Origin of the sequence: Variovorax sp. JS1663 (genome assembly GCF_002157355.1) — a bacterium.
GTDB lineage: Bacteria > Pseudomonadota > Gammaproteobacteria > Burkholderiales > Burkholderiaceae_C > Variovorax.
In genome coordinates, this window is the sequence record NZ_LYMK01000013.1 from 1 (window position 1) to 114,159 (window position 114,159).

At 67.8% G+C, this 114,159-nt stretch carries 95 protein-coding genes and 3 pseudogenes (1 of these 98 only partly in view); 46 read left to right on the forward strand and 52 right to left on the reverse strand.

Features of this window, described 5'->3' with window-relative positions; all coding sequences use genetic code 11:
• Nucleotides 1-177: 177 nt before the first annotated feature.
• From A8M77_RS12910 to A8M77_RS12970, 13 genes are all read right to left on the reverse strand, one after another.
• The gene (locus A8M77_RS12910) at nt 178-1,443 is read right to left on the reverse strand and encodes a 3-isopropylmalate dehydratase large subunit (RefSeq protein WP_086921908.1); all 1,266 of its coding nucleotides are present in this window, start codon (nt 1,441-1,443) and stop codon (nt 178-180) included.
• On the reverse strand, nt 1,440-2,396 hold the full coding sequence (locus A8M77_RS12915) for a tripartite tricarboxylate transporter substrate binding protein (RefSeq protein ID WP_086922025.1): 957 nt from the start codon (nt 2,394-2,396) through the stop codon (nt 1,440-1,442). Before A8M77_RS12915 ends, A8M77_RS12910 begins: the two co-directional genes overlap by 4 nt.
• A 36-nt stretch (nt 2,397-2,432) precedes the next feature.
• Nucleotides 2,433-3,143 carry an ABC transporter ATP-binding protein gene (locus A8M77_RS12920; RefSeq protein ID WP_086921909.1) on the reverse strand — a complete coding sequence of 237 codons (711 nt, stop codon included), beginning with the start codon at nt 3,141-3,143 and terminating at the stop codon, nt 2,433-2,435.
• 56 nt (nt 3,144-3,199) lie between these two features.
• Entirely contained in the window at nt 3,200-3,955 is a 756-nt protein-coding gene (locus A8M77_RS12925; RefSeq protein ID WP_086921910.1) for an ABC transporter ATP-binding protein, read from the reverse strand.
• Nucleotides 3,948-4,925, reverse strand: coding sequence for a branched-chain amino acid ABC transporter permease (locus A8M77_RS12930; protein WP_086921911.1), 978 nt, complete (start codon nt 4,923-4,925; stop codon nt 3,948-3,950). Before A8M77_RS12930 ends, A8M77_RS12925 begins: the two co-directional genes overlap by 8 nt.
• Nucleotides 4,922-5,794, reverse strand: a complete 873-nt coding sequence (locus tag A8M77_RS12935; protein ID WP_086921912.1) for a branched-chain amino acid ABC transporter permease — start codon at nt 5,792-5,794, stop codon at nt 4,922-4,924. The genes A8M77_RS12930 and A8M77_RS12935 overlap by 4 nt, the downstream gene beginning before the upstream one ends.
• A 21-nt stretch (nt 5,795-5,815) precedes the next feature.
• Nucleotides 5,816-7,021 carry an ABC transporter substrate-binding protein gene (locus tag A8M77_RS12940; protein WP_086921913.1) on the reverse strand — a complete coding sequence of 402 codons (1,206 nt, stop codon included), beginning with the start codon at nt 7,019-7,021 and terminating at the stop codon, nt 5,816-5,818.
• Between the two features lie 18 nt (nt 7,022-7,039).
• Entirely contained in the window at nt 7,040-7,822 is a 783-nt protein-coding gene (locus A8M77_RS12945) for a GntR family transcriptional regulator (RefSeq protein WP_086922026.1), read from the reverse strand.
• Between the two features lie 143 nt (nt 7,823-7,965).
• Nucleotides 7,966-8,229, reverse strand: coding sequence for a hypothetical protein (locus A8M77_RS12950; protein ID WP_337590017.1), 264 nt, complete (start codon nt 8,227-8,229; stop codon nt 7,966-7,968).
• Nucleotides 8,226-8,606: a response regulator transcription factor gene (locus A8M77_RS12955; protein ID WP_086921914.1), complete on the reverse strand. Its 381-nt coding sequence runs from the start codon at nt 8,604-8,606 to the stop codon at nt 8,226-8,228. The genes A8M77_RS12950 and A8M77_RS12955 overlap by 4 nt, the downstream gene beginning before the upstream one ends.
• A gap of 94 nt (nt 8,607-8,700) precedes the next feature.
• Nucleotides 8,701-9,327, reverse strand: coding sequence for a response regulator transcription factor (locus A8M77_RS12960; protein WP_086921915.1), 627 nt, complete (start codon nt 9,325-9,327; stop codon nt 8,701-8,703).
• Nucleotides 9,327-12,143: a PAS domain S-box protein gene (locus A8M77_RS12965; RefSeq protein WP_158100922.1), complete on the reverse strand. Its 2,817-nt coding sequence runs from the start codon at nt 12,141-12,143 to the stop codon at nt 9,327-9,329. Before A8M77_RS12965 ends, A8M77_RS12960 begins: the two co-directional genes overlap by 1 nt.
• A gap of 71 nt (nt 12,144-12,214) precedes the next feature.
• The gene (locus A8M77_RS12970) at nt 12,215-13,153 is read right to left on the reverse strand and encodes a LysR family transcriptional regulator (protein WP_086921917.1); all 939 of its coding nucleotides are present in this window, start codon (nt 13,151-13,153) and stop codon (nt 12,215-12,217) included.
• A 111-nt stretch (nt 13,154-13,264) separates the two neighbouring features.
• On the opposite strand from A8M77_RS12970, the gene A8M77_RS12975 reads away from it, so the two are divergent.
• On the forward strand, nt 13,265-14,791 hold the full coding sequence (locus A8M77_RS12975; protein WP_086921918.1) for a CoA-acylating methylmalonate-semialdehyde dehydrogenase: 1,527 nt from the start codon (nt 13,265-13,267) through the stop codon (nt 14,789-14,791).
• Between the two features lie 66 nt (nt 14,792-14,857).
• Here the strand turns inward: A8M77_RS12975 and A8M77_RS12980 are convergent, their stop codons facing one another.
• The 5 genes from A8M77_RS12980 to A8M77_RS13000 form a co-directional block, all read right to left on the reverse strand.
• A complete protein-coding gene (locus A8M77_RS12980) occupies nt 14,858-19,045 on the reverse strand; it encodes an NACHT and WD repeat domain-containing protein (protein ID WP_086921919.1) in 4,188 nt (1,395 codons plus the stop codon).
• Nucleotides 19,046-19,054: 9 nt separating this feature from the next.
• Nucleotides 19,055-21,097: a CHAT domain-containing protein gene (locus tag A8M77_RS12985; protein WP_086921920.1), complete on the reverse strand. Its 2,043-nt coding sequence runs from the start codon at nt 21,095-21,097 to the stop codon at nt 19,055-19,057.
• Between the two features lie 110 nt (nt 21,098-21,207).
• Nucleotides 21,208-22,056: a fumarylacetoacetate hydrolase family protein gene (locus A8M77_RS12990; RefSeq protein WP_086921921.1), complete on the reverse strand. Its 849-nt coding sequence runs from the start codon at nt 22,054-22,056 to the stop codon at nt 21,208-21,210.
• A 19-nt stretch (nt 22,057-22,075) separates the two neighbouring features.
• Nucleotides 22,076-22,822, reverse strand: a complete 747-nt coding sequence (locus tag A8M77_RS12995; protein ID WP_086921922.1) for an SDR family NAD(P)-dependent oxidoreductase — start codon at nt 22,820-22,822, stop codon at nt 22,076-22,078.
• A complete protein-coding gene (locus A8M77_RS13000; protein WP_086921923.1) occupies nt 22,819-23,553 on the reverse strand; it encodes an SDR family oxidoreductase in 735 nt (244 codons plus the stop codon). Before A8M77_RS13000 ends, A8M77_RS12995 begins: the two co-directional genes overlap by 4 nt.
• Before the next feature lie 133 nt (nt 23,554-23,686).
• Here A8M77_RS13000 and A8M77_RS13005 point away from each other — a divergent pair, with 133 nt between their 5' ends.
• Genes A8M77_RS13005 through A8M77_RS13030 form a run of 6 tightly spaced genes read left to right on the forward strand, consistent with a single transcriptional unit; the run spans nt 23,687 to nt 30,015 of the window.
• A complete protein-coding gene (locus tag A8M77_RS13005) occupies nt 23,687-24,421 on the forward strand; it encodes a FadR/GntR family transcriptional regulator (RefSeq protein WP_086921924.1) in 735 nt (244 codons plus the stop codon).
• Entirely contained in the window at nt 24,418-25,407 is a 990-nt protein-coding gene (locus tag A8M77_RS13010; RefSeq protein WP_086921925.1) for a sialic acid TRAP transporter substrate-binding protein SiaP, read from the forward strand. Before A8M77_RS13005 ends, A8M77_RS13010 begins: the two co-directional genes overlap by 4 nt.
• 7 nt (nt 25,408-25,414) lie before the next feature.
• Nucleotides 25,415-25,972 (forward strand): TRAP transporter small permease, encoded by a 558-nt coding sequence (locus A8M77_RS13015; protein ID WP_086921926.1) that lies wholly within the window; start codon nt 25,415-25,417, stop codon nt 25,970-25,972.
• Between the two features lie 11 nt (nt 25,973-25,983).
• On the forward strand, nt 25,984-27,378 hold the full coding sequence (locus tag A8M77_RS13020; RefSeq protein ID WP_086921927.1) for a TRAP transporter large permease: 1,395 nt from the start codon (nt 25,984-25,986) through the stop codon (nt 27,376-27,378).
• Nucleotides 27,379-27,397: 19 nt separating this feature from the next.
• A complete protein-coding gene (locus tag A8M77_RS13025; RefSeq protein ID WP_086921928.1) occupies nt 27,398-28,924 on the forward strand; it encodes a UxaA family hydrolase in 1,527 nt (508 codons plus the stop codon).
• Between the two features lie 32 nt (nt 28,925-28,956).
• Entirely contained in the window at nt 28,957-30,015 is a 1,059-nt protein-coding gene (locus A8M77_RS13030; protein WP_086921929.1) for a malate/lactate/ureidoglycolate dehydrogenase, read from the forward strand.
• A 70-nt stretch (nt 30,016-30,085) separates the two neighbouring features.
• Here the strand turns inward: A8M77_RS13030 and A8M77_RS13035 are convergent, their stop codons facing one another.
• Both A8M77_RS13035 and A8M77_RS13040 read right to left on the reverse strand, forming a co-directional pair.
• Nucleotides 30,086-31,624 carry a hybrid sensor histidine kinase/response regulator gene (locus tag A8M77_RS13035; RefSeq protein ID WP_086921930.1) on the reverse strand — a complete coding sequence of 513 codons (1,539 nt, stop codon included), beginning with the start codon at nt 31,622-31,624 and terminating at the stop codon, nt 30,086-30,088.
• Nucleotides 31,621-33,129, reverse strand: coding sequence for an ATPase domain-containing protein (locus A8M77_RS13040; protein WP_238136806.1), 1,509 nt, complete (start codon nt 33,127-33,129; stop codon nt 31,621-31,623). The genes A8M77_RS13035 and A8M77_RS13040 overlap by 4 nt, the downstream gene beginning before the upstream one ends.
• Before the next feature lie 198 nt (nt 33,130-33,327).
• Between A8M77_RS13040 and A8M77_RS13045 the strand changes: the two genes are divergently transcribed.
• From A8M77_RS13045 to A8M77_RS13070, 6 genes are all read left to right on the forward strand, one after another.
• Entirely contained in the window at nt 33,328-33,648 is a 321-nt protein-coding gene (locus tag A8M77_RS13045) for a hypothetical protein (RefSeq protein ID WP_086921931.1), read from the forward strand.
• A 70-nt stretch (nt 33,649-33,718) separates the two neighbouring features.
• Nucleotides 33,719-34,510, forward strand: a complete 792-nt coding sequence (locus A8M77_RS13050; RefSeq protein WP_202820624.1) for a phosphatase PAP2 family protein — start codon at nt 33,719-33,721, stop codon at nt 34,508-34,510.
• Nucleotides 34,511-34,620: 110 nt separating this feature from the next.
• Nucleotides 34,621-38,073, forward strand: a complete 3,453-nt coding sequence (locus A8M77_RS13055) for a response regulator (protein WP_086921932.1) — start codon at nt 34,621-34,623, stop codon at nt 38,071-38,073.
• Nucleotides 38,074-38,108: 35 nt separating this feature from the next.
• Complete coding sequence (locus A8M77_RS13060) at nt 38,109-38,954, forward strand: CheR family methyltransferase (RefSeq protein WP_202820625.1); 846 nt, start codon at nt 38,109-38,111, stop codon at nt 38,952-38,954.
• Nucleotides 38,951-39,559 (forward strand): chemotaxis protein CheB, encoded by a 609-nt coding sequence (locus tag A8M77_RS13065; RefSeq protein ID WP_086921934.1) that lies wholly within the window; start codon nt 38,951-38,953, stop codon nt 39,557-39,559. The genes A8M77_RS13060 and A8M77_RS13065 overlap by 4 nt, the downstream gene beginning before the upstream one ends.
• The gene (locus A8M77_RS13070) at nt 39,549-40,772 is read left to right on the forward strand and encodes a hybrid sensor histidine kinase/response regulator (RefSeq protein WP_086922030.1); all 1,224 of its coding nucleotides are present in this window, start codon (nt 39,549-39,551) and stop codon (nt 40,770-40,772) included. Before A8M77_RS13065 ends, A8M77_RS13070 begins: the two co-directional genes overlap by 11 nt.
• Before the next feature lie 128 nt (nt 40,773-40,900).
• Here A8M77_RS13070 and A8M77_RS13075 read toward each other — a convergent pair whose 3' ends face one another.
• From A8M77_RS13075 to A8M77_RS36435, 3 genes are read right to left on the reverse strand one after another with little or no spacing between them, the layout of a single operon-like run.
• Nucleotides 40,901-41,215 (reverse strand): hypothetical protein, encoded by a 315-nt coding sequence (locus tag A8M77_RS13075; protein ID WP_086921935.1) that lies wholly within the window; start codon nt 41,213-41,215, stop codon nt 40,901-40,903.
• Between the two features lie 20 nt (nt 41,216-41,235).
• Nucleotides 41,236-41,568, reverse strand: coding sequence for a hypothetical protein (locus tag A8M77_RS13080; protein WP_086921936.1), 333 nt, complete (start codon nt 41,566-41,568; stop codon nt 41,236-41,238).
• Nucleotides 41,569-41,602: 34 nt separating this feature from the next.
• On the reverse strand, nt 41,603-41,803 hold the full coding sequence (locus A8M77_RS36435) for a hypothetical protein (RefSeq protein ID WP_192871603.1): 201 nt from the start codon (nt 41,801-41,803) through the stop codon (nt 41,603-41,605).
• Nucleotides 41,804-41,976: 173 nt separating this feature from the next.
• Here A8M77_RS36435 and A8M77_RS13090 point away from each other — a divergent pair, with 173 nt between their 5' ends.
• On the forward strand, nt 41,977-42,723 hold the full coding sequence (locus A8M77_RS13090) for a hypothetical protein (RefSeq protein ID WP_192871604.1): 747 nt from the start codon (nt 41,977-41,979) through the stop codon (nt 42,721-42,723).
• A gap of 26 nt (nt 42,724-42,749) precedes the next feature.
• Here the strand turns inward: A8M77_RS13090 and A8M77_RS13095 are convergent, their stop codons facing one another.
• Entirely contained in the window at nt 42,750-43,172 is a 423-nt protein-coding gene (locus A8M77_RS13095) for a hypothetical protein (RefSeq protein ID WP_086921939.1), read from the reverse strand.
• Nucleotides 43,169-44,128: a hypothetical protein gene (locus tag A8M77_RS13100; RefSeq protein ID WP_143694591.1), complete on the reverse strand. Its 960-nt coding sequence runs from the start codon at nt 44,126-44,128 to the stop codon at nt 43,169-43,171. Before A8M77_RS13100 ends, A8M77_RS13095 begins: the two co-directional genes overlap by 4 nt.
• A gap of 167 nt (nt 44,129-44,295) precedes the next feature.
• On the opposite strand from A8M77_RS13100, the gene A8M77_RS13105 reads away from it, so the two are divergent.
• From A8M77_RS13105 to A8M77_RS36810, 5 genes and pseudogenes are all read left to right on the forward strand, one after another.
• The gene (locus A8M77_RS13105) at nt 44,296-44,670 is read left to right on the forward strand and encodes a hydroxyisourate hydrolase (protein WP_086921941.1); all 375 of its coding nucleotides are present in this window, start codon (nt 44,296-44,298) and stop codon (nt 44,668-44,670) included.
• A 215-nt stretch (nt 44,671-44,885) separates the two neighbouring features.
• The gene (locus A8M77_RS35180; protein ID WP_143694592.1) at nt 44,886-45,110 is read left to right on the forward strand and encodes a hypothetical protein; all 225 of its coding nucleotides are present in this window, start codon (nt 44,886-44,888) and stop codon (nt 45,108-45,110) included.
• 338 nt (nt 45,111-45,448) lie between these two features.
• Nucleotides 45,449-45,592 (forward strand): annotated as a pseudogene (locus A8M77_RS37430) (eCIS core domain-containing protein); the annotation flags it as partial.
• Between the two features lie 40 nt (nt 45,593-45,632).
• Complete coding sequence (locus tag A8M77_RS36805; protein WP_238136807.1) at nt 45,633-45,956, forward strand: hypothetical protein; 324 nt, start codon at nt 45,633-45,635, stop codon at nt 45,954-45,956.
• A gap of 110 nt (nt 45,957-46,066) precedes the next feature.
• A pseudogene (locus A8M77_RS36810) lies at nt 46,067-46,438 on the forward strand (AHH domain-containing protein); the annotation flags it as partial.
• Nucleotides 46,439-46,484: 46 nt separating this feature from the next.
• Here the strand turns inward: A8M77_RS36810 and aceE are convergent.
• From aceE to A8M77_RS13145, 7 genes are all read right to left on the reverse strand, one after another.
• Nucleotides 46,485-49,181, reverse strand: coding sequence for a pyruvate dehydrogenase (acetyl-transferring), homodimeric type (gene aceE, locus A8M77_RS13115; RefSeq protein ID WP_086921943.1), 2,697 nt, complete (start codon nt 49,179-49,181; stop codon nt 46,485-46,487).
• A gap of 21 nt (nt 49,182-49,202) precedes the next feature.
• A complete protein-coding gene (gene msrA, locus A8M77_RS13120) occupies nt 49,203-49,700 on the reverse strand; it encodes a peptide-methionine (S)-S-oxide reductase MsrA (RefSeq protein ID WP_086921944.1) in 498 nt (165 codons plus the stop codon).
• The gene (gene msrB / locus A8M77_RS13125; protein ID WP_086921945.1) at nt 49,693-50,145 is read right to left on the reverse strand and encodes a peptide-methionine (R)-S-oxide reductase MsrB; all 453 of its coding nucleotides are present in this window, start codon (nt 50,143-50,145) and stop codon (nt 49,693-49,695) included. Before msrB ends, msrA begins: the two co-directional genes overlap by 8 nt.
• Nucleotides 50,146-50,186: 41 nt before the next feature.
• Nucleotides 50,187-50,564, reverse strand: coding sequence for a cupin domain-containing protein (locus tag A8M77_RS13130; protein WP_238136809.1), 378 nt, complete (start codon nt 50,562-50,564; stop codon nt 50,187-50,189).
• A 498-nt stretch (nt 50,565-51,062) separates the two neighbouring features.
• Nucleotides 51,063-52,352, reverse strand: coding sequence for an epoxide hydrolase family protein (locus A8M77_RS13135; protein ID WP_086921947.1), 1,290 nt, complete (start codon nt 52,350-52,352; stop codon nt 51,063-51,065).
• A gap of 45 nt (nt 52,353-52,397) precedes the next feature.
• Nucleotides 52,398-53,090 (reverse strand): response regulator transcription factor, encoded by a 693-nt coding sequence (locus A8M77_RS13140; RefSeq protein WP_086921948.1) that lies wholly within the window; start codon nt 53,088-53,090, stop codon nt 52,398-52,400.
• Between the two features lie 174 nt (nt 53,091-53,264).
• On the reverse strand, nt 53,265-53,822 hold the full coding sequence (locus A8M77_RS13145) for a response regulator transcription factor (protein ID WP_238136810.1): 558 nt from the start codon (nt 53,820-53,822) through the stop codon (nt 53,265-53,267).
• 79 nt (nt 53,823-53,901) lie between these two features.
• On the opposite strand from A8M77_RS13145, the gene A8M77_RS13150 reads away from it, so the two are divergent.
• A complete protein-coding gene (locus tag A8M77_RS13150; RefSeq protein WP_086921950.1) occupies nt 53,902-54,531 on the forward strand; it encodes a response regulator transcription factor in 630 nt (209 codons plus the stop codon).
• Nucleotides 54,532-54,632: 101 nt separating this feature from the next.
• Nucleotides 54,633-55,244 carry an NAD(P)-dependent oxidoreductase gene (locus A8M77_RS13155; RefSeq protein ID WP_086921951.1) on the forward strand — a complete coding sequence of 204 codons (612 nt, stop codon included), beginning with the start codon at nt 54,633-54,635 and terminating at the stop codon, nt 55,242-55,244.
• On the opposite strand, the gene A8M77_RS13160 is transcribed toward A8M77_RS13155, so the two are convergent.
• The gene (locus tag A8M77_RS13160) at nt 55,228-60,816 is read right to left on the reverse strand and encodes a trifunctional serine/threonine-protein kinase/ATP-binding protein/sensor histidine kinase (protein WP_192871601.1); all 5,589 of its coding nucleotides are present in this window, start codon (nt 60,814-60,816) and stop codon (nt 55,228-55,230) included. The genes A8M77_RS13155 and A8M77_RS13160 overlap by 17 nt on opposite strands.
• Nucleotides 60,817-61,214: 398 nt before the next feature.
• Between A8M77_RS13160 and A8M77_RS13165 the strand changes: the two genes are divergently transcribed.
• Together A8M77_RS13165 and nuoF are read left to right on the forward strand one after the other, a co-directional pair.
• Nucleotides 61,215-61,589, forward strand: coding sequence for a hypothetical protein (locus A8M77_RS13165; protein WP_086921953.1), 375 nt, complete (start codon nt 61,215-61,217; stop codon nt 61,587-61,589).
• A 32-nt stretch (nt 61,590-61,621) separates the two neighbouring features.
• On the forward strand, nt 61,622-62,947 hold the full coding sequence (gene nuoF / locus A8M77_RS13170; protein WP_086922031.1) for an NADH-quinone oxidoreductase subunit NuoF: 1,326 nt from the start codon (nt 61,622-61,624) through the stop codon (nt 62,945-62,947).
• Here the strand turns inward: nuoF and A8M77_RS13175 are convergent.
• The 3 genes from A8M77_RS13175 to A8M77_RS13185 are packed head-to-tail and all read right to left on the reverse strand — an operon-like array spanning nt 62,922 to nt 68,852.
• Nucleotides 62,922-64,337 carry an efflux transporter outer membrane subunit gene (locus A8M77_RS13175; protein ID WP_086921954.1) on the reverse strand — a complete coding sequence of 472 codons (1,416 nt, stop codon included), beginning with the start codon at nt 64,335-64,337 and terminating at the stop codon, nt 62,922-62,924. The two genes, nuoF and A8M77_RS13175, sit on opposite strands and share 26 nt — an antisense overlap.
• Nucleotides 64,334-67,627: an efflux RND transporter permease subunit gene (locus A8M77_RS13180; RefSeq protein ID WP_086921955.1), complete on the reverse strand. Its 3,294-nt coding sequence runs from the start codon at nt 67,625-67,627 to the stop codon at nt 64,334-64,336. Before A8M77_RS13180 ends, A8M77_RS13175 begins: the two co-directional genes overlap by 4 nt.
• 10 nt (nt 67,628-67,637) lie before the next feature.
• On the reverse strand, nt 67,638-68,852 hold the full coding sequence (locus A8M77_RS13185; RefSeq protein ID WP_238136811.1) for an efflux RND transporter periplasmic adaptor subunit: 1,215 nt from the start codon (nt 68,850-68,852) through the stop codon (nt 67,638-67,640).
• Between the two features lie 343 nt (nt 68,853-69,195).
• On the opposite strand from A8M77_RS13185, the gene A8M77_RS13190 reads away from it, so the two are divergent.
• A complete protein-coding gene (locus tag A8M77_RS13190) occupies nt 69,196-69,729 on the forward strand; it encodes a hypothetical protein (RefSeq protein ID WP_086921957.1) in 534 nt (177 codons plus the stop codon).
• A gap of 344 nt (nt 69,730-70,073) precedes the next feature.
• Nucleotides 70,074-70,505, forward strand: a complete 432-nt coding sequence (locus A8M77_RS13195; RefSeq protein WP_158100924.1) for a LysR substrate-binding domain-containing protein — start codon at nt 70,074-70,076, stop codon at nt 70,503-70,505.
• On the opposite strand, the gene A8M77_RS13200 is transcribed toward A8M77_RS13195, so the two are convergent.
• Both A8M77_RS13200 and A8M77_RS13205 read right to left on the reverse strand, forming a co-directional pair.
• Nucleotides 70,495-71,985, reverse strand: coding sequence for a M81 family metallopeptidase (locus A8M77_RS13200; RefSeq protein WP_086921959.1), 1,491 nt, complete (start codon nt 71,983-71,985; stop codon nt 70,495-70,497). The two genes, A8M77_RS13195 and A8M77_RS13200, sit on opposite strands and share 11 nt — an antisense overlap.
• 41 nt (nt 71,986-72,026) lie before the next feature.
• Nucleotides 72,027-73,070 (reverse strand): tripartite tricarboxylate transporter substrate binding protein, encoded by a 1,044-nt coding sequence (locus A8M77_RS13205; RefSeq protein ID WP_158100925.1) that lies wholly within the window; start codon nt 73,068-73,070, stop codon nt 72,027-72,029.
• Nucleotides 73,071-73,194: 124 nt separating this feature from the next.
• On the opposite strand from A8M77_RS13205, the gene A8M77_RS13210 reads away from it, so the two are divergent.
• The 3 genes from A8M77_RS13210 (at nt 73,195) to A8M77_RS13220 (ending at nt 75,815) form a co-directional block, all read left to right on the forward strand.
• The gene (locus tag A8M77_RS13210) at nt 73,195-74,157 is read left to right on the forward strand and encodes a LysR family transcriptional regulator (protein WP_086922032.1); all 963 of its coding nucleotides are present in this window, start codon (nt 73,195-73,197) and stop codon (nt 74,155-74,157) included.
• Nucleotides 74,158-74,280: 123 nt separating this feature from the next.
• A complete protein-coding gene (locus A8M77_RS13215) occupies nt 74,281-75,339 on the forward strand; it encodes a YeiH family protein (RefSeq protein WP_086921961.1) in 1,059 nt (352 codons plus the stop codon).
• A 107-nt stretch (nt 75,340-75,446) separates the two neighbouring features.
• On the forward strand, nt 75,447-75,815 hold the full coding sequence (locus A8M77_RS13220; RefSeq protein WP_086921962.1) for a hypothetical protein: 369 nt from the start codon (nt 75,447-75,449) through the stop codon (nt 75,813-75,815).
• Nucleotides 75,816-75,826: 11 nt separating this feature from the next.
• On the opposite strand, the gene ligD is transcribed toward A8M77_RS13220, so the two are convergent.
• The 3 genes from ligD to ku are packed head-to-tail and all read right to left on the reverse strand — an operon-like array spanning nt 75,827 to nt 80,115.
• Complete coding sequence (gene ligD, locus A8M77_RS13225) at nt 75,827-78,343, reverse strand: DNA ligase D (protein WP_086921963.1); 2,517 nt, start codon at nt 78,341-78,343, stop codon at nt 75,827-75,829.
• Between the two features lie 6 nt (nt 78,344-78,349).
• The gene (locus tag A8M77_RS37235) at nt 78,350-79,210 is read right to left on the reverse strand and encodes a tetratricopeptide repeat protein (RefSeq protein ID WP_086921964.1); all 861 of its coding nucleotides are present in this window, start codon (nt 79,208-79,210) and stop codon (nt 78,350-78,352) included.
• Entirely contained in the window at nt 79,207-80,115 is a 909-nt protein-coding gene (ku, locus tag A8M77_RS13235) for a non-homologous end joining protein Ku (protein ID WP_086921965.1), read from the reverse strand. Before ku ends, A8M77_RS37235 begins: the two co-directional genes overlap by 4 nt.
• 151 nt (nt 80,116-80,266) lie before the next feature.
• Here ku and ydiK point away from each other — a divergent pair, with 151 nt between their 5' ends.
• The gene (ydiK, locus tag A8M77_RS13240; protein ID WP_086921966.1) at nt 80,267-81,346 is read left to right on the forward strand and encodes an AI-2E family transporter YdiK; all 1,080 of its coding nucleotides are present in this window, start codon (nt 80,267-80,269) and stop codon (nt 81,344-81,346) included.
• A gap of 56 nt (nt 81,347-81,402) precedes the next feature.
• Here ydiK and A8M77_RS13245 read toward each other — a convergent pair whose 3' ends face one another.
• On the reverse strand, nt 81,403-81,708 hold the full coding sequence (locus A8M77_RS13245; protein WP_086921967.1) for a hypothetical protein: 306 nt from the start codon (nt 81,706-81,708) through the stop codon (nt 81,403-81,405).
• 189 nt (nt 81,709-81,897) lie between these two features.
• Here A8M77_RS13245 and A8M77_RS13250 point away from each other — a divergent pair, with 189 nt between their 5' ends.
• Together A8M77_RS13250 and A8M77_RS13255 are read left to right on the forward strand one after the other, a co-directional pair.
• Nucleotides 81,898-82,761 carry an AraC family transcriptional regulator gene (locus tag A8M77_RS13250; RefSeq protein WP_086921968.1) on the forward strand — a complete coding sequence of 288 codons (864 nt, stop codon included), beginning with the start codon at nt 81,898-81,900 and terminating at the stop codon, nt 82,759-82,761.
• A gap of 46 nt (nt 82,762-82,807) precedes the next feature.
• Complete coding sequence (locus A8M77_RS13255; RefSeq protein ID WP_086921969.1) at nt 82,808-83,698, forward strand: SDR family NAD(P)-dependent oxidoreductase; 891 nt, start codon at nt 82,808-82,810, stop codon at nt 83,696-83,698.
• Nucleotides 83,699-83,724: 26 nt separating this feature from the next.
• Here A8M77_RS13255 and A8M77_RS13260 read toward each other — a convergent pair.
• A pseudogene (locus A8M77_RS13260) lies at nt 83,725-83,898 on the reverse strand (LysE family translocator); the annotation flags it as partial.
• A gap of 166 nt (nt 83,899-84,064) precedes the next feature.
• Between A8M77_RS13260 and fusA the strand changes: the two are divergent.
• The 3 genes from fusA (at nt 84,065) to A8M77_RS13275 (ending at nt 87,027) form a co-directional block, all read left to right on the forward strand.
• The gene (fusA, locus tag A8M77_RS13265; protein ID WP_086921970.1) at nt 84,065-86,125 is read left to right on the forward strand and encodes an elongation factor G; all 2,061 of its coding nucleotides are present in this window, start codon (nt 84,065-84,067) and stop codon (nt 86,123-86,125) included.
• A 93-nt stretch (nt 86,126-86,218) separates the two neighbouring features.
• Entirely contained in the window at nt 86,219-86,494 is a 276-nt protein-coding gene (locus tag A8M77_RS13270; protein ID WP_086921971.1) for a hypothetical protein, read from the forward strand.
• Nucleotides 86,491-87,027, forward strand: coding sequence for a BON domain-containing protein (locus A8M77_RS13275; RefSeq protein WP_086921972.1), 537 nt, complete (start codon nt 86,491-86,493; stop codon nt 87,025-87,027). The genes A8M77_RS13270 and A8M77_RS13275 overlap by 4 nt, the downstream gene beginning before the upstream one ends.
• A gap of 21 nt (nt 87,028-87,048) precedes the next feature.
• Here A8M77_RS13275 and slmA read toward each other — a convergent pair whose 3' ends face one another.
• Nucleotides 87,049-87,702, reverse strand: coding sequence for a nucleoid occlusion factor SlmA (gene slmA, locus A8M77_RS13280; protein WP_086921973.1), 654 nt, complete (start codon nt 87,700-87,702; stop codon nt 87,049-87,051).
• 125 nt (nt 87,703-87,827) lie between these two features.
• Here slmA and galE point away from each other — a divergent pair, with 125 nt between their 5' ends.
• Nucleotides 87,828-88,847: a UDP-glucose 4-epimerase GalE gene (gene galE / locus A8M77_RS13285; protein WP_086921974.1), complete on the forward strand. Its 1,020-nt coding sequence runs from the start codon at nt 87,828-87,830 to the stop codon at nt 88,845-88,847.
• Nucleotides 88,848-88,856: 9 nt separating this feature from the next.
• On the opposite strand, the gene argB is transcribed toward galE, so the two are convergent.
• Both argB and A8M77_RS13295 read right to left on the reverse strand, forming a co-directional pair.
• Entirely contained in the window at nt 88,857-89,750 is an 894-nt protein-coding gene (gene argB / locus A8M77_RS13290; protein ID WP_086921975.1) for an acetylglutamate kinase, read from the reverse strand.
• A gap of 43 nt (nt 89,751-89,793) precedes the next feature.
• On the reverse strand, nt 89,794-90,888 hold the full coding sequence (locus tag A8M77_RS13295) for a glycosyltransferase family 4 protein (protein ID WP_086921976.1): 1,095 nt from the start codon (nt 90,886-90,888) through the stop codon (nt 89,794-89,796).
• A gap of 53 nt (nt 90,889-90,941) precedes the next feature.
• Between A8M77_RS13295 and A8M77_RS13300 the strand changes: the two genes are divergently transcribed.
• Nucleotides 90,942-91,709, forward strand: a complete 768-nt coding sequence (locus tag A8M77_RS13300) for a glycosyltransferase family 2 protein (protein ID WP_086921977.1) — start codon at nt 90,942-90,944, stop codon at nt 91,707-91,709.
• Here A8M77_RS13300 and A8M77_RS13305 read toward each other — a convergent pair.
• The 3 genes from A8M77_RS13305 to A8M77_RS13315 are packed head-to-tail and all read right to left on the reverse strand — an operon-like array spanning nt 91,706 to nt 96,593.
• Nucleotides 91,706-92,686 carry a glycosyltransferase gene (locus A8M77_RS13305; RefSeq protein ID WP_238136812.1) on the reverse strand — a complete coding sequence of 327 codons (981 nt, stop codon included), beginning with the start codon at nt 92,684-92,686 and terminating at the stop codon, nt 91,706-91,708. The genes A8M77_RS13300 and A8M77_RS13305 overlap by 4 nt on opposite strands.
• Nucleotides 92,686-94,551 carry a glycosyltransferase family 2 protein gene (locus tag A8M77_RS13310; protein ID WP_086921979.1) on the reverse strand — a complete coding sequence of 622 codons (1,866 nt, stop codon included), beginning with the start codon at nt 94,549-94,551 and terminating at the stop codon, nt 92,686-92,688. The genes A8M77_RS13305 and A8M77_RS13310 overlap by 1 nt, the downstream gene beginning before the upstream one ends.
• A gap of 20 nt (nt 94,552-94,571) precedes the next feature.
• On the reverse strand, nt 94,572-96,593 hold the full coding sequence (locus tag A8M77_RS13315; RefSeq protein WP_086921980.1) for an acyltransferase family protein: 2,022 nt from the start codon (nt 96,591-96,593) through the stop codon (nt 94,572-94,574).
• A 161-nt stretch (nt 96,594-96,754) separates the two neighbouring features.
• Between A8M77_RS13315 and A8M77_RS13320 the strand changes: the two genes are divergently transcribed.
• The 5 genes from A8M77_RS13320 (at nt 96,755) to A8M77_RS13340 (ending at nt 103,403) form a co-directional block, all read left to right on the forward strand.
• Nucleotides 96,755-98,176 (forward strand): mannose-1-phosphate guanylyltransferase/mannose-6-phosphate isomerase, encoded by a 1,422-nt coding sequence (locus A8M77_RS13320; protein ID WP_086921981.1) that lies wholly within the window; start codon nt 96,755-96,757, stop codon nt 98,174-98,176.
• On the forward strand, nt 98,173-98,976 hold the full coding sequence (locus A8M77_RS13325) for an ABC transporter permease (protein ID WP_086921982.1): 804 nt from the start codon (nt 98,173-98,175) through the stop codon (nt 98,974-98,976). Before A8M77_RS13320 ends, A8M77_RS13325 begins: the two co-directional genes overlap by 4 nt.
• Nucleotides 98,977-98,990: 14 nt before the next feature.
• Complete coding sequence (locus A8M77_RS13330) at nt 98,991-99,710, forward strand: ABC transporter ATP-binding protein (RefSeq protein WP_086921983.1); 720 nt, start codon at nt 98,991-98,993, stop codon at nt 99,708-99,710.
• Between the two features lie 76 nt (nt 99,711-99,786).
• The gene (locus A8M77_RS13335) at nt 99,787-101,685 is read left to right on the forward strand and encodes a glycosyltransferase family 2 protein (protein WP_158100926.1); all 1,899 of its coding nucleotides are present in this window, start codon (nt 99,787-99,789) and stop codon (nt 101,683-101,685) included.
• Nucleotides 101,682-103,403 (forward strand): glycosyltransferase, encoded by a 1,722-nt coding sequence (locus A8M77_RS13340; RefSeq protein WP_086921985.1) that lies wholly within the window; start codon nt 101,682-101,684, stop codon nt 103,401-103,403. Before A8M77_RS13335 ends, A8M77_RS13340 begins: the two co-directional genes overlap by 4 nt.
• A 24-nt stretch (nt 103,404-103,427) precedes the next feature.
• Here the strand turns inward: A8M77_RS13340 and A8M77_RS13345 are convergent, their stop codons facing one another.
• Nucleotides 103,428-104,378, reverse strand: a complete 951-nt coding sequence (locus A8M77_RS13345) for a GDP-L-fucose synthase family protein (RefSeq protein ID WP_086921986.1) — start codon at nt 104,376-104,378, stop codon at nt 103,428-103,430.
• Between the two features lie 221 nt (nt 104,379-104,599).
• On the opposite strand from A8M77_RS13345, the gene gmd reads away from it, so the two are divergent.
• On the forward strand, nt 104,600-105,637 hold the full coding sequence (gene gmd / locus A8M77_RS13350; protein WP_086921987.1) for a GDP-mannose 4,6-dehydratase: 1,038 nt from the start codon (nt 104,600-104,602) through the stop codon (nt 105,635-105,637).
• A gap of 36 nt (nt 105,638-105,673) precedes the next feature.
• Here gmd and A8M77_RS13355 read toward each other — a convergent pair whose 3' ends face one another.
• Complete coding sequence (locus A8M77_RS13355; protein WP_158100927.1) at nt 105,674-106,816, reverse strand: glycosyltransferase family 4 protein; 1,143 nt, start codon at nt 106,814-106,816, stop codon at nt 105,674-105,676.
• Nucleotides 106,809-108,494 carry an FkbM family methyltransferase gene (locus tag A8M77_RS13360; RefSeq protein WP_086921989.1) on the reverse strand — a complete coding sequence of 562 codons (1,686 nt, stop codon included), beginning with the start codon at nt 108,492-108,494 and terminating at the stop codon, nt 106,809-106,811. The genes A8M77_RS13355 and A8M77_RS13360 overlap by 8 nt, the downstream gene beginning before the upstream one ends.
• 478 nt (nt 108,495-108,972) lie before the next feature.
• On the opposite strand from A8M77_RS13360, the gene A8M77_RS13365 reads away from it, so the two are divergent.
• From A8M77_RS13365 to A8M77_RS13380, 4 genes are all read left to right on the forward strand, one after another.
• The gene (locus A8M77_RS13365) at nt 108,973-110,505 is read left to right on the forward strand and encodes a glycosyltransferase (RefSeq protein ID WP_086921990.1); all 1,533 of its coding nucleotides are present in this window, start codon (nt 108,973-108,975) and stop codon (nt 110,503-110,505) included.
• Between the two features lie 12 nt (nt 110,506-110,517).
• A complete protein-coding gene (locus tag A8M77_RS13370; RefSeq protein WP_086921991.1) occupies nt 110,518-111,669 on the forward strand; it encodes a glycosyltransferase family 4 protein in 1,152 nt (383 codons plus the stop codon).
• Between the two features lie 74 nt (nt 111,670-111,743).
• A complete protein-coding gene (locus A8M77_RS13375) occupies nt 111,744-113,342 on the forward strand; it encodes a hypothetical protein (RefSeq protein WP_086921992.1) in 1,599 nt (532 codons plus the stop codon).
• An 81-nt stretch (nt 113,343-113,423) separates the two neighbouring features.
• On the forward strand, nt 113,424-114,159 hold the beginning of the coding sequence (locus tag A8M77_RS13380) for a DUF7024 domain-containing protein (RefSeq protein WP_143694595.1). The gene runs 1,508 nt beyond the window's last position; the window shows 736 of its 2,244 coding nt (coding positions 1-736); its start codon is at nt 113,424-113,426; the stop codon falls past the right edge of the window.

Genomic DNA, 114,159 nt, shown 5'->3' on the forward strand with positions numbered 1-114,159 from the left:
TCGCCTTTCTTTGGTTACTTTCTTTGGCGAAGCAAAGAAAGTGACTCGCCCGCCGGGGCGAATTCCCGGCTCCGGCGCCAACCAAACAGCAAGGCAAAAACAAGCGCCCAGTGCCCCCACCCCCACCCTCCCCCAGAGGGGGAGGGAGCAACACCTCCAAGGTGGACACGGGATGTCTCATGCGAGGACCTCCCGCGGATCCGTCACGCACCCACGCAGCGCCGAGGCCGCGACCGTGTACGGCGAACCCAGGTACACCTGCGCATCCGGCGAGCCCATGCGTCCCCTGAAGTTGCGCGCGGTGGTGGAGATCACGGTCACGTCGCCCAGCGGGTCGCCATAGCCCGAGCAGGCGCCGCAGGCAGTGGCGAAGAGCTCCGCGCCGGCATCGAGCAGCACCTGCAGCACGCCCTCCTCGCGCGCGCGCTCCTGGTCCAGCACGCTGGCCGGCGCCACCATCAGCCGCACGCCGGCCGCGACCTTGCGCCCGCGCAGCACCTGCGCCGCCGCGCGCAGATCGTCCAGCTTGGCGCCGGTGCAGGCGCCGATGTAGGCCACGTCCACCGGCGTGCCCGCATCGCGGCTCACGCCGTGGGAATTGGCCGGGCTGTGCGGCGCCGCGACCTGCGGCTCCAGCGTGGCCGCATCGAAGCGGTGCAGTTCGCAGGCCGCGCCCTCGTCGGTGAACCAGGACGCCGTGTCCACTCCCGCCACGCCGGCCTCCACCAGGAAGGCAGCGGTGGTCGCATCCGGCGCGATCAGCCCCACCTGCGCGCCCAGCTCGGCGCTCATGTTCGACAGCGTCATGCGCTCCTGCATCGACAGCGCCGTCACCGCCGGGCCGCAGAACTCCACGGCCTGGTAGCGCCCGCCGTTCATGCCGAAGCGGCCGATCATCGCGAGCATCATGTCCTTGGCGGTGACGCCGGCCGGCAGCGCGCCGTCCCACCACATGCGGATCGTCTCGGGCACGCGCAGCCAGATCTGCCCCGTCACGACCACGCCCAGCATCTCGGTGCTGCCCACGCCGAACATGTAGGCGCCGAAGGCCCCGCCGGTGGGCGAATGCGAATCGCCGCCCACGCACAGCATGCCGGGGCGGATGTGGCCGTGCTGCGGCACCACCACGTGGCAGATGCCCTGGCTGTCGTAGACATGGGGCAGCTGCTGCTCGCGCGCCCAGTCGCGCGCGATGCGCACGATGCGGCGCGCGTCCTCGTCGCGCTCGGGCACGTAGTGGTCCATCACCAGCACCACGCGCGACTTGTCCCAGATCTGCGCGCCCAACTGCTCCAGCATGGGCTGCAGGCGGCGCGGACCGGAAGAGTCGTGGAACATCGCGAGGTCCACCGCACAGGTCACGATCTCGCCCACCGCGACCCGGTCGCGGCCGCAGGCGCGGGCGATCAGCTTCTGCGCCAGGGTCTGGGCGGAGGGCTTCATTCGGGCTTCGCTCCGGAGAACTTCACCACCTTGCCCCAGCGCACGATCTCGCTCTGCACGAAGGCGGAGAACTGCTCGGGCGAATTGCCCACGGGGATTGCACCCTCGGTCTCCAGGCGCTTGCGCATCTCGGGCTGGCCGATGGCCTGGCGCGCCGCGTCGCTGACGCGCTTGGCGACATCCGGCGACAGGCCGCCCGGGCCGAACAGGCCGAACCACGCACTGGATTCATAGCCCGGCAGCGTCTCCGCGATGGCCGGCACTTCGGGCAGCGCGGGCAGGCGCTTCGCGGTGGTCACGCCCAGGGCCTTGAGCTTGCCGGCCTTCACGTGCGCCTGTACGTTGCCCACCGCGGCGAACATCAGCTGCACCTGGCCGGCCAGCACGTCCTGCACTGCGGGCGCGGTGCCGCGGTAGGGAATGTTCACGATGAAGGTGCCCGACTGCATCTTGAAGGCGTCGCCCGCCATGTGCAGCGAGGAGCCGATGCCGCCGATGGCGAAGTTGAGCTGCCCCGGCTTCGCCTTCGCCAGGGCGATGAGCTCGCGCACACTGTTGGCCGGCACCGAAGGATGCGCCACCAGCACCGAGGGCGAAGTGGCGACGCAGGTCAGCGCGCTGAAGTCCTTGACCGGGTCGAAGGGCAACTGCGGGTAGAGCGTGGCGTTGATCGCATGGCTGGTGAAGCTCATCAGCAGCGTGTTGCCGTCCGGCGCCGCCTTGGCCACCGCTTCGGCCGCGATGTTGCCGCCGGCGCCGGGGCGGTTCTCCACGATCACGGTGCGGCCCAGCACCGGCCCCATGCTGGCGGCCAGGGTGCGCGCCAGCGTGTCGGTGGAGCCGCCGGCCGGCGCGCCGACCAGGATGCGCACCGGCGCGCCGCCGACCTGGGCGCGCGCGGCGGCGGCCAGCGCGGCCGTGGCGGATGCGATGAGGATGTCTCGGCGTTTCATCATGTGTTGCCTCCTTGATGTCTGGGGAAAAGGGGCTCACAGGCCCAGGTAGGCGCGCCGCAGCTCGTCGCTCGCGAGCAGGGCCTGCGGCTCGCCGGAGAAGCGCACGCTGCCGTTCTCCAGCACGTAGGCGCGGTCTGCGATCTCCAGCGACTGGCCCACGTTCTGCTCGACCAGCAGCACCGCGAGGCCGTCCTCGCGCAGTTGCCGGATGAGGGAGAACATCTCTTCGACCAGCAGCGGCGACAGGCCCAGCGAGGGCTCGTCCAGGATCAGCAGCACCGGCTCGGCCATCAGGCCGCGGCCGATCGCGAGCATCTGCTGCTCGCCGCCGCTCATGGTCCCGGCATGCTGGTCGCGGCGCTCCTTCAGGCGCGGGAAGATCGCGAACACGCGCTCCAGGTTGAGCGCGCGCCGCTCGCGCGCACGGGTGAAGGAGCCGAGCTCCAGGTTCTCCAGCACGCTCAGGTTGGGAAAGACCTTGCGGCCCTCGGGCACCTGGATCAGGCCGGCCTTCACCACTTCGCGGTAGTGCGCGCCGCTGAGGTCCTGGCCGTCAAAGCGCACCGTGCCGCTCCAAGCGGGGCACAGGCCGCAGACCATCTTGTTGAGCGTGGACTTGCCGGCGCCGTTGCTGCCGAGCAGCGCCACCATCTCGCCGGCGCCGACCTGCAGGTCCACGCCGCGCAGCACCTCGGTGCGGCCATACCCGCCACGCAGCCCCTGGATGTCGAGCAACACCGTCATTGAAACACCTTCGCCTTCGGCTGCGGTGCGCGTCCCTTCGGGCGGCCGGGCGGAACTCACGCCACCCCCTGCGCCTTGCGCAGCCGCGCCGCGGTGCCCTGCCCCAGGTAGGCCTCGATGACCTGCTCGTTCGAGGTCACGTCCTGCGGGCTGCCCTCGGCGATCAGCCTTCCCTGGGCCAGCACCCACACGTGCTCGGCCAGATGCATCACCGCCTGCATCACGTGCTCGATCATCAGCACCGTCACGCCGCTGTCGGCGATGCTGCGCACCACCGGCATCATCTCGGCGATCTCCTGCGGGTTGAGGCCGGCCAGCACCTCGTCGAGCAGCAGCAGGCGCGGGCGCGTGGCCAGCGCGCGCGCCAGCTCCAGGCGCTTGCGGCCCGCCACGGTCAGGTCGGAGGCGGGCTTGTCGAGCTGCGGTCCCAGGCCCACCCACTGCGCGACATGCTCGGCCTGCCGGAGGGCCAGCGCGCGGCTGCGCATGTGCAGGTGGGCGCCCACGGCGATGTTCTCGCGCACCGTCTGCGCCGCGAAGGGCTTCACGATCTGGAAGGTGCGGGTCATGCCCGCGAGCGCGTTGCGGTGCGGCTCGCGGCCGGTGATGTCCTGGCCGGCGAAGCGCACGGTGCCGGTGTCGGGCTTCAGGAAACCCGACATCAGCGCGAACAGCGTGGTCTTGCCGGCGCCGTTGGGGCCGATCAGCGCGCACAGGCGGCCCTCGGTCACGGCCAGGCTCACGTCCTGCACCGCCTTCAGCCCGCCGAAGGCGCGCGACACGCCCGCCAGGTGCAGCAGCGGCTCAGCCATGGCGGCCTCCCTTGCCGGCCCACAGCTGGCGCACCGAGAGCCCCAGCCCCGCGATGCCGCGCGGCAGAAAGATCACGATCAGCACCAGCACCACGCCGTAGATCACCATGTTGATGCCCGGCAGCTCGCCGAACAGGTTGCGCGTGAGGTCGGCCAGCACGTGCAGCACCACCGCGCCCAGCACCGGCCCCCACAGCGTGCCCATGCCGCCCACGATGGCCGCCACCAGCGCCTCCACCGAGGTCGCCGGCCCGTAGGCGATGCCCGGGTCGATGTACTGGAACACCTGCACGTAGAAGGCGCCGGCCGCGCCCATGAAGGCACCCGACAGGCCGATCGCGCCGAGCTTCACGCGGAAGGGGTTCACCCCGACCGCACGCGCCGCGTCCTCGTTGTCGCGCACCGCCTGCAGCCAGGCGCCGAAGCGGCCGTGGCGCAGCCACCAGGTCACCAGCAGGGCCGCCAGCACGAAGCCCAGCATCACCCACAGGTAGCCGGCGCGCGAGCCGAACTGGAAGTTCGACGCCGCCTCGCGCAGCGGCACCATCAGCCCCACCCCGCCGCCGGTGAAGGGCACCGACAGCGCGAGGATGCGGAACACCTCCGCGAAGGCCAGCGTGACCAGCGCGAAGTAGGAGCCCTTGAGCCCGTAGCGGAAGCTCAGCGCGCCGACGAAGAGGCCCACCACCGCCGCGCCCAGGATGGCCAGCGGCAGCGCCACCCAGGCGTTGAGGCCGCCCTGCAGCTGCGCGACGGCCTGCACGTAGGCCCCCGTTCCGAAGAACAGCGCATGCCCGAATGAGAACTGCCCGCCGAAGCCGCCGAGGATGTTCCAGGCCTGGGCGATCAGCGTGGCGTAGAGCGCCATCATCACGAAATTGAGCGCGCTGCCGGAGCGGGTGACGAAGGGCACGCAGGCCACCGCGACGGTGAACAGCGCAATGAGCGCCAACTGGCGTCCGCCGTTCATGCGCGTGCTCCGAACAGCCCCTGCGGCCGGAACAGCACAACGCCGATGAAGATCGCGAAGATGCCGATCTGCCCGAGCGATTCGCCGAGATAGAGGCCGCCCAGCGACTCCACCACCCCCACGAGGAAGCCGCCGACCAGCGCGCCGACGAAGCTGCCCATGCCGCCCAGCACCACGATGGTGAAGGCCACCAGCACGAAGCCGCTGCCCACCTGCGGGTTGACGTAGTAGGCCGGCAGCAGGAAGCAGGCCGCCGCGCCCAGGCAGGCCAGGCCGATGCCGAAGCTCATGGCGTAGACGTGGTCGACGTCGATGCCCATGAGCTTCGCGCCCTCCTTCTCCCTGGCCACCGCGCGGATGGCGCGGCCGAGGTCGGTGCGGCCCATGATCCAGAAGAGGACCGCCGACACCACCAGCGCGCCGCCGAAGGCCACCAGCTTGGGCACCGCGATCATCGCGGGGCCGATGGCCACCGTGGCGAGCGAGTAGGCGGTGTCGATGCTGCGCGTGTCGGACTTGAAGAAGATCAGCGCCAGGTTCTCCATCACGATCGCGATGCCGAGCGTGGCCAGCAGGATGTTCTCGTCCTTGCCGTGGCCGGCGCGGTTGATCACGATCCGCTGCAGCGCATAGCCGAGCGCGAACATGCCGGGCACGACGATGGGCAGGGCCAGGTACGGGTCGATGCCCAGCCGCTCCTTGAGGAAGTACACCGCGTACAGCGCCAGCATCAGGCAGGCGCCGTGCGCGAAGTTGATGATGTGCAGGACGCCGTAGATCAGCGTGAGGCCGAGGGCGATCAGCGCGTAGACCGCGCCGGTCGTCAGCCCGTTCAGCACGGACGGGAAAAGGATGCCGAGATCGAGCATGCTGCCGGGCGCGCGCGGTGCTCAGGCGGCTCTGAGCGGGAACACCGGCTCCACCTCGCGGTAGTCCCGCGGAATGATCACCTTGATGTCGTTCTTCACCACCTGCGTCATCAGCGGCTGCGCGCCCTCGTTCTGCCCGTTGACGAACTTCGTGGGGCCGTACGGCATGATGTGATTCGAGAAGGTGCTTTTCTCCAGCGCATCGATGATGGCGGCCCGGTCCGCCGACTTCGCGCGCTCCAGCGCATCGGCCAGCAGCCACATCGCGGTGTAGGTCATGAACACCTCGTAGCTGAAGAACTGCCCCTTGGCCTCCACCCGCTTCTTCAGCTCGTGCGAGCGCTTGTCCTTCGGGTTGAACCAGTGGTTGCAGTCGATGATGCCGTTGGCCGCGTCCGGGAACTCCTTGACGAACTTGTAGCTCGAGGCCGCGCCGCCCAGCACCGAGAAGATCGCCTTCGGCGCCACCTTCTGCTGCTGCATGGTGCGCACCAGCAGCGCGTACTCGTTGTAGTAGTTGGCGGGGATCACGATGTCGGGGTTGATCGACTTCATGCGCAGCACGATGTTGTTGAAGTCGCGCGTCGGGTTGGCGTGCTTCACCACTTCCTTGACCTCGAAACCGTAGCCCGGCAGCTCGCGCGACAGCAGCTGCGCGGTGCCCGCGCCGAACAGCGACTCCTCGTGGATGATCATCACCGTCTTCGCCGGGCTTCCCGCGGCCTTGTTCAGCACCAGCAGGTTGGCCATCGACAGCTCGGTCGATTTCTTGTAGCCCGGCCCGAAGCGGAAGGTGTTCTTCAGCCCGCGCTCCACGATCTGGTCCGCCACGCCGACGTCCACCACGTGCGGCAGGTTGTACTTGGCCGCCGCCTGCGTGGTCGCCAGGCAGATGGCCGAGGCGTAGGCGCCGACGATCGCGCTCACCCCTGCCTCGTTCATCTTCTCCACTTCCGCCGTGCCGGCCTGCGGCTGCGACTGGGCATCGCCCAGCAGCGCCTCGATCTGCGCGCCGCCCAGCGCCTTGATGCCGCCGGCCTTGTTGATGTCCTCGATGGCCATCTGCGCGCCCAGCCGGCACTGCTGCCCCGAGTAGGCCAGCGCCCCGGTCACCGGGTGCAGCACGCCGACCTTCACGGTCTTGGGCTGCGCCCCGGCCACGAGCGGCAAGGCGACGGCGGAGGCCATCGCGGCGGACTGCGAGATGAAGCGGCGGCGAGTGCTCATGGGGCTTTCCTTCTTCGGTTAGTTGAATGGCGCGGAGACGTCCTTGCTGACCCAGACCTTGGCGTCGATGCTGCCCACGCGGGACAGCTGCATCTCGTAGGCGTAGCGGTCGGGCCGGTAGAAGCCGTGCAGCCACTGCACCGGCCGCTCGTCCTGGTCGTAGACCAGGCGCCGTACCGCCAGCAGCGCGGAGCCGACCGAGACCTCCAGGTGCTCGGCCAGCACGTTGTCCGCCAGGCGCGCGGAGATGGTCTGGTGCGCGCGGCCGACCTTCACGCCGGCCTCTTCCAGCAGCACGAGGATCGGCTTCTTCGCCAGCTCGCGCCGCCCGAAGGCCCGGCCCACGTCGCCCGGCACGTAGGTCGTGATGTGCGACAGCGGCCCCTCGCGGGTGGAGCGCACCCGCACCGCCTTCTGCACCGGGTCGCCCAGCTGCAGGTGCAGCGCCTCCGCCACCTGGGTGGAGGCCGACACGGTGGCCACGTCGATCACCCTCACCGAGGTGCGCAGGCCCATGGTGACCAGGTTCTCCAGCAGCCCGTGCAGGTTGGCACGCGTCGTGCTGTCACCGGCACGCGGCTCGTTCGCCGCGACCGGCTGCACCGGGCGCGTGCGCCGGCCCGGGTTGCGCGAGATCAGTCCCTCGGAGGACAGCCGCTCCAGCGCGCGCCGCACCGTGACGCGCGCCACGCCGAACTGCTCCATCAGCGCCAGCTCGCCGGGCACGCCGTCGGCGAAGCGCCCCTCGTCGAGCTGCTCGCGCAGGACCAGGTAGATCTGGTGGTACTTGGGCAGGGGCATCTGCGACATGGAACGCATCGTTGAGCACTTCCAATGTGCTGTCAATGGGACATTTGAAGTCGCTGCAGCCGAAGCGGCCTGCGGTGCCGCTCACCCGCGATTCGAAGCGGCGCAGAAGAGGGGGGCGAGGCCGAGGCTTCGCTTCAGCCGTCCGCCTGGCACGAGGCATGCACGCTGGGCCACCCGTATTCGCGGCCCGTGAGGGCGCGCGCGAGAAGGTAGTTGTTCAGCGCCCGTGCGCTCAGCCTGTCCATCTGCACCTCGCCGTCGGCATCGCAGGGAAAGGACAGGGCGCGCCCGGTGCCGCGGAGGGAGGGAAAGCGCAGCTCGAAGGCGGGCTGCGCATCGGACGAGTCGGGGGTGGCGTGCATGGCGTTGGGTCCGGCAAGCATGAGCGTGCGCTTCACGCAGGCTCGTGTCCGCGCATGGCGGCGTCGATGCAGGCGAGGAGGTCCTCCGGGCGGAAGGGCTTGGTGAGAAAGCAGATCACGCCCGACTCGAGGGCGCGCAGGAGCACCTGTTCGTCGTAGTAGGCGGTGACGAGGACCGTTGGAATCGGGGTGCCGGCGGACGCCAGCCGGCCATGCAGCTCGAGACCGGTCATCCCCGGCATGCGCATGTCGGCGATGAGGCATCGGATGGCCCACGTGCCCTTCGACTGCAGGAAGCTCTCGGCCGAGTCGAAGGTGGCGGCGGACAGGCCGGCGGAGTCGAGCAGGTCCTTCGCGGTGTCGCGCACCGATTCATCGTCGTCCACGATCGCGATGGTGGGATGGAGAGGCACCTGGATTTCCTGGGGTCTTGGGCGTTGGCGCAAGACTAGGCCAGTCGCGCGCGCACGACCATTGGACGTGCGTCGCGCGCACTACGACTTTGGTTTAGGGCTTCGGGCTGGAGAGGCCCAGCGTGTCCGCGATGCGAACGAGCTGCGCCAGGGATGTCGTCTGCATCTTGCGCATGATCTGCCCGCGGTGGACCTTGACGGTGGCCTCGCTGATGCCCAGATCGGCTGCGATCTGCTTGTTCACGCGCCCGGCACTCACCAACCCCATGACTTCGCGCTCGCGCTGGGTGAGCGCGGCGAAGCGCTGCCGCAACTCGGTGACGAGCGCCGTCTCGCGGCGCTGCGCGCGGTGCCGCTCGATCGCGGCATCGATCGCATCGAGAAGCTCCTGGTCGCGAAAGGGCTTGCTCAGGAACTCGACGGCCCCGGCCTTCATGGCGCGCACCGTCATCGGAATGTCGCCGTGTCCGGTGATGAAAATCACCGGCAGATCGACACCCGCGCGCGGGAGCTCTTCCTGGAAGCTCAATCCGCTGGCGCCGGGCAGCCGCACGTCGAGCACCAGGCATCCGGGCGCGTCGGGGCGCTGCGCCCGCATGAAGTCCTGCGTCGAGGCGAAAACCCGCACGTCCATGCCGACGGAGGCGAGGAGATCCTGGAGCGCCTCGCGCATGGCCAGGTCGTCGTCGACCACGAAGACGACGGGGCGCTCGGTGGCCATCACGGCTCCCGCTGCCCCGCCGGCAGCGAAAACTGGAACACGGCGCCGTGGGGCAGGTTCGGCGCGGTCCAGAGCTGGCCGCCGTGGGCCTCGATGATCGACCGGCTGATCGACAGGCCCATGCCGATGCCCTGCGCCTTGGAGGTATGGAAGGGCTCGAAGAGCGTGTCCGCGATCTCGGGCGCGACGCCTGGGCCCGAGTCCCGCACCTCGAAGCACACGCCACCCTCGGCCTGGCTCGTGCCGATGACCAGCTGCCGCGGGCGACTGCCGGGCGCGCTCACGGCCTCGATGGCGTTGACGATCAGGTTGAGGACGACCTGCTGGAGCTGCACCCTGTCGCCCCACACGGGCGGCAGGTCGTCGGCGAGCGCCGTCTGGAGCGCAATGTCGTTGCGGCGCATCTGGTCGCGCGTGAATGCCAGCACGTCCAGGATGACCTGGTGGAGGTCGACGCGATCGCGCCGCGGCGGCTGCCGCATGACCAGGGCGCGGATGCGGTCGATGACTTCGCTCGCGCGCTTGCCGTCCCTGGCGATGCGTTCGAGCGAGCGCTGCGCCTTGTCGAGCTCGGGCGGCTGGGCCGCGAGCCAGCGCGCGCAGGACCCGGCGCTCGCGACCATGGCGCCGAGCGGCTGGTTGACCTCGTGCGCGATCGAGGCGGCGAGCACGCCGAGCGTGGTCACGCGGTTGACGCGCGCAAGCGCCGCCTGCGCCTCGCGCAGGGCTTCCGACGCCAGCACGTGATGCGTGAGATCGCGCGTGATCACGAGCGCAGCCTCCTGGCGCTCCGCGCCGAGCCGCAGCGGCGAGTAGGACACCGACAGGTAGGTGCGCCCCGGATCGGTCGTGTACCACTCCGCGAACGTGAACTGCTCTCCGGCGAAGCAGCGGTCGAGACTCGGCTTCACGGTGTGGTCGAAGAACTCGGTCCCGAAAATGTCGGCGACATGCATGCCGACGATCTCCTCGGCTGACATGCCCCAATGGCGCCCGTAGACCGCATTGACCCTTTGATAGCGGCAATCCCGCCCGATCACGGCGATGCCGTCGGAGGCGCTCTCGAAGACCTGCCGCGTCAGGTACTCGCTTTCGCGCAGGCTGCGGAAGATGAGAAGACTGGTGAGTGCATCGGCCAGCCGATGCCCGATCTCCTCGAACAGCCGCTTTTCCTGCGCCGTCCAGGCGCGCGGGCGCGAGCACTGGTGCAGCCCGAAGAGGTAGGGTTGGTCGGCCTTGGGATACAGCGCCATGGCGAGCACGGACCGGATGCTGAAACTTTCCGCGAGATGCGCCGGTACCGGGAGCTCGCAGGCAGGACCGAAGGACACGGCACCGCTCGCAGCGCGCGCTGTCCGGAACACCGTGGCGACGTCCGCATCGAGGGGCAGCTCGACGCCGAGGCTGAACGCGCCGGGAAACTCGGGCCGGGTCTGCTCCATGACCGCGCGCCAGCCGGCCGCCCCCGGATCGCACGGATAGGTGAGCCAGGCCCGGTCGCAGGCGAAGATGTCGAGCACGGCGTCGAGCACGTCGCTCATCATCTTCTCGAGGTCGTTGGTCCCCTGCATGGCGCGGTTGACGCGGTCCATGCTTTCCAGGAACGACAGGTGCGCGCGCAGCGCGTCATCGGCGCGCTTGCGCTCGCTGACGTCCCGGCCGACGCCCCGGTAGCCCCTGAAGCGCCCCGCCTCGTCGAACATCGGCAGCCCGGAGACAGACACATGGCGTACGCCGCCGTCGGAGGTCGCCCGGGCGAGCTCGAAGTCGCGGAACGGGACATGGGCATCGAGCGCCGCGCGGTGCCGGCGCCAGGCCTCCTCGTCCGGCGCCAGATAGGGCACTTCCCATCGCGTCTTGCCGATCTCCGAACCCGGCGCCGGCGCACGGTCGAAGCGCTCGGAATACTCCTGCCGGGTGAAGCGATGCCGGGCGTCGCTCTCCCAGTACACGTCGAAAGAGAACTTCACCAGCGTGCGAAAGCGCTCCTCGCTCTCGCGCAGCGCCTCTTCGGCACGCCTGCGTTCGGTGATGTCCTCGCACGCCACGAGCAGCACCGGCCCGCCCCTCAGCACGACCGCATTCGCCGACTCCCGCACCCACAGCACCGTGCCGTCCTTGCGGACCTTGCGCGCCTGCCAGCGCATCACGCGCCCCGGCTGCCGGAAAGCCTGCTCGGCGTTTTCCTGGACGAACGCCCGATCGGCTTCGTGGAACACGTTGAGCACCGGCTGGCCGATCAGCTGGCCCACGCGCCAACCCAGTTGCTCCGCGCCGACGGGATTCACCGACAGGATCGCACCGCCCGCGTCGATGATGAAGTACATCGTGGGATTCGCTTCGAAGGCGGCTTGCCATTGCTCCTCGAGGTCCCGCCGGGCCTCCTCGGCCCGCTTGTGTTGCGTGATGTCGGTGTTGGTCGCGAGGATCGCCACCGGCTCGCCCTGCTCGTCCCGCTGCAATGCCAGGCGGCTTGCCACGACCACCGGCGTGCCGTCTCGCCGGTGATGCACCAGTTCGCCTTCCCAGCGCCCCGTGCGCAGCACCTGCGACTCGATCTGCTCGAGCGGCACGGTGGAGACGGTCTTCAGCAGCTCGGGCGCAGACCGGCCGAGCGCCTCCTGCGCCGTCCATCCGTACATCTTCTCGGCGCCGCGGTTCCAGTAGGTGATCGATGCGTCCATGTCGCGCACGATCATGGCGTCGTGCGTGAGGTTCAGCAGGTCTGCGTGCTCGCGCAGCAAGGCTTCGGGCTGCCGCTCGAAAGGCTGACACGCCGGGCGCGACAGCGATCCTTCGCTTTTACGTTTCGTCACGAGGACTCCGGCCAGAAGCGGGCTCCTCCTGGAGACTGAGGAGAACATTCTGAGCGTCCTCCCGGCCGCTGTCACGGTGCAAAACCATCCCTCAGCGCCTCCCGCAGCCACGCCACGAACACCGTCACGGCCCGCGGCACATGGCTGGCGTAGGGCCGGATGGCATAGAGCTGATCTGCAAAAGCGCCGACGGGCCGCCACGCCGGCAGCACCCGGACCAGCTTGCCGGCCTGCAGCGCGGCCTGGGCGCTGAAGTCGGGCACCAGGGCGATGCCCAGCCCGGCGAGCGCGCCGTCGCGCAGGGCCTCGCTGTTGTTGGCGGCGAAGGGGCCGGCCACGGGCACCGTCACACGCTCGACCGCGCGGCGCCCTCCGGTGGACTCCAGGGTCCACGCCGCCTGCTCCTGGGCGCGCGGGTAATGCAGGCAGTCATGCTCCGACAGCGCCTGCGGGGCCTGCGGCGCGGGCCGCCGCCGCAGGTAGGCCCGGCTCGCCACCAGCACCGAATGGGTGGCGCACAGCCGCCAGGCCACGTGCGTGTCGGGCACCGAGGCCGCGTGCCGGATCGCCAGGTCGAAGCCTTCCACCGCCAGCGCGCTGAGCCGGTCCGACAGGTCCAGCGCCAGGCGCACCTCGGGATTCGCCCGCAGGAAATCCGCCACCCGCGGCACCAGCTGCTGGCGCGCGAAGGCCACCGGCGCCGTCACCCGCAGCAGGCCGCGCGGCACGCCGGCCAGGTCGCGCACGCCGGCAAAGCTGTGGGCGATCTGCTCGAAGGGTGCGCGCGTGTCCTCGACCAGCCTCTGGCCGGCCTCGGTCAGGCGCACGCTGCGCGTGGTGCGCTGCACCAGCGGCACGCCGGCGGCGCGTTCCAGCTCGGCGATGCGCTGGCTCATCGCCGCCTTGCTCACGCCAAGGCGGGCAGCCGCCGCCGTGTAGCTGCCCTGCTGCGCCAGCACGGTGAGCCAGTGGAGATGGGTCCAGAGCGACTCGATATTTTTGGCATCCATGGGGTCGATTGTTCACGATGGCGAACAATCAGTTCAACCCTGGCGCCTTGGCAAGCGGCCCGGCCCTTCCTAGACTCGCGGGACTTCCAGCACCCGCCACAGGACCTCGCCATGACCAAGCAGCCCTCCGTCCCCACCCCCATCGCGCACTTCATCGGCGGCCAGCGCGCCGGCGGCGCCTCCGAGCGCGCGCAGGACGTTTTCAACCCCGCCACCGGCGCCGTCACCGGCCGCGTCGCGCTGGCCGGCCGTGCCGATGTGGATGCGGCGGTCGCCGCCGCGCGCGCCGCCTTCCCGGCCTGGGCCGACACGCCGCCGATCCGCCGGGCCCGGGTGATGTTCAAGTTCCTGGAACTGCTCAACAAGCACCGCGACGATCTGGCCCGCCTGATCACCGCCGAGCACGGCAAGGTCTTCACCGACGCGCAGGGCGAGGTCACGCGCGGCATCGACATCGTCGAGTTCGCCTGCGGCATCCCGCAGCTGCTCAAGGGCGACTACACCGACCAGGTGTCCACCGGCATCGACAACTGGACGATGCGCCAGCCGCTGGGCGTGGTGGCCGGCATCACGCCCTTCAACTTCCCGGTGATGGTGCCCATGTGGATGTTCCCGGTCGCCATTGCGGCGGGCAACTGCTTCGTGCTCAAGCCCAGCCCCATCGACCCGAGCCCGTCGCTGCGCATCGCCGAATTGCTGAAAGAAGCCGGCCTGCCCGACGGCGTGTTCAACGTGGTGCAGGGCGACAAGGAGTCGGTCGATGCGCTGCTGGAGCACCCCGACGTCAAGGCGATCAGCTTCGTCGGCTCCACGCCGATCGCCAACTACATCTACGAGACCGGCGCGCGCCACGGCAAGCGGGTGCAGGCCCTGGGCGGCGCCAAGAACCACATGGTGGTGATGCCCGACGCCGACCTGGAGCAGGCGGTGGACGCATTGGTCGGCGCCGGCTACGGCTCGGCCGGCGAGCGCTGCATGGCGATCAGCGTGGCGGTGCTGGTGGGCGACGTGGCCGACAGGCTGGTGCCCATGCTGGCCGAGCGCGCCCGCACGCTGAAGGTGCTGAACGGTACGAACCTCGAGGCCGAGATGGGCCCGATCGTCACCCGCGCGGCGCACGAGCGCATCACCGGCTACATCGATGCCGGCGAGAAGGAAGGCGCGAAGCTGGTCCACGACGGCCGCCAGTTCGAGGGCAGGCAGGCCGGCGAGGGATGCGACAACGGCTTCTGGATGGGCGGCACGCTGTTCGACCACGTCACGCCCCAGATGCGCATCTACAAGGAAGAGATCTTCGGCCCGGTGCTCTCCTGCGTGCGGGTGCACGACCTGAAGGAAGCGGTCGACCTCGTCAACGCCCACGAGTTCGGCAACGGCGTGGCCTGCTTCACCCGCGACGGCAACGTGGCGCGCGAGTTCTCGCGCCGCATCGAGGTGGGCATGGTGGGCATCAACGTGCCGATCCCGGTGCCCATGGCCTGGCACGGCTTCGGCGGCTGGAAGAAATCGCTCTTCGGCGACATGCACGCCTATGGCGAGGAAGGCGTGCGCTTCTATACGAAGCAGAAGTCGATCATGCAGCGCTGGCCGGAAAGCATCGGCAAGGGGGCCGAGTTCGTGATGCCGACGGCGAAATAGCACGCCAGCCCCTGGGCCACGGCCCAGGGCACACCCGTCTCGCGCTGCCTCGCGCGCCGGCCGCACTTATTCGCGACATTGGCCCGGATCGACGAACGTGCAGCGCTCCTCGTCAGTGAGCGGGCGCCCCGCCCACTTCCTGGCATCTTCCAGCAACCGACCGAGGTCGGCCGGAATGAGGCGCTGGTACTTGTCGATGAAGAATTGCCCATCGGGCGACAGACTTGACGGCGAGGCGATCGACTCCCGCGTCGTATCCACCAGGATCTTCCCGGTCTTCATGCTGTAGATTCTCGCGCGGCCCTCGCGCGGAAACTCCACCAGCGCCGCCGCCCCGGCGAAGGACGTCGGCAGGGCGGAGGCGTCGACCTTCAACGGCTCGGCGCGATCATCGAGCAGGGACCGGATCTCCAGATGTGCCGCGCCGGGCGGCGTGCCCCACGCATACCTGCCGCTCGGCTCGATGAGAAATGCGCGCGGCAGGCTCGTCAGCACCCGCCCACCCTTGTCGAGGTCGCGGATCTCCCAAGGTCCTTCCTTGTTCCTGGTGATGGCGAGGGCCGAACCCGCCGGGACGCGAATGTCGTTGGGCAGCACGCCCTCAAGATCGAGCACCGGCTCGGCGCCGGCCTTGGCCAGACTCCAGAGCCGCACCTGCTCCCCGCTCTGGACCATCAGAAAGCGCGAGTCCCCGGTGAACGAGACCTTCGTGACTTGCGCGATAGGGATGAAGAGCGACTTGATGGGCTGGGCTGTCCTGTCTTCGACCTTGTAGACCTCGATCGACACGCCATCGGTCCGCAAGCGCTTGACGGCGAAGAATCCCCGCATGCCCAGCGTGACGGGCTCCAGGCGCGCCGCGAACCCGCGCGAAGCCGGCGGCGGCGCTTCCGTGCTGAAGACAGGCGCTTCGCCGCCTGCCTTGTAGACCTTCAGCAGATTCCCGTCCCGGATGAGGATCAGGTCCCCGGTCCTCCCAGCCCAGGACATGGAGCCGCCGGAACCTTCGGGAACGCGGATGTCGACACTGCGGCTCCCATCGACAGGCAACGCGCTCACGCAGTAGCCCGCCCCCGTCGAAGGCGGGCACTGCCGATTGACGATGAGATGACGCCCATCCGAAGTCGGCCAGACGCCGCTCGCGGCGGACCGGTCGACGTCCACCTGATAACGCAGCGATCCCGTGGCGATTTCCCACCGGCCAAGCCCTGCCCGGCCATCCTTGAACGACGGGGCCAGGATCGTCCCGTCGTCGGGGCTGATCCACAAGGGCCGGCCGTAGTCGCGGAAGGGCCGCGACTGCATGCCGAGGTCGAACCCGCGGATCGATCCGTCGCTGCCCTGGATCGCGAAGCGCGTGCCATCCGCGCTGATGCTCAGCGATTCCTCGTAGGAACTGCGCTTCTCGAGATCGAACGCGCCCTGAAGCCGGGCTGTCTGGCCACTCTCGATATCCGAGATGTGCACCTCCGAATTGCTGCGCGACAGCTTCGCGACGAGTCGGCCGCCTCCGCCGAACACGATGTCGTCCACGGTCTGCGCCTGGCGCTCGGTGGACGTGGCGAGGCCCTCCGCGGCCGACTTCGTGGCCGACCGCGCGTCGTAGGAGCAGATCGACGGATAGATCGAGATGCCGGCACGACCGCCTGCAGCCGCGAAAGCGAGGTCGGGCACGCAATCCCCCGTTTCCACCGTCTCGGGTTTCGCGTCCTTGACAGTGCCGGTGAGCTTGTACCGGTACAGCTTGAGCCTCATCTCTCCCATCTGGGGCGGGCGGATGAGGACGACAGCCTCGGACTGCCGGTCGAAGTAGATGCTGCTGTACTGGTGCGCCCCTTCGACCTGCTTGACCGACAGCAGAGGCTGCCCCTGCGGCAATGACCACACGCGCAGCCCTTCTCCGTCGTCGGTCAGGCCGGCGAGCATGCTGCCGTCATGGTTGAACTCGATGCGCCGCAGGGGTTCGGCCGGACCGAAGTCACGCAGCATCGGCGCACCGGACGCATCCCAGACAGCGGGCCCCTGGTTGGTCGCGGCCGCGACGTAGGTCCTGCCGGGGCCGTAGGCGAGGAAGCGCACCGCGGCCGAACCACCCGGCAGGGGAAGTCGTCGCACGACCTCGGGCTTGGGGGTCTCCACATTCCATTCGACGACCGAATTTTCGTTGGCAACGAGCAGTCGCTTGCCGTCCGGGCTCAGCGAGAGGGCCACCACCGAGCCCTCGCCGAAAAGGCGGCGAAAAGCGCTGTTGATCCGGCCCAGCGAACCGGGCAGAGCCGGCTCGACCTGCTCCGCCGACAGGCGCCACAGCGGGCGCCGGTACCGCGTGGCCTCGATGATCACAGGGGCAATCTCGTGCATGACCGCCGGATCGGTATGCAGGGCCTCCATCGCCAGCAGCACGCCGAGTTCCGAGTTCGTGTTCACCTGGACGGCGGCGTTCGACGCGAGGCGACGCGCCTCGGCCGTGCGCTGCCCCTGCGCCGCCTGCCTCCACTGGGCGAAGGCAATGATGGCGAGCACCGTCGCGGCCACCAGGGCATAGAACAGGCGGCGTGCATCCCGCTTGAGTCTTGCGTTGCGCTCTGCTTCCACCTTTTCGCTGGCAGCCAGGAAGTCGCGCTCGAGCCGCTTGATCGACTTGGCATCGATCTCCTCCTGGGCCTGCCTCAGCGCGAGTCCGCTGAGGAGGAATGCATTGTCGAAAGAACCCTGACGCCACTTCTCGGCCTGCTTCAACAGAAAGGCACTGCGTTCGCGCTTGTCCCTTTCGGCAATGAACAGCGTGTTGAGCAGCTCCCAGTTGCGCAGCAGCGATTCGTGCGCCACCTCTGCCAGGTCATCGTCCGCACTCGTGCCGGCGGCCCGGCTGACCCGGATCAGCCGGGCCGCCTCGAACTTGTCGAGCACGAGATCGACATTGCCGGGATCCGCGAGCCTGCGCAGCTCACGCCGGGATGCGCGGGCACGAAAGACACTGCCCCCTTCACCGAGCTGCGACAAGGTGAGGAACACGCTGCGCGCCGCGATCTGCTGCTCCGCGGACAGATCGTCGTACACGCGCTTGGCGGCATGCGCCATCGCTTGCTTGGGGCTCCCCACCTCGCCATAGGCCTCTCTCGTGATGAGGTTGCCGTTTCGCTTGTCCCAAAGCGCCATCAGGCTGAACTGAAGCAAGGGCAGGCTCGAGTCTTCGCCGACCACGCTCTTGACCAGTTCGTCGACCACCCCGTCCTGGAACTTGAGGCCGACCAGCGACGCGGGCCTTTCGATGGCATCGCGCAGATAGGCGGATTCCATCGAATACACCGGAAACGCCGCGGCCCCGTAGCGGTGGTACAGGTTCTCGTAGTCCCGGGCGAACCTGGCGCCGACGTCGTTCCTCATCGTGAGGATCAGGCGGTGCGGCGGTGCAGCCGCGTCGACGAGCCGCAGCAGGTTCTCGACGAACTGCAGACAGGCCTTCGAGGTCTCCGCCGTCTGCAGCGTCACGACCTCCTCGAACTGGTCGACCACCAGGAGCGCCGGCCGTTCGTCGTCCGCCAGCAGCTTGACCAGGTGCCCGGCGTCCCGGAGGAACCCCGAGGCCTCTTCAGCCAGGCGCGCTTGCGGCCCGCCCCCGGCGGCGAGGACCGCCCGCGCCAGATTTTCCAGCGGCGCCGTGCCCGGCACGATGACGGGCAGGTACCGCCACTGCGCGCTGTCCGCGATCGCGCCCGCCTTCAGCGCCGGGACCAGGCCGGCGAGGACGAGGGACGACTTTCCGCTGCCCGACGCGCCGGTGACGATGATCAGACGCTCATCCTTCAATCGCGCGAGCAGCTCCGCCACCTGGTCCGTTCGTCCGAAGAAATGCCTGGCATCCTTTTCGCCGAAGGCAGCCAGCCCGACGTAGGGGCAGGCGCTGTCGGGCAGCTGCGGCAGGACGCTGGCGTCCGGTCCCGCCAGGAGCGGGCGGCGGATGTCGAAGCCGGCCCCATAGCACCGGGTCGCCCAGTAGTCCAGCAAGGCCTGGCAGTTGCGGCGCTCCCTCGACTCGTGAATGTAGGCGCCGCTGCGGGCACCCTGCCGGAGGAAGCCGTCGATGTCGCCCATCATGCGCACCAGGACCTCGTGGTCATCCTGGCCTGCATCGGCCGGTTCCGTCGCCTCGCGCGAACGCTCGCGCAGCGCCGAATCCAGGCGATCCATCAGCGCTTCATGGGCATCCTGGAACTCGGCACGGGTCTGAAAGCGCTGGTCCGACGCATCCATGGCGCCTCCTCAACCGGCCGCCCCGAGCGACAGCATCGCCCTGGCATTCATCTCGCCGCACAAGGCCTTGAAGTCGGTGTCCACGGCGAAGAAGCCGAAATCGAAGTCGTCGCACAGGCTTTCGAAAACCTGCCGCACCACGGGCTCGTCGTTGGCCGCCACGCCGCTGCCCAGCCGCTCGGAGCTGCTCTGCAGCGCAATACGCGCATCGGGCTCCCAATCGACCATGACCTTCAGCAGCGACGCGTTCATCGGGCTCCAGTGGCGGCGGATTTCCGCGAAGCGCCGGCTCGTACCGGTCTTGCGGATCATGGCGAGCCGGGTGTCGAGATCCTGGCACAGGTGATGGATCGCCGCCCTGCTCTGCAGCTTCCCGGCGAGAAAGAGCATTTCCGCCGCCGCCTGCGCGCCGCCGGCATCCGCTCCGTTCGGCGTGCCGAGCAGCTTGTCGACATCGAACCGCTTTGCAAGCAGCGTCATGCAGGCATCCAGCTTGGCCGGATGCACGGTCAGGAGGGTGTCGAAGCCGGCCAGCGCATCCTCGAGCCGGTCCCGGGCCTGCTGCTTGGCGGCCGCATCCAGGCCATCCCTGGCCCCCAGGTCGAGTGCTTCGTTGAGAACATCGAGGGAGCCCGCGAACTCTTCGACGATCGCCTGCAGCATGCTGTCGTCGCATCGCCCCCGCTTGCGAACCCGCTTGACGTCGTCCAGCAGCCGGCGCAGATGCTGCGCGTGCTTGACGAACCGGTCCACCGTGCTGCGCTCCGGGAATTCGTCCTTGCTCAGCTCCATGTGCTTGAAGTCCAGCGCCCGGGCCGAGTGAAGCGCTTCATGGGCATCCTTGTAGTCGCGCAGTTCGTCGATGACGGCGAGCACGGCGGCCACCGAACGCGGGCCGGGCCCTTGGCCCGCCCGGGTTCCGAGCGGCACCGGCCGGAACTTCTCCTGGCGCAGATACAGCACCGGGGTCGCGAAGTCCCGCCCGGTGCGTCGCGGTTGATTGAGGATCGCCTTGCGGGCCTCGGTCATGGCCTCGTCCAGCGTCACCCCCTGGGACCAGGCCAGATAGAGCATCCGGGAGAACTCCACCGCGCTGCCGTCGTAGATGTTGTACTGCATGCCGATCACGGCGGGGATGCCGCAGCGCACCAGCGAAGGCGCGATGCCGGCCCACGAGTTGCGCCCGTCCGTCGCCGCGGAATGACAGGCGCCCAGCACCGCGAGCTGGATGCCCTTGCTCGCCAGCATCATCGCGATCTCGTCGACGGCCCATCGGTCCGCCCCCCCATCGTCGCGCTGCAGCACCAGGGCGGCGCGAAACCCGCCCGATGCCCCGTCGATCTGCAGCACGCCGTGCCCGGCGAAGTGGAACACGTCCGCCCCCGTGAGCAACAACTCCTGCAGTCGCCTCTTGGTGGCCGGCGTGCACGCATCGACGCCGATGTGCTCGACACCCTCGAGCGCCTTGGCGAGATTGGCGAGTTCCACGTCGAGCTTCAGCGCCTCGTTCTGCTTCTGAAGCCCGCCAGGCTCGCAGAGCACGGCAAGCAGCCGCTTTTTCGGGCCGCTGCGCTGTACCGGCGTCAGGATCTCGCCGAACACTTCGTTGCGCACGAGCGAGATCCTCGGCTCCAGAACGAGGAACGCCCGCCTGCCATCGGAGTTGCCGGGGCCGTTCAGTCCCCTGTCGACGCAGGCGAACTCCCAGGGGATGCGATCGAGCTCGATGTCGTCGCAGCGGATCCGGATGCGCAGGCCCTGGCTGGCTTCGAGCTTGGACAGCGAGTTCAGCAGAAAGGCCCTCGCCGTGTCGGGGAACAGCAGCGCGCCGATCTCGGCGCCCACGGCCCGCAACCAGCCGTCGTCGGCGTCGAAGCTCCGCTTCTCGAGCTCCACGAGCCGGCCACTCAATGCAGGGGACAGTGATACCCGGTCGGGCAGTTCCTGCTGGCCGACCGGGCAGTCGTCGACCTGCACGCAGAAGCGCAATCCCTCCGGCTGCTTCTCGCAGCCGAACAGCCGGAGGTCGAGATTGCGGTATTCGTCGATCACGGCACGAAGATGCGAAGGCGTCCTGCGAAGTCCTTGCTAACATCTTCGCGCACGCGAAGCGGGCGCGAATCCTACAAAAGGGGTATGCCCAACAGCGGACTCTCAGGCTCTCAGGCCTTGAAGCCGATCACGTCCTGCCGCTGCTCCCCCAGCCCCTCGATCCCCAGCGTCATCACGTCGCCCTTCTTCAAATAGAGCGGCGGCTTCATGCCCAGGCCCACGCCCGGTGGGGTGCCGGTGGTGATGACGTCGCCGGGCACCAGCGTCATGAACTGGCTCACGTAGCTCACGATCCTGGCGACGTTGAAGATCATGGTCTTCGTGCTGCCGGTCTGCATGCGCTTGCCGTTGAGGTCCAGCCACATCGACAGCTTCTGCACGTTCGGCACCTCGTCGCGCGTCACCAGCCAGGGGCCGATGGGGCCGAAGGTGTCGCAGCCCTTGCCCTTGTCCCAGGTGCCGCCGCGCTCGATCTGGTACTCGCGCTCGCTCACGTCGTTGATCACGCAGTAGCCGGCCACGTGGTCCAGCGCGCTCTTCTGCGAGACGTAGCGCGCGGCCTTGCCGATCACCACGCCCAGCTCCACCTCCCAGTCGGTCTTGACCGAGCCCTTGGGCAGCATGACCGGATCGTTCGGGCCCTGCACGCAGCTGTTGGCCTTCATGAAGACCACCGGCTCGGCCGGGATGGGCAGGCCGGACTCGGCCGCGTGGTCGGCGTAGTTCAGGCCGATGGCGATGAACTTGCCCACGTTGGCCACCGGGCAGCCGTAGCGCGGCTTGCCCCGCACCAGCGGCAGCTTCTCGACCTTCTGCTTGCGCAGCTTGGCGAGCACGGCATCGCCGAGCTGCTCCGGGCCGATGTCCTTGATCACCGCGCTCAGGTCGCGCAGCTGCCCGTTGTCGTCGATGAGGCCAGGCTTCTCCTTGCCCGGGTTGCCATAGCGAACGAGTTTCATGTGGTCCTTTCTGGGGGGATCAGTAAGTGGAGCGGCCGCCCGACAGGTCGAACACGGCGCCCGTGGAAAAAGAGCAATCCTCGGTGCAGAGCCAGCCGACCAGCGCGGCCACCTCTTCCACCGTGCCGAAGCGGCCCATCGGGATCTTCGACAGCATGAAGGCGATGTGGTCCGGCGTCATCTGGTCGAAGATGGCCGTCTTCACCGCGGCGGGCGTCACGCAGTTGACGCGGATGCCGGTGTCGGCCAGTTCCTTGCCCAGCGACTTGGTCAGCGCCATCACTGCCGCCTTGCTGGCGCTGTACGCGCTGGCGTTCGGGTTGCCGTCCTTGCCCGCCACCGAGGCGATGTTGACGATGCGACCATAGCCCTGCTTGCGCATCTGCGGCACCACCTCGCGACAGCAGAGGAAGACCCCGTCGAGGTTGACCGCCATCACCTCGCGCCAGGCGTCGACCGGGTAGTCCCACAGCTTGACGTTCGGCCCGGTGATGCCGGCGCTGTTGACCAGCGCATCGATGCGCCCGGCCCGCGCCAGCGTGCCCGCCACCGCCTTGGCCACCGAGGGCTGCTGCGCCACGTCGACCTTCAGCGCGGAGGCCATGGGCCCGAGCGACCAGGCAGTCTTCTCGGCCGCCTCGGCGTCGCGGTCCCACAGCGTGACGCTGCCGCCCGAGGCGATCAGCCGCTGCGCGATGCCGCGGCCCAGCCCCGTGGCGCCGCCGGTCACCACCGCATGCCGGCCCTCGAAGTCCAGCTGGTTCATATGGTGATGCCGCCGTCCGCCGCGTAAGCCTGCCCGGTGACGAACTGCGACTCGTCGCTGGCCAGGAAGACCACCAGCGGCGCGATCTCCTCGGCCTGCGCCAGGCGCCCCATGGGCTGCCGCGCGATGAAGGCCTTGCGCGCCTCCACCGGGTCGGCATTGGCATTGATGCGGTCGGCCAGCGAGGGCGTGTCCACCGTGCCGGGGCACACCGCATTGCAGCGGATGCCCTGCCCCACGTAGTCAGCCGCGATGCTCTTGGTCAGGCCCAGCACCGCCGCCTTGGTGGTGCCGTAGACGCAGCGGTTGGGCAGGCCCTTGATGCTGGAGCACACGCTGGCCATGTTGATGATGCTGCCGCGCCCCGCCGCCAGCATGCCGGGCAGCACGGCCTGGATCGTCCACAGCTGGGCGCGCACGTTGAGGCGGAAGGCGAAGTCGAGGTCGTCGTCGCTGGCCTGCAGCGCGGCGCCGTTGTGCACCACGCCCGCGCAGTTGAAGAGGATGTCGAGCGAAGGCAGCGTCTTCGCGAAGGCCTCGATCGCGGCCTTGTCGAGCACGTCGAGCTTCGCGGCCGTGACGTTGGCCACGCCGGCAAAGCGCTCGAGCAGCTTCTCGTTGACGTCGGTGGCCCACACCTGCGCACCTTCGGCCGCGAGCGCGAGCGCGCTCGCATGGCCGATGCCCTGGCCCGCCGCGGTGACGAGCGCGGTCTTGCCCTTCAATCTCATGGGTGTCCTTCCAGCTGTTGTCGGGGGCGCGACGCGTGTTCAGGGTTTGGCCCGATGTGCGCGCTGCAAAGCGGATCGTATTCTGAATTGGCCTGACCACTTGGCCAATCCAGGACAACCCCTAAGCTCCCCCGTGCCCCTGCAGACCCTCGAACCCCGGCGCCTGTACCGCCAGATCGCCGACCAGCTCAGCGCGCTGATCGCCCAGGGCGAGTTCGCGGTCGGCTCGCGGCTGCCGGCCGAGCGCGACCTGGCCAAGCAGCTGGGCGTGAGCCGGCCCTCGGTGCGCGAGGCGCTGATCGCGCTGGAGGTCGAGGGCTGGGTCGAGGTGCGCACCGGTTCCGGCGTGTACGTGCAGGGTCGCGCGCAGCAGGCGGCCGCGGCGCCGGCCAGCACCGAATGGGGCCCGCTGGAGCTGATCCGGGCGCGCCGCGTGGTCGAGGGCGAGACCGCGGCCATCGCGGCCGGCACGGCCAGGCGCAAGGACATCGAGGCCATGACCCGCGCCATCGAGCACATGCGCGAACTGGCCGACCGCAACGTGATGCCGCTGGAAGGCGACCGCGCCTTCCACCTCGCCATCGTCGAATGCTGCGGCAACGTGGTGCTGTCGGAGACGGTGCAGGGCTTCTGGGACTCGCGCCGCGGTCCGATCTTCACCCGCCTGGGCGGCTACTTCGAGAGCGTCAAGTCCTGGCGCAGCGCGATCGCCGAGCACGAGGCGATCCGCGACGCCATCGCCGCGCACGACGCGGAGGGCGCGCGCGCCGCCATGCACGCGCACATGGACAAGTCGCACCAGCGCTTCAGCGCCAGCTGGCGACGGGCCAACCAGTTCCTTCAACCAACGACGGAGACAAGACGATGAACACCAAGAAGCGTTTCACAATCAAGACGATCGCCGCCTGCCTGCTCGCCGCGGGCGCCCTCGGCGCGGCCCAGGCGCAGACCAAGCTCAAGTGGGCGCATGTCTACGAGACTTCGGAGCCCTTCCACAAGTACTCGGTGTGGGCCGGCGAGGAAATCAAGAAGCGCACCAACGGCAAGTACGAAGTGCAGGTCTTCCCCGCGTCGAGCCTGGGCAAGGAGGCCGACATCAACCAGGGCCTGACCCTGGGCACGGTGGACATCATCCTCTCGGGCGCGAGCTTCGCGGGCCGCACCTCGCCGCCACTGGCCGTGTCGTACTTCCCCTTCATCTTCCGCGACGCCGAACACCAGCTGAAGTACGCGAAGAGCGACGTCTTCAAGGAGCTGGCCAAGGGCTACGACGACAAGAGCGGCAACCACATCACCGCGCTGACCTACTACGGCGCGCGCCACGTCACCTCCAGCGCCGCGAAGCCGGTCGCCAAGCCCGAGGACATGAAGGGCCTGAAGATCCGCGTGCCCGATGCGCCGGCCTACCTCGCCTTTCCCAAGTCGCTGGGCGCCAACCCTACCCCCATCGCTTTCGCCGAGGTCTACCTGGCGCTGCAGAACGGCACGGTGGACGCGCAGGAGAACCCGCTTCCCACCATCGAGGCCAAGAAGTTCTTCGAGGTGCAGAAGAACATCTCGCTGACCGGGCACATCGTCGACTCGCTGCTGACCATCGTCTCCGGCTCGACCTGGGGCAAGCTCTCGGCCGACGAGAAGAAGATCTTCACCGAGGTGATGCAGGAGGCCGCGGAGAAGACGGGCCGCGAGATCATCGCGTCGGAAGCGCGGCTGGTGGACGAGTTCAGGAAGAAGGGCAACAACGTCATCACCGTGGACAAGAACGCCTTCCGCGAGGCGGTGCTGAAGAACACCAAGCCGACGGACCACGGCTACCGCCAGCAGGACTACGACCGCATTCTGGCGATCAAGTGACGCCGCGATGAGCGAACAGAAGATCATCGACGACGAGGGCCACTTCCACGCCGAGGACGAGGCGGTGGACCTGTCGGGCACCATCGCCGAGGGCTGGGCCGCGCTGGCGCTGTTCTGGCTGCTGGGCCTGACAGTCTTCTACCAGTTCGTCACGCGCTACGTGATGAACGACTCCGCCGCCTGGACCGAGGAGCTCGCGCGCTACATGCTGGTGGGCGTGGTCTTCATCGGCGCGGCCATCGGCGTGGCCAAGAACAACGCGATCCAGGTCGACTTCTTCTACCGCTACCTGCCCGAGGTGGTCGGCCGCTGGCTCTCGCGCGCAGTCGACGTGCTGCGCATCGCCTTCTTCGCCGCCGCGGTGGTGATGACGGTGCAGATGATGATGAAGATCGGCAACCAGACCCGCATGACCATCGTGGACCTGCCGATGAACATCGTCTACGGGCTTTGCCTGATCGGCTTCGCGGCCATGGCCTGGCGCTCGGTGCAGGTGGCGCGCGTGCACTGGAAGCGCGGCTACAGCGTGCTGGAACGGCCCGAATCCAGCCTTTTGGATCGATAGAACAAAAGACGATGCTCAAGATCTTCTTCCTGGTTTTCATGGCCGGCGGCATTCCCGTGGCCATCGCCATGGCCGGCGCCTCGCTGGTCTACATCCTGACCGCGGGCAATCTCCCGCCCTTCGTGGTCATCCACCGCATGGTCAGCGGCGTGGACAGCTTCCCGCTGCTGGCGGTGCCCTTCTTCATCCTGGCCGGCAACCTGATGAACAACGCCGGCATCACCACGCGCATCTACAACTTCGCGCTGGCGCTGGTGGGCTGGCTCAAGGGCGGCCTGGGCCATGTGAACGTGCTGGGTTCGGTGATCTTCGCCGGCATGAGTGGCACCGCCATCGCCGACGCGGCCGGGCTGGGCACCATCGAGATCAAGGCGATGAAGGAACACGGCTATGCCACCGAGTTCGCGGTGGGCGTGACGGCCGCCTCGGCCACGCTCGGCCCGATCATCCCCCCCAGCCTGCCCTTCGTGATCTACGGGATGATGGCCAACGTCTCGGTGGGCGCCCTGTTCCTCGCGGGCATCCTGCCCGGCGCGATGATGGCCATGCTCATGATGTTCACCGTGGCGTACTACGCACACCGCAACGGCTGGGGCGGCGACGTCAAGTTCTCCAGCACGCGGCTCTTCAAGGCGCTGTGCGAACTGGCGGTGGTGGTCGGCTGGCCGCTGCTGGTGTGGCTGGCGGTGGCGAAGCTCGGCGCGCCGGCCCAGATGACCGTCTTCGTCGCGCTGGCCCTGCTTTTCGTGCTGGACCGCATCTTCCGCTTCGAGGCCCTGCTGCCCATCATGACGCCGGTGCTGCTGATCGGCGGCATGAGCACCGGGCTCTTCACGCCCACCGAGGGCGCCATCGCCGCCTGCGTGTGGGCCATGATCCTGGGCTTCGCCTGGTACAAGACACTCTCGTGGAAGATGTTCGTCAAGGTCTGCCTGGACACCATCGAGACCACCTCCACCGTGCTCTTCATCGTCGCGGCCGCCTCCATCTTCGGCTGGATGCTCACCGCCACCGGCGTGACGACCGACATCGCCAGCTGGGTGCTGGGCTTCACCAAGGAGGCCTGGGTGTTCCTGCTGCTGGCCAATCTGCTGATGCTCTTCGTCGGCTGCTTCCTGGAGCCGACCGCGGCCATCACCATCCTCGTGCCCATCCTGCTGCCGATCGCCACGCAGCTGGGCGTGGACCCGATCCACTTCGGCCTGGTGATGGTGCTCAACCTGATGATCGGCCTGCTGCACCCGCCCATGGGCATGGTGCTGTTCGTGCTGGCGCGGGTGGCGAGCCTGAGCTTCGAGCGCACCACCATGGCGATCCTGCCGTGGCTGGTGCCTCTGCTGGTGAGCCTGGCGATCATTACCTACATGCCGTCACTGGTTCTGTGGCTGCCGAAAATGTTCTTCTGACCTCCCGGGAACACCCACGATGAATCCCTTTATCCGCCTCCATCCCGCCGACGACGTCGTCATCGCGCGCGGCCAGATCGTCGGCGGCACGCAGATCGAAGGCGTGACCACCCGCGGCCTGGTCCCGCCCGGCCACAAGGTCGCCGTGCGCGCCATCGCCCAGGGCGAGCCGGTGCGCCGCTACAACCAGATCATCGGCTTCGCCAGCCGGCCCATCGCGCCGGGCGAGCACGTGCACACGCACAACCTCGACATGGGCCCGGACAAGGGCCACTTCGAGCGCGACTACGCCTTCGGCGCCGACGTCAAGCCGGCGCCGGCGCCGCGCGAAGCGAGCTTCATGGGCATCGTGCGCGCCGACGGCCGCGTGGCCACGCGCAACTACATCGGCGTGCTGACCAGCGTGAACTGCTCGGCCACCGCGGCGCGCGCCATCGCCGACCACTTCTCGCGCCAGACCAATCCGGCGGCGCTGGCGGCCTACCCTCATGTCGACGGCGTGGTCGCCCTCACCCACGGCACCGGCTGCGGCATGGACACCCAGGGCATGGGCATGCAGCTGCTGGAGCGCACCCTGACCGGCTATGCCACGCATGCCAACTTCGCGGCCGTGCTGGTGGTGGGCCTGGGCTGCGAGGCCAACCAGATCAACGCGTGGCTCGCGACCGGCAATCTGCGCGAGGGCGAGAACCTGCGCGTCTTCAACATCCAGGACACGGGCGGCACGCGCAAGACGGTGGAGAAGGGCATCGCGCTCATCCACGAGATGCTGCCGCGCGCCAATGCGGTGAAGCGCGAGCCCTGCAGCGCCGCGCACATCACCATCGGCCTGCAGTGCGGCGGATCGGACGGCTATTCCGGCATCAGCGCCAACCCCGCGCTCGGCGCGGCGGTGGACCTGCTGGTGGCGCACGGCGGCACCGCCATCCTGTCGGAGACGCCCGAGGTCTACGGCGCCGAGCACCTGCTCACCCGCCGCGCGGTGCGGCGCGAGGTGGGCGAGAAGCTGGTCGAGCGCATCCGCTGGTGGGAGCACTACACCGCCATCAACGAAGGCGAGATGAACAACAACCCCTCGCCCGGCAACAAGGCCGGCGGGCTGACCACCATCCTCGAGAAGAGCCTGGGCGCGGTGGCCAAGGGCGGCACCAGCAACCTGGAGGCGGTGTACGAGTACGCCGAGCCGGTGCGCGCGCACGGCTTCGTCTACATGGACACGCCCGGCTACGACCCGGTGAGCGCCACCGGCCAGGTGGCGGGCGGCGCGAACATGATCTGCTTCACCACCGGCCGCGGCTCGGCCTACGGCTGCGCGCCCTCGCCCTCCCTGAAGCTCGCCACCAACTCCGCGCTGTGGCAGCGGCAGGAGGAAGACATGGACATCAACTGCGGCGAGATCGTCGAGGGCACCGTCTCCATCCAGGAGATGGGCCAGCGCATCTTCGAGCTGGTGCTGGCCACCGCCTCGGGCGCGCCGAGCAAGAGCGAGCAGCACGGCTATGGACAGAACGAATTCGTGCCGTGGCAGGTGGGTGCGGTCATGTGAGCGGCGGCCGATTCCCAAGTCAGGAAGCTCTTATGCCCCAGACCATCCAAGCCAGTACCCTCCGCGCCCAGGTCGCCGCCATCATCGCCGGCACCGGCAGCACCCCGGCCGAAGCCGAACAGGTCGCCGACAACCTGGTGCTCGCCAACCTCAGCGGCCATGATTCGCACGGCGTCGGCATGGTGCCGCGCTACGTCGACGCCGCGGCCGAGGGCGGCCTCAAGCCCAACGCCGCCGTCAAGACCAACCTCGACACCGGCCCCATGCTGGCGCTCGACGGCCAGCGCGGCTATGGCCAGATCGTCGGCGTGCAGGCGATGGAGATGGCCATCGAGCGCGCGAAGCAGCACGGCACCTGTGTGCTCTCGCTGGCCAATGCGCATCACCTCGGCCGCATCGGACACCTCGCCGAGATGGCGACGGCGCAGGGGCTGGTGTCGATGCACTTCGTCAACGTGCTCTCGCGCCCGGTGGTCGCACCATGGGGCGGGGGCGACGGGCGCTTCGGCACCAACCCGTGCTGCATAGGCATCCCGATTCAGGGTGAAGATCCCTTCGTGCTGGATTACGCCACCAGCCGGGTCGCCCAGGGCAAGATGCGCGTGGCCCACAACAAGGGCGAGCGCGTGCCGCCCGGCTACCTGATCGACGAGCACGGCGCGCCCACCGACGACCCCGGCGTCGTGGTGGTTCCGCAGAGCAATGGCCTGTTCGGCGCGCTGATGACCTTCGGCGAGCACAAGGGCTACGGCATGGCGGTGGCCTGCGAGCTGCTGGGCGGCGCGCTCACCGGCGGCGGCACCTGGCACCGGCCGGCCGACACCGCGCGCACCGTGCTCAACGGCATGCTGGCCATCGTGATCGACCCGGCGAAGCTGGGTACGCAGGCCAGCTTCGAGCAGGAAGCACGCGCCTTCGTCGACTGGCTGCGCCAGAGCCCGCCCGGCCAGGGCTTCGAGGGCGTGCTGATCGCCGGCGAGCCCGAGCGCAAGGCGCGCGCGGCGCGGGAGCGAGAGGGCATCTGGATCGATGACGCGACCTGGGGCGAGATCGTCGCGGCGGGGGCCAAGGTGGGCGTCGACGTCCGCTGACGGAAGCCCGGGGCGCGCCAAGGTGCATCCCGCAAATGGATGATGCACCGTCGGCCCGGCGGTCGGCGCACTACAGCAGCCCCATGAACTCCGCCAGGTTCAGCGGCTTGAGCAGGTGGTGGTCGAAGCCCGCCGCCGCGATGCGCTCGCGGTAGCCCTGCTGGCCCCAGCCCGTGAGCGCGAACAGCTTCATCGCCGCGCCATCACGCCTCGCCCGCAGACGGCGCGCCAGCTCGCAGCCGTCCATGCCGGGCATGCCGATGTCGAGCACGGCGATCTCCACCCGCTGCGCGCTCGCCAGCCGCAGCGCCTCCTCGCCGCCATAGGCCACCAGCACCGTCGCGCCCATGGTGCGCAGCAGCTCGGCCAGGCTGTCGGCGGCGTCGCGGTTGTCGTCGACCACCAGCACCGTGGCCTCGATCACCGGGGCCCAGCCGTCCTGCGACAGCGCACGCCGCGGGCCGGCCGGGGCTGCACCGTTCCTCGACAGCGGCAGCCGCACCGTGAAGGTGGCGCCGCGGCCCATGCCCTCGCTCGCGGCCTCGACCGTGCCGCCGTGCAGCTCGACCAGGCTCCTCACCAGCGTCAGGCCGATGCCCAGCCCGCCCTGCGCCTCCTTGGCGGTTCCGCTGACCTGCACGAACATGTCGAAGATGGACTTCAACATCCCCGGCGCCAGGCCGGCGCCGGTGTCGCTCACCTCCACCACCGCCTGCCGCTGCTGCTGCTGCGCCACCACTTTCACCCGCCCGCCCGCCGGCGTGTACTTCGCCGCGTTGTTCAGGAGGTTGGAGAAGACCTGCGTCAGCCGCACCGCATCGCCGCGCACCACCAGCGGCTCGCCCGAGACTTCGAGCTCCAGCGCATGGCCGGCCCGCTCCATCGCGGGGCGGCTGAGCTCGATGGCGTCGTCGATCACCGCGTCCAGCCGCACCGGCGCCAGGTGCAGCTCGATCTTGCCGCGCGTGATGCGCGAGACCTCCATCAGATCGTTCACCAGGCGCACCATGTGCTCCACCTGGCGGCTCATCAGCTCGTAGTACTTGACGGCCTCCTCCGGCACCGGCTGCTTGCGCGCCAGCAGCGACAGCGCCGTGCTCAGCGGGGCCAGCGGATTGCGCAGCTCGTGCGCGAGCGTGGCGAGGAACTCGGTCTTGCGCTGGTCGGCATCGCGCAGGCCCGCGAGCAGCGTGCGCATCTCGTACTGCCGGCGGCGCGCGCGCAAGGCCGTGCGCACCGCGCTCACCAGCGCGGCCACGCGCATCGGCCGCTCGATCACCGTGACGTTGGCGACCTCGTCCATCGCCGTGGCGACGGCGCGCGAGTCGGCTCCCTGCCGGGCCAACACGATCACCGGCATGTCGGACCAGGGCTCCTGCGCGGCCAGCGCGCCGGCCAGCTCGGCCATGGAGGCGCGGTCCATCACCTCCTCCGCCAGCAGGATCGCGCCCGCGCCACGCCCGAGCTCGCGCGCGAGCGCGGCCATGTCCACGCAGGTGCAGGCAACGAACTGCGCGCGCTCGAGGACGGCAGCGGCGACCGTGGCGTCCCTGGACGTCGCCGACCGCAGCAGGATGCGCTGCTCCAGTTCCGATGGCCCGGCACTCACGATGGTGGCCGCACTCCGTCGACCGGCACCGGAACACCCGTGAGGATGCCCCGGAAGTGGCGCAGCGGCTCCCCGATCCGGATGCCCTCGCGGCCCAGCGAGAAGGAGCGGATGGTGCGCTCGTGCGCGCCGCCGCGCTTCTTGAGCACCGAGATCGCCTGCCGCACCTCGCCGTCGACCTCGTAGTAGCGAAGCAGCACCACCGAGTCGGCGAGGTAGCTGGCATCGACCGGCGTCTGCATGTGCATGCCGATCAGCCCATGCTGCGCGCCCACCAGCATGGTGGCCACGCCGCACTGCCCCAGGTAGGTCAGCAGCTCGTGCAGCTGGATGATGAGGAAGCGCTCGTCCGGCATGGCATGCAGGTAGCCGTTGAGGCTGTCGATCACCACCACCGACGCGTGGTGCCCGCCGACCTGCTCGCGGATCTCGTCGATGAATTCGCCGGGCGACAGCTCCGCCGGGTCGATCTGCCGGACGTGCAGGCGACCGGACTCGATGAAGGGCCCCAGGTCCATGCCCATCCCCTCGCAGCGGGTGCGCAGCGTGCTCACGCTCTCGTCGAAGATGAAGAGCGCCGCGCGCTCGCCGCGCCGCGCCGCCGCGAGCGCGAACTGCACCGCCACCGTGGACTTGCCGGTGCCCGGCGCGCCAACGAACAGCGTGCTGGTGCCTTTCTCGATGCCCCCGCCGAGCAGATCGTCGAGCGGCGCCAGGCCGCTGGGAATGCGCGTCTGCAACAGGGGCGGCGTGTGCTCCGAGGCCACCAGCCGCGGGTACACCTGCAGGCCGCCGCGCACGATCTTGTAGTCGTGGTAGCCGCCGCGGAACTCCTGGCCGCGGTACTTGGTGACCACCACGCGGCGCCGCGACGCGCCGTAGTCCGGGTGCAGCTGCTCCAGCCGGATCACGGCATGGGCGATGCTCTGCACCTGCAGGTCCTGGTCGGTGGCGGTGAGATCGTCCAGCAGCAGCACCGTGCACAGCCGGCCGGTGAAGAACTGCTTGAGCGCCAGGATCTGCCGCCGGTAGCGCAGCGAGCCACCGGCCAGCAGGCGCAGCTCCGAGAGCGAATCGAACACCACGCGGCTGGGCTTGATCCTCTCGACATCGGCCAGCATGCGCAGCGTGGTCTCGCCGAGCTCGACCTCGGAGGGGTGGAACATCGTGTACTGATCGTCCGGCGCCAGCGCGTCCTGCGCGGGCAGCATCTCGCGCACCTCGATGCCGTCCAGGCTCCAGCCGTGCGACGCAGCCACCCCGCGCAGCTCGTCCGCCGTTTCGGACAGGGTGACGTACAGCACCGATTCGCCCTGCGCCGCGCCCTCGCGCAGGTACTGCATCGCCACCGTGGTCTTGCCCGCGCCCGGTGCGCCTTCCAGCAGATACAAGCGGTGCGCCGTGAGGCCGCCGCCGAGCACGTCGTCGAGGCCAGGGACGCCCATCCTCAACAAGCCGGGCTTCTGGTCGTCGCGGCCGCCCGCGGCCGGGAAGCTTGCATTCATGTCCGTGGTTCCCTCAAAAACTGTTCATCGAAGAGCAGCCGGGTCTCAATCTACCGTCCGGGGGGCCGCTGGCTTGTAGGGGGCGACCCCGACTTGCGTGCCCGCCTTTCTCGTCTTCCCGGGGGATGACACCCCCCGGCGCGGTCGGGCCCAATGCACCCGTGCGGCCACCCTCGGCCGCCTGTCAGGGAGCACGTCATGAAGCCATCTTCCGCTGTCACCAGCCTCGCCCTCGCCTGCGCACTGCTGGCCGCCTGCCAGCCGCAGCCGGGCATCCTCTACACCACCAACGGCGCCGACTTCGACACCATGAGCCTCACCGACGCCGAGGGCGACTGCGAGGGCCGCGGCCGCGTGGCCTACCTCACCTGGTGGGGCCAGCGGGCCCAGCAGGGCTGCTGGATGCGCGAGCGCGGCGAGATCGTCGGGCGCTTTCCCGGCGCGCAAGAGCGGCGCGTGCCCGTGGGCGAGTTCCAGCGGACCGAGCTGGCCGCGTACCGGGGCGAGACGCTCGACTGAATCCGGTTTTTCCGGCCGGAGGGCCGTACCATCGGCGTTTCGCTCCGGGCCTGGCGGCCCGCAACGATCCGTGACGACCAAGCCCTCCTCCCGCCACGCCGCCCCGCATGAACAGGCGCCCGCGAGGCGCCACTCCTCGCTGCGTGCCGTGCTGGCCCGGCTCGCCCCGCGCAACATCGAGACCCTGCGCTCGCTGGTCGCACCGCTGCTGGCGGGACTGGGCGTGGTGCTGTCGCTGCTGCTCTTCGCGCTGGTGGCCAGCGAGGTCTTCGAGGGCGACACCCGCGGCCTCGACACCCTGCTGCTGCAGGCGGCCCAGCGCTACCGCGTGGCGCATCCGCGCTTCGGCGAGGTCATGCGCGACTTGAGCGGGCTGGGCAGCACCGTGGTGCTGAGCCTGCTCGTGATCGCCGCCATGGTCTACCTCGCGCTGCTGTCGGCGCGCCGCACCGCGCTGCTGGTGGCCGCCTCCATCGTGAGCGGCGCCGCGCTGATCCACCTGCTGCTCAAGCCCGCCTTCGGGCGCCTGCGCCCCGACCTCGCCTTCGCCGACCACGCAGCCTGGGGCATGAGCTTCCCGAGCGGGCACGCCAGCATGTCGGCGATCGTCTTCCTCACCCTGGGCGCACTGGTCGCCGACACCCGCAGCCGCTGGGCCGAGCGCGTCTTCATCCTGTCGATGGCGGCCGCGGCAGCCTTCCTGGTGGGCGTGAGCCGCGTGGCGCTGGGCGTGCACTGGGCCACCGACGTGCTGGCCGGCTGGGCGCTGGGCGCGGCATGGGCCACCGGCTGGCTGCTGGTGGCGCACCGGGTGATGCGCGCCGAGATGACGGATGCGGGGGAAGGCCGGCGGCGCCCGTAGCCGCGGCGCGGGGCGGCCCTGGCGGGGCGCGCGTGTTGCGGCCTTTTCCGACAGGCAGGCCACCCGATGTCGGGCATCCTTCATCGGTTTTGCTCGCTCCACCCCACTTCATGCCCACGACCACCGCGATCGATCCCGACGAGTTCCAGCGCCTCTTGAGCCGCAACCTCAAGCTGCCGCTGGCCGGCGGGCTGGTGGGGGCGGTGGTCTTCGTCGGGCTGATCCTCTACCTGCTCTCGGTGATCGGCTGGGTCGAGCATTCGGACCGCGTCACCCGCAGCGCGGCCGAGGTCCAGCGCCGCAGCATCGACATGGAAACCGGCATGCGCGGCTTCCTCATCACCGGCGACGACAGCTTCCTCGAGCCGTATGACAGCGCGCTCCCGCGCATCGGCAACGACCTCGGCGGCCTGCGATCGCTGGTCGCCGGCAACCCGGCCCAGGTGGCGCGGGTCGAGCGCATCTCCACGCTGCAGGCCACCTGGAACGACTTCGCGCGCGGGATGATCGCCCTGCGCCGTGCCGGCGGCGACTACCAGCAGGCGGTCCGGCTGGGCCGCGGCAAGCGCCTGACCGACGAGATGCGCGCCGAGTACGAGGCCTTCGCCACCGCAGAGCAGGCGCTGCGCGCCGAGCGCAGCCGGGAGTCCAACCGCACCGCCCTGTGGATCGTGGTGGTGTTCGTCTTCTTCACCCTGCTCACCACCGGCCTGCTCGGCTATTTCGGCCGCCGGCAGCTGATGCGGCTGTCGGAAGGCTATGACGTGGTGCTCAAGGAGCAGGCCGAGTACGCCCAGACCCTGCAGCAGCAGGCCTGGCTGCGCGACGCCCGCACCGAGCTGGCGGCCGAGCTGGTCGGCGAGCTGGGCGCGCAGGTGCTGGGCGCCAAGGTGCTGGCCTTCTTCGCGCGGCACGTCGGCAGCGCGGTCGGCGCCCTGTACCTGCGCGAGCGCGACGGCGCACTGCGCCGGGTGGCGAGCTACGGCTTCTCGAAGGAGGCGGACGCCACGCCGCAGGTGCTCGGCCCCCAGGAAGGCCTGGTCGCCCAGGCCGCCGCAGAGAAGCGCATGCTGCTGGTCGAGCCCGTGCAGTCCGACTACCTGCGGATCAACTCCGGCCTGGGCGAGATGGCGCCAGCGGCGGCCGTGCTGCTGCCCCTGACCCATGACGGCATCGTCAACGGCGTGGTCGAACTCGGCCTGATGCGCGCCCCCGACGAACGCACCCGTGAGCTGCTGGCCCAGTCGGCAGGCAACGTGGGCAGCGCCATCGCCTCCGTGCGCTACCGCGAGCAGCTGCAGCAGGCCCTGGCCGAGACGCAGCAGCTCAACGAGGAACTGCAGGTGCAGCAGGAGGAGCTGCGCACCGCCAACGAGGAGCTGGAAGAGCAGTCGCGCGCGCTGCGCGCGTCCCAGCTCTCGCTGGAGAACCAGCAGGCCGAGCTGGAGCAGACCAACAGCCAGCTCTCCGAGCGCACCGAGGCGCTGGACCTGCGCAACGCGGCGCTGCGGCACGCGCAGCACGAGCTGGAGGAGCGCGCCGGGGAGCTGCAGCGTGCCAGCCGCTACAAGTCCGAGTTCCTCGCCAACATGTCGCACGAGCTGCGCACGCCGCTCAACAGCGCGCTGATCCTGGCGCGACTGCTGGCGGACAACGCGCCCGGCACGCTGAACGACGAGCAGGTGAAGTACGCCGAGTCCATCTATTCCTCCGGCAACGACCTGTTGATGCTGATCAGCGACATCCTCGACATCTCCAAGGTCGAGGCCGGCAAGCTGGAGGTGGTGCCCGAGCCGGTGTCGGTTGCGCGGCTGGCGCAGGGGCTGGAGTCCGCCTTCACCCCGCTGGCGGCGCAGAAGGACCTCGCCTTCCGGCTCGAGCTCGCGCCGGACCTGCCGGCCGTCATCGTCACCGACCGTCAGCGCGCCGAGCAGATCCTGAAGAACCTGCTGTCGAACGCGCTCAAGTTCACCGAGCGCGGCGAGGTGCGGCTGACGCTCTCGCCCGCGCCCGGCGGCGGCGTGCGCTTCGCGGTCACCGACTCGGGCATCGGCATCCCGGCCGAGCAGCAGGCGCTGATCTTCGAGGCTTTCCGCCAGGCCGATGGCACCACCAGCCGGCGCTACGGCGGCACCGGGCTGGGCCTGTCGATCTCGCGCGACCTGACGCAGCTGCTCGGCGGCACGCTGACCGTGCAGAGCGCGCCGGGCCAGGGCAGCACCTTCACGCTGGAATTGCCGGCCGAGGCGCCACAGGCGAAGGCCGCGGCGCAGCCGCCCGCGGCCCTGGTCGCGCCCCCGCCGGCCCGCGCCGCCGAAGCACCCGCGCCCGCCGCGCTCCCCGCCTTCGCCGACGACCGCGCCCTGCCGCGCGACCAGGCCCGGCGCGTGCTCGTGATCGAGGACGAGCCGCAGTTCGCGCACATCCTCTACGACCTGGCCCACGAACTCGGCTACCGCTGCCTGGTGGCCCAGGGCGCAGCCGAGGGCTACAGCATGGCGGCCCGGTTCCAGCCCGACGCCATCCTGCTCGACATGCGCCTGCCCGACAGCCCGGGCCTGTCGCTGCTGCAGCGGCTCAAGGACGATCCGCAGACCCGCCACATCCCGGTGCACGTGGTCTCGGCCCAAGACAACACCGAGGCCGCGCTGCACATGGGCGCCATCGGCTATGCCCTCAAGCCGGCCACGCGCGAGCAGCTCAAGCAGGTCTTCCTGAAGTTCGAGGACCGGCTCGCCAAGAAGGTCAAGGCCGTGCTGCTGGTGGAGGACGACGCGCTCCAGCGCGAGAGCGTGGTGCGCCTGATCGGCGACGACGACATCGCCATCACCGCCGTCGAGACCGGCGGCGAGGCGCTGGAGCTGTTGAAGCGCCAGGTCTACGACTGCATGATCACCGACCTGCGCCTGCCCGACATGCAGGGCGGCGAGCTGCTCAAGCGCATGGCGACCGAGGAGATCGTGTCCTTCCCGCCCGTCATCGTCTACACCGGCCGCAACCTCACCCGCGACGAGGAGGCCGAGCTCATGCGCTACTCGCGCTCCATCATCATCAAAGGCGCGCGCTCGCCGGAGCGGCTGCTGGACGAGGTCACGCTGTTCCTGCACAAGGTGGAGTCCGATCTCTCCAGCGAGCGCCGCAACATGCTGCGCGCCGCGCGCGGGCGCGACCGCGTGTTCGAGGGCCGGCGCATCCTGCTGGTGGACGACGACGTGCGCAACATCTTCGCCCTGACCAGCGCGCTGGAGCAGCGCGGCGCCCGGGTCGAGGTGGGCCGCAACGGCCGCGAGGCCCTGGAGAAGCTCGACCAGGTGCCCGACATCGACCTCGTTCTGATGGACGTCATGATGCCGGAGATGGACGGCCTGGAGGCCACCCGCCGCCTGCGCCGCGACCCGCGCTTCGAGAAGCTGCCCGTGATCGCCGTCACCGCCAAGGCCATGAAGGACGACCAGGAGCAATGCCTCGCCGCCGGCGCCAGCGACTACCTGGCCAAGCCGGTGGACCTGGACCGGCTGTTCTCGCTGATCCGCGTGTGGATGCCGCGCATGGAGCGCCTGTGAGTGCCGCACGGCCGCCCGAAGGCGAAGGTACTTCAATGAGTGCCACCCCGCCGCCGATGCAGCCGCCCAGTGACAGCGACATCGAGCTGCGCCTGCTGATGGAGGCGATCTACCTCAAGTACAGCTACGACTTCCGCGACTACACCGGCTCCTCGCAGAAGCGGCGCGTGCTGCATGCCCTGCGCCAGCTCGGCCTGCCCACCATCTCGGCCCTGCAGGAGCGCGTGCTGCGCGAGCCGCAGCTCTTCAGCCAGCTCCTGCAGTTCCTCACCATCCCGGTCAGCGAGATGTTCCGCGACCCGGCCTACTTCCTCGCCCTGCGCCACCAGGTCGTGCCCCTGCTGCATACCTACCCCACCATCAAGGTCTGGATCGCGGGCTGCAGCACCGGCGAGGAGGTGTTCTCGCTGGCCATCCTGCTGCGCGAGGAGGGGCTGCTGTCGCGCACCCAGATCTATGCCACCGACATCAACCCCGTCTCGCTGGAGAAGGCACGGCAGGGCATCTTTCCGCTGGAATCGGTGCGGCGCTACACCGCCAACTACCAGCGTGCCGGCGGCACGCGCGCCTTCTCCGACTACTACACCGCCGCCTACGAGGCAGCCCGCTTCGACCTTTCGCTGTGCGCCGACGTCATCTTTGCCGACCACAGCCTGGCCACCGACAGCGTGTTCGCCGAGACGCAGCTCGTCTCCTGCCGCAACGTCCTGATCTACTTCAACCGGCAGCTGCAGGACCGGGCGCTCGGCCTCTTCCACGAGTCGCTGTGCCACCGCGGCTTCCTCGGCCTGGGCAACAAGGAGAGCATCGACTTCTCCGCCTATGCCGGCCGCTTCGACGTGCTCTCGCGCGCCGAGCGCATCTTCCGCAAGGCCACATGAAGCGCGACGCCGGTCCCCGCATCCGCCGCGTCGACGCCGCGGTCATCGGCGCCTCCGCCGGCGGCGTCGAGGCACTGGGCCTGCTCTTCGCGGAATTGCCGGCGCAATGGCGCCTGCCGCTGGTCGTGGTGCTCCACCTGCCCGAGGCGCACGAGAGCCGCCTGCCCGAGGTGTTCAGCCAGCGGCTGCCCTTCGCCGTGCGCGAGGCGCAGGACAAGGCGCCGGTGGCGCCCGCCTGCCTCTATTTCGCGCCGCCGGGCTACCACCTTTCCATCGAGCGCGACCGCAGCTTCTCGCTCAGCTGCGAGCCGCCGGTGCTGTTCTCGCGCCCATCCATCGACGTGCTGATGAGCTCCGCCGCCGACGCCTACGGCCCGGCCCTGGCCGGCCTGCTGCTCACCGGCGCCAACGAGGACGGTGCCGAGGGACTGCACGACATCCACCGCGCCGGCGGCCTCAGCGCCGTGCAGGACCCGGCCGAGGCCCAGGTTCCCACCATGCCCGAGGCCGCCATCGCCCGCCACGCACCCGACTTCGTTCTTCCCCTGCGCGAGCTTCGCGCCCTGCTGCTGAAACTGGATGCCGCCCACCACCATGCCCCATGAAGTCCTGAGCAAGCTGCTGCTGGTCGACGACCTGCCCGAGAACCTCTTCGCGCTGGAAGCCCTGGTGCGCGGCGAGGGGCGGCAGGTCTTCCAGGCCGGCTCCGCCGAACAGGCCTTGGGGCTGCTGCTCGAGCACGAGTTCGCGCTCGCCCTCATCGACGTGCAGATGCCCGGCATGAACGGCTTCGAGCTGGCCGAGATGATGCGCGGCACCGAGCGCACCCGGCACATTCCCCTCATCTTCGTCAGCGCCGCCGGGCGCGAGATGAACTACGCCTTCAAGGGCTACGAGAGCGGTGCCGTCGACTTCCTGCAAAAGCCGCTGGACACCCTTGCCGTGCGCAGCAAGGTCAGCGTCTTCGTCGACCTGTACCGCCACCGCAAGGCCCTCGACCGCGAGGTGGAGGCCCTGGCCGCCGCGCACCGCCAGCAGGAAGACCTGGTGCAGGAGCTGCGCAGCGCGCAGGCCGAGCTGGAGCGCGCCGTACGCATGCGCGACGACTTCATGTCCATGGTCTCGCACGAACTGCGCACGCCGCTGCACACGCTCTACCTGGAGGCCCAGGTCCGCAAGCTGCACCTGGACCGCGGCAACCTCGCCACCTTCGCCCCCGACCGCCTGGCGGCCATGGTCGCGCGCGACCAGCACCAGATCCGCAACATGGTGCGCCTGATCGACGACATGCTCGACGTCACGCGCCTGCGCCGCGGCGCCCTGTCGATCCAGCTCAAACCCGCCGACCTGGCCGACCTGGCCCGCCGCGTCGTCGACGGCATGGCGCAACAGGCGGAGGCGGCCAACGCCCAGATCAGCCTGCACGTGCTGCCGGGCGAGGACGCGCACATCGAGGGCGTGTGGGATGCCTTCCGCATCGAGCAGGTGCTGACCAACCTGCTGACCAACGCCATGCGCTACGGCGGGGGTGGGCTGATCGAGGTGAGCGTGGAGGCGCGTGAAGGCGTGGCCGAGCTCAGCGTGCGCGACCGCGGCCCCGGCATCGCGCCGGAGGACCACGAGCGCATCTTCGAGCAGTTCGAGCGCAGCGCCGATGGGCGGCAGCACGCGGCAGGGCTGGGACTCGGGCTGTTCATCACGCGCGAGATCGTGCGGCGGCACGGCGGGGATGTGACGGTGGAAAGTGCGCTTGGCGAGGGGGCGCTGTTCCGGGTGCGTCTGCCGCTGGCGCCGCCGCGCGCGGCGGCCTCCATATAGCACCCCCGTGTGCTGCGGGCAGCCTGGTGTCCTGCCCCGTTGATTCGTCCGCATGGGCGGGTGATCCTTTCAAGGATCGGCGTGGCATGCGGAACCCTTTCGTTCTGGCAAGCAGGGTCGAAGTCCAACTACCGCCAGACCCCGAGGGTCTCCAGCTGCTGCCGTGAAGTCAAGGCGGCCCAGCTGGTGGCGCCGGACGCCGGTGCCATGGAGGCCATGGCGTTGATGCGCCCGTCACGCCCGGCCACGGTGTCCTGGATGAGGAGGACGGGCGCTGCGCCTGCGCCGGGGAGTTGGTGGCTCAGTTGGTAGTCGCCGAGGGCGCCGCGCAGATGGACGAGGTCCAGGCCCTGCCCTCCGTCCAGGGTGTCTTCTCCGCCACCGAAGGCGAGCGTGGGGAATTCGTGTCGACGGCGCGATCTGCGTTGCGGCCAACGACGCAAGCCACAAGCACCCGAAGGCACTAGCGCGGCGGCGTCTCCGCCTTGGCACTGCGCACGCCCGCGATCTGGCCGCGGACGACCTTCCAGAAGTTCCGGCTGTCGTCGAGCAGCCGCCATGCGTTGGAGCGATGCGCGAGCACGCCCACCTCGGGCAGCGCCTCGCGCAGGTTCTTCAGCCCGAGCAGCTTCGTGTACTTGCGCACGGTCGCCGGGCTGTGGATCAGCAGGATGACGCGCCAGCCGTAGTGGCGGCCGATCATGAGCATGCCGATGGCGCTCTCGAGATCGTTGAGCTCACCCTGGAAGCCGTCGATCGCGCGGTCTACCAAGGAAATGATCTGATCGTCGGTCATCGCCACGAAAGGCCTCCTGCTTGGGCGCCGGATGTTAACGCACGGGGATGGCAGCGATGGCCGCGCGACGGAGCGATTCCTCAGGCGGCGGGGCGGCCATCGCGGGCTGCGCGCTTGCGGCCGTTGACCATGGCGCCGACCAGGTTCTCGCGGTGGCGCCACGGTCGAGGTTGAAGCTGTCGCGGTCGTACCGCGAAGGGTCGCGCATGCCGTCGATCAGCTTCTCGGTGATCACGTTGATCGACTGGGGGATGTCGCGGATGTCCTGCGTGCCCTTGCCGATGTTGGTCTTGCGGGTCTGCAGCTGGTCCTTGCCGCACCTCCGCCTCGCCGGCGGCTCGGCGTGGACCGTCGGCCGAAGCAGAATTCGGTCGCGCGGATTTTCAAAGCCCGCACAATGCTTTCCCCATGTTCCAGGCTTTACTGATCGTCGGCCGGGAGTCCGTCGAACTCCTGCTTGTCTGCCTCGCCTTGCGCGAATGGGCATTCCACGCTGAACGGCCAGCGCTGGTGCGATGGATCGCCGCCGGCGTGCCCGTGGGCCTGGCCGCGGCGGCCGCGGTGATCGCGATGCTTCCGCCATCGGGCATGAACGAATGGGTCGACATCGCGCTGACCTGCGGCTTCGGGCTCTCGATCGCCCTGCTCTCCTGCGGGACCATGGCATCCATGTCAGGCATCGGCGACCACGTCGCCGCGCGCTTCGACGCCTTCTTCGCACGCCGCGCCGCGGCCCTGCCGGTGTTCTTGTTCGTGGCGTTCAGCGCCCTGCGCGAGGCACTCGAAAGCTTCCTGCTGCTGCGCTTCGTCGCGGCCAACCACGGCACGGAGGCAGCGGCATGGGGCATCGTCCTCGGCCTGGTGGCCTGCGCGCTGCTCGCGGCCGCCTGGGGCACGCTCGAGGGGAACCGCCGCACCCACATCGTCTTCCGGCTGAGCGCCGTGCTGCTCTTCGTGCTCGGCGTGCAGATGGTGCTCGAGGCGCTGGCCGAAGCGCTGATGCGCGGCGTGGCGGGTGGCGCGCTCACGCAGGTCGGCCGCGCGCTGTCGCCCTACCTCGAGAACGGCGACCGCCAGTGGGTGCTGTGCGCGGCGCTTGCCGTGATACCCCTGGCGGTCTGGATGCGCGCCTGGTGGCGCCGCGCCCGCGTCTGAGCCGGTGCACAGAATCCACGCGCCAACTAAGCCGACTGCGTCGCCTCCTTCACCCCCTTCAAGGCCGACAGGATGCCGGCAGGCTGCGCGACCACGATCGCTTCCGCCAGGCCGATCAGCGATGCGAAGACGCCGAGTGCCTTCCGGATCTGCTGCACCTTGGCGATCTTGGCGTTCGCCTCCTCGATGGCCGCCTCGAGCTCGCTCTGCGCGCCCTTCACGCCTTCGATCGACTTGCTGATCGCCTTCAGAAGAATGCTCGTCACCGCGTCCCGCATGAGGTTCTCGCGCAGGATGCTCAGCGAGAACTCGCCGGAGGTGATGGTGGGCGGGCTCGCATCCATCGCGGCCCGCCTGGCGGCCGCCATCTCGTCGGCGGAGGCGGACAGCATCTGCGCCGCCGCCTGGAGCTTCGCGCTTTCATCGAGCATCGCGTTCTTGGTGGTCATGATGTGGCCTCCTGGAGCTTCTTGAGATTGCCGAGGACGGCGTGGATGTCCGCCGCCAGCTGCTGCAGTCGCGCGCTGGTCTGCTCATTCGTCAGCCGATCGATGTTCTTGCGCATCTCCGCATGCCCGGCCTGCACCGACATGGCGCCCGCCGCGGCCGCCTTCGCCGAGGCGACGGCCTTCTGCTGCTCTTCGGCCGATGCCGCATTGCTTCTCATGACCACGACGCGCTCGGCCTCCCGGCGCAATCGCGCGGTGTTCATCTGGTCCTCGTAGCGCCGGCGTTCGTCGGCACCCAGATTGGCCGGCGGCGGCTGCTCGGGGCCGAGGTCGCGCCTGAATCCGCCCTCGTAGTACTCGTTGAAGGACACCATCTTCTTCTGGTCCTCCTGGAGGATCCTGACCATCGCGTTCGACACGTCCACCAGCGAGCCGAGCATGACGTCCATCGAATCGCCGTACTTGCCGACCATCGCCTTGACCTCGCGTTCCTGGATGGCTTCGGCGATCCAGTCCGCCACCTTGCTCGCGATGCCCGCATAGGCATCGACGGCTTCCTTCTTGATGCCGAAGGTGTCGGACGCCGTCAGCGCGCCCTGCACCTTGCTGATGCCGCTCGACACGCTGAAGGCCTTGTCGCCCGCCAGGCCGGCCAAGGCGCCCATGTAGCCGGCGACGACGTCGTGGATGCGCACGATCGAGTCCTGGTGCCTGGCGCGTTCGTCGACCGCCGCCTTCAGGTTGTCGCGCGCCGGCGAGAAGTCTCCGCTGGCGGGCGCTTCCCTGAGGAGCCGGTGCGGGTTGGACACCATGAAGCTCGTGGTGTCGGTGTAGCCCGCCAGGTCGGAGGACTGCTTCGTGAAGTCGCGGACCGCCGCGAGGTTGGTGCACGCCGCGAGTGCGGCAACGCAGAACAACGAGGAGGCCGCTCGGAAGATCCTGCTGATGCTTTGCATGTTTTCCCCTGATGTCGTGTGAATGTGGATAGCCGGCAGCCTGGGTTCTACGCCTGGGCCGATCGTGGCGCCTCCCCTCACCGGTGGACGGTCTCGCGCAGCGGCAGCCCGCCTTCGCAATCCACTACATTCCCACCCCAACGCACGCAACACGCCAGGAGCCAGGAATGCAAGCTGTATCGATTCACGTCGTCGACGTCGCCAACGGCGTCGTGGCGACCGGCATGAAGGTCGAGATCCTGCGCAGGGAGCCCATTGAACGCGGCCGGCCGGAGCGCTGGGCGTCGATGGTCACCGGCACCGTCGGGCGCAACGGCGTGGTCGACGGCATCGAGGGGCACGCGCAGGCCTTCGACCTCGGCGTCTACGAGATGCGGCTGCACGTGGGCGACTACTACCGTGCCCGCGGGCAGACGCTCCCCGAGCCGGCCTTCATGGAAGTCCAGTGCTTTCGCTTCGGCGTCGCCGACCCCTCGCAGCACTACCACCTGCCGGTGAAGCTCACGCCCTGGGGACTTTCCTGCTTCCGCGGCGCCGCGTAAGGCGCGTGCTGCCAACAGGCCCCAGCAGATGTCGACCCATTGCGCCTTGGCCAGCTCGGCCCGCGGCGCATTGCTCGTCGCGAATCCTTCCGTGCGCCGGTAACAAAGCGTTCGCCTTCCAGATCGGTTTCACGAGGCAGCGGCACGTGCGGCGCCGTCATCGTCTGATACGAGTCTTGACGTCCCGGCAGTCCGTTGGCCCGACACTGGGTCCGATGCTCCGATTTTTTCGACCCAAGGGCGCTGCCGGCAAAGGCGAAACACGCCCCGATCTCCCCGATGTCAGCCAGCCGGTGCCGCTCACGCATCACGAGGATGTGGAAGACGGCAGCGGCCTGACCGTTGTCGAACTCTCCGAGATGGAGGCGCGCGCCATGTGTGCCCGAGAAGACATACCCATCTTCTGGCGCAGGCCGGGAGAACACAAGCGCAAGGCCTGACGGCGCGCCCTGGATGCCCACACGGGGCTACACGGGGCTGGACATTGGTCGAACGGAGCCACCCGTGATCGACATCCTCGAGCGCTTTGTTCGATGCTTCGAGCGTCATCCCATGGTCTTCGCGATTCAGATTCACGAAGGATGCCGAGGACCTCGAGGCCGATCGTGTTGCGGATCAGGTGATCATGGGAGCTGCCCGGCCTGCGATGACGCCGACCATCACGAAGCTGCAACGACAGGCAGACCACGCCGACCGGGGCGGGATGGCTGCGCCCGCAAGCGTGGAGCGCACGCTGCGGTCCGCGGGTTCGCCATTGCCCGCTGTTCTTCGTTCCGTGATGGAGCAAGGCTTCGGCGTCGATTTTTCCGGCGTGCGAGTGCACTCCGATTCGAACGCAGCCCGCTCCGCGCAGGACGTCCATGCGAACGCCTACACGGTCGGCCATCACGTGGCGTTTGCGCCTGGCCGCTGCGTGCCGGACACGGTGCGTGGGCAGAGGCTGCTCGCTCACGAATTGACGCATGTCGTTCAACAGCGGCATGCGGATTCCGGCGCTTCCCTTGCCATTCAGCGCCAACCTGCGCAAGCCGAGCCGGCCGGGCAGGCCAGGCAGGCGAGTGAAGAAGAAGACAGTCTCACGGGTCGCGCCACGCGACGCATCGCTGGTCGATCACTTCCTCGAAGCGCCGCCGCCGGAACTGGGCGAGCAGGCCGGCGAAATCCTCGGAACGGTTCTGATCGAGATGGTCCTGTTGTTGTTCACGGAAGGCATCGGCAATCTCATCACCAAGCTCGGCGAGTTCGCTCGCGCTCTGCGACCCCTCTCGCGAGGCGTGCGGGCCTGAACCGGCGTTGCCGCGGAAATCGGGCGCATCGTGACCCGGATCGAACACGTGATCGGCAGGAGGCCGATGCCGCCAGACGCGCGCTTCGCCGCGCGAATCCGGGCCCGTCCCGTTGGCAGAACCATCACCTGGTGCCGCTCGAGTTGCGCGAGCACGCCGCCGTCTATGAACACGAGAGATTGATCGTGGGCATCGAGAACCCGCGGGCCACGGCCGACATTCCGCGGCGTTGGATGAATTCACGCACCAACAGCCTGCCCATGCCCGCCTCGCCCACAGCACCCGGCGCCGCCGGCCTCACGATTCATCGGGGGTCGCATGCCCAATACACAGGCTGGATGGAAACCAGGCTCGACGGGCTGTGGAGCAGCTACCGCCGCGGCGGCATGACCGTCGAGCAATTCGGGCGCGCGTTCGAACAGATCGTCGGAGAAGCCGAGATCATGCTGGCTTCGGGGCGATGGGGCCCGAGCGTCAACTGAGGGCGGGTGCACATCCGCGCCGGGACTTCCAACAGTCTCCTCGAGGTCAAACCGTCATCGGGTTCGCCTTGGAAGGATCAAGGCCGTACTTGTCGATCGCCGCCTTCACCAGTCGACGGTCCAGCACGCCCTCGTCGGCCAGCGCGTTGAGCGCGGCGAGCGTCACCCAGAAACGGTCGACCTCGAAGAAGTGCCGCAGCGCCGCGCGGGTGTCCGAGCGTCCGTAGCCGTCCGTGCCGAGCACCACGAAGCGGCGGGGAACGAAGGGATGGATCTGGTTGACCAGCGCGCGGATGTAGTCGGTCGCGGCGATCACCGGCCCCGGCGCGTCGTCCAGCAGCTTCGTGACGTGAGGCACCCGCTGCGCTTCGGCGGGGTGCAGCATGTTGTGGCGCTGCGCCGCCTGGGCCTCGCGCGCGAGCTGGGTGAAGCTGGGCACGCTCCACAGGTCGGCGGCGACGCCCCAGTCCTGCTTCAGCAGTTCGGCCGCGGCGATCACCTCGTTGAAGATCGTGCCGGCACCCAGGAGTTGCACGCGCGGCATGCCTGCCTGCGCATCCGCCTTCCGGAAGGCGTACATCCCCTTCACGATGTCCGACGCCACCGTCTCGCCCGGCGGCATCGGCGGGTGCGCGTAGTTCTCGTTCATCACGGTCAGGTAGTAGTAGATGTCCTCCTGGTCGGTCAGCATGCGGCGCAGGCCGTCCTGGATGATCACGGCCAGTTCGTAGTTGAACGTCGGGTCGTAGCTGATGCAGTTCGGCACGGCCGCGGCCGCGAGGAGCGAATGGCCGTCTTCGTGCTGCAGGCCCTCGCCGTTGATGGTGGTCCGGCCGGAGATCCCGCCCAGCAGGAAGCCCCTGGAGCGCATGTCGCCCGCTGCCCAGGCCAGATCGCCGATGCGCTGGAACCCGAACATCGAATAGAAGATGAAGAAGGGCAACATCGGCTCGCCGTGCGTGGAATACGAGGTCGCCGCGGCGATCCAGTCGCACATGCCGCCGGCTTCGCTGATCCCTTCTTCCAGGAACTGGCCGCTTTCCGATTCCTTGTAGAACATCAGCTGCCTGGCGTCTTCGGGCACGTACTTCTGCCCGTCCTGGCTCCAGATGCCGATCTGGCGGAAGAGCCCTTCCATGCCGAAGGTGCGGGATTCGTCCGGCACGATCGGCACGACGCGCTGCCCGAGCACCGGGTCCTTCAGCAGGATGCCGAGGATGCGCACGAAGGCCATCGTGGTCGACATGGTCCTGCCCTCGCCGGTCCCCTTGAGCATGGGCTCGAAGGCCTGCAGCGCCGGAACGGGCAGCGATTGCGCCTTCTGCCGCCGCGACGGCAGGTAGCCGCCGAGCTCGCTGCGGCGTGCGCGCATGTATTCGAGCTCCCTGGAGCCTTCCTCGAAGGCGAGGTAGGGCACGTCGGCAAGCTGATCGTCGGCAATGGGCAGGCTGAACTGGTCGCGGAAGGTCTTCAGCTGTTCGAGCTCCATCTTCTTCTGCTGGTGGTTCGCATTCGAAGCCTGGCCGGGCTCGCCCATGCCGTAGCCCTTGATGGTCTTGGCGAGGATCACCGTCGGCCGGCCCTTCGCGTTCTGCGCCCGCGAATAGGCAGCGTAGACCTTCTGCGGGTCGTGCCCGCCGCGGTCGAGGTTCCAGATGTCGGCATCGGACCAGTCGGCCACCAGCGCCTTCAACTCCGGCGTGTTGAAAAAATGCTCCCGCACATACGCCCCGGATTCCGCCTTGTAGGTCTGGTATTCGCCGTCGACCACTTCCATCATGCGGCGCATCAGCGCGCCCGAATGGTCGCGCGCGAAGAGCGGTTCCCAGCGGCTGCCCCAGATCACCTTGATCACGTCCCAGCCGGCGCCGCGGAACTCCGATTCCAGTTCCTGGATGATCTTTCCGTTGCCGCGCACGGGACCGTCCAGCCGCTGCAGGTTGCAGTTGATCACGAAGACCAGGTTGTCGAGGCGCTCGCGCCCCGCCATGCCGAGCGCGCCGCGGGACTCGGGCTCGTCCATCTCGCCGTCGCCGAGGAAGAACCAGACCTTGCGGCCCTCGGTCTTCGCGATGCCGCGCGACTGCAGGTACTTCATGAAGCGCGCCTGGTAGATCGACATGATCGCGCCAAGCCCCATCGACACGGTCGCGAACTGCCAGAAGTCCGGCATCAGCCAGGGATGCGGATAGGACGAGATGCCGTTGCCGCCGACTTCCTGCCGGTAGTTGTCCAGCTGCGGCGCGCTCAGCCGGCCAAGCAGGAAGGCCCGCGCATAGATGCCGGTCGCGGCGTGGCCCTGCACGTACAGGAGGTCGCCGCCATGTTGTTCGGACGGCGCGCGCCAGAAATGGTTGAAGCCCACGTCATACAAGGTCGCGGCCGAGGCGAAGGACGCGATGTGCCCGCCGACGTTGGTTTCCCTGGCCGCGCGCAGGACCATCGCCGCCGCGTTCCAGCGGGTGTAGGCACGGATGCGATGCTCCAGGGCCTGGTCGCCCGGCAGCCGCGGCTGGTCGCCGGCCGGAATGGTGTTGATGTAGGGCGTCGTCGCGGAGAAAGGCAGATGTTCGCCGTGCATGCGCGCGAACGCGATCTGCTTCTCGATCAGGTAGTGGGCCCGCTCGCGCCCCACGTTCGAGATGACGCCGTGGAGCGCGTCGAGCCACTCGGCCGTCTCCTGCGGGTCGTGGTCGTCCGGGTCGGCCGCGTACCTGAATACTTCGCTGGGTATTGCAGACATGCTCAGCTCCTGTGCAGGTGCTCACCGGCTCGGCAGGGTCCATCCGGGCCGCACGAAGTGGCAGCTGTAACCGCCCGGATGCTTCACCAGGTAGTCCTGGTGTTCGGGCTCGGCCTCCCAGAACTCGCCGGCGGCGCTCACCTCGGTCACGGCCTTGCCCGGCCAGATGCCCGAGGCGTCGACGTCGGCGATGGTGTCCTCCGCGATCCGCCTCTGCTCGTCCGTCGTGAAGAAGATGGCGGACCGGTAGCTCGATCCGACGTCGTTGCCCTGGCGATCGCGCGTGCTCGGATCGTGGATCTGGAAGAAGAACTCCAGGATGCTCCGGTAGCTGATGCGGGACGGGTCGAAGATGACCTCGACCGCCTCGGCATGCGTGCCGTGGTTCCGGTACGTGGCGTTGCGCGTGGTGCCGCCGGTGTAGCCCACCCTCGTCGACAGCACGCCGGGGTACTTGCGCAGAAGATCCTGGACGCCCCAGAAGCAGCCGCCGGCAAGCAATGCACGTTCTTCAGCCATTGGGATCCTCCACCTGGGGCAGGTAGGCCCCGTAGCCGCTGGCCTCCATGTCATCGCGATGGATGAATCGCAGGGCGGCCGAGTTGATGCAGTAGCGCAGGCCGCCGAGGTCGCGGGGGCCATCAGGGAACACGTGCCCGAGATGGCTGTCACCGTGAACCGATCGCACCTCGGTCCGGACCATGCCGAAGGACGTGTCGCGCAGCTCGTTCACATGGGCCGGTTCGATGGGCTTGGTGAAACTGGGCCAGCCGGAGCCGGAGTCGAACTTGTCCGTGGATGCGAACAGCGGTTCGCCTGAAACCACGTCCACATAGATGCCGGGTTCCTCGTTGTGCAAAAGCTCTCCGGTACCCGCGATCTCGGTACCGCCTTGCTGCGTGACGCGATACTGCTCCGGCGAGAGCCTGTTGACCGCATCGGCGTCCTTGCTGAACTTCGACATGTCGATTTCCTCTTCTGGGTTGTCGAAAAGCTCACGTCGGCTCAGCGAGCCGGGAGCACGGCCTCGGGGCCTTTGTTCTTGACGAAGACCACGAGGAACTTGGCCGGCATCGTGCTGCTCGCATTGCGCGACACGGTATGAACATCCCCCGGTCCTTCATAGAAGGTCTGGCCGCCCGTCAGGGTCACCTCCTTGCCGCCCTTCAACCCCATCACGACGGCCCCTTCGAGGACGTAGACGAACACGTGGGCATCGTGCCGATGGACGGGATCGGCACCACCGGGCGGGTACTCGACCGTGATGGCCAGCAGTTCCTTTCCGGGAAGGTCACCCAGTTCCTTCGTCAGCAAGGTCGTCAGGGCGGGGCCGGGTGCGGCATGGGCGGCTTGTCCAACCAAAGCGGCGAAGGTCAAGGCCATGAGCATTCCGAGACAGCTCAGGAGTTTTGTCCGCAAGGTTTGCGCACAGACAGATGGGGGCATGAAGTTCTCCTGGGATCAAAGACGTCATCCTCCCGGGTCTTGAGGCAGGCGGCATCGGCCGGTGGTCCACCTCGCGGTTCGTACTGAAGTCGGCTCCCGGATCACCACCGGGTCGCGTGCATGCGATGGTATGGACGAGACCATCGTGCAATGGCCTCGGGCAGCGGGATCTGCTTCGATGTAGGCCTCCTTCCAGAATTGGGAGACCTCGATGACAACGCTTGCCCAGGAGCTGTTCTATCAGCGCGTTCGCCAGTACTGGCGCACGGCCATGACCGAATGCGTGACCGAGTACCGCCGGGTATGTCCGGTCCAGTTTCCACGATAGCCCCGGACACACGCGCAGCGCGCACCCTTCGGTCTCGCGAACGGGATGGCGCGGGCCGGCGCGGCCTCGGCCATTTCCGGATCGATGCCGTCGCGTCGCCGATCGGATCAGCGCAAGGAGCGAAACGCGGCGCGGATCTCCGCGCTGAACAGCTGCGGCTCTTCCCAGGCGGCAAAGTGCCCGCCCTTCTCCACGCGGTTGTAGTAGATGAGGTTGCGGTAGGCACGCTGCGCCCAGCTTCTGGGCGGCTTGTACACCTCACCGGGGAAGATCGTCACGGCGGCCGGTACCGAGACTGCGGCAGGCTCGGAGGCGCTCATGCTTTCCCAGTAGATCCGCGCTCCGGACGTCCCGGTGTTCGTCAGCCAGTAGAGCGTGATGTCGTCCAGCATCTGGTCGCGCGAAAGCGAACGCTCCGGCTCTCCACGGGCGAAGACCCAGTCGGCGAACTTGTCATAGAACCAGGCCGCCATCGCGACGGGCGAGTCGGCCAGGGCATAGCCGATGGTTTGCGGACGCGTCCCCATGATCGCGGCGTATCCGAAACCGTTCTTCTGAAAGTCTCGAATCTCGTCGAACACCAGGCGTTCCTCGGCACTCAATCCCGCCGGTGCTGGCGCCCCGGCAGTCAGAGCCTTTGCCACCTCGGGTGGGACAGTCGTCGCGCGCTCGATTCTGTTGACGTGGATGCCGAGCAATCCGGAGGGCGCCTGACGAGCCATGGCATCCGTGATGATGGCACCCCAGTCGCCGCCTTGTGACACATAGCGCTGGTAGCCGAGCCGCTTCATGAGCACGTCCCACGCTCGCCCGATGCGATCGGGGTTCCAGCTGGAGACCGTGGGTTTTTCCGAGAAGCCATAGCCGGGTAACGAGGGCAGCACCAGATGGAAGGCGTCGCCGGCGTGGCCTCCGTGCGCCGTCGGATCGGTGAGCGGAGCGATGACCTCGAGCAACTCGAAGACGGACCCTGGCCAGCCATGCGTCATGACCAGCGGCAATGCGTTCGGGTGCCGGGAGCGGACATGGATGAAGTGGATGGCCAGGCCGTCGATGTCCGTCACGAACTGCGGATGGGCGTTGAGCTTCGCTTCGGCTCGCCGCCAGTCGTAGTCGCTCCCCCAGTAGCGCACGAGCGCCTGGAGCGTCGCGAGCTGAACGCCCTGGGAGCGGTCGTTCACGGTCTCCCTGTCAGGCCATCGCGTCTGGGACAAGCGGCGGCGCAGGTCCTCCAGCGCCGCCTCCGGAACATGGACGCGGTAGGGCCGGACAGTTCCGTCCGCAGAGACCGCCCTCGTCATCGGGGCGAACGCCGCAAGGACGCCCGTTGCCGCTGCCTGGAGCATCAGCGCCCGGCGCGACGTTGGGCGGGGCGGCAAGGTGTTGCGTACAGTCATGGTGAACTCACTGGGCCCGCGCGAGGAGCGGTTTCGTTTTCCAGATCAGGCGCCCTGCAGCGCGAACTCGTGCGCGCCGCCATGCGAGAACCGTGCGGCCGTCTCCTTGAGCACGTCGTTCTCCAGCAGGCCGCGGGCAGCCGCGATCAGGGCCGCGTCGGTACGCGAGCTCGCGCCGAGCTTCGCCATGGTCGCGCTCATGTGCGACTTGACCGTGCCCACTTCGATCCCGAGCTGCCGCGCGATGGCCTTGTTCGGCCGCCCGGCTGCGGCAAGGCTCAGCACTTCGATTTCGCGCGAGCTGAGCGTCGCCCGCGTGAGGCTGTCGGCAATCCTGCGGGCGACGTCCAGGCTCATGTAGCGCAGGCCGTTGGCGACGGCGGCCACGCCGTCGACCAGTTCGTTCAGCGCGCCGCCGACCAGCAGATAGCCGTGCACCCCTGCCTCGATGGCGCGGCGGATATCCGCCTCGCGGTCGTTGCTCGTGAACGCGAGAATCCGCGCTTCGCCGATGACGCCATGCGGTTGTCGCCCCGCGGGCTTCGTGAGTTGCATCGCATTGCCGTAGTCGGTGATCACGACGTCCATCCGGGGGCCCGACGGCCCCAGGTTGTCCACGCCATGCACGAAGACCTCGAACGTGGAATGCGGCCGCAGGGCCGCCACGAGACCGGCAGACAGGATCGGGTCCGGCTGCATGACCAGGACATTCGAGCGGCACAGGGCACAGTGATTCATGCGTTTCTCCTGGCGAATGTGGTGGGCGCGAGAGGCGCTGCGAGCGACACCGCGAGTTCACATCAGCCAGAACGATTGCTCCATTGCACGTTGGTACCGGCTATACCAAAGTAGCAAGGCTCGGGACGCATGCGACGGCGCGCCGAACCCCGTCGCCGGCAGAGCGAGGGAGGCCTACCGGGTCCCGAGCGCGGCAGTCAGGGCATCCAGAAGTGCCGTGTCACTGAAAGGCTTGAACAGGCACTCCACCGCACCTTGCGCGATCAACAGCGTACGCAAGGTCGGATCGGTCTGCGCGGTGATGAAGACGACGGGGGTGCCGACATGTCGCCGCTTCAGCTCGAGGTGCAGCTCCGGCCCGGTCATGCCCGGCATCGCCACATCCACGACCAGGCAGGCTGCCTGGGGAAGCAGGTCGGACGCGAGGAGTTCCTTCGCCGACGCGAACGCCTGCGATGCAAAGCCGAGCTCCCGGATCAGGTCGGGCAACGCCTCGCGCAGCGACTCGTCGTCGTCGACGACGCAAACGAGTGGCCGTTTCAAGTCCGCGGGGACCGTCATGGTGAAGCCCTGATCGTGGCTTGATCCCGGCCGATGCACGAAGCCGCGACCCGATGTGAATGCATGAGACAAAGAGTGAACCACTTCGAGGGTCGCGTAAACAATACCTTGGTATCGGTGGGGCAGGCTTCGATCGGGAGCCCCGATCAGCGCAACATCACGATCCCTCATGGCAGCCCCGCCTCGAGCAGGGAGAACGCTTGATGCGCCGGTGCGAGGGCGGAGAAAATCCGGGCGGAAAGAGGCCGCCATGTCCAATGCCAAGCCAACCGTTTTCATCGTCGATGACGACGTGTCGGTCCGCGAGTCTCTCGACGTGCTCATCCACTCGCTGGGCTGGAACGCCGAGACCTTTGCCTCGGCCACGGAGTTCCTTGCCAGCGCCAGGCCGCCCGTAGCGAGCTGCCTGCTGCTCGACGTGAATCTCCCGGACCTGAACGGCCTCGATCTGCAGGAGCGCATCGCAAGCGACCGCGCCGGCATGCCCATCATCTTCATCACCGGCTATGGGGACATACCGATGACGGTTCGCGCCATGAAGGCCGGAGCGGCCGAGTTCCTGACCAAGCCGTTCGAGGAGGACGTCCTCGTCAATGCCATTCGCAATGCCATCGAGCGCAGTCGAGCCGCAATGGAGGAAGATGCCGTGCTGCAGCGGCTGCGCGACCGCTACGCCTCCTTGAGCACCCGCGAAAGGCAGGTCATGGACCTGGTGGTCACCGGCTTGCTCAACAAGCAGGTCGGCAGCGAGCTGGGCATCAGCGAGATCACCGTGAAGGCGCACCGGGGGCGCGTCATGGCGAAGATGGACGCGAACTCCCTGGCCGAACTGGTGAACATGGCAGCAAGGCTGCGCCCGCGCGCTTCGCAGGAGCCCTGACCCCTGCTCTGCAAGGCACGGCTCCATGTGCAACCCGGCCTTGATATGTCGTCTCCGGTGAGTAAACTTGATTCGCGTGCCCACCCCATGGAGGTCGACTTGTGAACATCGCCATCATCGGTGCCTCAGGCAGCGCGGGATCCCGGATCGTCAGCGAAGCACTCGCGCGTGGCCATCAGGTCACCGGCATCGCACGTCACGCGGACAAGATCGCCTCCCGCGACGACCTTCGCGTCGCAGCGGGCGACGTCGCGCAGCCGGGCGCGCTGGCTGAACTTCTCGCCGGACACGACGTCGTCGTGAGCGCGGTGCGCTTTCAGGGATTCGACCTCGAAGACCTCCTGGAGGCACTCAGACGGGCGCATGTCCCTCGGCTGGTGATGGTCGGCGGCGCAGGTTCCCTCAGAACCGCCTCGGGTGGCCTGTGGCTGGACGCGCCGCCCTTCCCCGAGGAGGTGAAGGGGGAGGCACGCGCCGGAGCGGAAAAGCTGAAGGCCCTGCGTGCGCAGCGGGACATCGACTGGACCTTCCTGTCGCCGTCGGCCCTCTTCGAGCCCGGCGAACGAACCGGGCGCTACCGCGTCGGCAGCGAGGAGCTATTGACCGATGCCAACGGCGAGAGCCGCATCTCCCAGGAGGACTACGCGATCGCGTTGCTGGACGAGGTCGAGTCGCCGCGTCATCGCCGCGAGCGCTTCACGGTGGGCTACTGACCCCTGTCGGCGCTGCACCCTGTGGCGCGCACGGAATCGAAAACGCAAACGTCGCTCCGGGCCCCGCATTGGACTCTGCCCAGAGTCGCCCCTGATGCCTCTCGACGATCGAGCGGCTGATGGACAACCCGATGCCCATGCCGCCGCTCTTCGTCGAGTGGAAGGGCTCGAAGAGCTTCTCCAGGTTGTCGCGATCGACGCCTACGCCGGTGTCCTGCACCAGCACGCGAACACGGTCGCCGCCTTGTCGCTCGGTTCTGACGAGCAGCCGGCGCGGCCGGTCGTTGACGCCGACCATCGCGTCGCAGGCATTGCGCAGCAGGTTGAGGACGACCTGCTGGAGCTGGACCCGGTCGCCGAGGACCTGCGGGAGGTCTTCGGCCAGCTCCGACTGGACGATCACCCGATTCGCCTGCAGGTCACTCAAGGTCAACGCGATGACCTCGCGAGTCGCGTCGTTCAGGTCCAGCGTCTCCGGAGCGAACTCCTTCTTGCTGAACAGCGCACGCAGCCGTGCGACCACGTCGGCGGCGCGGTTGCCGTCGCGAATGATCCGCCGCACGGTCTCGCGCGCTGTCTCGACACCTGGCGGGTCGGCGTCCAGCATTCTCAGGCAGGTGCTGGCGTTGGTAATGATCCCTGTCAGGGGCTGGTTGACCTCATGGGCGATCGAGGCAGTCAGTGTGCTCAAGGTCGTGACCCGTGCCACGTGGGCAAGATCGGAGCGAGCCCGGTTCAACGCATCTTCGGCCAGCTTGCGCTCCGTCACGTCCTGGATGGCGCCGATGAACTGCGGTCGATCGGCGACCAGCTCGGTCAGATGGCCGATCGCGTGGACATGCTTCATGGCGCCCCCCGGGGTGAAGATCCGGAACGCCAGATCGAAGTTCGCCCCGCCCAGGGATTTCGCGAAGCCCGTATCGAACGCAGGCAGGTCGTCAGGGTGAACGCGGTCGCGAATCGTCTTCGCCCTGATCGTGGTGGCGGGATCGATCTCGAAGATGCGGTAGAGCTCGGCTGACCAGGTGTACTCGTCCTCAGCGAGATCCGCGGTGAAGTTGCCCGTCCGGCTCAGCCGCTGCGCATCGGCGAAGCTGTCGTAGGCTCGCCTCAGTCCTTCCTCGGCCTGCTTGCGGTCGCGGTACAGGCGCGCATTCTCGATCGATGTCGCCGCCTGGCAGGCGATCAGCTTCAACACGGCGGCACGAGCGGGCACGAACACACGTGGCGCGAGGGTGTTCTCGAGGTAGAGCGCCCCGATGGTCTTGGCCTGATGGGTGAGCGGCAGGCAGAGCACAGAGCGCACGCGCTGCCCGTCGAAGTACGGATCGGCAGAGAACGGACTCTGGATCGCCGCGTCGTCGAGGATCACGGCATCGCGGCTGCGCAGGACGTAGTGGAGGACCGTCAGGGGCAGCCGGGCGCCGGTGACCGGCTCATCGCGCAGGTGCACGACGAGCGCATTGTTCGCTATCGCGGCCTCCGCGGCGATCCGCTGCTCGGCGCCGCGCGGAAGGATCAACACCCCGCGCTCGGCACCCGCATGCTCGATGGCACTGCGCATCAGCGCGTCGAGCAGTTTCTCGAGAACCATCTCGCCCGACAATGCTTGCGACAGCGTGATCACCGTCGCAAGGTCGAGCTGTTCGACCGACGCGGTGATCGTGCCGGTCGGGGCAGATGCCGCTTCGGGGCTCAAGCGGGGGAAGCGACGGTCGAGGTCCCTCACCTTCCCCTCGGCGCCCCAGCGAAGATACGCGTCACGGGCACTGCGCAGATACGCATCCGCGATCGTCGCGAAGCCGCGTGCGGCGTAGAAGCGGGACGCCGTCTCGTTGGCGATCGCTTCGTTGTGGACGAAGCCATTCTCCCGTGCCGACTTGATCGCGTCTTCGTAGAGGCGCTCGGCATCGAGCACCCGGCCTTCGATTCGTGCGATCTCCGCATCGACCAGCAGTTTGCGGTTCTCGAAGTTCTCCGGACAGTGCTGCGCCCAGACCGCGTGCTGCCTCTGATGAATCGCCAGCGCCTCGACATGCCGGCGGCCGGACTCGCCGATCGACGAGTCGACCGATGCGGCTCGTGAAAGCGCGGTGTAGTAGTCGTACTCTGCCACTTCGAAAAAGCCGACCGACGTCCAGAGCAGGCGCTGCGCATTCAGCGAGGCCGCCATCGCCGCCTGATAGTCTCCCGCGAAAAAGCGGGCCTGGAGCTTTCGGATCCAGTACCAGCATTCCGGCAGCGCCAAGGTCGGCTCGCTGGCGAGATGAAGCTCGAAGCGCTGTTCGTCGAAGCCTTCGTCGTCGAAGGCGCCGAATTTCTTCGTCAATCCACGAAGCGTCCGGATGAATCCGAGCTGCGCGGTGATCTTGTCCATGACGAAGCCGAAGTGGATGTTGGTTGCGAATTCGAGGCCGGCCTCTGCCTCGCGCTGCACTTCGCTCAGGGCATCCCCCGCCGCGAGCAGATTGGTGTTCAGGACATTGCAGCAGTAGGCGGCATAAGCGAGGTCGCCGGCCCTGTTCGCATCGCCGAAAGAACGACGCAATTGATCTCGCGCTGTCTTGACGTGCTTCTTCCAGAGTACGACGTTGGACCCGAAGGACATCTGGGTGCGTGCCTGATAGCGACGCAGATCACGCTGTTCCACCAGATCGTAGCCAAGCTTGCCGAACCGGAACCCGCGCCGATAGTCCCCGAAGTGGTGCCCGGCGAGGACGCCGAAGTACAGGTAGCCGAAACACGATCCGTCGCTGTTGCCGTGCTCCAGGCTCAGTGCGACCATCCGGCACATCACGAGCGCAAACAATCCGACGTCGGTGTATGCCGCAGGGTCCACGGCGGCAGCGAGGACATCCAGGACATCGAGCGCATCCGGGTCCGTCATCAGGGGCAAGTCGACGAGGTCCTCGATCTGTCGCTCTCCGAGCAAGGACCAGATCTTCCGATACTCCCGCAGCACGTCCTCTTCGGCAGGATGCGGGGACCAGTCCGTGCCGCGGCCCCTCCAGTAGCCGAGAAATACGTCCACGGCGCGGTCACTGCGGTCCAGCACGGTGTAGAGCGTCAAGCGCATGCACGTGACGAGCGCGGCCTCATGACCGCTCCTGGCCCGCGCCGCCAACAGTGACAGCCGGGTCTCTGCAGCGGTCGAATCGGCGGTCAGCATCTCGCACTCGGCCAGAAGACATTCGAGCGAGAAGACGAGATCGTGGCTGTGGTTCCAGGCGTCGTCGGCCAGCAAGCCGCGCCCGGCGTGGAGGTACTTGAGCGCCGAGGCGTACGCGGTCGAAGCCTTCGCACGCCTGCCCGCGAGGAGGTTCAGCTCCGCGACACGCTCGCGCTCGGCGGCGGACGCAAGCAGGTGCAGCCCGCGGTTGAGCTGGCTGACGATCTCGAAGACCGCTTCCTCGAGCTTCTCCGCAGGCGTGCATGACGCGATCGACATGCCGATCCTGAGGTGAGCTTCCGCCCGCCGATCCGCCGGCGTCAGGGAATAGGCCGCCTCCTGAACACGGTCGTGGAGGAAGAAGTACGAATCCCGCGCGGCCAGGACAAGGCCCGCCTGCAGCGCTTCCTCCAGGTGGCCATGCAGATCGTGCGCCGCATCTCCGTAGACCACGTCGAGAAGCGTGAAGTCCGCCCGGCTGCCGATGTGCGCGAGCTGCTGCAATGCCTTCTGAGCCTCGGTCGGCAGCCGGCTCAGCTTGCCGATCAGGAGGTCGACCACGTTGTCCGTGTATTTCCTCGCGTGTATGCGTGCGAGGTCCCACACCCAGCGCGATGCGCTGTGGTCGAACGCGAGCAACTCCTCCTCGACCAGCGCCGTCAGGAACTGAATGACGAAGAAGGGGTTGCCGGCTGTTCTGTCATGGACCAGTGCGGCCAGCGGGGCGGCGCGCGCGTGGCCGCAGCAGAGCGAATCCGCGACGAGCTGACTCACGTGCTCTTGCGCAAGCGGTCCGAGCGCGATGTTCTGCACCGGTGCGCCGGAAGCCCGGATCCGCTCGAGCGTGCGCAGGAGCGGGTGGCCGGCGGCGACTTCGTTGTTCCGGTAAGCACCGATCAACAGCAGGTGGCGCACCTCGGGCTGGGTCAGCAGGTCTTCGAGCAGATCGAGGGTGGCCGCATCGAGCCACTGCAAGTCGTCGAGGAAGACGACCAGCGGGTGCTCCGGCCGAGCGAACACGCCCAGCAAACGCCGGAACACCAGCTGAAAGCGGCGTTGCGCATCCTGCGGCGGCAGTTCCGGCACCGGCGATTGCTCGCCGATGACCAGCTTCAGTTCGGGCACGAGATCAAGCATGAGCAAGCCGTTCGGGCCGAGCGCCTCACGAAGCGCCTCTCGCCAGTGGGCAAGCTCGACGTCGCCTTCCGTCAGCAACGCACGAACCAGGCTCTGGAAGGTCTGCGCCAACGTCGCATACGGAATGTCCCGTTTGTACTGGTCGAACTTGCCCGCGGCGAAGAGGCCGCGCGGCGGGACCAGGACCTTGTGCAACTCGTTCACGAAGGTGGACTTGCCGATCCCGGCGTAGCCGGAAACCAGCACCAGTTCCGGCGCCCCGTCTCGGACGATGCGGTCAAACGCGGCGAGAAGCGCCTGGATTTCTTCTGCCCGTCCATACAACTGCTCCGGGATCAGCAGTCGGTCGGGCGTATCGTGTTCGCCGAGCGCGAAGTCGTCGACGCGTCCTTGATTCTCCCAATGCCCGAGGCAGCGCCGCAGATCACGTTCCAGGCCTGCTGCCGTCTGATACCGCTCCTCGGCCGTCTTCGCGAGCAGCTTCATGACGATCGCGGACACCGCCGCAGGGACGCTCTGTATCCGCTCGCGGGGTGACATGGCCTGCCGGGCGATGTGGCAGTGCACCCACTCCATCGGGTCGGCTGCAGCGAATGGCAGCGCGCCGGTGAGCATCTCGTAGAGCGTCACACCGAGTGCATAGAGGTCGCAGCGGGCATCGATGGAACGGTTCATCCGCCCGGTCTGCTCGGGCGCGATGTAGGCAAGCGTGCCGGCGAGCATCTCCGGGGGCCCCGGCGCCTGCCGTTCGCGCTGCAGACGCGAGGCGATCCCGAAGCCGGTCAGCCAGACCTGGTGCGTCACGGTGTTGACGAAGACGTTCGCCGGCTTGACGTTCTTGTGGACGATGCCCCGGCTGTGCACTTCGCTGAGGGCGGCGGCGAGGCCGATGGCGAGCCTCAGGAACGTTCCGAGCGCCATGGCCGGTTCGGCGGGCGGTTGGCCATCGAGGGCATGCCGTGCCGGCAACGCTTCCAGGTGTCTGCCCAGGGGCTCGCCGGGCGGGTCCTCCAGAATCAGGGCAATCCGGCCTTCGACTTGCCCCAGCGCCAGGGGCCGAATGGCCCACGTCGATTCGAGCTCCGATCGGAAGGCGAACTCATGTTCCAGCATCCGGATGCGATCGGGTCCGGGACGCTCCGAAGCGGGCATCAGTGCAAGGACCGACGGCGGATGCGGCATCCGCCCGGCCACCGCACACCCTCGGCACAGCACGAAGCCGCCGTCTTGATGAATTGTCGAGAGTGAGTAATCTGACAGATCCATCCCCGGAGCCTCCGACATCGACCATCACGGAGCATGCACGCGAAGAACGCGGCGCCCTGTCGGCGTGGCCCGCCAGGCCTGGGCTTCAGTCCGGCTTCCCGCGCGTGTTCGCGCAATGATAGCCAATGGGCTCAGCAGCAACGCTGCGCCGGAATCGCGGGCTGATCGACACCATCGTGTGATAGCCAAGTGCACAGGATCTGGCGATATTCAGTCAGCGGCCGCGTCGATCCTGCTCGCTTCACCCAGCGCTCACGCGGTGCATCACTGGAACTGCCATGCGCCATTTCTCATCGCATCCGCAACACGGCCCGATCGTCGCGCCCCTGCGTTCACCGCCCCATCGCGGCACAACACCCACGCTGCCCGTGACACCGCAGGAAAGCGAATTCCGAGAGATGGACCAGGCCTTCCGTGCCAGCGGAGGCATCGCCGGATCCGACGAGGTCACCGCACTTCTGCGCAGGCACACGGACCAGCCGATCTCGGTGCTCGCGCGCTGGATCGTCGACCGGGACGTCCTGTGCTTCCACTGGCAATCGCGCTCGATGCTGCCGCTGTTCCAGTTCGATCCGCACACGCTGACGCCACGCCAGCCCGTGGTGGCCGTGCTCGGAGAACTGGCACCCGCGCTGAGCGACTGGGAGATCGCCCTCTGGTTTGCCCGTTGCAACCCCTGGCTCGACGACGCTGCGCCGGTGGATGCGATCGACGTGGATCAGCGAGCGGTCTACGAGGCCGCGAGGGTCGATCGCTACCTCATCCATGGCTGATGCCGGGCTTCGAGGCCGCAGGGAGTGCCACCATGTCACCTGAGCAAGTGCTCGCGCAGTTCAAGGCTTCGGGCGTTCAGACCTGCTTCCACGATCGCCACATCGCGCCGCAGATCTTCGCGGGACTGAACGGCGCCAACTGGCGCCTTTCCGGCTACGAAGCACGCGACGGCTACAAGGCATTGCGCAAGATCCTGAGCGAGGGACTGACCCCGGAGCAGGTGATCGCCGAAGTCAAGGCCTCGGCCCTTCGCGGCCGTGGCGGCGCGGGGTTTCCGACCGGCCTGAAGTGGAGCTTCATGCCGCGCCAGTTTCCCGGCCAGAAGTACCTGGTGTGCAACTCGGATGAGGGCGAGCCGGGCACGTGCAAGGACCGCGACATCCTGCTCTACAACCCGCATATCGTGATCGAGGGAATGATCATCGCCGCGTACGTCATGGGCGCCACTGCCGGCTACAACTACATCCACGGCGAGATCTTCGAGGCCTACGAACGCTTCGAGTCAGCACTCGATGAAGCACGCACCGCCGGCTATCTCGGCCATCGAATCCTCGGCAGCGATTTCAGCTTTCAGCTTCACGCGACGCACGGTTTCGGCGCATACATCTGCGGCGAGGAGACGGCGTTGCTCGAGTCGCTCGAGGGCAAGCGGGGCAATCCTCGTTTCAAGCCTCCGTTTCCGGCGAGCTTCGGCCTCTACGGCAGGCCGACGACGATCAACAACACCGAGACTTTCGCCGCCGTGCCATGGATCATCCGCAACGGCGCGAGGGCCTACCTGGAAGCCGGCAAGCCCAACAACGGCGGCTCGAAGATCTTCTCGGTCAGCGGCGACGTCGAGTTGCCCGGCAACTACGAGATCCCGCTGGGCACGCCGTTCCCGAAGCTTCTGGAACTCGCAGGCGGGGTTCGCAAGGGCCGCCGCCTCAAGGCCGTGATCCCCGGCGGTGCATCGTCGCCGGTGCTTCCCGCCGCCGCCATGCTGGAACTGACCATGGATTTCGACGCGCTGGCCAAGGCCGGCTCCATGCTCGGCTCCGCCGCGGTGATCGTGATCGATGACAGCCGGAACATGGTCGAGTCGCTGAAGCGCCTCTCCTATTTCTACATGCACGAATCCTGCGGGCAATGCACGCCCTGCCGCGAGGGTTCGGGCTGGCTCTGGCGCGTGGTGGACCGGATTCACGGCGGCAGAGGCAAGCCTTCCGACGTGAGCCTTCTCAACTCTGTTGCCGACGGCATCCAGGGCCGCACGATCTGCGCGCTGGGGGATTCCGCCGCGGTGCCCGTCCGCGCCATGATCAAGCACTTCCGGGACGAGTTCGAGGAACTCATTCCGCGCGATCCCCCACGTTAGTGGGCCGTGGCAACCAGCCACCCCCAAGCGCCTTGTAGACCCCCACGAGCGAGGTGGCGGCTCCCGTTTGAGCCTGGGCAAGCCGGTCGCGCGCGGACAGCATCTCCCGCTCGGCATCGAGCACCGACAGGAAATCGCTCACACCCACGGTGAAGCGCTCGCGTGCGATCAGCGCGGCGTTCTCCGCGGCGCGCGCGGCGTCATAGAGGTGCTCAGCCTGGCGCTGGCTCCGGGTGTAGGTCGCCAGCGAGCCTTCGGTCTCCTCGAGGGCGGTGAGCACGGTGCGCTCGTAGACCAGCATCGCGGCGTCGCCACGCGCATCGGCCGCGGCGATCTGGGCGCGGATGCGGCCGAAGTCCAGCAGGTTCCAGACCATCCGCGCGCCCAGGCTGTAGGCATAGGAGGCACCGTCACCGAGCCTGCCGAGGGTCATTGCGTTCTGCCCGATCGTGCCGCCGAGGGTGATGCGCGGAAACAGCTCCCCGCGCGCCACGCCGACACGCGCCGCCGCGGCGGCAGCCTGCTGCTCGGCCGCCAGGATGTCGGGCCGGCGGCGCAGCAGGCTCGCGGGCGAGCCGATGCCGCCGAGGGCCACGCTCTTGAGTCCGGGCAAGGGCTTGGGCGCGCTCAGTTCGGCGTCGAGGGCCGAAGGTGGCTCGCCGCACAGCCGACTCAGGCGATAGCGTGCGCGGAGCACGGCCGCTTCCAGCGCCGGCACGCTGGCCGCGGTGCTTTGCACCAGGGCGCGCGCGCGCTCGGCGTCGAAAGCCGTGCCGCGCCCGGCTTCCTGCCGGGCCCCCACCAGCGCCAGCACCGCTCGCTGGGTTTCCAGCGACGCGTAGGCCACCCGCAACTGCTCCTGCAACCCGCGCAGCTCGAAATACGTGCGCGCCACCTCGGCGCTCACGCTCAGATGAACGAACTGCAGTCCCGCCTCGGTCGCCAGCATCTCCGCTCCGGCCGCACGGCTCGCGTCGCCGAGGCGGCCGAACAGGTCGACTTCCCAGTTCACGTCGAAGCCGAAGGAGTAGGTGTGATGCGTTCGAGGGTTCCCCGCGGCGTCCGCGGCCCGCACGCGCCCCGCGCCAGCTGCCACATCGACGGAGGGAAGCAGTTGCGCATCGGCAAAATTCGCCAGCGCACGCGCCTCGCGCAGGTTCGCGCTGGCGATGCGGAGGTCCGCGTTGGCCTGGAGGGCGCGCGCAACCAGGGCGTCGAGCTGCGGGTCCCGGAAGCCGCGCCAGAATTCCGCCGCGGGCTCGACCTGCGCTGTATCGTCCGGCTGGTTGGCAAAGCTCGCAGCCGGCGGCGGCTCATAGAGCTTGTAGCGGGGCGCATTGGAGCAGGCAGCCAGGAATGAAACTGCCGCCAGCGTGGCCAGGGCTTTCATCTCGCACCCCCCGTCTGCTCCGGCGTGGCGTCGTCCACGCCCGGATGGAAGGGATGCGCCGCTGCATCGATCTGGTGGCGCAGGTCCGCCGCCTCGGCACGCTGCTTCTCGGTGCTCTTGCGCAGCAGCACGTAGAACAGCGGCGTGAGGAAGATGCCGAACAAGGTCACCCCGACCATGCCGGAGAAGACCGCGACCCCCATGGCGCGGCGCATCTCGCTGCCCGCGCCGCTGCCCAGGATCAGCGGGATCACGCCGGCGCAAAAGGCGATCGAGGTCATCAGGATCGGCCGCAGGCGCAGCCGGCACGCCTCGATCACCGCCTCGACGATCGGCTTGCCGCGCTCTTCGAGTTCCTTCGCGAACTCGACGATGAGGATCGCGTTCTTGCAGGCCAGGCCCACCAGCACCACCAGGGCCACCTGGGTGAAAAGGTTCAGGTCGCCCACCTGGCCGAAGGGCGGCAGATGCGACAGCCACACGCCGAAGAGCGCCGACAGGATGGACATCGGCACGATCAGCACGATCGACAACGGCAGGCTCCAGCTCTCGTACTGGGCCGCGAGCACCAGCACGACCAGGATCACCGAAAGCAGCAGCACGACGGTGAGCGTCGGCACCTGGATGCCGAGACCCGGCACCGTGACGTCCCGCGTCAGCCGGTCCTGGTAGGAAAGCTCCGTCCACTCGTAAGTCATGCCGCGCGGCAGGTTCTTCAGCAGGCCCTCGATCTCCCCCTCGGCCTGCCCGCTGGAAAAGCCCGGCTTGGCTGCGCCATTGATGTCGGCCGACGGGAAGCCGTTGTAGCGCGTTACGCGCGTCGGGCCGAAGGTGGGCTCGACCTGCATCAGCGCGCCCAGCGGCACCATCTCGCCGCGGCCGTTGCGGGTCTTCAGGTCGAGGATGCTCTGCGCCTGCGTCCGGTAGGGGGTGTCGGCCTGGACGATCACCTGGTAGGTCTTGCCGAAGCGGTTGAAGTCGTTGACGTAGAGCGAACCGAGGTTGATCTGCAGCGTGTCGTAGATGTCCTGCAGCGCGACGCCCATCTGCTTCGCCTTGGTGCGATCGACGTTCGCGAAGAGCTGCGGCACATTGATGTCGTAGTTGGAATACGGCGTTCCGATGCTGGAAGCCGCGTCGGCGTAGATGGGTCCCAGCGTATCGCGCACCGCGTTGAAAAGCGTCTGCTCGCCCTGGCCGCCGCGGTCTTGCACCTGCAGCTTGAAGCCGCCGGCATTCCCCAGGCCGTCGACTGCCGGCGGCGGCACGACGAACATGCGCGCGCCCTGGATGCTCTCGATCTCGGCATTGACGCGCGCCAGGATGGCGTCCTTCGACAGGTCCCGCGACCGGCGCTCCTCGAAAGGTGCCAGCAGGTAGAACACTAGCCCTTCGTTGGGCGCCGCAGAAAAGCCTGCGATCGACAGCCCCGGGTAGCTCGTCGCACCGACGATGCCGGGCACCTTGAGTGCGATGTCGGTCATGTCCCGAAGGACCGCATCGGTCCGCTCGCGCGTGGCGCCGGCCGGCAGTTGCGCGATGCCGATGAGGTACTGCTTGTCGGGCGCCGGGACGAAGCCACCCGGGATCCGCGCGAGCAGCACGGCGGTCGCGAGCAGCAGCAGCAGGTAAACGGCCAGGGCCATCGACTTGCGCTTGAGCAAGCCGGTGACGCCGCGGCTGTAGTCCTCGCTTCTGTGGTGAAAGAACAGGTTGAACCAGCGGAAGAAGCGGCCGAACAGCTTGTCCATGACGCGCATGACGGGGTCCTTGGGCGCGTCATGGGGGCGCAGCAGGATGGCCGCGAGCGCCGGAGACAGGGTGAGCGAGTTGATGGCCGAGATCACGGTCGAGATCGCGATCGTCGCCGCGAACTGCTTGTAGAACTGTCCCGACAGACCCGGCACGAGAGTGAGCGGAATGAACACCGCGCACAGCACCAGGGCGATGGCGACGATGGGGCCGCTGACCTCCTTCATGGCCCGGACTGCGGCGTCGTGCGGCGTCAGGCCGTCTTCCAGGTTGCGCTCGACGTTCTCCACCACCACGATCGCGTCGTCGACCACGATGCCGATGGCCAGGACGAGTCCGAACAGCGTGAGCGTGTTGATCGAATAGCCCAGCGGCAGCAGCACGGCGAAGGTGCCGACGATCGATACCGGCACGGCCAGAAGCGGAATGATCGAGGCGCGCCAGGTCTGCAGGAACACGATCACCACCAGCACCACCAGCAGCACCGCCTCGATCAGCGTGTGGACGACCTTGTCGATGGAGGTCTGGACGAAGCGCGTCGGGTCGTAGACGATGGCGTAGTCGACGCCCTGTGGAAAGCCGGCCTTGAGCCGCTCCATGGTGGCTCGCACCTGCTCGGAGATCTCCAGCGCGTTGGAGCCGGGGGCCTGGAAGATCCCGATGGCCGCCGCCTCCTTGTTGTCGATCAGGCTGCCGATCGCGTAGGTGTTGGAGTTGATCTCGACGCGTCCCACGTCCCGGATACGGATCAGGGCGCCGGTCGCGGGTTCGGTACGCACGATGATGTCGGCGAACTCCTCTTCGCGCACCAGACGACCGCGGGTGTTGACCGCGAGCTGGAAATCCGTGCCCCTGGGCGAAGGCGGCGCGCCGACGACGCCGGCCGCCACCTGGACGTTCTGCTCGCGAATGGCCGCAACCACGTCGCCTGCCGTCAGGTTGCTGCCGGCGAGCTTCTGCGGGTCCAGCCAGATGCGCATGGCATAGTCGCCGCCGCCGAAAAAGCTCACCGAGCCCATGCCAGGAATGCGCAGCAGCTCGTCGCGCACCTGCTGGTGGGCGTAGTTGCGCAGGTAGAGCGTGTCGTGCGTGTTGCCCGGGCTGACCATGTGCACCACCATGGTCAGGTTGGGCGATTGCTTCTCGGTGATCACGCCGATCTGGCGCACGATCTCGGGCAGCCGGGGCAGGGCCCGATTGATGCGGTTCTGCACCGCGGTCTCGGCCTGCTCGGGGCTGGTGCCGATGCGGAAAGTCACCGTCAGGGTCAGGGAGCCGTCGGCCGTGGCCTGGCTTTCGTAGTACAGCATGTCGTCCACGCCGTTGATCTGCTCCTCCAGCGGCGTGGCGACGGTCTCCGAGACGACGCGCGGGTTGGCACCGGGGAACTGGGCGCGCACGACGATCTGCGGCGGCGTCACGTCCGGGTATTCCGAGATCGGCAGCTGGAAGATCGACAGCAGGCCGACCAGGAAGATGAAGATCGACAGCACCGCTGCGAAGCGCGGGCGCTCGATGAAGAAGCGTGAAATGTCCATTATGTGCGCCTCACTTCTGCGCCACGGCGGAGCCGGCGCCTCGCGTCACGGGAGCACGCGCGGGCAAGGGCATGCCCTTGTCGTCGACGGCGAGCACCTGCGGCGTCACCGGCGCGCCGGGAAAGGCGCGCAGCAGCCCATCCACGACCACCCGCTCACCGGGCTTGACGCCCTCGACCACGCGCATGCCCTCGATCAGCGCGCCGGTCTTGACCTCGCGCGCCTGCACGATGTTGTCCGGACCGACGACGAGCACCATCTTGCGCGTCTGGTCCGTCGTGATGGCGCGCTCGGCCACCAGCGTGGCCTGATAGCTGCCGCTGCCGATCAGCTTGACCCGCGCGAACAGACCCGGCGTGAACTGCCCTTGACGGTTGTCGAACACGGCGCGCCCACGCATCGATGCCGTGGCCGGGTTCAGCCGGTTGTCGACGAAGTCCAGGTGTCCTCGGTGCGGGAAGCCCTCCTCGTTGGCAAGCCCCATCATCATCGGGTTGGGCTCGTCGCGACCCGACGGCCGGGTCCCGTCGCGTGCCGCTTTCACGTACTTGAGGTAGGTCGCCTCGCTGGCGTCGAAGTAGGCATACACCTTGTCGCTCGACACCAGCGTCGTGAGCACCGGATCGCCCACGCTGACCAGGTTGCCCGGCGTGATGTTGGCACGCGAGGTGCGGCCCGACACCGGTGCCGTGATGCGGGTGAATTCGAGGTTCAGCCGGGCCTGGGTCAGCGCCGCCTCGGCGGCCTGGATGCCGGACTGCGCGTTGCGCGCCGCGGCGCGCAACTGATCGACCTCCTGCTGGCTCACGCCCTGGATCGCTACCAGCCGCTCCGCGCGCGCCAGCTCGCTCCTGCTCAGCTCGGCCTGGGTGCGCGCGGTCACCAGCTGCGCCTCGAGGCGCGCCACCTCGGCGGCGAACGGGCGCGGGTCGATGGTGAACAGAAGCTCGCCCTTCTTGACGAGCTGGCCTTCACGAAAGTGCACCGCCTGCAGAGAACCTGCCACCCGCGCGCGCAGTTCGACAGTGTCCGGCGCCTCCAGGCGCGCCGTGAACTCATCGAACTCCTGCACGACACCCTGGAAGGCAGGCGCTACCGAAACCTGGGGTGGAGCGCCCGCCTTCGGCGGCGCCTCCTGGCGGCAGCCCGCGCAAAAGCAGGCAGCGCACAGCAAGGCCAGAACTGCGTTCATCGGATGCCGGCGAAGAAATGACCAAGGGGTCATGGCATGCTCCTGTGGAAAGGGCCATCTTCGACCGGCAAATGGCGAACGACATCGGCCAGAGGTTGACTCGGAAGTCGATCCGAGGGGTGAAGCAGAAGTCGACGCCGCGGGAGCCGAGTGCGCCTCGGCTCCGGAACGCACGGCGAGGCCGGTCGCATGCCTCCCATGCTGGAACGCGGAGAGACCAGGCCAGCCTCACCGCCAAGCTGCTCCGCGCTCCGCTTCAGCCAAGGTCGTACTGCGCGGTCGTACTACCGTGCAATTGCTGCGACGCGAGTCCTCTGCTGTGATTGGCACCGAGCGTGCCACGCTGTCCAAGGCACCCACAACCCAGGAGCCACCCATGAGCGCCATCCGCGAACCCGGAGAAACCGCACCTGCTGCGCCCCAACTGCAGCGTATCGACGCGAAGCTCGACGTCGCCACCATCGCCGCATCAAGCGCCGAGTACGCCAAGCCCTTCTGCGAAGACCTCGGCATGAGGCTCTCTCGAATCATGATCCCTGTCGCTTCTCTCTGCCTCCTGTGGGCGGTGAACGCCCGCGCCGAGCACTACCACGGCGTGCTGCAGTTCCAATCGGGTGCGAATCGTGCCGACGTGCACGCCCAGGCACTTGCAGCCTCTCATCTGCCTGATGCTTTCCGCGAGGGGGCCAGCGCGGGTGTAGCGCCGGCGGCAGGCGGCCAGATCGAAAAGTCCGAGGTGCGCGCGCAAGCACTGGCCGCCGCGCGCGTGGGCAACCCATTCGGCGACAGCGCCGGTGCGGGCGTGGCCAGCACATCGATCGGTACGGTCGATCGTCAGGCCGTTCGCGCAGAAGCGCGCGCCACGGCGGCGCGCGGCGTGAACAAGGCGATCCCGTCACTGGGACCCTGAACGGCACACGCCGTGCCCGGCCCCATGCCTGCCCGCGCGAGCTCCGAGATCAGCGGCCGACGACGACGGCCCCCCAACCGATACCGCCCGATCACGCTACTGTCCGGCTCCACCCCCAGGCGATTGCGACACGCTCCACGGGCAGTTGGTGTCCAGCGCGAGTCAGACCGGATCGCCGCACGCCCCCCGCGCCGCGCGGACGGCATCCAGGCGGATCTCGTGCAGCTTGATGTGCCTGAAGCCCTGCGCCAAGGCGCGCTCGACGGCCTGGGCCCACCAGCGCCGGCTCCGAGTAGCGCGGCAGGCTCGCGGTGGGGGCCGCGCCCATGTCGAAGGGCTCGCGGATGAGATGGATCTCGATTCGCTCGACCCGGCGCCTGTCGCTCACCGATGCGGGCGAGACCTTCTATGCGCGCTGCGCGGCGGATCGACGGGCCGCAGGGCACGGCCGAGGTCCATGTGGCGGGCCGCTTCGCGCCAACACGGTGAAAGCCCAGCTCGAGGCCGCGCTGGCCCACCTGGGTGTCGCGCTATTGCCTGTTCCCCTGGCAGCGCAGCACATCCGGACCGGCGAACTGACCGAGGTGCTGCCGGGGCACGGCGTGGAGGGCATCGGCCCCTACCTCGTCTACGCGAGCCGCCGGCAGATGCCGCGCGCGGTGAGGGCCTTCATCGACTTCGCGATGACGGCGATGGCCGCACAGCTGGAAGAGCGCTCCGCCCTTGCGCTTCGCGACGATGCGGCGCCGAGCGGCGCCGGCCGTCTCACGGCGTGAACGGCGGGCCGTTGGGCTTCGTTCTCAGCCCCGGCCTCAGGCGCTTCCAGGGCAGCTGCGCCGGATCGGCGATGAAGGGCCCGGGCGCCCGGGCCACCAGGATTTTTTCGGCGATGGCGGCGAAGTCCGCGCGGAAGTGGACCGAGCTCTTGTTCACCAGGATCTTCATGGCCTCGGGCTCGATGCCGACCGCGCGGTACATGTTCCTGTCCAGCAGCTGGGCCTTGGCCGAGCTCACCGCGATGCGGACGCCGTCGATGCGCAGGCGCGCCATCGGGCCCATGTCGGCCGCCTTGCCGTTCATCATCGGGCCGCCGTAGACGAAGCGGCCGTCGGAGAGCGACTCCACCTCGTAGCTCGCCCGGAGCGGCTCGTCGCCCGGGACCTGGGGACAGCCCCCGAGGCCGATCTCGATGCGGCTGCCCACGCCGGCCCGGTGCGCGGCCGCTGCCGCGGCAGGGTCGCAGAGGATGCCGATGGCGGCGCCCTGCGCGCCGGCCGCGAGGAGCGCGCGCAGCATGCCGGTGGTGTTGCCATCGCCGCCGACGCCGGGGTTGTCCTGGGTGTCCGCGATGATCACCGGGCGTTCCGCCCCCTCGGCGATACGCATGGCCTGCCGAACCGCCGCGTCCGGCTCGTCGAACTGCACAGCCCAGTCGCCCTCCAGCGCGCAGGCACGGGCCAGCAGGGCATCGACGGCCTTCTCGACCGCGGCGCGGTCGAAGCCATGGCCCCAGATCACCGGGCCGCACTCGGGAAAGTCGGCCGCCGGGAAGCCCGGCGCGAAGGACAGCGACAGCACGCCCTCCGGCTCCAGCGCCTCCAGCAGCTCGTACATGCCGCCCGCGGGCTGCATCATGGTCGACATGCTGTTGACGGGGATCAGGAAGGGCAGGCGCCGTGCCACGCAGTGCACGGGGCGCGCATCGCCGTGCAGCGCCAGCAGCAGTTCGCCGGCCCGGCGGCCGGTGTCGGCCATGTCGACATGCGGGTAGGTGCGGTAGGCCACCAGGCCGTCTGCCAGCGCGAGCATCTGCGCCGTGACATTGGCATGCAGGTCCAGCGACACCACGATCTTCATGCGCGGCCCGACCACGGCGCGGATCCGCGCCAGCAGCTCGCCTTCGCCGTCATCCAGGTGCTGCGCGACCATGGCGCCGTGCAGGTCGAGGTAGATGGCGTCGAAGCCGCCGCGCTTGACCGCGGCAACGATCTCGCCGGCGATGCGCTCGTAGGCATCGGTGGTGACGTGGGCGGAGGCGCCGGCGCCGGCCCAGATGACGGGGGTGACGGTGTGCCCGTGTTCGCGCACGCAGCGGATGAAGCCGCTGGCCGGCAGGTTGACGTTCAGGAGGTCGTACAGCGCGTCGCCGCGCACCATGGCCGGGAAGTCCTCGCCGCGCACGAAGCTCTCATAGCTGGCCACGGTGGGCGCGAAGGTGTTGGTCTCGTGCTGGAAGCCGGCAACCAGGATGTTCATGGCTTGTTCCTTGGGGTGATGGGGTCGGCGGCGAGGTCGGTTCACTGCGGCGTCAGCTTGATCGCCTGCACCATCTTCCTGAATTTCTGGGTCTCGGTCGCGTAGAACTTTGTCGAATCGGCCAGCGACTGGGGCTTCAGGGCCTGCACGCCGGAGGGCTGCAGGGCGTTCGCCATCTGCGGCGAGCGGATCGCCTCCTGCGAGGCCTCCAGCAGCACCCGCAGGCGGTCCGCGGGAATGCCGTCCCTGGCCATGACGGCCAGCCAGATCGAATGCACCAGCTCGTTCTTCTGCGCGATGCGCGATTCGGCAATGGCCGGCACGCCCGGGAGGTTGGACATGCGCTGCGTGTCGAGCACGTTGAGCGCCTTGATCTTGCGGCTCTCGAGCAGCTGCGTGGAGGCGCCGAGGTTCGGCAGGATGGTGAGGTCGACCCGCTCGCCGACCAGGTCCTGCATCATCGGCGTGGCCCCCTTGTAGGGCACGTGGAGCAGCTTGGCGCCGGTGGTCTGCGCCATGTACTCGGAGACGATGTGGTACATCGATCCGTGGCCGGGGCTGCCGAAGCTCAGGCCCGGATGGCCGGGCTTGCTGCTCTCCGCGATGAGCTGCTCCAGCGAGGTGAACGGGAGCTCGTTGCGCGCCATCACCACCAGCGGATGGTTCGAGATCGGCGCCAGCAGCGCGAGGTCTTCGGGCTTGTACTTCGCGGCGGCATTGGACAGGGGCGTGAGGATGGCCTCGTTGGGCGAGCCCATGATCAGCGTGTAGCCGTCGGCCGGCCGGCTCAGCAGGCGCTGCACCGCCACCGCGCCGCCGGCGCCGGGCAGGTTCTCGACGATGAAGGGCTGGCCGAGGCGCTTCTCCATCGCGATCTGCATGGCGCGCGCCAGCACGTCCGCGGGGCCGCCCGGCGGAAAGGCCACCAGCATGGCGATCGGCTTCGACGGGAAGGTCTCGGCCGCCAGGGCCGCCTGCCCCGTCGCGCCGAGCGCGACGACGCCGGCCGCCGCGAGCATGCGGACAACCCGCGGGTTCAGCGCACGGGCCAGGGCCTTGGCACCACGGGCGAAGGTCGCTTTCATCAGGTGTCGCATCTCGTCTCCTTGTTGAATCTGCGGCGGATTGTTTGGCGTAGCATCCGTTCGAGCAACAGCAATCTTTTGCAGATTTCGTTGCTTCTTGGGCAACGGCCAGGAGAACCATGCGATGCGCGACGTCAACCAGAAAAGGCTTCGGTATTTCCGCGAAGTGCTGGAGCACCGCTCGATCCGCGGCGCGGCGGACGCGCTGAACACGGCGCCGTCCGTCATCACGCGGCAGGTGGCGCTGCTGGAGCAGGAGCTGGGGCTGATGCTGTTCGAGCGGCAGGCACGCGGCGTGGTGCCGACCGACGCGGCCGCGCATCTGCTCGCGTACTGGCGCGGCTGCCAGGCACAGCAGGAGCAGCTCGCCGAGCGCCTGCGCGCCATCGAATCGATGGAGGCGGGCACGGTGAGACTGGTCGCCAGCGAGGGCTACATCGATGGGCTGATGGACGAGGTGGTCGCCACCTTCTGCGCCGCACACCCGAAGCTCTCGGTCATCGTCGAGGCCTTGCCCGCGGACGAGCTCATCGGCGAGGTCGTGAACGACCGCGCGCACATCGGCGTGGCCTACAACCCGCAGCCCGACCGGCAGCTCGAATTCGTCGCCAGCGCGGCGGCGCCGGCCAAGGTGCTGGTGCGGGCAGGGCACCCACTGACGGCGGTGAACGGCCCGCTGCAGATCCGGCAGCTCCTGGACTTCCCCTTGGCCCTGATGCCGCCGGCCTACGGGGTCGGCAAACTCGTGGAGCTGCTGGAGTATGCGGAGCATGTGAAGCTGCATCCCAGCCTGCGCAGCAACTCGGTCGCGGCGCTCAAGCGATTCGTCGGCGCGACCGACGGCGTGACCTTCGTCGGCGCGGGGCTGGCGGCGGCAGCGGAAGTGGAGGCAGGCCGGTTGGTGACGCTCGACCTGTCGCACCCGCTGTGCCGCAAGGCCAAGGTGGGGCTGGTGGTTCGCCATGGCCGCCCCCTTTCGGTTGCGGCCACCCGACTGCTGGACGAGATACGGGGGAACTTCTCGGTGTTCAGCGCCCGCCCGGCGGCGCAACGGCCGCGCCGCGGCACATCGGTGTCGCCGCGCTGAATCTTCGCGGTGCGTGCTTTGGCTTTGGCTTTGGCTTTGGCTTTGGCTTGACCGTATTTTTCGATCAAGTTTCCACGAATAAGTCGTTGGATCGGTCAGCGACATCTTCATAGCATCGGTGGCATGACCCATCCCAAGGCTTCTTCGCTGCGATCGAACGCAACGCACCCGGCGCTGAACCGCGCCCTCCTCCTGGTCCCAGGCTCGGCGGTGGCGGCCGTGGTCGCCGCCGCGGCAGCGCTGGCGGCTTCGCACCACGGCGGGCCCGTGTTCCTCTATGCGCTGCTGATCGGTGTCGCGCTGCACCACCTGAGCCAGGAGCCGCGCAGCCTCCCCGGCATCGAGTTCTGCGCGCGGACCTGCCTGCGCCTGGGGGTCGGACTGCTGGGTGCGCGGATCACGGCGCAGCAGATCATGCAGCTCGGATGGAGCACGGCCTTGATCGTCGTCGCAGGCGTGGTCACCACGATCGCGGTGGGTCTCGCGCTCGGCCGCCGCCTGGGCTTCTCGTCCGCGCAGGGCGTGCTGGCCGGTGGCGCCGTGGCGATCTGCGGCGCATCGGCCGCACTGGCCATCTCCGCGGTGCTGCCGCGCGAGAAGAACGCGGAGCGCCACACGCTGATGGTGGTGGTGGCGGTGACGCTGCTGTCGACCGTGGCGATGGTGCTCTATCCGCTTCTGGCGCGCTCGCTGGGCTTGCCTGCAGAGGCCGCGGGCATCTTCATCGGTGCCACGATCCATGACGTGGCGCAGGTGATCGGCGCCGGCTACACGCTCGGGCCGGAGGCCGGCGACGTGGCGACCATCGTCAAGCTGTTCCGGGTGGCGCTGCTGACGGTGGTGGTGTTCGCGGTTTCGCTGGCGTACAAGCGTGCGCGCGCATCGGCGCAGCCGGGCGCCGACGGAAGCCTTGCCGGCAAGACGCCACTGGTGCCTTGGTTCCTGCTGCTGTTCGTGGCCATGGTGGCGCTCAATTCGGCGGGACTGGTGCCGGCTGCGGCGGCGCAGGGACTCGCCGAGACCTCGCAGGTGCTGCTGGTGGTAGCCGTCGCGGCGCTCGGCATGAAGACCTCGTTCCGGGAGCTCGCGAAGGCCGGCTGGCGGCCGGTGGCGCTGATCCTGGTCGAGACGCTGTGGCTGGCCGGGCTGGCCCTGGCTTGCCTGATGGGCATGCGCGCCTGAGCAGGCGCTTCCCTGCGGGACCCGCCGCGGAAGCGGGGGCGGCGTGGCCTGGCGGTTGCCACCGGCAAAGGCACGGCGTATCGTGGGCACAGTCGAAGGAGCGCCTCATGCCTTCAACAAGAAGCCCGGTTCGCGACGCGACGCGCGGCACGCGCGTGCTGTTGCAGGGCCCGTCGAGCTACGCCGAAGCCGCGGCGCCGCCATCGCATGCCCAACTGTGCGAGCGCACCGTGCAGGCCATCTGGCACATCCTCGACGAGCACGATCTCCTCGATGAACAGGTACGGAGCGATCTCGCGGCGATGCTCGAGCCGCTGGCCGCGCCGGCTTTCGGGGACCGCCCGCAGCGCCTGATCAAGATCCTGCGCCAGCCGAACCCGATCGACCCCTCGCACCTGTACTGGCTCACGCGCCGGCTGCTGACCCTGGTGCCCGAACTGCAGGCCGCGGCGCTGTCGAGCAAGGGGCTCATGTAGGCGCGTGCGCCTCAGGCCTTGAATCCCAGCACCTTCATCGCCGTCGCGAGCCCCTGCGCCGCCTTCGCATAGCCCTTCCAGGGCTCGTTGCCCTTGTCCAGCCGCGCATGGATGTTCTGCACCGTCCATTGCGCGCCGCTCGTGAGGTGCTGCACCTCCACCCAGTCGACCGGCACCGACACGCCCATCCCGGCCCGCGCGCGCGCGGACCAGGCGCAGATGGTGGTGGCGCCGAAGCCGTTGCGCAGGTAGTCGATGAAGATCCGGCCCACGCGGTTGCGCGGGCCGCTCTTGGCCACGAACATCTTCGGCAGGGTGCGCGCCAGGTGCTGCACGATGGCCTCGGAGAAATCCTTCACCGGATCCCAGCCGTAGTGCTTGCGCAGCGGCACCACCACGTGCAGGCCCTTGCCGCCGCTGGTCTTGCAGAAGCTCTCCAGCCCCAGCTCGCGCAGGAAGACGCGCACGACCTCGGCGCCCTGCTGCACCGCGGCCCATGGGACGCCCTCGCCCGGGTCGAGGTCGAAGGTCATGCGGTCGGGCTTGGCGGTGGCGGTCTTCACCGCGTTCCAGGTGTGGAACTCGATGACGTTCATCTGCGCGGCGGACACCAGGCCCTCGGGGGTCGCGACCTCGATCATCTGCTCGTGGCCGGGCCAGATGGCGGGGTCGAGCTGGCGGATGCCCTCCATGCCGCCCTTCTCCAGGTGCTTCTGGAAGAAGAGCTCGCCGGTGACGCCATTGGGTGCGCGCACGAAAGAGATGGGGCGCCCCTGGAGGTGCTCCATCATCAGCGGGGCGATCAGCCCGTAGAAACGCACCAGCTCGATCTTGGTGACGCCGCTCTTCGGGTCGATCACGCGCTCGGGGTTGGTGATCTTGAGCTTGGCGGGCAGGGTGTGCGCGACGGGCGGCGCGGCGTCGGCCTCGGGGAGGTGCACGGCCTTCTCGCGCACGATCGCCTTGGGCGGCTTGTCGTTGCGCAGGGCATGGAAGACGCCGTGACGGATGTGTCCGCCGGCGGTCCATTCCGAGTACGCGACCTCGGCAACCAGTTGGGGCTTGACCCAGTGGGCATGCCGCTCGTCCTCGGTCCTGTCCCTGAAGGGGCGCTTGTCGATGCCGATCTTCTCCAGGCGCTTCTGCATGTCGAGCAGCATGCGCTCGTCGAAGCCGGTGCCGACCTTGCCCGCATACACCAGGTCGCCGTTCGCATCGTGCACGCCGAGCAGCAGCGCGCCGATGCCCACGCGCGAGCCCTTGGGGTCGGTGTAGCCGCCGATGACGAACTCCTGCCGCCGGTTGCACTTGAGCTTGATCCAGTCGCGCGAGCGGCGCGAGGCATAGCTGCTTTCCTTGCGCTTGCCGATGATGCCTTCCAGGCCCATGCTGCAGGCCGATGCCAGCATGTCCCGGGGCGACGCGTCGAAGGCCTCGCTGAGGCGGATGCCGGCGGGTGCCTTGACGAGCAGCGCGCGCAGCAGCTCTCGCCGCTCGAGCAGGGGCGCGGCGCGCAGGTCGTGGCCGTCGTAGTACGGCAGGTCGAAGAGGAAGTACTCGATGTCCTGCGTCCGGCTGCTCTCGAAGGCGTTCTGCAGGGCCTGGAAGTCGGTCTTGCCGCCCTCGCCGAGCACGACGACCTCGCCGTCGAGCCAGCCGGGCTTGAGCTTCATGCGCGCCAGCGCCTTGACCAGGTGCGGCATGCGGCTGCTCCAGTCGTGGCCGTTGCGGGTGATGAGGCGCACGCCCTCGGCGTCGATGCGCGCCAGCATACGGTAGCCGTCGAACTTGATCTCGTAGACCCAGTCGCCCGGCTGGGCCGGAGGCGCGTCGACCAGGGTGGCGAGCGGCGGCGCGAGCTTGTGCGGCAGCTCGGCCTCGACGGCGCCCTCGGGCATGCCGCGCGCCGCGCCGCGCGTGGCCTTCCGGGCGGGCGCCGCGGCAGGGCCGGGCGCGGCTTCGGGCCCGGGCATGGGCAGCTCGGCCACGCTGTCGGGAAACTCGTCGACCACGCTGAACTCGGCCGAGGGCCGCTCGTAGGCATCGCGCTCCTTGATGAGCAGCCAGGCGTTGCCCTTGTCGTCCCTGCCCTTGGTGCGCACCAGCACCCACCTGCCGTGCAGCTTGTAGCCGTGCAGCTCGAACTTGAGGTCGCCCTTGCGATAGCCCTCGTGCGGGTCGCCGACCGGCGTCCAGGTGCCCTTGTCCCAGATCTGGACCTTGCCGGCGCCGTACTGCTTCGGCGGGATGGTGCCCTCGAAGCTGTTGTACGAGATGGGATGGTCCTCGACGTGGACGGCCATGCGCCGCACGTGCCGGTCGTAGCTGGGGCCCTTGGGCACGGCCCAGCTCTTCATGGTGCCGTCGAGCTCCAGCCGCAGGTCGTAGTGCAGGCGGGTGGCCCAGTGCTTCTGCACGACGAACTGGCGCGCCTGCTCGTTCTGCCGGCCGCCCTCGGCGGGCTCGGGCGTGACCGCGAAGTTGCGCTTGGCCTTGTACTTCGAAAGCGGGTCGGCGGCGCGGGCCATGGCGCCTCAGTTGCGCGGCTGCAGCCGCCGGTACGCGCTGAAGTGGCGGATGGCCAACTGCTTCTGGCCGGACTGGGCGTAGAGCAGCGCGGCGTTCTGGTGCGCATCGGCGAAGTCGGGCTGCAGGCGCAGGCACTGCTCGTAGGCCGCGAGGGCGGCGGCGACGCGGCCCATGTCCTCCAGGGCCACGGCGCGGTTGTAGTGCATGAGGGGGTCGTCGGGGCAATGCTCGATGCCCTCGTCGTACAGCGCCACGGCCTCCCCGCTGCGGCCCGCCTCGCACAGCATGAAGCCGAGGTTCAGGTAGGCATGGGCGTGGGCCGGGTCCTGCACGAGGATGCGGCGGTAGGCCTGCTCGGCGGCAATGGGGTCCGAGGACTCCAGGTCTTCGGCGGCCTCGAACAGTTCGTCGATGTCGTCGGCCGGCGATGCGGCCGTCTCCACCGGGCGTTGGGCGATGAAGCTCACGGAGCCGGTGGCCGGGGCCACGCTGAAGTCCATCACCAGCTGGCCCGTGTCGGGCTCCCACTGGGCATGCTCCTCGCGCACGATGATGCGGTCGCCCACCGCGGTGATGCGCAGGCCGTTGACGGGCGCCTCGGGCGGCAGCGTGTCGCGCAGGCGGCGCAGGGTGCGCAGGATCTGGCGGGTCGGGATGCGCGCCACGCGCAGGTCGTGCGCGGAGCGCAGCAGCACCACGTCGCGAAAGGAAAAGCGCCAGGCGCGGCCGGGGCCGCGGAAGGGGTCGACGAAGCCGAGTTCGATCAGCTTGGAGACGGCATGGCGCGTCAGGCCCAGCATCTGCCGGACGCCGCGCAGGGTGTAGGGGTGCGTGTGCTCGAGCGGGGCGTCGTCGTTGTTCGTCACTTCTTCATGCGCGCGCGTACCGGAGCGGCGGGCTCGGCCTCCTTGGCGGCCCGCGGCGCACGCTTCGCGCCCTTGCTTTCGACGGCGGTGGCGGGCTGCCTGGCGCCTGGCTTCGCCGCGGGCTTGGCCGCGCGGCCGAGGCTGGCGCGCAGCATCTCGGTGAGGTCGATGACCTGGGCGCCCGGGGCGTCTTCCGGGTGCTCGACGGCAACCACCTCCTCGCCCGCGATCTTGGCATCGATGGCGGCGAGGATGCGCTTCTTCTCCTCGTCCTCGAACAGGGTGGGGTCGTACTCGTCGGCCGAGATCTGGTCGATGAGCTGCAGTGCCAGCTTGAGCTCGGCGGCCGAAGGCGGCGGGAGCTGCTCGATGTCCAGGTCCTTCTGCGAGCGCACCTCGTCGGCGAAGAGCAGCTGCTGCAGCACCAGGCCGTCGTCGTTGGCGCGCACCTGCACCACGTACTGCTTGGACTTCCAGGCCCAGCGGGCCAGCGCACAGCGGCCGCTTTCCTGCATGGCGGCCTTGAGCAGGTTGTAGGGCTTGCCGCCGCGCTTGTCGGGGGCGAGGAAGTAGGTCTTGTCGAAGTAGATCGGGTCCACCGCCTTCTCGGGAATGAAGGAGACGATGTCGATCAGGTGGCTGCCGCCCTCCTCCAGCGCCTTGAGCTCCTCGGGCGCGAAGATGACGTAGCGGTCCTTCTCGAACTCGTAGCCCTTGACCATCTCGGTGCGCGGCACGACGCTCTGGTCCTTCTCCGAGATGTATTGCTGCTTCACGCGCGAGCCGTCCTTCGACAGCAGGTTGAAGCGCACGGCCGACGCACTCTCCGTGGCGGAGTAGAGCTTCACGGGGATCGACACCAGGCCGAAGCCGAGCGACAGCGAGGCGATGGAACGGGCAGCCATGGAGGGTCCTCTGGCGAACGCGGGAGGACCAGCATGCCAGTTTTTCAGGAATGTGAGAATAGGACACAATCTTTGGCGCAACACATCGCGCCTTTCCCGCGCCGCGCCACTTCGCGCACACTGCGTGCATTCATCGCAGCCCCGGCGCCCCATGTCCCTCCCCCGCTCCGACCTCGCCAAGACAACTTTCGGCGTACTGACCCTGGTCCTGCTGTTCGGCACCTCGCTGTGGATCCTGCGCCCCTTCCTGGGCGCGACGATCTGGGCCGCGATGGTGGTGGTGGCGACCTGGCCGGCCTTTCTCTGGATCCAGGCCCGGCTGTGGCGGCGCCGCTGGCTGGCGGTGCTGGCGATGGTGCTGATCCTGCTGCTGCTGTTCGTGCTGCCGCTGACGCTGGCCATCTCCACCATCGCGGCCAACGCGGAAGACGTGGTGGCCTGGGTCCGCTCACTGATCAGCCAGGGCCCGCCGAAGCTGCCCGACTGGGTGGCGCGCGTGCCCTTCGCGGGGCCGCGCATCGTCACGGCCTGGAACGATCTGATGGCCTCGGGCGTGGCGGGGCTGGAGGAAAAGCTCACGCCCTATGCGCGCCAGGTCACGAGCTGGCTGTTCGCGCAGGCTGGCGTGCTGGGGGCGCTGACATTGCAGTTCCTGCTGACGGTCGTGATCGCGGCAATGATGTACGCGGGCGGCGAATCGGCCGCGGCAGTGGTGCAGCGCTTCGGCTTCAAGCTGGGGGGGCAGCGCGGGGAAGACGCGGTGGTGCTGGCCGGCAAGGCGATCCGCGGCGTGGCGCTGGGGGTGGGCGTGACAGCCTTCGTGCAGGCGGTGACGGGCGGCATCGGCCTGGCGATCGCGGGCGTGCCCTTTGCAGCACTGCTCACGGCCGTGATGTTCATGCTGTGCATCGTGCAGGTGGGGCCGACGCTGGTGCTGGCGCCGGCGACGATCTGGGTGTTCTGGAGCGGCTCGACCGGCTGGGGCGTCTTCCTGCTGGTGTGGACCATCATCGTGGGCACGATGGACAACTTCCTGCGCCCTATCCTGATCCGCCGCGGCGCCGACCTGCCGCTGGTGCTGATCTTCGCGGGCGTGATCGGCGGGCTGCTGGGCTTCGGGCTGGTGGGGATCTTCGTGGGGCCGGTGATGCTGGCGGTGTCTTACACGCTGGTCGATGCGTGGCTGCGCGATGCGGAGCCGCTGGCGGCGCCGGAGGCCGCCGAGCAGTAAGGCGCCGCGGGCTCGCCGGCCCTTGCGGGGAGCGGTGCAGCCGGGCGCGGCGCGCCCTAGGCGCCCCGCCGTGCGGAGCGGCCCACGTAGCTCATGCGTGCCTCGTGCGCAAGGCCGTGGCGCACGAGTTCGCGGGCCTCGTCATCGGCAAACTCGAGCAGCGCATCGGGAATCTCATCCTCTTCGAGTGCGAAGAGGATCTCGATCGCCTCCTGCTGGGCCTCGGAGAAGGTGCCGGCCTGTGCGAGGTGGTTGAACTTCGCGGCGGTTTCCTTCGGTGCGAGTTCGCGGCATTCGAGCAGGTCGAGCACGCACTCGATCTGCGAGGGCGTGAGGGGCGCGGGTGCTTTGTACGACTTCATGACATCGATCCTTTCTCAGTCGGGCTCAGGAGGCTTCCTGCATGGAATCAGTCTCCCGAGGGAAACTTAAGCGTCGCTGAAATCCGGATCGGCGCGTCGGTCCCGACCGTCAAAACGGACGAAGGCGTGAGGAAAGTCTCGCCGCCCTGTTGCGGCGTATCCTCGCGGCGTGCCGCCGGCACCACCTCCATGAGCGAACGCCTCTTCCTACGCCTCGACGACGACCCGGTGCACGGGCCGGAGGCGGATACGCCCGCAGGCACGCTGCAGGCGTTTGCAGTGGACGATGCGCTCCGCGGCCACGTGGCGCACATGCTGCTCTACCGCGAGAGCTTTCCGGACGGCGATGAAATGGTGGAACGCGTGCTGCCCGACGGCGCGGTCCGCCTGGTGTTCAGCTTCGGCGATGCCCCCGCACCGGGCCATGCCGCCATGGCGATCGGGGCCTCGGCCACGCCCGCCCTCGTGCGGCTGCGCGGCCGCATGGAAGGGGTGTCGGTGGCCTTGCGGCCCGGCACGGCCGCACGCCTGCTGGGGTTGCCGGCGGGGGAACTGCGCGGCCTGTCGGTGCCGCTGGACGCGCTGTGGGGCGGCACGGCCGGGGCCTTGCTCGAACGCATGGGGAAGGCGGGCGGCGATGCCGCACGCATCGCGCTGTTGCACGATGCACTTCGGCAGCGCCTGCTGGAAAGCGAGCGCGAGGCCGCGCTGCAGCAGGCGGCGGCACGCGCCGTGCAGTTGATCGTCGCGTCGGCCGGGCGGCGCCCGCTGCGCGAGGTGGCCGAGGCCGTCGGCGTCGGAGAGCGGCGCCTGCAGCAGCTTTTCCACGCGCAGGTCGGCTTGTCGCCGCGTGCGCTGGGCCGGCTCGCGCGGCTGCATGGCTGCCTGCGCGCGCTGCGCCGGCACCAGACGCCAGACTGGGCCGAGGTGGCACTGGACAGCGGCTACTACGACCAGTCGCACCTGGCCAACGAGTTCCGGGCTCTCTGTGGCCTGACACCGACCGAGTTTCTGCGCCGGGTCGTTTCGGGTTCTTCCAAGACGACGGTCTGACGCCGCCTTATTGTTCGCTGCATTCGACGACTGGAAGGGGCAACGAATGGAACAACCGCTGAAGGATCGCGTGGCCGTGGTGACGGGCGCCAGCCGGGGCGCGGGGCGCGGCATCGCGGCGGAGCTGGGCTCCGCGGGCGCTACCGTCTACGTCACCGGGCGCAGCACGCGCGAACAGCCGGCACAGGGCTACGGCCAGCTGATGGCGCTGTCGGGCCTCGCGGCCCTGCCCGGCAGCATCGACGAGACGGCCGAGGAGGTGACGCGGATGGGCGGGCGCGGCATCGCCGTGCGCTGCGACCACGCGCGCGAGGACGATGTGGCGGCACTGTTCGCCCGCGTGGAGAAGGAGGCGGGCCGGCTCGACCTCCTGGTGAACAACGCCTGGGGCGGGCACGAGACCTTCAACGGCGTGTTCGAGGCGCCCTTCTGGGAGCATCCGCTGTCGAACTGGGACTCGATGTTCGACCGCGGCGTGCGCAACCACCTGCTGGCCAGCCGCTTCGCGGCGCCGATCATGGTGCGGCAGCGGCGCGGCCTGATCGCGACCACCACCTTCTGGGACCGCGGCCACTACCTGCGCGGCAACCTGTTCTACGACCTGGCCAAGGCCTCGATGACCCGGCTGGCCTTCGGCATGGCGCAGGAGCTGCGGCCCCACGGCGTGGCCTCGCTGGCGGTGTCGCCGGGCTGGATGCGCACGGAGTTCGTGCTGATCGGCCACAAGACCGACGAGGCGCACTGGCAGGAGCGTCCCGCCCTGGCGCGCACTGAATCGCCGCGCTACCTGGGACGGGCCATCGCCGCGCTCGCGGGCGATCCCGATGTGCTGAAGAAGAGCGGCGCAGCGCACCGGGTGGCGGACCTGGCGCGCGAGTACGGCTTCACCGACATCGACGGGCGGCAGGTGCCGGCCTTCGAGCTCGACGAGCCCTGAACTCAGCTCGCGCTGCGGCGGTAGAAGGCCAGCGAGCCCACCAGCACGAAATCGGAGGCGACCGCGCCCAGCATCCCAGGCACCGCACTCCGCACGCCGAAGCGCGAGCCGTTGGCCAGCGCAAGCAGGACTGTCGGACCGGGCGTGGCGATGACGACCAGGGCCACGGTGGCGAAAAGGAAAAGGGTGGCAACGGTCACGGCAAGCTCCTCGAAGTCGCGCGGCTGGACGGGCAAGGCCGCAGCTTAAACGGTTCCCCGCCTTGCGCCGGACCGTTCAATCCCGTACCCTGACCCGCGAGAGAGCGCAGCGCCCGTTCCACCGGGCCGCCCGAAAAGCGTCTCGCAAGGCGCGAAGGAGATGTCCATGCCAAGCCGAACGAACGGCCTCGTGGCCGAAATGGAAGCGGTACGCACCCTGGCGCTGGTGGGCGCGTCCGCCTCGGGCAAGACCACCTTGGCGGAGGCGCTGCTGGTCAAGGCCGGAGCGATCGGCGCGCCGGGCAGCGTGGAGCGGGGCAGCACGGTCAGCGACTTCGACCCGCTCGAGAAGCGAATACAGCACTCGCTCAATTCCTCCGTGATGCACCTGGCGCATGCCGGCGCCCGCATCCACTTCCTCGACACGCCCGGCGGGGCCGACTTCCTGGGCCAGAGCCTGCCGGCGCTGGAGGCGGTGGAGACGGCGGCGGTGGTGATCAACGCGGCCACCGGCATCGAGCCGATGGCGGTGCGCATGATGGAGCACGCCGCCCAGCGCAAGCTGGCGCGGATGGTGATCGTCAACAAGATCGACTCGCAGGGCGTGGACATGGCAGGGCTGCTCACGCAGATCCAGGCCGCGTTCGGCCGCGAGTGCCTGCCGGTCAACCTGCCCGACGACGGCGGCACGAAGGTGCTGGACTGCTTCTACAACCGCGAGGGCGGCTGCAGCATGGGCGACGTGGAAGCCGCGCACCGCAAGCTGGTGGAGCAGGTGGTGGAGGTGGATGCGGCATTCGTCGACCGCTACCTCGAGGAAGGCGACGTGGACGCGAGCGAACTGCACGCGCCCCTGGAGCAGGCGCTGCGCGAGGGCCACCTGATCCCGGTGTGCTTCGTCTCGGCGCGCAACGGCGCGGGCCTCGGCGAACTGCTGGACGTGATCGTCAAGCTGCTGCCGGACCCGACCGAGGCCAACCCGCCGGCCTTTCTGCTCGGCGAGGGCGACGAGGCGCAGCCGATGGAGGCAAAGCCCGATCCCTCGCTGCACGTGCTGGCGCACGTGTTCAAGGTCACGGTCGACCCCTACGTGGGCAAGATGGGCATCTTCCGCGTGCACCAGGGCACGATCACGCGCGACAGCCAGCTCTTCGTGGGCGACGGCCGCAAGCCCTTCAAGGTGAACCATTTGTTCATGCTGCAGGGCAAGGAGTACGTGGAGGTGCAGCGGGTGCTGCCCGGCGACATCGCGGCGGTGGCGAAGGTGGAGGAGATGCACTTCGACGCGGTGCTGCACGACGCGGCCGAGGACGACCACGTGCACCTGGCGGCGCTGGACTTCCCGATCCCGGTGCATGGCGTGGCGATCGAGCCGCAGCGGCACGGCGACGAGCAGCGGCTGTGGGAGATCCTGGGCAAGCTGGTGGACGAAGACCCGTGCCTGCGTGTCGAGCACGTCGCGGTGACCAACGAGACCATCGTCTACGGCCTGGGCGAGCTGCACCTGCGCGTGCTGCTGGATCGGCTGCGCGAGATGTTCCGCTTCGAGGTCAACACCCGCCCGCCGCGCATCGCCTACCGCGAGACGGTGACGGCACCAGCCGAGGGACATCACCGCCACAAGAAGCAGACCGGCGGCGCCGGCCAGTTCGGCGAGGTGTTCCTGCGCGTGGAGCCGCTGGCGCGGGGCACGGGCTTCGAGTTCAAGGACGAGGTCAAGGGCGGCGCGATCCCCTACCAGTTCATCCCGGCGGTCGAGAAGGGGGTGCGCGAGGTGCTGGAGCACGGTGCGATCGCGGGCTATCCGGTGGTGGACGTGCGCGTCACGGTCTACGACGGCAAGAGCCACAGCGTGGACAGCAAGGACATCGCCTTCGCCACCGCGGGGCGCAAGGCCTTCATCGCGGCCATCCAGGAGGCGCGGCCGATCGTGCTGGAGCCGGTGGTGAAGATCGACATCGCTGCGCCGGACGGGGCGATCGGCGACATCACCGGCGACCTCTCGTCGCGGCGCGGGCTGGTTACGGGCACCGCCAATGCCGCGGCCGGGACCGTGCTGGTGCGCGGGCAGGTGCCGATGTCGGAGCTTTCGGGCTACCAGTCGCGGCTCAACGCGATGACCAGCGGCCAGGGGCGCTACAGCATCGAGCTGTCGCACTACGAGGCGGTACCGCCCGGCACGCAGCAGCAGCTGATGGCGCAGCACAAGGTGCGCGACACGGAATAGGACAGCGCATTCCACGCCGGATCGTCGACGGCCGCCTACATCGGCGGACGGGCGGCGCGCCTATGAAGGAGCTCTTGAACGAGGAGCCCACGCATGGACATCCGGCCCTGGATTGCCGCACTCAAGGAAGCCGACGCGCGCCGCGCCGATCTGCCGGGCGAGCACCTGATCGTGCTGGCTACCGGCGTGCTGCTGCTGATGGCGACCGGCCGCAGCCGCTCCCTGATCGGCCGCGCGTTGATCGCGGCTGCCGCCGGCGCCTTCATTGGCCGCGCGGCCAGCGGAACGGGTGGCGTGGCGCGCATCGCAGCCATGCTGGAATCCATGCGCGGCGCCCCGCGGCGCCCGCCCCAAGGAGATGCCTCATGACACGCACGTCCCCCACCCTGCCGGCAAGCCTGCTCCGCCTGCAGGGGATCTTCCTGTTGGCAGGTGTTCTCGTCTTCTCGCTGGCCGGCTGCGGCGAGCGCCCGGAGGCCAACAAGGAGCAGGCGCGGCAGAACATCGACAACGCAGTCGACAAGACGCAGGACGCCACGGTCGCCGCCGCGCGCAAGGCCGCCGACCTGGCCGAGAAGGCGCGCGACAACACCGTGTCCTACTTCAAGTCGCCGGAGGTGAAGCAGGATGTCGAAGCCGCCAAGCAGGCGGTGAAGAACGCCGGTGCGACGCTGAGTTCGAAGACCAATGACACCGCGATCACCGCCTCGGTGTCGGCCGCGATCGCACGCGACCCCGAACTGGGCCCGCGCAACATCGACGTCGCGTCCCAGGCCGGAACGGTGCGCCTGAGCGGCTCGGCGCCGAGCGCGGAAGCGAAGTCGCGTGCGGAGCAGATCGCCCGCACCGTCAATGGCGTCGACGCGGTCGACAACCGTATCGCGGTGACCACGACCCAGTGATCGCCGACTTCGGCGGGAGGCTCAGAGCATCAGCGCGATCGCGGCGTCCAGGTGCTCGGAGGGCGCGCGCCGGAAGCCCGAGCGCGCGAAGCGCTGCAGCCGCCCCGCCACGAAGGCGGTGAGGGCGGACGCGCGCACCTGTGCATCGACGGTGGGCGTGGTCGAGCCCTCGGCCGTGGCCGCGCCGCGCAGGGCCTGGCGCAGAGTGGCTTCGATCTTGTCGAAAAACTGGTTCATGCGGTTCTGCAGGCGCTCGTTCTCGTAGACCAGCGCGTCGCCAACCATCACGCGTGTCATGCCCGGGTTCTTCTCGGCGAACTGCACCAGCATGGCGACGACGCGCGCGGCCTGCTCCTGGCCCGGCTCGGAGCGCTCGGTGATCTGGTTGACCAGGGTGAAGACGCTCTGCTCGATGAAGTCGATCAGGCCCTCGAACATCTGCGCCTTGCTGGCGAAATGGCGATACAGCGCAGCCTCGCTCACGGACAGCCTGGCCGCGAGCGCCGCGGTGGTCACCCGCTCTGCGCCGGGCTGCTCGAGCATCGCGGCCAGGGCCTGGAGAATCTGCACGCGCCGCTCGCCTGGCTTGGGGCGCTTGCGCGCCGGCGTCGCCTCCGGCTCGGAACTCACGGAACTCGTCGAAGTGCTGGGGGCGCCTGTCTCGTCGTTCTGCATGGGCACGTGCAAAATGTAAAAAAATGATTCTCGCACAGCGCAGTGAGCGCGTGCCAACCGGAGATGCACTGTACGTCGCGCAGAATCGACGAGTTTTCAACAGTTCGGCGAAAGAAAGAAGGACGATGAGCCCAACGATTCTGGTGACCGGCGGCGCCGGCTTCATCGGCAGCCACACCTGCGTGGCGCTGGCCGCAGCCGGCTACGCGCCGCTGATCCTGGACAACCTCGGCAACAGCGATGTGCGCGTGCTCGATCGGCTGGCGCAGATCATCGGCCAGGCGCCGCGCTTCATCGAAGGCGACGTGCGCGACCGCGCGCTGCTCGACCGGGTGTTCCGCGAAGAATCCGTCGGTGGCGTGATCCACTTCGCCGGCCTCAAGGCGGTGGGCGACTCGGTCGCCGATCCGATCACCTACTTCCAGAACAATGTGCACGGCAGTTGGGTGCTGGCCGAGGCGATGCAGGCGGCGGGCGTGCGTACGCTGATCTTCTCCTCCTCCGCCACGGTGTACGGCGACCCGGACAGTTCGCCGATTCCCGAGAGCGCGGCGCTGCGGCCCGCGAACCCCTATGGCCGTTCGAAACTCATGGTGGAGGAGGCGCTGCGCGACCTGCATCGCGCGCATCCGGCCTGGCGCATCGCGCTGCTGCGCTATTTCAACCCGGTGGGCGCGCACGAGAGCGGGTTGATCGGCGAGCACCCCCAGGGCAAGCCCAACAACCTGATGCCCTTCGTGAGCCAGGTGGCGGTGGGCCTGCGCGACAAGCTGATGGTGCACGGCGGCGACTACCCGACGCTGGATGGCACCGGTGTGCGCGACTATGTGCACGTGATGGACCTGGCGGAGGGCCACGTCGCCGCGCTGCGCAACGCCGAGAAGCAGCCCGGGCTGGTCACGTTGAACCTGGGCACCGGCCAGGGCGCCTCGGTGCTGGAGGTGGTGAAGTCCTTCGAGCGGGCTTGCGGCAAGAAGATTGCGTACGAGATCGGGCCGCGGCGGCCGGGTGATGTGCCCGCCTACTGGGGCGATCCGGCGCTCGCCGAATCGCTGCTGGGCTGGCGCGCGCACCGCAGCCTGGACCAGATGTGCGCGGACAGCTGGCGGTGGCAGCAGGGCAATCCGCGCGGATACGAAGGCTGACGCCGCGGCTCAGCGGGCGCGGATCATGGTGCCGTAGGCTTGGTCCGTCAGGATCTCCAGCAGCATCGCGTGCGGCACCCGTCCATCGATGATGTGCACCGCATTGACCCCGCTCTTGGCCGCGTCGAGCGCCCCCTCGATCTTCGGCAGCATGCCGCCGGAGATGGTGCCGTCGGCGAACAGCTCGTCGATCTCGCGCGCGCTGAGGTTGGTGAGCAGCTTGCCGTCCTTGTCCAGCACGCCGGGCGTGTTGGTCAGGAGCATCAGCTTCTCGGCCTTGAGCACGGTGGCCAGCTTGCCGGCCACGACGTCGGCGTTGATGTTGTAGCTCTCGTTCTCCTCGCCGAAACCGATCGGGCTGACGACGGGGATGAAGGCGTCGTCCTGCAGCGCCTTCACCACGCCCGGGTCGATGGCCACGATGTCGCCGACCTGGCCGACATCGTGGTGGATCGTCGGGTCGTTGCGGTCGGCCATCTTGAGCTTTTGCGCGCGGATCAGGCCGCCGTCGCGGCCGGTCAGGCCCACCGCCTTGCCGCCGGCCTGGTTGATCAGGCCCACGATGTCCTGCTGCACCTCGCCGGCCAGCACCCACTCGACCACCTCCATGGTCTCGGCGTCGGTTACGCGCATGCCCTGGATGAACTGGCCCTTCTTGCCCAGGCGGTTCAGCGCGGTTTCGATCTGCGGGCCGCCGCCATGCACCACCACCGGGTTCATGCCGACCAGCTTGAGCAGCACCACGTCCTCGGCAAAGTCGGCCTGCAGGGCCGGGTCGGTCATGGCATTGCCGCCGTACTTGATGACGATGGTCTTGCCGTGGAACTTGCGGATGTAGGGCAGCGCCTGGGCCAGGATCTCGGCCTTGTCGCGCGGGGGGATGTTGAGGACGGGATCGGTCATGGTCTGGAGTGGATTTGACGGATGCGGCAGGATTGTGACGGACTCAGGGACGAAGCCAGCGCGGGACCTTGAAGCGCACGATCATGAAATAGGCCGCGACATAGGTCGCCACGAAGAGCGCGCTGAAGGCCATCAGCACTGGCGTGTTGTTCCAGAACAGCACGGCCGGCACAACGGTCAGGGCCGCGAAGATCCAGAGGTAGGGCGAGGTCCGGTTGTTGCGGGCCAGCAGCTGGCGCGCCTCGTCGTCGGCGAAAGCCACGCGCACGATCCGGCGGAAGATCAGCTGGTGGAAGTGCAGCGCGTCCGGGTCGCCCGGCGACTGGCCGCGCACGAAGCGGCGGTAGATCGAGAACACCGTCTCCCACACCGGGTAGATCAGCAGCAGCATAGGGAACCAGGGCGAGACCACGCGGTGCCGCTGCACCAGCGTGACCGCCGCCAGGGCGATCACCATCCCCCAGACGTAGGCGCCGCCGTCGCCGGCGAAGATCTTGCCGCGCGGGTAGTTCCAGATCAGGAAGCCCGCGGTGGCGCCGACCAGGCAGATCACCATGGCGGCCAGCTGGCGGTCGCCGACCTGCAGGGCCACGTGCGAGATCGCCAGGCAGACCAGGATCGCGACGGTGCCGGCGAGCCCGTTGTAGCCGTCGATGATGTTGAAGGCATGCGGCAGGCCGCCGATGGCGACCACCGCGAACAGCATCGCGACCCAGGGCCAGGCCTGCAGCCAGCCGTCGATGACAGGGATGCCGACGCGCGCCACGCCCAGCTTCAGCAGCCAGCACAGCAGCAGCGCCGAGCCGATCGTGATGCCGAGGCGGTAGCGCACGGAGACGCGCTGGGTCAGGTCCTCGACGATGCCGGCGATCACGGCGGGGGCGATGCAGAGCAGGGCGATGCCCGAGAGCTTCAACGGCCAGTTGACGTTGAAGGGATCGGAAGGCAGCCCGGCCACCAGCCAGGCGACGCCGGTGCCCAGCAGCATGCCGGCACCGCCGAGCCGCGGAACGTGGCCCTTGTGGAAGCGCTGCGGCATGTCGGTGCCATAGCGCCGCGCATGGCGGCGCGCCCGGCGCATGAACATCTGCACGGCGATGGCGGAGAGGAGGAAGCTGATGACGATCAGGGTGAGCATGGGCGGGAGGACGGGTACCTGGGAACCCTAGAATCCCCGGGCGAAATTAGACCATGCCCTCTCCCCTGCCGCCCTCCCCCGCCATCACGGTGTCGATCGTGAGCCACGGCCAGCTCGAACTCATCCGGCCGCTGCTGGACCAGCTCGACCGCTTCAGCCGCGGCGCGACGGCGAAGGTGCTGCTGACGCTGAACATCCCCGAGCCCGATGCGCTGGCCGGCGGCCACTGGGGCTTCCCGCTGGAGCGCATCGAGAACGCCCGGCCGATGGGCTTCGGCGCCAACCACAACCAGGCCTTCGCACAGTGCGAGACGCCCTGGTTCCTGGTGCTCAACCCGGACATCCGCTTCGACGCCGACGTGCTGGCGCCGCTGCTCGGGCACGCGACGCCGGACGCGGGGCTGATGGCGCCGCGCATCCTGGAGCCCGGCAAGACCACGCCGGAGCAGCACCGGGCCATCATCACGCCGCAGGAGATCATGACGCGCCGCCGTCCAGGCTATGCCATCCCCGCCGAGCCGGCCTGGCTCCCGGGCTTGTTCATGCTGTTCCGCAGTGAGGCCTACCGGCAGATCGGCGGCTTTGACGAGCGCTTCTTCATGTACGGCGAGGACTTCGACATCTGCGCGCGCCTGCGGCTTGCCGGCTGGAGGATCCGCATCGCCGAGCACCTGCAGACGCGCCACGACGCGCAGCGCGCCAGCCACAGCAGCAGGCGGCACCTGTACTGGCACGTGACGAGCCTGCTGAAGGTGTGGACCTCGTCAGCGTTCTGGCGCTACCGCCGGCTGGACGCGGCCTCCCGCGCCGCACCGCGTTAGCCGCGTTCCAGCAGGTCCTGCGCGATGGCCTGCTTGCCGCGGCCATAGCGGTCGTAGCGGCCGCGGGCGGCTTCCCTGAGCACCGGCAGCAGGCGCGCCAGGCGCGAGGCCGGCAGCTCGGCGCGGAACCGCTGGTGGGCCACCTTCTCGCGCTGGGCCTGCAGCCAGACCTCGGGCACGGGGCCGGGGAGCGACTGCAGGCGCTCGAGCAGGGCCTGGGCACGGCGAAGGCGCTGCCGGTGCTTGTCACCACGCGTGTCCATGGCCTTGCGCAGCTTGTCGGCCAGCGTGGGGCGCTTGGCGCCGATCTGGTTGCGGCCGTGCTGGCGGTAGTCGATCAGGGGCTCCGGCAGCACGTCCATGCGGCCGGTGGCGGCAGCGAGCGCCCCGAGCCATTCGTCATGCACCCACTCCTCGGAGAAGGGCAGCGCGGCTGTCAGCAAGGTGCGACGGAACATCGTTGTGGCGCCCGTCACGAGATTGCGGCGCAGCAGGACCTCGAAGGCGTCGCCCCGGGCGATCGCCTCCAGCTCGCCGGGCTGCACCTCCAGCGCCTGGAACAGCGTGCTGCCCAGGGAGCGGAGCTCTTCGTCGACGAGGCGGGCATCCGTGTGCAGCAGCAGCAGCTCCGGCCGCTCCCCGAAGATGCCCGCCATGCGCGCGAGGCGACCCGGGTGCCAGACGTCGTCGTGGTCGCTGAGGGCAATCAGCTCATGCCTGCAGGCGCGCACGGCCTGCTCGAAGTTGCGGGTGACTCCCAGCGGGGTGCGGTTCTCGAACACGGTCAGCGCGACGCTCGAGGCCACGCCGCAGGCGGCCATGGTCTGGCGCACCAGCGCCACGCTGTCGTCGCTGGAACCGTCGTCGGACAGCACGATCTCGCGCGGCAGCAGGTCCTGCGTGCAGATGCTCTGCACCTGCGCCGGCAGGAAGCGCGCGCCATTGCGCGTGCAGAGGGCGACGGAGACGGCAGCCATCACCCCAGCGCTTCGACGCGCGGCGGCCAGGCATAGCCGAAGTCTTCGCTGTCGACGGTCAGGTTCGGGCTGTAGGCAGGGTCGTGCCGGATCACGTCCGCCCAGCGCTCCTGCATATAGGCGATCTCCCGCTCGAAGCGCTCGCGCTTGTGCGGAGCGACGTCCTGGCCCCGCGTCGCGGATTCGTGATGCAGGAGCTCCGCGTACGGTGTCCACACGTTGCGAAAACCGGCTTGCCGCAGGCGCAGGCAGAAGTCCACGTCGTTGAAGGCCACTTGCAGATTGACTTCGTCGAGTCCGCCCATCTGCAGATACGTGGCCTTGCGAATGACCATGCAGGCCGCCGTCACGGCAGAGAAAGTCTGGATCAACGCGGCACGCCCCGCATAGCCGTTCAGGCCGGCCGGCAAACCCTTGTGCGCGTGCAGGGCCAGCTTGTCCTGGGCGAGCACGACGCCGCCGTGCTGCAAGCTCATGTCCGGATACCGCAGCCGCGCGCCGACCGCACCGACGCCGGGTTGAAGCGCAAGGCTCACCATTTCGGTGAGCCATTCGGGCGAGATCACTTCGATATCGTTGTTGACCAGCGCGATCACTTCGCCCCGGGCCACGGCGACCGCCGCGTTGTTCAGCGCCGAGTAGTTGAAATCACGCTCGTCGCGCAGCACCCGGATGTTCGGTCTCTGCGAAATGGCCCGGAAGTAATCGAGCGCCGCGGGATCGTCCGATCCGTTGTCGACGACGATGATTTCATAGGGCGCATAGGTGGTCTTCGCGATGATCGATTCGATGCACTGGCGCACCAGCTTCAGCGCATTGCGGGTCGGAATGATCAGCGACACCAGCGGCGGCGCATCCGGCAAAGCGTAGCGTGCGCGGTATCCGATGCCGATGTACTCGGCCTTCGCCTGGACACCCAGACGTGCGAAGTGTTCGTTCAGCGCCCGCTCGCCCGCCACGGCCGCGTAGGGTTTGGCATTCATCGAACGCGCCGTGCTGGCGCCATGCACGCGCCAGTGGTAGAGGACCCGCGGCACATGGCGGATCTGGTCGGCACGGACGCGCTCGACGCAGCGCAGCACCAGGTCCCAATCCTGCGAGCCCTCCAGGCCCACACGAAAACCGCCGACCGCGCGCACCAGGTCGGTGGCCAGGACGCCCAGGTGGCTGAAGGTGTTCTGCGAATGGAAGAGGTCGATGTTCCAGTCCGGCTTGAAGTAGGGATCGAAGCGTCGACCCGACTCGTCGATCTTGTCTTCGTCCGAATAGATGAGCCGCGCGTCCGGATGTGCAACGATGCACTCGGCCACGCAGAACAGCGCATGCGCGGGAAGCAGGTCGTCGTGGTCCATGAGCGCGATCCAGGCTCCCGTGGCCAGTTCCAGCGCGCTGTTGGATGCGGCCGAGATGTGGCCGTTCTCGGGGCGCAGGACGACCTTGATGCGGGCATCGCGCTCGCTGTAGTCGCGCAGGAGCGCCCGAACCTCGGCCGAAGGCGATGCGTCGTCGGCGATGCACAGCTCCCAGTTCGGATAGAGCTGGTCGCGCACCGACTCGATCGCATCGCGCAGCCAGATGGGGTCGGGGTTGTAGGTGGGCATGAGCACCGAGATCAGCGGTGCCTCCCGCATGTCGCGCGCGCGTTCCGCAATGCCTGCCCGGGCTTCGGGCGAAAGGGTGTCATGCATGCGCACCCAGTTCGCGTAGTCGCTTCGGGGCGAGACCCGCCGCCGCATTTCCCACACGACGCCGCGCCACCCGGCCTTGCGGAAGACGCGCCAGGCCTGCGGAACCCGCGCCATCATTCGCGGGCCGTGCCGCACGGCCAGCTGGGCGAGTCGGAGAAATCGGGTGAGGCGCTTCATGGAATGCTGGACCGGGTCGGTTACTTGCGCGCTTCGAGGGCAGGATCGAGGAAGGTCGCCGACTGCCGGACATACGCTGCCCGAAGGTGGGTCGCGTCCTTGTAGATCGGGGTGCCGTCCGGGAGAGTGCGCAGGCACTGGCCCTCCGGCGTGCACAGGGCGGCCACGGGGTCGATGACTTTCGCGCCGCCCCGTTCCGCCACCTGCCGCAGCCGCTCGCGGAGCTGTTGCTGGCTCATCAACAGCGGCGCCGTCGGACTGACCGGCGTCGCGTGCATCACGCCGAGCCGGTTGCCTGCGACGCGCGTGCGCGGCTCGAAGTCGGGGCCGACCGGAATCGTCAGCTGCAGATAGACCTCCTTCCCGGCCGCGCGCAGCAACCGGATGAACAACTCCAGCGACTCCATCGAGCGCGCAACGCCGTCGCCGCCGCGCAGCGGATGGCGCCCCCTCATGTCCAGGTAGTAGTAGTTGTCGGGCGGGGGCGCGGCTGCCGCGCCGGGCGCGGGGTCGCCGATGTCGAAATAGCAGGTCCAGCAGCCGCCGATCACGACCACGTCGACTTGCGGACCGAGCGCGAAGCGCTGCGTGCGGTCGAACCGCTCGCCGCAGACCGGGTCGCGGTCTTCCAGCACGTGCGGGATCGGCGGGCAGGCGCCGCGCGTGGCGAAGAACATCGTACCCACCGAGCCGGGTTGCCTTTCGGCCAGCTCGACCGCGCGCGGACCGAACTGCTCGATATGGCTGTCGCCCATCAGCAGCACGTGGGGCCGGCCCTCGCCGACACGGTAGATGGTCTCGCCCTCGACCTTGACGGTGCGCATGCCGTCCGGATAGGCCCAGTCGGCGCTGGCCGCAACGACGTCCTGCAGGCCAGGATCGTCATTGCGCGAGGGCAGCGCACGCGCAAACGTCAGCGCACCCACGACGGCGGCGAGGACCATGCCTGTCGCCAGGCCGCCCACCACGAAGGAGCCCTTGTGCTGGCGAAGCCCCCGCTCCACGTAGCGATAGGTGATCCAGGCCAGCCCGATCGCCGCAAGGACAGCCGCAATGCGCACGATGCGCGCCGGATCGCTCCCGCTCTCGAGCACGCGCGCATAGGCCAGCAGGGGCCAATGCCAGAGGTAGAGCGGATAGCTGATCAGCCCGAACCAGACGGCGATGCGCGATCCGAGCAGCCGCCGATTGATCCAGGCGCCGGGCCCGGCCGAAATGCACAGGCAGGCGCCGAGCACGGGCAGGAGTGCCCACCACCCCGGAAAGGCCTTGGTGCGCTGGATGAGCACCAGCCCGAGAACGATCAGCAGGAGCCCGCCCACGCTGCGCAGCTCGCGCCGATACCAGTTGCGATGCGGTTCGCGGCGCAGCGCGTTCCATGCCAGCAAGGCCCCGGCCGCCAGCTCCCACATGCGCGGCAGCGGCGAATAGAAGGTCGCCGTGGGATGGCGATGGACCGCGTACACGTTGAGAAAGAAGGACAGCCCCGTCGCCACCCACATCCAGGTGCCGAGATGGCGCCCCTGGCTGCCCCTGAAGCGCCAGGCCAGGCCGAGGAACACGGGCCAGAAGATGTAGAACTGCTCTTCCACCGCCAGCGACCACAGGTGCAGCAGCGGCTTGGATTCGGCAGCGGTGTCGAAGTAGCCGGCCTCCTGCCACAGCGCCAGATTGACCACGAAGCCGGCGCTGGCCAGCAGATGCTTGCCGAGCTGGCGGAACTCGTCGGCCAGCAGTGCGTACCAGCCGAAGGCGAAGGTCGCCGCCATCACGACCAGCAGCGCCGGAAAGATGCGGCGGATGCGCCTGGCATAGAACTCGCGGTAGCCGAAGCCCTCACCCGCCAGGCTGCCGAAGATGATCGTCGAGATCAGGTAACCAGAAATGACAAAAAAGATGTCGACGCCGATGAAGCCGCCCTTGACCCAGTGCGGAAAGGCATGGAAGCCCACGACCGAGAGCACCGCGATGGCGCGCAGGCCGTCGATGTCGGGGCGGTATTTGGGGTGGGCGAGGTGGGACTGTTCTTCTGGGCGCGGCATGCAGGGCGCTATCGATGGCTGGGTCGTGCCGGCGGCGGCACGGCAGTTGCGACGGGAAGGCGTGATTATCTTCGCAACGGCACGGCGCCCCGGGAACGCTGCGCCCGGCCAGCCGAACGCTGCCCGGTAAAATCGCCCGCTCTCCAAAGAGAAGGAAGAAAATGCAATTGCTCTCCGTGGTCCTCTCCGGTGGCGCAGGTTCCCGGCTGTGGCCCGCATCGCGACAAGCCTTCCCGAAACCTTTCATGAAGCTCGGCGGTTCGACGCTGCTCCAGCAGGCGATCGAACGGGGGCAGGCCTGCGGCACCGGCGACCTGATGCTGGTGACCAACCAGGACCACCAGTTCCTGAGCAAGGACGTGCTGCGCCAGATGAGCGATCCGCCGTCCACCACATTTCTGCTCGAGCCGCGCGGCCGCAACACGGCGCCGGCCATCGCGCTGGCCGCGCTGCAATGCCAACGGCAGTTCAGTGGCGACACCGTCATGCTGGTGCTGTCGGCCGATCATCTGGTTCCGGACGTGGAAGCCTTCGTCGCCAGTGCGAGCGAGGCCTTCCGGCTGGCGCAGGACGGCGCGCTGGTGATATTCGGCATTTCGCCGACCGCACCGGAAACCGGCTTCGGCTACGTCGAAGTGGAGCGCGTCTCGCGCGAGAGCCAGCTCGTCAAGCGCTTCGTCGAGAAGCCCGACCTGGCAACGGCACAGGAATACCTGGCAACGGGGCGCTACTACTGGAACAGCGGGATGTTCTGTTTCACCGCCGCCTCCATCCTCTCCGCACTGGAGCGACACGCTCCCGACGCGATGAACGCAGCGCGGCATGCGCTCGACACCGCCAAGACGAAGGGCAACGCCATCAGCTTCGACCTGCATGCCTTCGGACTGCAACCCGACATCAGCATCGACTATGCGGTGATGGAGCATGCGGACAACGTGCATGTGGTGCCTGCGCGCTTCCCCTGGAGCGACGTGGGTTCCTGGCCCTCGGTGGCCAATGCGCAGCCCTCGGATGCGGCGGGCAACACCTTCCCCGATGACCACGTGGTGGCGGTGGACACCACGGGCACCCACATCCAGGTCGAGAGTCATGGCCCCAAGGTGGTGGCGGCTCTGGGGCTGCGCGATCTCGTCATCGTCGATACGCCCGATGCGCTGCTCGTGGCCCACAAGGACAGCGCTCAGCAGGTGAAAAAAGTCGTCGACATCCTCAAGGCCCGCAAGCATGAAACAGTGCACTTGCCGGCCGTGGTCCACCGCCCGTGGGGCACTTATGCCTCGCTCAAGGAAGAAGACGGCTACAAGGTCAAGCGCATCACGGTGAAGCCAGGCGAAGCGCTCTCGCTGCAGTACCACCACCAGCGCGCCGAGCACTGGGTCGTGGTCCGGGGAACGGCCATCGTCCAGATCGGCGACGTGGAGCACAAGACCCTGCCCGGGGAATACCGCTATATCCCTCTCAAGGAGAAGCATCGTTTGACCAATATCGGACAGGATGAACTGGTTCTCATCGAAGTCCAGTGCGGTGGCTACCTTGGCGAAGACGACATCGTTCGCCTGGTGGACACCTACGGACGCGTATGACCCAGGCGCACTCCAATCTTCATCGAAGCGCCTGGGCCGACTGGTGGGAGGGTACCCGCCGCACCGACATCTGGTGGACACTCGCCTGGTTCGACATCGTGCTGCGCTACCGGCGCTCGATGCTGGGCCCCTTGTGGCTGACCCTCAGCATGGGTGCCATGATCGGCGGCATGGGGCCGCTGTACGCCTCACTGTTCGGCACCGAGCTGTCGAGGTTCTTTCCGCACCTGGCGCTGGGCATCATCTTCTGGAGTTTTTTCTCCAGCATGGTGACGGACTCCTGCAACGCCTTCATCGGCTCCAGCAACTACCTGAAGCAAGGCTATTTCCCGATCAGCCTGTTCGTCTGGCGCAGCATGGCGCGCAACATGATCCAGTTCGTGCACCACATCGTGCTGTACGTGCCGGTGGCGCTGTGGGCAGGCGTCTCGCTGTCCTGGTCGGCACTGCTCTTCGTGCCTGCCTTCCTGCTGCTGCTCGTCAATGCACAGGCGCTGGGCCTGGCCCTGGGCCTGGTTTGCACGCGCTTTCGCGACGTGACCCAGATCGTCACCAGCGTCATGCAGATGCTGATGTTTCTGACGCCCGTCTTCTGGCTTCCCGACGCCCTGCCCGGTCGCGCGCAGTACATCCTGTACAACCCTTTCGCACAGATGCTGGATCTGCTGCGCACCCCCTTGATGGGTGGCATTTCCGATGCTCACAACTGGTGGGGCATCGTGGGTTGGACTGTCCTGAGCCTGGCGGCTTCGGGTCTGCTGTTCGCACGATACCGCCGCCGCGTCGTCTACTGGCTCTAAAGCCTCGAAGAAAAATGGCTTCCATCTCGCTCAAGAACGTCTCGGTCAACTTCCCGATCTACGGTGCCGGCGCCGCATCGCTGAAAAAAACGCTGGCCGCGTCCGTTACCGGCGGGCGCTTCGGCAAGGAGACCGGCGTCAACGTGGTGCAGGCGTTGAGCAACATCAACCTGGAGCTCAAGAGCGGCGACCGTCTGGGGCTGGTGGGCCACAACGGCGCCGGCAAGTCGACGCTGCTGCGCACGCTGGCGGGCGTCTATGAGCCTTCGTCGGGCGAGTTCGTGCGCCAGGGTACCGTCTCCAGCCTCATCGATCCGGCACTGGGCATCGAGCACGACGCTACGGGCGTCGAGAACATCATGCTGCGCGGCCTGGTAATGGGCATGAGCAAGAAGCAGATCGACGCGCTCACACCCGAGATCTGCGAGTTCAGCGGCCTGGGCGAATACGTGAACATGCCGGTGCGCACCTACTCCACCGGCATGCTGATGCGGCTGGCCTTCTCCATTTCGACCAGCATCCAGGCCGACATCCTGCTGATGGACGAGTGGCTGTCGGTGGGTGATGCGGAGTTCACCGAGAAGGCCGAGCAGCGCATGAAGGACGTGGTGGCCAAGTCAGGGATCCTGGTGCTTGCCTCGCACTCGCCCGAGCTGATCGCGAAGGAGTGCAACCGGGTGATTCACCTGGAGCACGGGCGGATCGCGGAAGCAACTCCTGGACCCGTCCAATGATCCGTCCACTCATTCGATGGTGCCCCTGGTTTTGAAAAGTGCGATCTTTCCTCCCCTTCTGGCCGCAGTCCGCCGCTTGCTGCCGCCCCAAAGCCCGGTCCGGCAGAAGCTCAATGCGCTGCTGATCGAGCGCTTCCCGCAGTTGCACAGCCGGCTGAAGCGCAAGCTGCGCGGCCGCGATACCGTGTCGACGCTGGATTCGACCCGCACGACGTGGGCCGGCCGCATGCATGCACCCTCGGCACTGCACCCCGTGCTTTCCGACCCGGACCTGCTGCCGCTCGCACGCCCCAAGGCAGAGTACCTCGATCCGGAAAGTTTTCATTGGGCGCCCACGGGGGAGATCCTGGAGCCGGTCGTCGAGATGAGCCAGATGCGCCAGAGCCCGGCGTCGGTCTGCTTCGTGGTGCCAGTGCGTAGCAAGGACATGGCGGCGCTGGAGCGCACGCTGCAGTCCGCCCTTCGGCAGACGGACCCGTGCTGGGAGTTGCTCTTCGGATGCGACGAAGAGCACGCCTCGCTGGTGTCGGGCTGGCTGGAGACCGATTGGCGCGTGCGCCGCGTCGAGTTGGAAGGCATGCCAACGGAGAGCCACTGGCTTAAGGCCGCTGCGAAGGAGGCCACCACCGTCTTCGTGGGCCTGCTCTCGCAGGGGGACATGGTGGACGACGACCTGGTCAAGATGCTCGGCGACAAGCTGCGCAATGCGCCGGACCTCGACCTCGTCTACACCGACGAGGCAAGCCGGCTCCAGAACGACAAGGTCGGCCGGCAGTTCTACAAGCCGGACTGGTCGCCTGAGCACCAGCAGTCCGTGAACATGCTGGGACGATTCACTGCGATCCGCAAGAAGCTGCTGCTCTCGCTCTCCGAACCCCGAGGGCGCGAAGACGCGGCCGCCGAGTACGAACTGGCACTTGCCGCTGCCGCGAATGCGACCTCGATCGCGCACATCGACGACCTGCTCTATTTCAGGAGTGCGTCCGGGGCCGAGCCGGCGCTCGGCGGCTTCTTTCCGCCCGCAGCGCTCGAGGAGGCCCGCATGGCTCTCGAGCGGCAGGTCCACAGGGATTGTCCGGCCGCAAAAATCGAAGCGGTGGCGGACAAGGGAAGCCTCCGTGTCGTCTGGCCCGAGCCCACCACGCCCGTCACCCTGGTCATCCTGACCGGCATGTACGAGAGGGAGGTACCGGAACACGGAAAGATCGTTCTGGCCACGCACTTCGTCCAATCGATCATTTCGAAGTCGACCTGCGCCAACTACAAGATCCTGGTGGTCGACGACGGCTTCGTGCCCGAGGAGATGAAGGCGCTGCTGGCGGCGCACGGCCATTCCTCGGTGTCGTACCCGAAGCAGAAGACCTTCTCCTTTGCCGACAAGGCGAACTTCGCCACGGCGCAGGTGCATGAGGGCATCGTGATCCTCCTCAACGACGACCTGGAGGTCATCGCCCCCGATTGGATCCAGGCGCTGGCGTCCCAGGCGGCACGGCCCGCGGTCGGCGCGGTCGGCGGCAAGCTGCTGTTCCCCGACGGCAGCCTGCAGCATGCCGGCATCGCGCTGGGCTTCCACGGATCCGCCGGGCACGTATTCCATCGCGCCCCCGACGACGGAAGCGACTACGCAGGCTTTGCCGCCATCGACCGCAACTACAGCGCGGTGACGGGGGCGGTCATGGCCTACAGGAAGGAAGTGTTCGATGAAGTCGGCGGCTTCGACCTGCAGTTCTCCACTGACTACAACGACCTGGATTTCTGCCTCAAATGCATCGAGGCCGGCTATCGCGTGGTCTACACGCCGGCAGCAAAGCTCTATCACTTCCACAACTCGAGCCTGGAGCGGGCTCATGACAACCTCCAGGAGAAAAAGATCTTCCTGCAGAAGTGGAGCCACCTCGTCGCCAGGGATCCCTATTTCAGCAAGCACTTCCAAAAGGACTCTCACGACCGTCCTTTGCTGGAGCCCAGACCTTGAGCGCCAACGTCCGCAAACAAGTCCAGATCGGCGCCGATCCGCTGTCGGAATCGACCTACCGGCACCTGCGCCAGCAGCTCGCCGCCCGCGCAAGAGAAGTCGGCACCCGGCTGGACCTCGACTGGGATGAGGTGATGCAGCCCGGCCCCGATCGCCACACCCCGGCCAAGCAGGCGCTGCTCCTGCTCGAACTCGGTCTCTTCGACCAGGAACACTACGTCTCGGCCTACCCCGACATCGTGGCCGCGGGCTTTGAACCAATTGCGCACTACATCAATCTCGGCGACGCCGAAGGCAGGAAGCCCAATCCGGTCTTCGACCCGGATTTCTATCGCACCCAGTTCGAACGCGGCGAGCCGAGCAATGTCACGGCGCTCTATCACTATGCGTTGATCGGCGAAGCCCTGGGGCTGAGGGCGTCGAGCTCTTTCTCGCCGCGCCGATACCTGCAGTCCAACTCGGAATTGCAGCCCTGGCTCGACAGACCCCTCACGCACTACCTGCATGTGGGCAGCAAGGCCGGCCTCATGGTGAATCACCGGGTACGGCTGTCCGACGCGCAGAAGGTGCGCTTCGAGCGCGAAGATCTTCCACCGCCACAGAAGCACGTCGACCCGGCCAAGGGCGTGAACATCATCGGACCATTGGACAGGGTCTCCGGGCTTGGAGTCAGCGCGCGCGGTTACCTGGACGGCCTGCGCAAGGCCGGCCTTACCCGCATCGGCTGCCGTGCACAGCAGCGCGAGTTCGCCATCCAGTCGAGCGTGGAGGGCACACCCCAGTTCCCTCCCTATCTGGCGGACGGCGACGTGAACCTGGTGCACATGAACGGCGACACGCTGCCGGTCATGATGGCCCATGGCGGCAACGAACTGTTCCAAGACAAGTACAACATCGCGGTCTGGTACTGGGAACTGCCGACGCTACGGCCGGAGTGGCAGGCGTCGATGCAGTATTTCCACGAATTCTGGGCGCCCACGCCCTTCATCTACCGCATGCTCCGGCAGTCGACCGCGAAGCCCGTCCACCTGCTGCCACCCTATCTGGCGTACTTGACGGGCCTGGAGCGGCATCACGCGTCCGAATCGGGCGAAACGACTTTCGTCTACTGCTTCGACGCCAATAGCATTCTCGAGCGGAAGAACCCAAGCACGCTGCTCGACGCCTTTCTGCGGGCCTTTCCGAAGGGGTCGTCGGCCAAGGTGCGGCTGACCTTCAAGATCACCTATCCCAACCGCAAAATCCCCGAGGTCGACTATCTCTACCGGACCGCCGCGCAAGACCGCCGGATCAAGATCATCGACCACCTCCTCACGGATGCCAAACTGCATCACCTGATCAGTTCCGCCTCGGCCTATGTTTCGCCGCATCGCTCCGAGGGCCTGGGCCTCACGGTAATCGAGGCCATGGGTGCCGGCGTACCCGTGATTTCCACGGCCTTCGGCGGCGTCGATGCCTTCGTCGACCCGGCGTCCGCATACCCGGTGGACTACCGGCTGATCGAGTTGGAGGACGACTACATTCCCTATCCGCGCGGATTCGTCTGGGCCGATCCCGATATGGATTCCATCGCGGCGCAACTGCTCGCGGTCTACCAGAATCCGGCCGAAGCGGACCGCAGGGCAGCGGTCGCCCAGAAGGCGGTGCTCGACTACTTCTGCGCGCCAGGCCTGATCGAGCGCTACCGGGAGGCACTGCGGCGCATCACGGTCGCGTGATGCGGCGGGCCGCGATGCGGCGCCTCAGGCGTGGTGGCGGAGGAAGTCCTCGTAGGCGTGCCGCAGGCCCTCGTCGAGCGCCGTCTTCGCCTTCCAGCCCAGGGCTGACAGCCGACCCACGTCGAGCAGCTTGCGCGGCGTTCCGTCGGGCTTGGTGGCATCGAGCTTGAGCTCACCTTCGTAGCCAACGGTCGCCTTCACGAGTTCCGCCACCTCGCGGATCGTCACGTCCTCGCCCACCCCGACGTTGATCAAGGGCGTGACCTCGGGCCGCGTCAGCGCCGCGAAGCGCTCGTCGGGAAGCTCCAGCAGGAAGCGGATCGCATCGCCCAGGTCTTCCGAATACATGAACTCACGCCGCGGCTTGCCCGAGCCCCAGACCACGACTTCGGGCGCGCCCTTGATCTTGGCCTCGTGGAAACGCCGGATCAGCGCGGGCAGTACGTGCGAGTGCTCGGGGTGATAGTTGTCGCCCGGACCGTACATGTTTGTCGGCATCACGGCGAGATAACGCGTGCCGTACTGGCGATTGAACGACCAGCAGGATTCCACGCCGCTGATCTTCGCGAGCGCGTAGGGGCGGTTGGTGGCCTCCAGCGGCCCGGTCAACAGATAGTCCTCATTGATGGGCTGCGGGCAGTCGCGCGGATAGATGCACGATGAGCCCAGGAAGATCATGCGTTCGACGCCCGCCTCGTGTGCGGCATCGAACACGTTGAGCTGGATGCGCAGGTTGTTGTGGAGGAAGTCGACCGGCAGGGTCGAGTTGGCCAGGATGCCTCCGACCTTCGCGGCACACATGACGACATAGTCTGGGCGCTGCTCCATGAAAAAGGCACGCGTCGCCGCACGGTCTTCAAGGTCGAGTTCGGCGTGCGTGCGCACGATGGTTTCGAAGTTCGGACGATCCTTCAGTGCGCGCTGCGCTGCGGAGCCCACGAGACCACGGTGGCCCGCAATAAATGTTCTCTTCATCATTCCAATTCTCTCTGGTCTGAGACAGTTTAGAGGGTCGTGGGTTGCATTTCGTGACGATCGGGACCCGACCCCGCGCCTGATCCCTGCTTCGCCGCCGGAGCCGGCCACTGGGCGCCCGATGCCGGGCTTCTGAGGCTTTGCGGCAAAATGGAAGACTTTGTGTTCCGTCGGCTTGGTTGGCGGACTTCGTCGTGTTTGATTTGATAAGGGGTTCCAGTATGAAGAAGCGTGCCGTGGTCACGGGCATCACAGGGCAGGATGGCGCATACCTCGCCGAGTTGCTGCTCGACAAGGGTTACGTGGTGTATGGGACCTATCGTCGCACCAGTTCCGTGAACTTCTGGCGGATCGAAGAACTGGGCATCCAGAACCACCCCGACCTGCATCTCGTTGAATACGATCTGACCGATCTCGGCAGTTCCCTGACCCTGATCAAGGAGGCCGCTCCCGACGAGGTCTACAACCTTGCGGCACAGAGCTTTGTCGGAGTGAGCTTCAACCAGCCCGACGCCACCGCACAGATCACCGGCATGGGGGCGCTGCATCTGCTCGAGGCCATTCGCCTGACCAATCCCCGCATTCGTTTCTATCAGGCGTCCACGTCCGAGATGTTCGGCAAGGTGCAGGCCATTCCGCAGGTGGAAGACACACCTTTCTATCCGCGCAGCCCCTACGGCGTCGCGAAGCTGTTTGCCCACTGGATGACGATCAACTATCGCGAGAGCTACGACATCTTCGGTTGCAGCGGGATCCTGTTCAACCACGAGAGCCCGCTGCGCGGCCGTGAGTTCGTCACGCGCAAGATCACCGACGGCGTGGCCAAGATCAAGTTGGGCAAGGCCGAAGTGCTGGAGCTTGGCAACCTGAGCGCCAAGCGCGACTGGGGCTTTGCCAAGGAGTACGTCGAAGGCATGTGGATGATGCTGCAGGCCAAGGAACCCGACAGCTTTGTGCTGGCGACCAATCGGACGGAAACCGTCAGGGAGTTCGTGGAGATGGCGTTCAAGGCGGCCGGCTACGAATTGCGCTTCGAAGGCGACGAGCAGCACGAGGTTGGTATCGACGTCCAGACCGGCAAGACGCTGGTGCGCGTCAATCCCAAGTTCTATCGCCCTGCCGAAGTGGACCTGCTGATCGGCAATCCCGCGCGCGCCAAGGAAAAGCTCGGCTGGGAGCCGAAGACGACGCTGGAACAGCTGTGCACGATGATGGTCGAGGCGGATCTTCGTCGGAATGCGGAAGGTAAGTCGTTCTAAGCCAGGGAACGTCTCGCTCGCCAGACAGCGGCCCGCCTATCCGGCGGGCCGCTGCACATGGCGGGTATGGGCGGCAACCAAAGTCTCCGTCACGATGTCCGCGCAGCGTTCCCAGTTGAAGAGTCCAGCCCGATCCAGCCCTGTGTCAGCCAGTTCCTGACGCAACGCGGGAGAGGCCGCGAGCTGTTGCATGGCATGGGCAACGCCCTGCACGTCGTTGGCATCGAACAACAGCCCCGCCTGCCCCACGACCTCGGGCAGCGAAGAGTTGTCGGCGCAAATCACGGGGGTACCGCAAGCCATCGCTTCCAAAGGCGGGAGGCCGAATCCCTCGTAACGTGACAGATACACGAAGCACAGCGCGTCGCTGTAGAGCGCGGAGAGATCGGCATCCTCGACAAAGCCGGTCAGCACGATGCGGTGGCGCCAGCGCTTGGCAACTGCAAATGCACTGTGCAACTGTTCGAGCTTCCAGCCGGACATGCCCGACAGCACGAGGTGCAGGTCGCTTTCCGGGTTTTGCTCCAGATGCGATACCAGGGCATGGACGACCTTGTCCAGGTTCTTGCGGATCTCCAGTGTGGCCAAACTCAGTACGTAGGGCACGCCCTGGGGTATGCCGTACTTGGCGCGCACGCCCGCGCGCGCCGCAGGATCCTCGCAGGGCCGGAAGCGCGGGCCGGCAGCAAGCGGGATCACCGTCACCTGCCGCGGATTGAGATCCGGCCGGTAGGCCAGCAGATCCTTCTTGGTGAACTCCGAGATCGCGAACACCACCGTGTGTTCGTTCAGGCTATCCATGATGCGCCGCACCTCGGCTGCCCCCTCTTTCGAGAAATACTCGGGGTGCTTGATGGCGATCAGGTCGTAGACGATATGAGCGTGAAGCACATGATCGTCCAGCAACCACTCGGAGGGCGCCACGCCGAAGGGTGACAGCAGGATATCGGCGTCGGCCGATGGGTGCTGCACGGGCGCCGAATGCGCGGGGGCATTCAGACGCTTTCTCAAGCGGGGAGCCTTCGCCGAGTCGTGCGCGCGAAAGTACAGGCGGCTGTCGAAGCGATCGCTGCGCACCAGCAATGGAAACAGCTCGTCGCAGACCCGGTACACGCCGGTCTTGATGCCTTGCGCCAGAACGTAGGTGTCCAGGGCGAGGCGAGGACGTGGATCAAGCACCGACCGTCTCTCCTTGATCCGATGCCTCCGACAACTCAACAAAAAGCCAGAGTACCTCTTCCGGCGACAGCTGGCCTTCAGCGCGGCCGTACATCGCGAACCAGCGGTAGAGCGCACCTTGCCCTTCCGGCCCGAGCCCCTGCGGATGAAGCGCACGCACGTCCGGTCGACCGAGGTAGTACTGGCGCGCGCGACCACCGAAGTCTTCTTGCAGCACATCCACCACCAGCGAACGCGCAGCTTGCGAAAGGCCGAAGCGTTCGCCGCCTTCTTTCCGCACCCAAGCGATAAAGCCGCTCGCTTGCGGCTGCGACAACGCGTGCGGAAAATGCGCGCGGACCTCCGGTTGCGAACGCAACAGGCCGATGCACCAGCGCGCGGCAACGGCTCCGTCAGTGAGGTCGAGCGGCAGCGCCTCGATCGGCGGCTCCGGCGGCCGACCTGGCGTTCGATCCGGGTACAGATTCAGTTCCGGGGGCTCGGCCACCACCGCCCCCGCCTGCGCCTGCGCCGCCGCCTCGTGGCGCGCACGGATGAAGCGCAGCCGCGCCGGAATGCGCCAAGGCGTCGCGGCCCACAAGGCCGCCTTCGCCAATCGGCGAACCTGACGGCGCAGAGGCCTCGGGGTCGCGTCCACCAACGCCCTGGCCGGCCCCGTGATGCGCCACCACGTCGATTGCGCGATGGCGTCGCGCTGCTGCTCGGCGGCATCGGCACGCAGATGGGTTTGCGCCAGCAACTGATCGCGCTGGTCGATCTCGTGCCGCAGCGCGCTCACCTCGGCGTCCAAGCGGTCCTGGAGCGCCATTTCCCTTTCGTGCGCCAGAACCAGGCTCGCTTCGGTGCATTCGATTCGCCGATGAGACTCTTGCAAGCCCTTGTCGAGAGCGCCGACCTGCTGCACCAGGTTGGACGCGCGCTCTTGGGCACTGCGCAACTCGATCGCCAGTCCCGAGTACCCCGCCGTGACGAAGCCATCGAACACATTGGGTGGGTATTTGAAGGCAGCGGCGAGTTCGAAGCACTCTTCGGAGACGTAGAAGCGATTGAGGCCGTCGGCATAGACATACTTGTAGCCGGCGTTCGCCAGGACCGGTTCCCATGCTTCGTGGTTCTCGACCTGGGAGTTCGGGAGCGTGGCCTCCACCAAGACGATCCAGGGACGATGGCGCTGCCAATCGTTGCCCACCAGAACAGAACGCTCGAAGCCCTCGACGTCGACCTTGAGGAAGTGCACCGGCTGCCCCTCCGGCACATGCCTCTGCCACACCTCTGTCAACGTCAGCATGTCCACTTCATGCTTTCGGAGGGCCAGGCCGGCGGCGGCGTGCTGGCCGGCGATCTCTTCGTCCGCCGTCGACAAGCCGGAGTTCTCGATGAGGTTCATCGTCAGAGAGCCTGACCGCTCCCCCAGCGCGACACCCAGGTTGACGTCGTTCGGCCGCAGCCTGACGAGTTGCTCTAAGTACACCGGATGGGGTTCGACGTTGATCCCGCGCCAACCCAGCAGGCTAAAGGCCTTGGTCACCGAATCCGACTCGGGCGACTGCGCGCCGACGTCGATGTAGAAGCCCCGTTCGACCTGTCGCAGGGCACGCCGCAGCATGACGTCCTCGTAGTTCTGGGCGTAGGAGACGAATGGCTGGCCGAAAAGTGAAGACGGTGCTGTGGGTGGCATAGAGGTTTGCAGCGAATGTCGGGCCTCGATACCGGCAAGATTGCCGGGCCCGACAAGGGACCCTTGCGCCAAGGGCAGGGTACCTCACGATGATTGCGGGAATTCTAGGCGCCAGTTGCACCCTGGGGACGGATGCTCGGGGGTTCCCGCCGGCGAATCGCCCGGCGATCGCGTGCCGATATATCGAATGCTGCGGCCGGACGCGCCCTGCGCTCTGTTAAGCTTTCCGGACATTCCATCGCGGTGGCGCGGAGTTGGGCAGCAGCAATATGACTGAGGCCGAAAGTACCACACCGCGGCTGTCAGGGAGCAGCAAAACGCGCCGAGGATGACGAAGAGTAACTGTCTACGCCATCTGCGACATTGCGCACACGCCGCGAGCCTCCCGCTCCGTGTAACTCGCCGCAACATGCTTCCTCAAGTTTAGACAAGGTGCTACGTGATAGAACAGATACGCAGGTCGGCGTTGGTCCGGCAAATGCCCGAATGGCTGCGCAGGCTGCTGGGCCGCTCATACCACGCGGTCTTCCAGCCAGCCAATGGGTCCGCGCCAGCACCCCACTCGGCCGCGGCCCCGGCCACGCATGCGAACGTGAATGTGAGCGAGGTAGAGGCCGCCGTGACGCGCATCTACCACCTGGCCCTTGAACGCACGCCCAACGCTCAGGAACGGCAGCTGTGGATCAACGAGATCCTCGGCAACAGGATGAGCGTTGCCGGCGTGGTCGAGGCCATCGCGGGCTCACCAGAGGCTGACCTCGTCCGCCAGCGTGCGAATGTCGTGCCCGAGGTGGCCAATGGCCGGTTCATCCAGTTTGCTTACGAGTACCTCCTGGAGCGCAGCCCTATGCTGTCCGAGCTCGTCCAATGGGACCACCTGCTCGGTCGACAGAACTTCAGGCGCAGTCAATTGGTGCTGCAGCTCTTTGCCCAACATGCGACGGAGGTGCTGACAGACGAAGGCAAGGGCCCCGTGCACGATCCCAACCTTGCTCCCTGGCTGGGCACCGACCGGTTCATCAGCATCAAGGAGTGGCAAGAGAAGGCCGACGAGATCGGAAACAACTACCCGCCCGTGGAGCCTAAGCGCTACCCGAGCCTGAGCATCCCCCGCCAGCCGGAAATTCTCGTCTCCGCCATCGCGAGCCTGTACCGTGGGGGCGACTACATCGAGCAGTTTCTCGAGAACATCACCTCGCAGACGATCTTCGCGACCCACTGCGAACTCATCATCATCGATGCGGACTCGCCGGAAAACGAAGGAGCCGTGATCTCCCGCTACATGGAGCGATTCCCGAATATCGTCTACCACCGGGCCCCCACGCGAATCGGGATTTACGAAGCCTGGAACCTGGGCGTGCAGATGTCCAACGGCCGATACCTCACGAATACCAACCTGGACGACCTGAGAAGGTCGGATTCGTTCGAACGGCAGGTGGAGATCCTCGAGAAGTTTCCTTTCGTGGATGTCGTGTACCAGGACTTCTACTACTCGTTTGAGGGAAAGGCACCGTTCGCGAAGAGCGCGGCCGTCGGGTTCAAGAGTCAGTTGCCGGTCGTCACGCCCTACAACCTCATGCAGTCGAACTCCCCGCACAACGCGCCGATGTGGCGGCGCACCTTGCATGACGAAGTCGGCATGTTCGATGCCAGCTTCCGCTCCGCCGGCGACTACGACTTCTGGCTGCGCTGCGTGCAGGTCGGAAAGACTTTCTTCAAGGTGAACGACCCTCACGTCATCTATTTCGTTAACCCCGAGGGCCTGTCGACGCAGCCCAACACGCGCGGGATCGACGAGGCGAATCGCAGCACCAAGCGCCATGGTCGCAAGCTGCTCTCACCCTGGCTGCTGTCATCGGACGAAGAGTTCATGCACGAGTTGTCGCGCCTGGCTGGCGGACCCGTGACCCTCGGCAAGACCGAGCAGGCCGCGCCGGACTGGCGCTACACCGCGGCGCAGCGGGCGCTGCGACTCCATTCAGCCGCTTCGCGCGGCCGCCCGGCTGCTTAAGGAAAGTTCTCGATGGCTCTGGTAATTGACGGCGTCTTCTTCCAACTCGCACAGTCGGGAATCGCACGCATCTGGCGCGCAACGCTTCCGATGCTTGCAAAAAAACTCGACATGCCGATCGTGTTCCTGGACCGGGGCGGATTCAGCGACAGATTCGACGGCGTCGAAGTCGTTCCGTTTCCGGCTTACAAGTCCAAGTACAACCCCGGTGACTCGCAACTGCTGGAGCAGGTCTGCCGTCACTACGGCGCGAAGGTCTTCACCTCGACCTACTACAGCACGCCGATGGAAACCCCGTCGCTCCTGCTCGTCTACGACATGATTCCGGAGCGACTCGGGTTCGACCTGTCGGCCAGGGACTGGCGCGAAAAGGAACTCGCCATCATCCACGCCCGCCGACACATTTGCATCTCGAAGAACACGCGCAAGGATCTGCTGGAGTTCTACCCCGAGCTCGCCCCGGACGCGGCATCCGTCGCGTACTGCGGCATCGACCCCACGGTCTTCAAACCGCAGGATGAACGCGCCATCGCCGAGTTCCGCAGCCGGTTGGGGCTGCACCGCCCTTACTACATGTTCGTGGGATCTCGCGTGCAGGCCAACAACTACAAGAACGCCAGCCTCTTCTTCGATGCCTTGAAAACGATGGGCGAAGTCGACTTCGACGTGCTGTGCGTCGGCGGCGAAAAGACCGTTCCCACTTCAACCGTCGACGGCGCGGGACACAAGATCGTCCAGATCGACCTCGACGATGAAGGTCTTTCACTGGCCTACGGCGGGGCGGCTGCCCTGGTCTATCCGTCCCTCTACGAAGGTTTCGGCCTGCCCGTGGCAGAAGCCATGAGCTGCGGCTGCCCGGTGATCTCGACCACTCGCGGCTCGCTGGCCGAAGTGGCAGAAGGCGCCGCGCTGACGATCGAAGGCACGTCGATTCCGGAACTGGTCGAGGCACTGCGCACTGTGCGAGACCCATCGGTTCGCGCGCAGCTTGTCGAGCAAGGCGCTCGACGGGCCGCGACGTTTCGCTGGGAGCCTTTCGCAGACGAGGTCGCCAAGGCAGTCCGAACGATTGCCGCGCAGAGCAGCGCAGGTGCCCATGCCGCCTTCTACAGCAAGTGGGCTGCGCTTCGTTCGCTGCAGGGCGAGGTCGACGTGCTGATCTGACATGCCGACGAATGACCGGGTGATCGGTACCGTCCCGCGGCAGCCCTGTGAATTCCGCCCCTGCGAGACGATCAATGCAAAGTGACTTGAGCTTCTCAAAACATCAACGCGCTGCTGCGCGTTTCGTCTTGCTTGGGTTTTGCCTGCTTCACGTCGCCGGCATCATGAGCTATCTGCTGCGCGACGGGCGCTTGTCGATCGTGCCGATCTATGACGACGTGGTGTATCTGATCGATGGCCTGAGGCGGCTGGCCGTGCTGGATCGACAGGGCATCGTGGGCTTCCTATCCGACTATGTCTATGCCCAGCCGCCGCATGCGCCGCTGGTGACGTTGACCAGTGTGCTCGGTCTGCTCCTAAGTGCTGGAGCACCCTGGGGGCCGTATCTGCTGAACGCTGGCTGGATACTCCTTGTCCTGCTGCTTGGCCGGTTTGCACTGCGCCACGCAAATCAATGGACACGGATCGGCATCTTGGTCGCCGCATTGGCCATACCGATGTTCGGCTTCGTGCTGGCTGAGTTCCGCCCCGATCCCGTCTGGGGTTTGCTCGTCGGGTTTGCGGTCATTGTGTCGGCCAGCACTGATCTGATTTGGGCACGCCGCCGCCATCTCATTGCACTGGGTCTGCTCTTCGGTCTGACGATTGTCTCCAAGCCAACGGCGGCGCCGGCATCCATGGTGGTGCTTGGAATTGCGTGGATCGCCCAGGTGAGCGCCTCCATGTTGGTCGCACGCGCACGGGATATCAGCCGCACGGTCCGAGCCGGCGGTTGGGTGGCGCTCGGAGCCGCGTGCCTCTTCATTCCGTACCTGGTGACAAACGGCGCTGCCATACTGGCCTACGTACGCGAGGTCATGGCCGGCGACAGCATGTGGAGGACGCCAGGATCCGCGTGGGAGCACATCACCTATTACCTGAGTCGCCCCACCGGGACCTTGGTACTTGGCTGGGCCTGGTACGCTGCCCTCCCCCTCTTTGCGGGCTGCGTAGCGCTCATTGCTTGGTTCAGGGACAAGCAGGCGCTCCCAGCCTTCGCCGCCGTCATGGCGGCAACGACAACCGCGTACCTGATCGTCACGGTTAGCGCCGTGAAGTCGCTCATGATCGGGAGCATCCTGTACGGGACGATCGTTGCCGCTGTCGTCTGGAGCTTGGGCTATTTGATGACGCGCATTCCTTTTCGCGGAAGTGCCGTCTTGGTCGCCGGGGCCTTGGTGTTCGCAGTAGCGTGGGTCCCGCGGACAGGTCAGATCCATCGGGAAGACCCATCGATGCTGGCGGCCGACACGGCCAATCGAACGATCTTGCCTGCATTGACCGAGGTTCTGCGTGCTCGCCCCAACGCTACCGTTCTCGTGACGGTGCCCGGCCCAGCCTATGCTGGAACGCTTGACTTCCTGTCAAGGCAGCAGGGGATGACCCGGACATTCTTGTCCGGATATACCTCGGATTCCTGGGAGCGCGTATGGCAAAGCGCATCTTCTGCCGACGTGATCGTCGTCAGCGAGGTCGGCATGGTAGGCCAGTCCTTGGGGTATTCGTTCCCAAGCCTGAAGTATCAGATGCGCCTGCTTGACGAGCTTCGCACGCGTGCAGAGTTTGCCGGAAGCCCCGCCTTCACCGACGCGAAGAATCGCTCGGTCTGGCTGTTCGTCCGCAACGGGAAATAGCGCGGCGTATCAGGAGCGTCAGCGGTCTGACGGACAAGGAAGGATGTCGCGCATAGCGGCGGCCAGGTGGGAGGATGAACGATGCAACGTCTCAATGTCAGAACAAATAGAACACCGATTCTGTGGGCCGTCGCCGTCGCGCTTTCCGCGATCATTGTTGGCACGTTGACGGCTGGTGGTGCACGGTTCAACCTCCGCGAACCTCTGAGCTACGTTGGCGATTCGATCTTCTATCTGATGACGACCCAGCGCCTCGGCGAGGGCACCGGATACCTGATCAACTCGCGCCAAGGCTTTCCGCTCGGATCGCAGCTATTCGACTTCGTGGGCTCTGACTGGGGCAACATGCTCGTCCTCGACGCCCTGCAAAAAGTCTCAGGGTCCGCCGCCTGGGCGAACAACGTGTATTTCCTGGCCGGCTTCCCCTTGAGTGCGCTGGCCGCGTTCTGGTGCCTGAGGCGGCTGGAGATTTCAGGTCCGACAAGCTCGGTCTTTGCCCTCCTCTTCGCCATCATCCCCTTTCACTTCCTGCGGATCCCGCACCTCTATTTCACCTGGTACTTCGTAGTGCCCGTCTATGTTTGGTTTGCCGTGGAGCTGTACAAGGGGACAGGGATGTTTACCAGCCGCGGGCCATCGAAGGCGGTCGTGCTGGCGGCGCTTGCATGCTTCGGCGTTTACTACGCAGCGTTCGGTTGCATGGTCCTATTCATAGGCGCAGTGCTAGGGTGGCTCAGGCATCGATCTGCAAGGCCTCTCTTAGCTGGCGTGTTCGCCGTCATATTCGTTTGCGTCGGGGTTGCGGCGAACCTCTTGC

Excerpts from the sequence above, each read along its gene's own strand:
- A8M77_RS12910 (WP_086921908.1), bottom strand. The coding sequence starts at position 1,443 with ATGAAGCCCTCCGCCCAGACCCTGGCGCAGAAGCTGATCGCCCGCGCC.
- A8M77_RS12915 (WP_086922025.1), bottom strand. The coding sequence starts at position 2,396 with ATGAAACGCCGAGACATCCTCATCGCATCCGCCACGGCCGCGCTGGCC.
- A8M77_RS12920 (WP_086921909.1), bottom strand. The coding sequence starts at position 3,143 with ATGACGGTGTTGCTCGACATCCAGGGGCTGCGTGGCGGGTATGGCCGC.
- A8M77_RS12925 (WP_086921910.1), bottom strand. The coding sequence starts at position 3,955 with ATGGCTGAGCCGCTGCTGCACCTGGCGGGCGTGTCGCGCGCCTTCGGC.
- A8M77_RS12930 (WP_086921911.1), bottom strand. The coding sequence starts at position 4,925 with ATGAACGGCGGACGCCAGTTGGCGCTCATTGCGCTGTTCACCGTCGCG.
- A8M77_RS12935 (WP_086921912.1), bottom strand. The coding sequence starts at position 5,794 with ATGCTCGATCTCGGCATCCTTTTCCCGTCCGTGCTGAACGGGCTGACG.
- A8M77_RS12940 (WP_086921913.1), bottom strand. The coding sequence starts at position 7,021 with ATGAGCACTCGCCGCCGCTTCATCTCGCAGTCCGCCGCGATGGCCTCC.
- A8M77_RS12945 (WP_086922026.1), bottom strand. The coding sequence starts at position 7,822 with ATGCCCCTGCCCAAGTACCACCAGATCTACCTGGTCCTGCGCGAGCAG.
- A8M77_RS12960 (WP_086921915.1), bottom strand. The coding sequence starts at position 9,327 with ATGGCCACCGAGCGCCCCGTCGTCTTCGTGGTCGACGACGACCTGGCC.
- A8M77_RS12970 (WP_086921917.1), bottom strand. The coding sequence starts at position 13,153 with ATGGATGCCAAAAATATCGAGTCGCTCTGGACCCATCTCCACTGGCTC.
- A8M77_RS12975 (WP_086921918.1), top strand. The coding sequence starts at position 13,265 with ATGACCAAGCAGCCCTCCGTCCCCACCCCCATCGCGCACTTCATCGGC.
- A8M77_RS12980 (WP_086921919.1), bottom strand. The coding sequence starts at position 19,045 with ATGGATGCGTCGGACCAGCGCTTTCAGACCCGTGCCGAGTTCCAGGAT.
- A8M77_RS12990 (WP_086921921.1), bottom strand. The coding sequence starts at position 22,056 with ATGAAACTCGTTCGCTATGGCAACCCGGGCAAGGAGAAGCCTGGCCTC.
- A8M77_RS12995 (WP_086921922.1), bottom strand. The coding sequence starts at position 22,822 with ATGAACCAGCTGGACTTCGAGGGCCGGCATGCGGTGGTGACCGGCGGC.
- A8M77_RS13000 (WP_086921923.1), bottom strand. The coding sequence starts at position 23,553 with ATGAGATTGAAGGGCAAGACCGCGCTCGTCACCGCGGCGGGCCAGGGC.
- A8M77_RS13010 (WP_086921925.1), top strand. The coding sequence starts at position 24,418 with ATGAACACCAAGAAGCGTTTCACAATCAAGACGATCGCCGCCTGCCTG.
- A8M77_RS13015 (WP_086921926.1), top strand. The coding sequence starts at position 25,415 with ATGAGCGAACAGAAGATCATCGACGACGAGGGCCACTTCCACGCCGAG.
- A8M77_RS13020 (WP_086921927.1), top strand. The coding sequence starts at position 25,984 with ATGCTCAAGATCTTCTTCCTGGTTTTCATGGCCGGCGGCATTCCCGTG.
- A8M77_RS13025 (WP_086921928.1), top strand. The coding sequence starts at position 27,398 with ATGAATCCCTTTATCCGCCTCCATCCCGCCGACGACGTCGTCATCGCG.
- A8M77_RS13030 (WP_086921929.1), top strand. The coding sequence starts at position 28,957 with ATGCCCCAGACCATCCAAGCCAGTACCCTCCGCGCCCAGGTCGCCGCC.
- A8M77_RS13040 (WP_238136806.1), bottom strand. The coding sequence starts at position 33,129 with ATGAATGCAAGCTTCCCGGCCGCGGGCGGCCGCGACGACCAGAAGCCC.
- A8M77_RS13045 (WP_086921931.1), top strand. The coding sequence starts at position 33,328 with ATGAAGCCATCTTCCGCTGTCACCAGCCTCGCCCTCGCCTGCGCACTG.
- A8M77_RS13055 (WP_086921932.1), top strand. The coding sequence starts at position 34,621 with ATGCCCACGACCACCGCGATCGATCCCGACGAGTTCCAGCGCCTCTTG.
- A8M77_RS13060 (WP_202820625.1), top strand. The coding sequence starts at position 38,109 with ATGAGTGCCACCCCGCCGCCGATGCAGCCGCCCAGTGACAGCGACATC.
- A8M77_RS13065 (WP_086921934.1), top strand. The coding sequence starts at position 38,951 with ATGAAGCGCGACGCCGGTCCCCGCATCCGCCGCGTCGACGCCGCGGTC.
- A8M77_RS13070 (WP_086922030.1), top strand. The coding sequence starts at position 39,549 with ATGCCCCATGAAGTCCTGAGCAAGCTGCTGCTGGTCGACGACCTGCCC.
- A8M77_RS13080 (WP_086921936.1), bottom strand. The coding sequence starts at position 41,568 with ATGACCGACGATCAGATCATTTCCTTGGTAGACCGCGCGATCGACGGC.
- A8M77_RS13090 (WP_192871604.1), top strand. The coding sequence starts at position 41,977 with ATGTTCCAGGCTTTACTGATCGTCGGCCGGGAGTCCGTCGAACTCCTG.
- A8M77_RS13095 (WP_086921939.1), bottom strand. The coding sequence starts at position 43,172 with ATGACCACCAAGAACGCGATGCTCGATGAAAGCGCGAAGCTCCAGGCG.
- A8M77_RS13100 (WP_143694591.1), bottom strand. The coding sequence starts at position 44,128 with ATGCAAAGCATCAGCAGGATCTTCCGAGCGGCCTCCTCGTTGTTCTGC.
- A8M77_RS13105 (WP_086921941.1), top strand. The coding sequence starts at position 44,296 with ATGCAAGCTGTATCGATTCACGTCGTCGACGTCGCCAACGGCGTCGTG.
- A8M77_RS35180 (WP_143694592.1), top strand. The coding sequence starts at position 44,886 with ATGCTCCGATTTTTTCGACCCAAGGGCGCTGCCGGCAAAGGCGAAACA.
- A8M77_RS36805 (WP_238136807.1), top strand. The coding sequence starts at position 45,633 with ATGTCGTTCAACAGCGGCATGCGGATTCCGGCGCTTCCCTTGCCATTC.
- aceE (WP_086921943.1), bottom strand. The coding sequence starts at position 49,181 with ATGTCTGCAATACCCAGCGAAGTATTCAGGTACGCGGCCGACCCGGAC.
- msrA (WP_086921944.1), bottom strand. The coding sequence starts at position 49,700 with ATGGCTGAAGAACGTGCATTGCTTGCCGGCGGCTGCTTCTGGGGCGTC.
- msrB (WP_086921945.1), bottom strand. The coding sequence starts at position 50,145 with ATGTCGAAGTTCAGCAAGGACGCCGATGCGGTCAACAGGCTCTCGCCG.
- A8M77_RS13130 (WP_238136809.1), bottom strand. The coding sequence starts at position 50,564 with ATGGCCTTGACCTTCGCCGCTTTGGTTGGACAAGCCGCCCATGCCGCA.
- A8M77_RS13135 (WP_086921947.1), bottom strand. The coding sequence starts at position 52,352 with ATGACTGTACGCAACACCTTGCCGCCCCGCCCAACGTCGCGCCGGGCG.
- A8M77_RS13140 (WP_086921948.1), bottom strand. The coding sequence starts at position 53,090 with ATGAATCACTGTGCCCTGTGCCGCTCGAATGTCCTGGTCATGCAGCCG.
- A8M77_RS13145 (WP_238136810.1), bottom strand. The coding sequence starts at position 53,822 with ATGAGGGATCGTGATGTTGCGCTGATCGGGGCTCCCGATCGAAGCCTG.
- A8M77_RS13150 (WP_086921950.1), top strand. The coding sequence starts at position 53,902 with ATGTCCAATGCCAAGCCAACCGTTTTCATCGTCGATGACGACGTGTCG.
- A8M77_RS13160 (WP_192871601.1), bottom strand. The coding sequence starts at position 60,816 with ATGGATCTGTCAGATTACTCACTCTCGACAATTCATCAAGACGGCGGC.
- A8M77_RS13165 (WP_086921953.1), top strand. The coding sequence starts at position 61,215 with ATGGACCAGGCCTTCCGTGCCAGCGGAGGCATCGCCGGATCCGACGAG.
- nuoF (WP_086922031.1), top strand. The coding sequence starts at position 61,622 with ATGTCACCTGAGCAAGTGCTCGCGCAGTTCAAGGCTTCGGGCGTTCAG.
- A8M77_RS13175 (WP_086921954.1), bottom strand. The coding sequence starts at position 64,337 with ATGAAAGCCCTGGCCACGCTGGCGGCAGTTTCATTCCTGGCTGCCTGC.
- A8M77_RS13180 (WP_086921955.1), bottom strand. The coding sequence starts at position 67,627 with ATGGACATTTCACGCTTCTTCATCGAGCGCCCGCGCTTCGCAGCGGTG.
- A8M77_RS13185 (WP_238136811.1), bottom strand. The coding sequence starts at position 68,852 with ATGACCCCTTGGTCATTTCTTCGCCGGCATCCGATGAACGCAGTTCTG.
- A8M77_RS13190 (WP_086921957.1), top strand. The coding sequence starts at position 69,196 with ATGAGCGCCATCCGCGAACCCGGAGAAACCGCACCTGCTGCGCCCCAA.
- A8M77_RS13195 (WP_158100924.1), top strand. The coding sequence starts at position 70,074 with ATGAGATGGATCTCGATTCGCTCGACCCGGCGCCTGTCGCTCACCGAT.
- A8M77_RS13200 (WP_086921959.1), bottom strand. The coding sequence starts at position 71,985 with ATGAACATCCTGGTTGCCGGCTTCCAGCACGAGACCAACACCTTCGCG.
- A8M77_RS13205 (WP_158100925.1), bottom strand. The coding sequence starts at position 73,070 with ATGAAAGCGACCTTCGCCCGTGGTGCCAAGGCCCTGGCCCGTGCGCTG.
- A8M77_RS13210 (WP_086922032.1), top strand. The coding sequence starts at position 73,195 with ATGCGCGACGTCAACCAGAAAAGGCTTCGGTATTTCCGCGAAGTGCTG.
- A8M77_RS13215 (WP_086921961.1), top strand. The coding sequence starts at position 74,281 with ATGACCCATCCCAAGGCTTCTTCGCTGCGATCGAACGCAACGCACCCG.
- A8M77_RS13220 (WP_086921962.1), top strand. The coding sequence starts at position 75,447 with ATGCCTTCAACAAGAAGCCCGGTTCGCGACGCGACGCGCGGCACGCGC.
- ligD (WP_086921963.1), bottom strand. The coding sequence starts at position 78,343 with ATGGCCCGCGCCGCCGACCCGCTTTCGAAGTACAAGGCCAAGCGCAAC.
- ku (WP_086921965.1), bottom strand. The coding sequence starts at position 80,115 with ATGGCTGCCCGTTCCATCGCCTCGCTGTCGCTCGGCTTCGGCCTGGTG.
- ydiK (WP_086921966.1), top strand. The coding sequence starts at position 80,267 with ATGTCCCTCCCCCGCTCCGACCTCGCCAAGACAACTTTCGGCGTACTG.
- A8M77_RS13245 (WP_086921967.1), bottom strand. The coding sequence starts at position 81,708 with ATGAAGTCGTACAAAGCACCCGCGCCCCTCACGCCCTCGCAGATCGAG.
- A8M77_RS13250 (WP_086921968.1), top strand. The coding sequence starts at position 81,898 with ATGAGCGAACGCCTCTTCCTACGCCTCGACGACGACCCGGTGCACGGG.
- A8M77_RS13255 (WP_086921969.1), top strand. The coding sequence starts at position 82,808 with ATGGAACAACCGCTGAAGGATCGCGTGGCCGTGGTGACGGGCGCCAGC.
- fusA (WP_086921970.1), top strand. The coding sequence starts at position 84,065 with ATGCCAAGCCGAACGAACGGCCTCGTGGCCGAAATGGAAGCGGTACGC.
- A8M77_RS13270 (WP_086921971.1), top strand. The coding sequence starts at position 86,219 with ATGGACATCCGGCCCTGGATTGCCGCACTCAAGGAAGCCGACGCGCGC.
- A8M77_RS13275 (WP_086921972.1), top strand. The coding sequence starts at position 86,491 with ATGACACGCACGTCCCCCACCCTGCCGGCAAGCCTGCTCCGCCTGCAG.
- slmA (WP_086921973.1), bottom strand. The coding sequence starts at position 87,702 with ATGCAGAACGACGAGACAGGCGCCCCCAGCACTTCGACGAGTTCCGTG.
- galE (WP_086921974.1), top strand. The coding sequence starts at position 87,828 with ATGAGCCCAACGATTCTGGTGACCGGCGGCGCCGGCTTCATCGGCAGC.
- argB (WP_086921975.1), bottom strand. The coding sequence starts at position 89,750 with ATGACCGATCCCGTCCTCAACATCCCCCCGCGCGACAAGGCCGAGATC.
- A8M77_RS13295 (WP_086921976.1), bottom strand. The coding sequence starts at position 90,888 with ATGCTCACCCTGATCGTCATCAGCTTCCTCCTCTCCGCCATCGCCGTG.
- A8M77_RS13300 (WP_086921977.1), top strand. The coding sequence starts at position 90,942 with ATGCCCTCTCCCCTGCCGCCCTCCCCCGCCATCACGGTGTCGATCGTG.
- A8M77_RS13305 (WP_238136812.1), bottom strand. The coding sequence starts at position 92,686 with ATGGCTGCCGTCTCCGTCGCCCTCTGCACGCGCAATGGCGCGCGCTTC.
- A8M77_RS13310 (WP_086921979.1), bottom strand. The coding sequence starts at position 94,551 with ATGAAGCGCCTCACCCGATTTCTCCGACTCGCCCAGCTGGCCGTGCGG.
- A8M77_RS13315 (WP_086921980.1), bottom strand. The coding sequence starts at position 96,593 with ATGCCGCGCCCAGAAGAACAGTCCCACCTCGCCCACCCCAAATACCGC.
- A8M77_RS13320 (WP_086921981.1), top strand. The coding sequence starts at position 96,755 with ATGCAATTGCTCTCCGTGGTCCTCTCCGGTGGCGCAGGTTCCCGGCTG.
- A8M77_RS13325 (WP_086921982.1), top strand. The coding sequence starts at position 98,173 with ATGACCCAGGCGCACTCCAATCTTCATCGAAGCGCCTGGGCCGACTGG.
- A8M77_RS13330 (WP_086921983.1), top strand. The coding sequence starts at position 98,991 with ATGGCTTCCATCTCGCTCAAGAACGTCTCGGTCAACTTCCCGATCTAC.
- A8M77_RS13345 (WP_086921986.1), bottom strand. The coding sequence starts at position 104,378 with ATGAAGAGAACATTTATTGCGGGCCACCGTGGTCTCGTGGGCTCCGCA.
- gmd (WP_086921987.1), top strand. The coding sequence starts at position 104,600 with ATGAAGAAGCGTGCCGTGGTCACGGGCATCACAGGGCAGGATGGCGCA.
- A8M77_RS13360 (WP_086921989.1), bottom strand. The coding sequence starts at position 108,494 with ATGCCACCCACAGCACCGTCTTCACTTTTCGGCCAGCCATTCGTCTCC.
- A8M77_RS13365 (WP_086921990.1), top strand. The coding sequence starts at position 108,973 with ATGCCCGAATGGCTGCGCAGGCTGCTGGGCCGCTCATACCACGCGGTC.
- A8M77_RS13370 (WP_086921991.1), top strand. The coding sequence starts at position 110,518 with ATGGCTCTGGTAATTGACGGCGTCTTCTTCCAACTCGCACAGTCGGGA.
- A8M77_RS13375 (WP_086921992.1), top strand. The coding sequence starts at position 111,744 with ATGCAAAGTGACTTGAGCTTCTCAAAACATCAACGCGCTGCTGCGCGT.